Below are 115343 nucleotides of genomic sequence, written 5' to 3'. Positions count from 1 at the left end.
GCCGATCGCGATCTTCGTCCTCGACGACGCATCGTTCATCGCACCGCTGCTGTTGTTCCAGATCCTGGTCTACTCGCCCATCGCGCTCGTCGCCCTGGACGCGACCTCCGCCGAGAAGGGCTCGGGATCGTCGACGTTGCGCAACGCGGTGGTCGGTCCGATCACCAACCCGATCGTGGTCGGCGGGGTCGCGGGACTCGTGGTGTCACTGATCGGTGTCACACCCCCGCACGCGGTGCTGGCGCCGCTGAAGATGTTGGGCGATGCGTCGGTGCCCGCCGCGCTGTTGGCCTTCGGGCTCTCACTCACCGGGGTCGCGGTGTTCAAGAAGGGACACAGCCCTCGACGTGACATCGCCCTGGCCACCGTGCTGAAGATGATCGCGATGCCTGCGCTCGTCTACATCGTCGCGCGATGGGGCTTCGGCGAGACCGGATCACATCTGTTCGCTCAGGTCGTCATCGCCGCGTTGCCGACCGCGCAGAATGTGCTCGTGTTCGCCACCCGATATCGGCAGGCGGAGATCATGGCCCGCGACACCGCACTGATCACGACCGTCGCGTCCATCCCGGTCATCATGATCATCTCGGTGCTACTCGCCTGACCCGTGTCGTCGACGTGCGTGTCGTCGGCATCCGGGCGGTCGGGTGGCCCCGACGTCCGGTCCGGTGGGCTTATGGGCTTGTCCGCCGTGCGGTTGTCGGATTCCTGACACCTGACAGCGCTGGACTGTGGATGGTGCACGGCGTGACTGGCTGACGTGTCAGAAATCCGGTCCGAGCATCGACGGCAGGTCCGGCGGCTCCGGCGGGGCCCGGCGAGCTTGTCCGCCGTGCGGTTGTCGGATTCCTGACACCTGACAGCGCCGGACCGTGGATGGTGCACAGCGCCGTCCGCTGACGTGTCAGAAATCCGGTCCGAGCATCGACGGCGGCTCCGGCGGCTCCGGCGGCTCCGGCGGGCTTGTCCCCAGTGCGGTTGTCGGACTCCTGACACCCCACAGCGCCGCACCGTGGATGGTGCGCAGCGCCGTCCGCTGACGTGTCAGGAATCCGCTCAGGACTTGCGCGGCTTCCGTTTCACCTCGACGCCACCCATCAACGCGAACCCCGTGATCGAGACGATCGGCGCGCCGGGCGCACCCCGACCCGCGGCACGGCGATTGAATCCGCCCATGATCGCCGACCCACCGATCTCCACGGTGACATCCGGCGGGACTGTGATCTCGACGCCACCCATGATCGCGGTGGCACGGATTGTCAGGGTGGGGCTGGTGAACTCGACCTCGCGGAGATCGATCTCCACTCCGCCCATGATCGCCACGGCGTTCAGATCCTCGGCGACGGCCGCGTTGCCACCGACCTCCGACCCGGACATGATCGCGATCGCATTGCGGACCGGCGGCCGGCCCGACGGCGTCGCCGCCGGACGGGTGTGCGTGTCCGACGCGGGCGCACCCACGCCGAGCTGGGCCACGGGCAGATCGTCGGTGAGATCGTCGAGTTCGCCGAACGTCTTGGCCACCACGGCTTTCCCGGCTCGCTCCTCGTACTCGACCGGAGACAGGTTGCCGTTGGCCATCGCCGCCGACAAGATCGCGTGGACGAACTCGCGGTCGGCGTCCGCTGCTCGCAATTGAGCGCGCCGATGGTCGTCAGCAGGGGTCGGGAGATCGCCGGGAGAACTCACGCCGACCAGCGTAGTGGCCTACCCGTGCTCCCGTCACGAGACTTCCCCGTGCGGTCGGGGCGGCGCGGCACGTGGCGGATCGGGTGAGTTGTCGGTGTGCCCAGAGTGTCAGTTCTCGGATTACTGACACGTCAGCGAGCCACCGCGTGCACAGTCCCCACCGCACCCCGCTCCGGTGTCAGAAATCCGAGCCGACCGAGCTCACAGCGGGTAGTCGGACAACTGACACGTCAGCGAGCCACGGTGTGCACAGTCCCCACCGCAACCCGCTCACGTGCCAAAAATCCGACCCCGACGCACCACGTCCCCGACCAAGCCCACCCGACTCAGCGTCGGCGACCGCGGCGCGAACGCAGGTAGTCGCCGACCACCGCGGCGCCCAGACCGTCGACGTCCGGCGCGACGACCCGACCTCCGATGCGACGCGCGATCTGATCCATGAACTGCGCAAGCCCAGGGTCCTCACCGAGCCGGAAGAACGTCACCTGCGCTCCGTACCGCGCGACATGGTCCAGCTCACGGACGGTGAGCGCGATGGTCTGAGGGTGCGGCGGGTAAAAGAAGAACGGTTCGCCGCTCGGATCGAGATGCGCGGTCGGTTCACCGTCGGTGACGACGAGCACGACTGGCTGGGCGTTCGGAAAGCGCCGTAAGTGCCGCTGCGCCAACAGCAATGCGTGATGAAGGTTGGTGCCCTGCTCCATCCGCGGCTGCAGACCGGTCAGCTCCGCGATGTCGATGGACCGCGCATACCGGCCGAAGGCGATGAGATGCAGCTCGTCGCTGCGGAACCGGGTGGAGATCAGGTGGTTCAGCGCGATCGCGGTGCGCTTCATCGGCGTCCACCGCCCCTCCATCTCCATCGAGAACGAGGTGTCGACGAGCAGCACCACGGCCGCCTGCGTGCGGGCCTCCGTGTCGGCTACCTCGACATCCCGGACGTCGATGTGTACGCCTTCGCGACTCATCTGGGAGACGACGCGCGACGGCTCCGGACTCTCGGAGATGGTGCGCAACACAGAGTTCGACACCGTTCGGGTGACATCCCACGGATCGGTGTCGCCGAAGGCCCACTCTCGGGTCGCGCCGGTCGGCTCGCCGAGCGCACCCGACCGCCTGGTCTGTCGATCACCCCGACCCGACAACTGGTCCGCGATGTCTTTGAAGATCGACTCGCCGAGCTGTCGCATCGCCTTGGGGCTGAGCCGGAGCTGACCGTCGGAGGTGCGATCGAAAAACCCCTGCTCCGACAACGCCTTCTCGAGTTCGGCGAGGGTGCGTGCGTCCACGCCGGCCTGGTCCCCCAGTTGACGCTCGAGGGCGTCGATGTCGATGTCCTCCATCTGCGCGCCTGCGTACTGCTGCGACAGTTGCTCACTCAGCGCCTCCAGTTCGGAGATGTCGCGCAGCGCGGCAGCTCCTTGACCGAGCCCCATCTGCTGGTCACCGGAGAAGTCCTGCCCCTCACCCCATCCGAGTTGCGGACGGGCCTGACGGAGTGCCGAATCCATCTGCGCCAACTGGTTCATCAGATCCGGCGATCCGAAGGCCTGTTGGGCCAGTTGGTCGAGTTCGGCACGCTGCTCGGGTGTGAGCGAGTTGTAGAACTGCTGCGCCGCGGCCGCGCGCTGTGCCAGCGAGTCGATGAGTTCCTCGGTGCTCTGCGGGTTCTCCGGGAAGTACTCGCCGTGAGCGTTCATGAACTCGTCGAACTGTTGGGTGGTGTCCTCACCCCGATTGTGCGCATCGAGCAACCGGTTCAGGTCCTTGAGCATCTCCGAGATGCGTTCGCGGTCCTGCTCGGTGGCACCTTCGAGTGCCTCCTTCATCCCGGCGAACCGCTGGTCGAGCAGCTCACGTCCCAGGAGGTCCTTGATCTTCTCGTAGTCCTCGCGCGCCTGCGGGCTGCGCCAGTCGTACTCCGAGAGTTCTTCGACCGCTTGGGCTGTCGACGCCGGGAGGCTGCCGATCTGCATCTCCTTGAATCGCGCGTCGTCATCGAGATCGCGGGCGAGCTGCTTGCGCTCCTCGAGTACCGCACGGTCGAGGAGTTCGCGGATCTCGGTGAACGTGCCGTCCAGGTTGCGGTTCTTCAACAGCTCCTGCCGCCGGCGATTCACCTGCTCGCGCAGCTTGTCGAGACCGCGCATGTCGGACGTGCCGCGGCGCAGGAACTCTCGCAGCGCACGCGTCGGCGACACCCCGGCCATCACGTCGTCGCCGATCTCCTCCAGCGCTTCACGCAGATCGACCGGCGGTGCGAGCGGGTCGGGGCCGCCGGTGTAGCGCTGGTAGCGCGACCGATGAAAACCTTTGCGAACCATGGTGTCCGCCTCCTCCGAAAGGGCATGTCGGCGACATCGGTGTCACCGGCGCGGTCGGCTCTGCACCGGCCAGGGCAGGCCGGTGCAGAGCCGTCAGCCGTAGATGGTCTGACCCGACTCGTCGGCCTCCTTGCCGATCCGTCGAGCGAGGAACAAGCCCTCCAGTGCCAATTCGAGTGCACTCGCTCGTTCGCCCTCGCTGTCGGCGTCGAGACGCTCGGCGATGGCGTCGATGACCGGGCCGGTGACCTCGGGCTCGGGGATCGCGGCGACGAGATCGGCTGCGGTGACGCGGTCGCCGGTGGCCACCGGTTCACCGTTCTCGAGCGCGGCCACCAGCGAGGCGAGGTCGACGCCGCCGAGATGGGCGCGCACGGTGTCGGCGACGGACTTGCGCAGCAGATGCTCGAGGACCTCGAGTTCACGCCCCTCCTCGCCCGACTCGAATTCGATCTTGCCGCGCAGCACCTCGATCACCGACTCGAGGTCGACCACACGAGCCACCGGCACATCCTCGCCGACGATGGTCGCGCGGTGCAGGGCCGCCGCCGCGACCGTCTCCGCACCGGCGATGGAGAACCGCGCCGAGACACCGGAACGCTGATCGATCGACGGATGGTCGCGGGCGTAGCGGGTGAAACGCGCGAGGATCTCGATCAGGAATGTCGGGACCGTGGCCGTCAGGTCGGCCTCCTGCTCGATGACCGAGATCTCGTCGTCGAGTTCGAGCGGATAATGCGTCCGGATCTCGGCACCGAAACGGTCCTTGAGCGGGGTGATGATCCGACCGCGGTTGGTGTAATCCTCCGGGTTCGCGCTGGCCATCACCAGCACATCCAACGGTAGCCGCAGTGAGTAACCACGCACCTGGATGTCGCGCTCCTCCATCACGTTGAGCATCGCGACCTGGATGCGCTCGGCGAGGTCGGGGAGTTCGTTGATGGCGACGATGCCCCTGTGCGCCCGCGGGATCAGTCCGAAGTGGATGGTCTCCGGATCGCCCAGACTGCGGCCCTCGGCCACCTTCATCGGGTCGATGTCGCCCACCAGGTCGGCGACCGAGGTGTCGGGGGTCGCGAGCTTCTCGCTGTACCGCTCGGTGCGGTGACGCCACTCGATCGGCAGGTCGTCCAGCAGGTTCGCGGCCTTGCGGATGGAGCCCGGCGTGATCGGCTCGTACGGGTGCTCCCCCAGTTCGGAACCGGTGATGACGGGCGTCCACTCATCGAGCAGGCCGACCAGCGTGCGCAGCAGTCGGGTCTTGCCCTGACCGCGCTCGCCCAGCATGACGACGTCGTGACCTGCGATGAGCGCGCGCTCCAACTGCGGGACGACGGTCGCCTCGAAGCCGACGATGCCCGGCCACGGGTCACGCCCCTCGCGGAGCGCGGAGAGGAGGTTGTTGCGGATCTCGTCGCGGATGCTCCGCTGGACGTGGCCGCTGGCCCGCAGTTCGCCGACGGTCCGGGGCGACGGATGGCGGGTTTCGGTGGAAGCGGAAGTGGTGGGTGCGGTGATGTCCTCTGGCACCTCAACAACGGTACTCCCGCCGATCGCGCGACTGCTGGTCGTCGGGATTCGATGCTCTGTGAAACTCGCGACGGCGCCGGGCCCCGCTCACCAAAATCTGCCGCCCAGCAGGTAGCCGCGTGCACTATCCACGCGACTCCCCGCTCGGCGGCAGATTTTGGGCAGTTCACGCTCCCGGCCGGAGCCGGCCACCTCCCGCGCCCTGTCGGACAAATGACACCTGAGCGTGCCGAACTGTGCGCATTCCCGACCGAGACCCGCTCACGTGTCAAAAATCCGGGCCAGGCCCAGGGCCAGCACCCGGCAGGCCTACCGACTACCCGCCGTGCACGACCTCCGGCCACCGCGACGTCCAGGGGCGAGCCTCCTCGAATGCCGCAGCCGCACGCAGCACCGCTGCATCACCCAGATGTGGTCCGACGATCTGCAGGCCCACCGGCAGACCGCCTGCCGTGAAGCCCGCAGGCACCGACATCGCGGGCTGCCCGGTCAGGTTGAACATGCTCAGGAAGCCCAACCATCGGCCCTGATCGACCATCCGACCATCGATCAACTCGGGCCCCTGGGTCCCGATCGGGAACGCCGGGACCGCGAGCGTCGGCGTGATCAGCAAGTCGATACCGTTCATCAGCTTCCACATCTGATTGACGAGCCGCTTCCGCGCCATCTGCGCGTCGCTGAACTCCTCCGCCGACCACGGGTGGCGCACCAACTCGACCAGATGCGGCGACATCCGAACGCCGTATTCCTCGACCAGCCGTCGCATTCCCACGAGGTCCGAATCAGCCATCACGATCGGCCAGAAGTGGGGCTGTGGATCGTCGATGTGCGCGTCGACCTCGACGACGGTCGCCCCCAGTTCTCCGAACGCACCCACCGCTGCATCGACGACTCCGCGCACCTCCGGGTCGACCGGCATGTAACCGAAGTCTGGTGTGTAGCCGATCCGAAGACCTGCCACCGCGGACGCCACCGCCTGCTCCGACACACAGCCGAGCCAATCGACGTCTCCGGCCGGCAGCGAATGCCTGTCCCGCGGATCGGGTCCCGCGATCACCGACATCAGCAAGGCCGCATCGGCTGTCGTCCGGGTCATGGGCCCGATGTGCTCGATGGTCTCCCAACTCGACACCCCGGGAAACCGCTCGTCCCGACATCCGGGATACAACGGCACGCGCCCCATCGACGCCTTGAAGCCGACGAGTCCACACAGTGACGCCGGGATGCGCACCGAACCACCGCCGTCGCTGCCGAGCGCCATCGGCGCCATCCCCGTCGCGACCGCGATCCCCGACCCGGCCGATGACCCGCCCGGCGTGAGCTCCGGATTCCACGGGTTACGCGCGGCCGGTGAGATCGGGTTGTGTCCGACTCCGCTGTAACCGAATTCGGGCACGGTGGTCTTCCCGAGGATGACGGCGCCTGCCGCGCGGACCCGCTCGACCACCACGTCGTCGTCCTCGGGGACCCAGGATTCGTATGCGGGCGAGCCATTTCGGGTGGGGATGCCCGCGGTCGCGATCAGATCTTTGATGGCGATCGGCACGCCGGCGAGCGGTCCCACCTCGTCGCCGCGCTCCACCGCGGCATCCACTGCCGCAGCGGTCGAGCGGGCGAGATCGTCGGTGCGCTCGACGAATGCGTGCAGACGGTCGTCGAGTGCACCCACTCGTGCGAGTGCGGACTCGGTGACCTCGGACGCCGTGACGGCGCGGTTGCGGATCAGAGCCGCCAGTTCGGTGGCCGACGCACGGGTCAGATCGGTGTCGGCCACCGTCACGACGCGACCTCGATCTCGGTGGTGGTGTTCGTGACCGTCTTCCGGGACACCATCGGGGTGATCATCTCGATCATCAGGTAAGCGACGGCAGCGCAGACCATTCCGACGATCGCCTCGCTGAGTTGAGGCGCCCAGTGGTGGACCGCGTACGCACAGGCCGCACCGATTGCCCACGCCGCGAACGGCTGCACGCGGAATCCGGTAACCGCACGCGATGCGGCCCGACGGGTCACCAGCTGGTCGATGATGAGGACGGCACCGATGGACGGCACAAAGATGCCGAGCAGGTTCAGCCAGGTCGCGAAGTGCGACCAGACGCCTGCAAGTGCGATCGCGAGACCGACGACACCGAGGATGATGGTCAGCAGCCGCATCGTCGATCCGGTGAGCTGGCTCCAGCCGACAGCACCGTTGTAGAGGCAATGGGCGCAGACGGATCCGAGGTTGACGAAGACGAACACCACTGCCAGCACGGTCAGCAGCGGGCCGTGGTCGGTCAGGATCGGCAGGAAGTCGCCACCGTCGGTCGCCGGGCTGAGCGCGCCGCCTGCGGCGACGACGACGCCGCCGGTGATCATCGCGATGAAGTTCGCGATCGGGAATGCACTGAACGTGGCGATTACTGCTTCTTTGCCACCGCGCGACCAGCGGGTGAAGTCGGCGGTCATCGTGCCGGAATCGATGAAGCCCGCGATGACGATCGTGACCGCCGCGCCGAGCGAGAGCACCGTCGCGTCGGTGGCACCACCGGAGTACGAAGTGATTGCGCCGAAACCGCTCTCGCGGGTCACCAAGACCACCGCGACGATGCCGAGGGCGATGAACAGCGGTGCGGCGATCAAGCCGATCACCGTGAGTGCGCGGATGCCGATGAAGGTGACACCGATGTAGAGCAGACCGCCGACGAGGGCGAAGAGGGTCTCGTTCCATCCGAGCGAGGTGTGCAGCGTGGCGCCGGTGAGACCGGTCTGGAACGCGAACCAGCCGATGACAACCGTGGCCAGGAATCCGGCGACGATGGTGGAGCCGTGCTTGCCGAAGGTCTCGGCTGCGCTGAGCGCGAAGTTCTTACCGGTCTTGCCGGCGAGATACGACAGCGCGCCGACGTAGCCGAACAGCACCAGGTTGCCGATGAGGATGGCGGCCAGGCCTTTCCAGAAACCCAATCCGTAGACGATCGTCCCACCGAAGATGGCACTGGTGAGAACCATCGGGAAGCCGAACCAGACCGCCGACACGGACAGTGTCGAGCGACGATGCGACTCGGGTACCGGGGTGTTCTCGAACTCGGACTCGAGGCCCAGAGCATTGTGCTCCGTCTCCTGCGTTGTCGACTTCGGTGTGGTCACGGTCATGAGATACCTCTCGCAAGGGTTGTCGGCACCAGGGGCGGAGCCGTGATCGTCGTCCGCGTCGCCGATGACGCCGGAGCGGAGAAGGAATGGCCCGCCTCGATGAGGGCCGGCCGGAGCGCCGCGAGGATCACGGGCGCATCCGGAGTGTCACTGTGCACGCAGACCGATTGCAGCTGACCGTGATCAGACTCCGCGAGTTGATGGACGGTCCGCGTGATGATGGTGTCGATCGAGCCGATGAGTTCGGCTGTGCGCTCGTACATCTGGACCGCACCCGACAGGTATGGGCGGTCGGCGAAGATCTCACCGACGGCAGTGATCCCGACGTCGAGCGCGGCGGCGTGGAGCGCCGAGCCCGGCAGCACGTACAGGAGCAGTGTCCGACCGAGGTCGTTGACGGCGGAGCAGACGGCTTCGGCGAGGTCGGGGTCGCGATTGGCCATCATGTACAGCGCACCGTGGAGTTTCAGGTGCTGCATCGTGAGGCCACGCGCTCGGACGTAGGCGTCCAATGCGCCGACCTGGTAGAGGCACAGGTCGTATGCCTCTTGCGGCGTGGTGGGGATCTCTCTGCGCCCGAATCCGATCCGATCAGGCAGCCCCACATGCGCACCGATGGCGACACCGTGCGACGACGCGAGTTCGACGCTGCGCCGCATGACAGCCGGGTCTCCGCCGTGTGCGCCGCAGGCGATGTTCGCCGACGTGATCATCGGCATCATCTGGCCATCCGCGCCATGGGTGTAGACGCCGAAGCTCTCACCGAGATCGCAGTTGAGGTCGACGATGCTCATCGGTCACGCACCGACGCGCGCGACAGCGGCGGCCTGCCTCCGCGGGCTCGCCGTCAGTTCCCACGCCCGCGCGAATCGGAGCAGGTCCTTCTCCGCGAGCGGTCGCCCCAACACCTCCAGCCCCACCGGGAGGCCGACATCGGTGAACCCCACCGGGATACTGATGGCGGGCATGGTGGTCTGCGACGCGATGACGGTGTTAGTCGGAAAGTCCAGCGCGGTCCAGCGTTTGGCGGCCAGGTCCGCGCGTGTCGGCGCCGGGACCTGCACGGTCGGATACACGAGGAAGTCGACCCCGGCATCGGCCATGATCGTCATCAGCGTGCGTCGCCACTCGTCCTGCCGAAGGCGGCGCGGTAGGTACTCGGGGTCGTCCTCGGGGATCGACGGACCGTCGGCGATGTCGACGACCAGGTCGGTGAGCGGATGGAAGTCGCCGGCCGCGACCAGCGCCTCGACCGAGGTCACCGGGGCCGTCGGTCGCGCGGCCAGGAACTCATCGATGTCCTTCTTGGAAGAGATCGTGTACAGCGATGTGCCCTGGACCCACTCCGGCAGGCCTCCCAGCACCAGGTCGTCGACGACCGCCGTCCCGGAATCGCGGAGGCGCTCGATGGCCGCCCGCACAACACCGTTCGTGAGTTCTTGGTCGAGGCCGGCGCCGAATGCGTCCGTCAGGACGCCGACCCGGTAGTCCGCGACGGTGTCGGCGTCGACATCGGCGATCGCGTCGAGGTAGTCACCGACCCCGGCGGACGTCGCGACGGTGGTGTAGTCGTCGGTCGGGTCGTATCCGACCACCACGTCCAGTACGGCGGCGAGGTCGGACACGTTGCGCGCCATCGGTCCCGGGGTGTCCTGGAAATGCAGGAGCGGCGAGAACCCGGTACGCGGGACCAGGCCGGTCGTCACGCGGAGACCGAAGAGGTTGGTGAAGGAGGACGGCAGTCGGATCGATCCGCCGGTGTCCTCACCGATTCCGACCAGGCACAGGTTTGCCGACACCGCGGCAGCCGTACCGGCGCTCGAACCGCCTGTCTCCCTGTCGAGATCGTAGGGATTCTTGGTGTGGTCGCTGCGCGACGAGAAGGAGAACCAGCCGGCGGCGAAGTCACACATCGTGGTCTTGCCGAGGATCACTGCGCCCGCGGAACGGAGACGCTCGACGACCGTGGCATCCGACTCGGGTACGTAGTCGGCAAAGGCGCGCGATCCGAACGACGTCGGGATGCCCTTGGTCTCCCCCTGGTCCTTGATCAGGATCGGCACCCCGTGCAGGGGACCCACGAGTGCGCCGGTGCGTGCGTATTGTTCGTCGATGCGCCGCGCGTCCTCGAGTGCGGCCGGATTCAGGGTGACAACGGAGTTGAGCTGCAGCCCATCCGGGTTCGCCACCGAATCGATGTCCGCGATGCGATCGAGGTACCACGCCGTGAGCGTCGCACTCGTCACCTCACCCTTTCCGATCATCGTGTGGAACGACGCGACGTCGAGTTCTTCGAAGTTCATGCTGGTCTTCCTGTGCGTGTCGTGGGCGGTGTCGAGGGTGCGGATCACCGAGTCGGCGGTGTGCTCGAGGTGGTGTCGGGTCGCGGCAAGCAGTCCGTCGAGGTCGCGGTCGGCCATCAGTCGGTACATGTGCTCGTGTTGGCGGTGCGCCTCGGGGAAGTTGTCGACGACCGAGGAGTAGATCGCCATATACGGCTGGATGCGGTCCCAGACGTTGCTGATCAGCTCCATCAGGTACCGACTGTTACCGCATGCGTAGAACGTCTGGTGGAACTCGCGATTCAACTCCCGCCACTGCGGCGGGTCCATGTGTGGGTCGTCCATCAGATCGAGAATCCGACGGAGTTCGGTGAGGTCGGTGGACGTGATCTCGGTGAGTGCCCACTGAGTTGCCAACGACTCCAACGTGAGTCGGATGGCGAACAGTTCGCGCAGATCGCCGGGTGTGAGGTCGGTGACCGTCACTGCGCGACGATCGAACTCGACGAGCCCCTCGAAATGAAGCCGCTTGAGCGCCTCGCGCGTCGGCATCGTGGAGACGCCGACCGACTGCGCCAGAGACCGGATCGATACGCGTGTGCCCGGAGCGATCCGGCCGTCCAATATGTTCCGGCGGATCTGCTGATAGACATCCTCGGCCACCGTCTGCGGAGCGAGGTCAATCGCCATGTGATACCACCGCCTTCTCGAGATCTACTGTGATCACACGAGAATCGTGACGGCGGTCGATGACGTCGGCGTTGTTGCTGTGTTTCGAGTGCGTGACGCGCAGTCGGGGTGCCCACTCGGCGGGCGCGGGACCCGAGGGCAGCTATCCGGCCGACCCGCGGACCGTATGTCCCCGGCCTTCGACCCAGCGGACAAATGACACGTGAGCGAAGCGCAATATGCACAGTCCCGAGCTGGGGTCGGTCAGGTGTCAGAAATCCGGGTCGGTTCGGACCGGGCCGCGCCCTATCGGTGATATGACACGTGAGCGCGGCGCTCTGTGCACAGTCTCGACCGCGACCCGCTCAGGTGTCAGAAATCCGGGCCGGGCCGGGGCGAGGTCGATCGGGCTCCGATCACCTCACGCGGCCCCAGCCCGTCCCACCGACCGCCCCGCTGACAAAAAACTGCCGCCCAGCGGGGAGCCACGTGCACAATCCACACGACACCCCGCTCAGCGGCAGATTGTGACCACTCCCGGCGAGGTCGCGCTCAGCGGACAAATGACACCTGAGCGCACCGCACTGTGCACAGTCCCGAGCTGGCGTCGCTCAGGTGTCAGAAATCCGAGCCGGGCCGGGCCAGGACGAGCTCCGCCAGACCCCGACCTCCTCAGGAAGGAACCCAGGCCGGGTCACGGCCGATGAACCCGACCATGCGTGTGACCGGATCGGCGGCGGCGGCGACGTCGACTGCGGCACCGTACTGTGCCGACGACCGAAGGACCTCGTCCATCTCGGCCATCCCGTCGACCAGTGCTGCGGCGAAACCGTCGGCGGTGTAGAAGCGGTCGACGGCATCGGCGAGGCGATGGGCTCCGACATACGGATGGCTGAAGGACTCGTCGGCAGACGGACCGTCCAGCAACGACTGCACGGCGTCGGCGTGCGCGGCCCACGCACCGATCGGATCGTCGACCACCGACGGACCACGCGGCAGAGTGACGTCACCGGCGGCGAGGAAGTCGGTGAACCAGTCGACGAGATGCGCGACGACATCACGCGCGACCCAGTCGTCGACGGGAGTCGGTGCGTCCCAGGCGACAACTGCGCCGACCCGAGTGGTGAATTCGGCCGCCACCGCACGATGTCGCACGGCGGGGCCGAGTTCGGAAAGCGACTGCACGATCAGATCTCGCCCGCGTCGAGCAGGCCGTCGAGTGACGCATAACCCTCGTTGACGCCGACCTCCATGCCGGAGGCGAGCCAACCGTCGCGGTCTTCGAAACTGTCGCAGAGCGATTGGGCGTGCAGTCGGGTGCGACCGTCGCCGAGGTCCTCGAAGGTGAGCGTCTCGAGGGCGACCGAGTCCGGCATCCCCTCGAAGGTGGAGGTCTGGACGATCTTGTCGTCGGAGACGGTGTGGAAGCAGCCCCGGAAACCGAACTCCTGCCCCTCGTGCGACGACACGTAACGCCAGCTACCGCCGTCTCGGGCATCCCACTCGACGATGCGGCTGCTGATCGCATCCGGCCCGATCCACCGGACGAACAGCTCGGGATCGGTGTGCGCCTTCAGCAATTGTGCAGGCGTGGCGCGGAAGTCGCGGGTGATCCGGATGATCGGCACGTTCTTGTCGGCCTCGATGGTGGCCTCTGCGTGTGCGATGGTCATGATGCCTTTCCCTTCTTCGATTCCTCTTCGTTGCCGCCGACGGGCGCCGACGGGCCTTCGTTGATCTCCGCCAGCAGCGCGTCGAGGCGTTGATAGCGTTCCTCCGCCTGACGGCGGTAGCGCTCGATCCACTTGGTCATGAGGTCGAACACCTCCGCTTCCAGATGGACCGGGCGCTTCTGCGCATCCCGGGTTCGGGTCACCAATCCGGCATCCTGAAGGACTTTCAGGTGTTTCGACACCGCCTGGATGCTCACGTCATAGGGCTCGGCGAGCTGGCTGACGGTCGCGTCGGACGTGGTGAGGCGGGCGACGATGTCGCGTCTGGTCGGGTCGGCCAAGGCCGCGAACACCCGGGACAGCTGATCGGTCATCGCTGGTACTCCACCGTTCGTCTCCGTTTGGTTAATCAACTGATTGGTTGAATAAAGGGTGCGCCGGTCCGAGAACTTTGTCAACCCATGGGTTGAATACATTTGGTCGCTGCGGTTGCAACGCTCCTCTGGCCGGTCCCGTGGCATGACGATGACGAATGACTCGTGAGCCACGCCGACGATCGTCGGCTGACGCGCTCACGAGCACCGAACGTCACCAGCACAAGGAGAGACACGTGACCTCGACCATTCGCACCTCGGTGGTGCCCTTCGTCGTCAACGCCACCGGAACCGGTGTCGCACAACATCTGATCGCCGAGGGCGACGCGGGCCATGAGTTCGACACCGACGCGTACCCGGCGTTCGGCGGCCGCGACGAGGCACCGAGCCCGCTCTTCTACGCGCTCGGTGCGCTCACCTCATGCAACCAGGTGACGGCCGCACTCGTCGCCAAGGACCTCGAGATCACGTTGGGCTCGTTCGACTTCCGCGTTCAGGGTGACCTGGACACCGCGGTTCTCGTCGGGGGCGCAGACGGCAACGCGAACTTCGACGCGGTCACGGTGACCGCCACCGTGCAGTCCGATGCGACGCCCGAGCAGTTCCAGGAGTTCGTCTCCGAGGTCGAACGTCGCTGCCCGGTGAGCCAGCTGTTCATCCGCAGCGGCCTCGAGTTCGCCAACGACTGGCAGCAGGCACCGCTCGAAGGCTGAGTCGGCGCCCCCGAGGACGTGTGAATCACCCCCTCCGTCACGTTCTTCCGCCCCGAACTTCTACTTCCGCCGTATGCAGTCGGCGGAAGAAGAAGTTCGGGGCGGAGGAACGAACGGCCGCGCCAGTACGGCTGGGCCCAAGAACGAACGGCCGCACCGGTTCGGGCGAAAGAACGAACAAGGCCCGCCGATGATGTCGGCGGGCCTTGCTCGTGAGTACTGCGGTCAGTCCTGCGGACCCACCGGCGCGTCGCCGCGCATCGTGATGCGGTGCATCACCCGGCGTGTGGTGCCGTAGTCACGGTTGGCGTAGTGCAGCGTGTTGCGGTTGTCCCACAGCACCACATCGCCCAGACGCCAGCGGTGGCGCACGATGTGCTCCGGCTTGGTCATATGCGCGTAGAGCAGGTCGAGGATGCCGCGGCTCTCGGCCTCGGAGACACCCTCGATGTGCGAGGTGAAGCCCGGGTTGACGAACAGCGACTTGCGGCCGGTCTCGGGATGGATGCGCACTACGGGATGACGCACCGGCACCAGCTCGGTGACCTCCTTGCCGTCCCACACGTTGCCCTTGCCGCCGCGTCGCTGAGCAAGGTAGTAACCGAACTCGCGGTCGCCGTCATGGATCGCGTACAGCTTGTCGACCAGTTCGCGGATCGGCTCCGCCAGGGAGTTGTACGCCAGCTCGGTGTCGGCCCAGTTGGTGTCACCACCGTTGGGCGGCAACACGACCGGGCGCAGGATCGATCCGAGCGGAGGCGACGGCATGAACGTCACGTCCGTGTGCCAGACGTCGGCGAAACCGTTGTCGGCACTGTCCAGCGAGTAGACCTCAGCGGGGACGTCACCGGAGTTCCACACCGGGTGTCCCGCGGTGAGATCGCCGATGCGCCGTCCGAAGTCGATGTGCTGATGGTCGTCGAGGATCTGGTCCCGGAGGACGATGACCTTGTACTCGATCAGTGCCGCTCGGATCGCCTTGATCTCGTCGTCGGTGGCCGACGCGATGTCGGTGTTGCGGATCTCGGCGCCGAAGCTGGGGCCGAACTCGTCGACGTCGAGCTCGACGCCGGAGGAAACGATCCCACCACCGGTCGAGGTGGCGGTGGTGCGATCGGCAGATGGGCGATCCGAGCGGACGCGATCAGCGGTGGTGACGGAGTGGGACGAGACGGTCATGACGATTCCTTCGCGATTGGGTTCCAACGGGGCGGGGTCGGAACATCGCGGGCGGCGAACCGTGGTGAGATCCGTCTGACCAGTTCATCGAATGCGCGGTCGTCGCGCGCAGCACCGAAGCGGCCACGCGCGCCGGGGAGGCGCCGTGCGACGGTGCGACGGTTTCGATGAAGGACACCCTCACTTTGTATCGGCCGACGCCGTCATCGCCCAGGTTTTATCCCACGGTGACAAAAACGCCGACGCCCGGCCGCTGTCCAGGTACAAACGGTCGGGCGCCGGCGATCTGTCCAGCTCAGGAGGCTGCTGCCTTGACCGCAGCACCGACCTCGGCGCGCAGCGCGGCGTACTCCGGCGACCCACGCAACTCCTCGGCACTGACCCCGGTTCGGGGCAGATCTGACGGGATGTCCAGTGCGATCTGACCGGGCCGCTTGGTCAGTACGACGATGCGGGTGCCCAGGAATGCGGCCTCGTCGGCGCTGTGCGTGACGAACACATTGGTCCGTCCGGAGTCGATACTCACCGCCCGCAGGTCCTCCTGCAGCCGCTCGCGGGTGAGCGCGTCGAGTGCCGCGAACGGCTCGTCGAGGAGCAGCAGCGACGTCTCCGCCGCCAGGGCACGTGCGATGGCGACGCGCTGTTGCTGACCGCCGGAGATCTCCCAGATCCGTCGGCGCTCGACATCGTCGAGGCCGACTCGGTCCAGCAGTTCGGCCCGACGCTTCGGCCGCTGCTGCTTGGGTACTCGCGCGTACTTCAGCGCCAGGTCGATGTTGCCGCCGACGGTCTTCCACGGGAACAGCCGCGGCTGCTGGAAGACCACGCCGGACGTCACACCGGGTTTCGGCTGTCCGCCGGACACCCGCACCTCGCCGACGGTCGGCTCCTCGAACCCCGCGATGAGTCGCAGGAGCGTGGACTTGCCACATCCGGACGCACCCACCAGCACGAGGAACTCCCCCGGCGGAACGGTGAGGTCCACCGGCCCCACGGCAGTCACCTCGGACGCGCCGCTGCCGTATCGCTGTGTGACACCGCTGAGTTCGATTCCGCCCGGGACGCCGTCGCCACCGGCGCCGGCGTCCCCGTCGATCTCGGCGTCAGTTCTGTTGGAGGACACCGGGAAGGCCCTTGGTGTAAACGCCCTTCTGGAAGGTCTCCAGCGGCGGCGCCGAGGGGATCTGCTTCTGTGCGGCGAGGAATTCCGCTGCACTGTGCAGGTTCTCGGCGATGTTGCCGGGCGCGCCGTCGGTGCCGAGCCACGTCGGCGACGACTCCTCGGCGATGGTCAGGTACGTGCCCTGCTTGAGCTGGTTGGCGGCATCTTCGGGCGTGGTGCCGAGTTCGGCTGCGATCGCTGCGGCCGCAGCCGTCGGGTCGTCCTTGATCTGCGCGAGCGCGCGGGACTGCACCTTGCGCCAGGTGTCGACGACGTCGGGGTGCTGCTGTGCGAATTCCGACGAGACGACACCCAGATCCAGCGTCGGCTTACCGGCGGTGGCGAGCTGACGACTGGCGATCAGCGTCTTGCCCGACTTGCGCAGCTGGTCCAGCGTCGGCAGCCAGGTGTACACGGCATCGACGTCACCGCGGTCCCACGCGGCCAGTGAGGCCTGCGGCTGCAGGTCGATGATGTCGACCTCGTCCTGCTTCACTCCCGCCTGGTCCAGGGCTGCGAGCAAGCTGTAGTGGGCGGTCGAGGCGAACGCGGTCGCGACGCGCTTGCCGCGCAGATCGGCGATCGAGTTGATGTCGGTGCCGTTCCGTGCGACGAGGGCCTCGTTGTCGCCTGCCACGTCCAGGACGAACGCGACCTGGTACGGGATGTTCAGCGGCGCAGACAAACCGCGTGCGACCGGACTGGAGCCGATCGCACCGAAGTCGAGCTGCTTGGCGACGAATGCCGTGTTGATGTCGGCGCCGGAGTCGAACTTGGTCCACTTGATGTTGTAGTCCGGCAGCGCTTCCTCGAGCCACTTGTTGTGCTTGACGATCAGATCGCCACTCGGGAACGACTGGTATGCCAGCCGGATGGTCGGCTTCGAGTCGTCGCCGCCGGAGTTGTCGACCGAGCAGCCTACCAGGACCAGCAGGACGGCGACCGCGCCGGCGAACGCCGCGATCACCCGCCGGGTGATTGTGGTGATGGACATGGGTGATGCCTCAGATCTTTCCGCGCCAGGGCACCGCGCGGTGCTCGATCGCTCGGAGGAGTGCGTCAATGATCAAGCCGGAGAAGCCGATGGCGAAGATCCCGACCAGGACGACTGGGGTGTTGTTGTAGTTGGAGGCGTCTTTGACGACACCTCCGATGCCCGGGATGCCGTTGAACAGTTCGGCGGCGACCACGGAGGAATAGGCGATGCCCACCGACAGTCGGATACCGGTGAAGGTCTCCGGCAGCGCCGACGGCACCACGACGTCGCGGATGGCTTCGCGCGGCGTGGCACCCAGCGCGCGGGCCGCCTCGACGAGGCCGACCGGGGCCGCGCGGACCGCCGCGGTGGTGGCGACGGCGGCCGGCGGCAACGCGGCCAATGCGAGCAGGGTGATCTTCGGTGCCTCGTCGATGCCCAGCCAGATCACCAGCAGGAAGAAGTACGCCAGCGGCGGGAGGGCGCGGAGGAACGTGAGCCATGGCTCCAGCAGCCGACGCACCCAGCCGATGGTGCCCATCGCGAGTCCGAGTGCCACACCGACGGCGACGCCGATGAGCACACCGGCGAACACGCGACGCAGCGTCATGTAGAGGTGTTCCCACCAGAAGTAGCCCTGATAGCCGCGGACGCCGTCGTGCGTGGTCGACATGTCGACGAAGGCTCGCCAGACGGTGCTCAGGTGCGGCACGAAGGTCTCGTTCCAGATCCCGCTGAGCGCCACCAGTTCCCACGCCACGAGGAAGGCGACCACCGACAGCAGCGGCAGCCCGGCACGGACGGCCAGGCGTCGGAGCCGACTCTTCCGCGGCGCGCGGCCGGGTCCCGAGTCGTCCGACTGCTGCGTCTCGGGGGCGATGTCGACGAACAAAGTCACCCGCATTGTCTAACCGTCGCGGACCTGCGCAACCAGCCTTTCCCTCACCGTGATGCCAAGTGCGCGCCGGTTGTGTACCTCGGCACGAAACGTGCAAGGAGGATCGCGCCGGCCATGGACAGTCCCGACGCCGCGAAGACCGCGACGGCCAGCGGTGCGATCGCGGCGAGTCCGGCGATCGACAACGGCCCGGCGAGGAAGCCCGCATCGTGGGACAATCGCCAGACTGCGAGGAACTCGGCTCGTCCGGTCGCCGGGGCGACGTCGGCTCCGATCGTCATGATCACGCCGTTGCCGAATCCGTTGCCGACACCCAGGACGATCGCCACGACTGTGTACCACCACAGCGTCGTGGTGAACGGGATGAGCAGATAGGCCGACGCCAGCAACAGGATCGACGGGATCGCCACGAACGTCCGACCGAAACGGTCCATGAGGTGGCCCGCCGGATACGCGCAGGCAACGTCGATGGCAGCACCGGCAGCGAAGATCAGACTCGCGGTCGCGGGTGACGCACCGAGATGATCGGACCACAGTGGCAGCACCGAATCCCGCGCCGCCCGGGCCACACCCAGCAGCAGCGATCCCATGCCGAGGGTGGCCAGGAGCCGTCGATGGCGGCGCAGTGTGGCGGCGAGGCTCAGGGTGCTCGCCGATGCGCCGGCCCCGTCCGGATCCGGGAGTCGGGCCATCAGCGCTCCGGCGACCAGTACCGCGATCAACTGGACCACGAAACCACCGCGTACGCCGAGGAGGGCGATGGCACCGGCGCCGATCATCGGTCCGACGAAGAACCCGAACCGCATGGCACCGCCGAACATCGACATCGCCCGCGCCCGCCACGCGATCGGCACCACCAGAGACAGATAGTTCTGACGCGCGAGACCCCATACCGCGTTGGCCAGCCCGACTGCCAGGATTCCGGCGTACAAGACGGCGAGGACAGGGGCGAACAGACAGGCCAGTACGCCGGCGAGCGCAATCGAGCTCGCGAGGATGATCGATCGGCGCTCACCCAGCCGGCCGACGACCTGCCCCGCGAAGAGGTCACCGACCACCTGTCCGAGCCCGACGACGGCGACTGTCAGACCGGCCAGTGCCGGGCCCGCACCCATGTCGATCGCAGCCAGCACCATGACCGAGGCGGCCGCTCCCTGGCCGATGCCGTACGCGCCGGCCGGGATGTAGACGGTGCTCGCCAACGATCGCAGTGGACGCGCCCCGGCACCGAGGATGGTTCGACGATCCGCGTCGACGTCGGCCGGGGCTCCGGTCGATGTCCGCGCAGGGCGGTCACCGACCGAGGTCATCGCGAGATTGCCTCCACCGGCGCGCCTGCCGGGGCGTCATGGGAAGTCAGTCCGTAGATCCCCGACAACGTGGTCGCCTCGTACTCCTCGCGGAACACCCCACGCCGCTGCAGGATCGGGACGACGTGGTCGACGAACTCCTCCAGACCGCCCGGCAGGTACGGAGGCATGATGTTGAAACCGTCGGCCGCCCCCGCCTCGAACCAGGCGATCAGGTCGTCGGCGATCTGTTCGGGTGTGCCCGCGATCGAACGGTGCCCCCGACCACCGCCCAACCGGCCCAGCAGCTCGCGGATGGTCAGATCCGACTCCTCGGCGAGCTTGCGGACCAACGTCGACCGGCTCTTCTGTCCCTCGATCGCCGACTCCGGGGGTAACTCGGGCAGTCGATCGTCGAGCGAGAGGTCGGACAGATCCTGGCCGAAGAACGCCGACAGCTGACGGAGCGCGTAATCGGGCGAGATGAGGTCGGTGAACTCCTGTTCCAGGGCGATCGCCTTCTCCTCGGTATCGGCGATGTAAGGCACGATGCCGGGGAGGATCTGGATGTCCTCTGGGCGTCGGCCGTGCCGTACCGCCCTGGCCTTGAGGTCGGTGTAGAACTCGAGTCCGTCCGGGATCGACCGCTGCGCGGTGAACACCACCTCGGCAACCCGAGCCGCGAGTTCCTTACCGGCGTCCGACGATCCGGCCTGGACCAGTACCGGACGACCCTGCGGTGAGCGTGGCGAGTTCAACGGGCCACGGACCTTGAAGAACTTGCCCTCGTGGTCGATCGTGTGCACACCGGTCGGGTCGGCGAAGATCGCCGACTCGGCATCGACCTTCACTGCGTCGGCATCCCAGCTGTGCCAGAGGGCGGTCACCACATCCACGAACTCCTCGGCGCGGGCGTACCGGTCGGCGTGTGCCGGGGTGTCGCTCCCGCCGAAGTTGCGCGACTCGTCGAGTTGCGCCGACGTGACGATGTTCCAGCCGGCCCGGCCCCCGCTGATGTGTTCCAGTGAGGCGAACGCCCTGGCCAGGGAGTACGGATTGTTGTAACTGGTGCTCGCGGTGGCGATCAGGCCGACGTGGCTGGTAGCCGCGGCCACCGCGCTCAGCAGCGTCAGCGGCTCGAAGATCGACTGTGTGTTCCGCGCGACGTTCGGACCGACTGCCAGCGTGTCGGCCAAGAAGATCGAGTTCAGCCTCCCCCGCTCGGCGATCCGGCCGAGTTCCACGAAGTGGTCGACGTCGAACAATCGGCTCTGATCGGTCCTCGGATGCCGCCAGGCGGCCTCATGGTGGCCGACGCCCATGACGAACGCGTTCAGATGAAGGTGACGGGACATGATCGGTGACAGCACCTTTCACAGTGGGGTCCTCGCGGCAGGCGCCGACGATCGCCAGAGTTGACGAACTCGCTGCGTCTCGGAACGAAGGATGGGACGGAAGAGAGGCCGCGCAGCAATCAGGAGGTGGGATCCACCCGCCATCGCGACAGCCGACGTTCGATGTTGACCAGGATGAGGTTGAACACCACTCCTACCAGCGCGATGGTGAGGATGCCCGCGTACATTGCCGGGATCTGAAAGTTCAACTGCGAGGCCATGATCAGGAACCCGAGGCCCGCGTTGGCGCCGACCATCTCGGCCGCGATGAGTACGAGGATGGACGCCGCAGCCGAAAGACGCAAGCCGGTGAAGATGGTGGGCAGTGCGGCGGGCAGTACGACCTTCTGGAACAGTCTGAACGGTGAGAGTCCCAGCGAACGAGCCGATTTGATCAGCAGCGGATCGACGTTACGGACACCCGAGATGGTGTTCAGCAGGATCGGGAAGACCGCAGCGTAAATGACCAGGGCCACCTTGGACGTCTCGCCGATACCGAGGATCAGGACGAACACCGGGAGCAGCGCGAGGGGCGCCGTGTTGCGGAAGAGTTCGAGCGCCGGGTTGAGCCACTGCGCGACCGGGCGATACCAGCCGATCAGGAGTCCTAGTGGCACAGCAATCACGACCGCGATGGCGAACCCCTGCAGCGCGCGGCTGAGACTCGCGAAGATATGTTGCTGTAGTTGACCGTTGGCGAGGAGGTCGAACAGCGTCTCCACGACGGTCGACAGCGGAGGTAAGAAAGTCGGGTCGACGAGTCCGACACGAGGCGCGACCTCCCACACGATCGCAAACAGGATAAGTACGGCGGAAGACTGGACCGCGACCTTGCCTACCGACAGACCGCGCGCACCAACGCCGCGTGTCCGCCCCGGTCTCCCAACGGACTTCCGACGGACAACTGGCGTTGCCAGTCGTTCGTCGGCGACGACAGGCTTCTCGCGCTCGGCGACAGGGCTAGACATGGTCGGCTCCGATCCGGTTGTCGTGGCGCTTCTGTTCGGGACGCAACGACAGCCAGATCCGATGGCGATAGTCGCGGAACCCCTCGGAGGACCGCAGGTCGTCGACGCCCTCCCGGTCGAGCTCGACGTCGACGACCTCCTTTATCCGACCCGGCCGTTCGGTGAGCACCGCCACGCGGTTCCCCAGGTAAATGGCCTCGTCGATGCCGTGGGTGATGAAGAGGATGGTCTTTCCGGTCGCCTTCCAGATTCGCAGCAACTCGTCCTGCAGCGATTCTCTCGTCTGCGCGTCCAGCGCTGCGAACGGTTCGTCCATCAACAGCACCTCGGGGTCGTACGCAAGGCTCCGCGCGATCGCGACGCGTTGCTTCATGCCGCCCGACAGCTCGTGGGGATGGCGATCGCCGAATCCTTCGAGGCCGACCAATGAGAGATAGTCGTCTGCGATCACCCGGCGCTGCTTGCGGCCGACTCCTTTTGCCTCCAGGCCGAACTCGATGTTGCCACGGGCTGTCCGCCAGGGCAGCAACGCGTACTGCTGGAAGACGATTCCGCGGTCGAGGCCTGGGCCGGTGATCGGCGCACCGTCGAGCAGGATCTCGCCCGAGGTCGGTCTGGTGAGTCCACCGACGAGATCCAGCAGAGTCGACTTGCCACTACCACTCGGACCGACCAGCACGAGGAACTCTCCCTCGGGCGCCGAGATGGTGACATCGTCAAGGGCGACGAACTCATCGGTCGCGGAGCCAAAGGTCTTTCGAACCCCACGCAGTTCGAGCTTGGGGGGCGAACTGGCCGAAGCCGCGGCGGCGGTCACGGGTGCGGTTCGAGTCGGCGTCGGGCTGATGGTCGTCATGGCGCGGCCTCCACAGGCTGTCCGTCCGGCCCCGACCCGGGCGGGAAGGTTCCGTTGGCATAGGGGTTGTCGTCGTTGGTGTACAGGTCCGAGGACTTGAACTTGCCCTCTGGGAGTTGACCGTCCCGTTGCAGCCAATCGATCCAGAGTTGGATCTCCTTGTCCGCGATCACCCCGCCTGCGGCCGGGATGGACGAGCTCTTCCAATACTCGGCGAGTGCCGGGTCCTCACCGCGCCCGCGACCGGCGATGATCTTCTTGAATCGTTCGACCACCTGCTCCCGCGGGGTGACCTGAGTCCATCGGATCGCGCGTGCAGTGCCCTGGACGAAATCCTTTACCGCGTCGGCATGCTCGGACCTGAACTCGTCGCGGACCACATAGGTGCCATACGAGAAGTCACCGAAGATCTCATCGGTGAACAGGACTCGGAGCCCGCCTCGGGCGAGGCCTTGGTCGCGGAAGATGCCGCTGAAGTTGCCGGCATCGATCCGCCCCTGACGCAACGCTTGCTCGGTGTTGATCGGCGGGACGACGACCAACTGCACCTGGGTGATCTCATCCTTCGACAATCCCTGGCGGGCGAGCCACTCGCGAATCACGAACTCCGAGTGCGCCCCGAGCGTATTCACGCCGACCTTCTTGCCGATCAGATCACGAGCGCTCTTGATGGGCGAGTTCTCCAGAACGTAGAAGCCGTTGAATGTCTGCGCATCGGCACCATAGGAATCGACGACCGAGGTGATCTTCGATCCACCCGCGGCCAGCTTGACTATGGCGCCGTTGAACGCAGACCCGAAATCGCTGTCACCGGTCGCGGCTGCCTGGATCGACACCGGCCCGCTGGCGGTCTCGCCGACCGGCTTCAGCTGGACCTTGCTGAAGTATCCGAGATCGGCCGCCAACTCCGGAAACTGAACCTGCGCCGGGGTGGTCAGGTAGCGCAAGACGGTCTTGCCGTCGGCGGTGGTGGTGACCCCGCTGTCACCACCACCACACGCGGTGGCGATCATTCCCACCACGAGTGCGCCGGCCGCGACACGGATCACGGCGGACAGGCGACTCAACATGTGTCTCTAACCTCCATCAGGTTCGGTTGCGCTCACGATCATCGACGGACTGGCGGACAGTGCGAGCAGTACAAGTCGACTCTTGTCAGTGCCGGCGCCCTGGGCGTCTCGGTCGGTCACGCTCCCATACGCCGAGCCGGTGTGTACACTTTCCGCTCCACCTGATCGAAACCCTGGTACTCGTCAGACAATTTGTGGCGCACCGTATTTCGCCGAATCGTCGATCACATCGCGGAGGCGCTCCGCTGTCGCCCGCATGATCGGGTGAATCCGGGTGATCAGGTCATCGTCGAGCCGCAGACTCTTCGCCTGGACGCCGATCGACGCCTGCACGCGACCGCGGCGGTCGAACACAGGTACCGCGACCGCGGTGACACCGTCGGCAGGCGCGCTCACCGCGTAACCTCGGCGTCGGGCATGCCAGACGCCCCCGGACCGGTCTGGTGCGACCGGGCCCCTGGCACGGGAGCGGGGCCTACCGAAGGCAATGATCGCCGTTCCCATCGCACTTCGGTCGAGAGCCGTTCGATCATCGGGGATCTGAGCGGTGCACCAGCGCACCGGAGGTCGCGCTGAGTAGAGCGTCACCGCGTGTTCGTCGTCGGTCACACCGAGACTGGCGGTGATCCCTATCGACGCCGAGAGTCCGTGCAGATGGGGTGCGGCCGAGTCGATGTCGACGATCGGACCACGGCGTCGCGCGAGCGCGGTGACCCCCTCCCCCACCGAGTACGAGCCGGGGTCGGCTCGCTCCAGCAGTCCGCCTCGGACCAGCGCGGTGATGATTCGATGTGTGGTGCTTGCCGGCAACCCTGCCCGGTCCGCGACCTCGGAGACCGCGAGTTGCGTTTCGGCACAGTCGAAGGCGTGGAGTACCGCCACCGCTCTTTCCACCGCCTGCGCACCGGAACGGCGCTGCTGTTCCATGTCGGTCATACCGGACTCCTCGTACCGCGGTCGGATCGACCGACCCGACTTAGGCAATGGTCTCGGAATCGGCCGGAAGTCGTGACCATTGAACGCAGGTTGAACTTATGGACACCGGTTCCGGGCCCGGGAGCAGGCTGTATTCCACATTGTGGGGTACAGCCTTGCCCACGCGCGGGGCCTCGGGTAACTCCCGAATACGTCACCCCGACCATCTCCGCATTCAACTCGGTGCAGTCGGTCTGATCCTGGTGACGCCCAAGCAGATCAGGGAGTTAGAGACCATGACCTCAGTCATCGACAGCTCGACCACGACCAGCCAGTTGATCATCGACCCCATCGCCGGGTACATCGGCGCAGAGGTCTCCGGGATCCAGATCGCCGACGGAGTCGACGATGCCACGGCACAGGCGCTTCGGGATGCACTCTTCGAGTACAAGGTGCTCTTCTTCCGCGACCAACCCATCGATCATGGTCAGCAGGTCGAGTTCACGCGTGTCTTCGGTCCGGTGACCGACGCTCATCCGCTGGGCTACACCGACAAGTCACCCGCGGGACACCCCGAGATCCTCGAGGTCGACTCGCGCACCTACGCCAAGCGCGGAGGAGCCCGCCGCTACAGCTACGCCAACTTCTGGCACCAGGACGTCACCGCACTGATCAACCCGCCGGCCGTGACCGCGCTGCGCGCCGAACTCGTACCCGAGATCGGCGGCGACACCACCTGGGCCGATCTGGCCGCGGCCTACGAGAACCTGCCCGCGTCATTGCAACAGTTCCTGGAGGGGCTGTACGCCGAGAACCGTTTCGGTGGACGGACACCGCGATGGACGTCGAACTCGGAGGCACAGTCGCTCACCGCCGACGCCAACATCGTCAGCGAGCATCCGGTGGTACGGGTCCACCCGGTGACGGGCAAGAAGCTGATCTACGTGAACCCCGGCTTCACCAGTCGGATCATCGGTCTCAGCCCTGGCCAGAGCGACCGGATCCTCGACCTGCTGTTCGCCGAGATCACCAATCCCGCCTACACGGTGCGGATCGCCTGGACGCCCGACAGCATCGGTGTCTGGGACAACCGCGCCACGATCCACCAGGCTCCGGCCGACCTCGATCATCTCGACGTCGTCCGCGTGCTGCACCGCACCACGGTCGAGGGCGACATCCCGGTCGGTGTGGACGGACAGAAGTCACGCTCCATCTCCGGGGACCCCTTCCTCGCCCGTCGCTGAACCCACCCACCGCAGAAGAGAGGCTCATCCATGACCACCATCGAGACTCCGACCGACCAGCAGGTCACCAACTTCCGCTTGCAGCAGGCCGCCGGGCACATCGGCGCGCATGTGCAGGGCGTCGACCTGACCCAGCCGGTCTCCGCCATCGATTCCGCCGCGCTCGTCGATGCATTACACCGCCACAAGGTGCTGTTCTTCCGTGACCAGGAGATCGGCCACGCCGAACACATCGCCTTCGCCCGGACCTTCGGCCCTGTGACGGCGTCGCACCCCTACGACGATGACGCGCCCACGGAGTTCCCGGAGATCCTGAAGGTCGACAATAGGGACTACGAAAGGAAGTTCGGGGTGAAGGCAGCGAGTTACACCAACGAGTGGCACACCGATGTGACCGCCCTGCTGAACCCGCCCGCAGTGACCATCCTGCGCGCCGACACCGCCCCCACGCGTGGTGGTGACACCAGTTGGACAAACCTGGCCGCGGCCTACGCGGGTCTGCCGGAGTCGCTGCGCACGCTGGTCGACGGCCTGCGAGCCGAGCATCGCTTCGGAGGGCGGAACCCGATCTTCGCTGCCGACAGCTCCTACGGGCAGAAGGTGCAACGAACGCCGCTGATCACCGAGCATCCCGTCGTCCGCGTCCACCCGGTGACGGGTGAGCGGCTGCTGTTCGTCACGCCGGGCTTCACCCATCGCATCGTCGGGTACTCACGCAAGCAGAGCGACGCTCTGCTCGATCTGCTCTTCGACGAGGTCACCAATCCCGCGTACACCGTCCGATTCCGTTGGCGTGACGGCAGTGTCGCGGTCTGGGACAACCGCGCCACCGCTCACCTGGCGCCGAGCGACATCAATCACCTGGACGTCCACCGAACGCTCTACCGGACCACGGTCCAAGGCGATGTACCCGTCGGTGTCGATGGCGCGGTGTCGCGATCGATCTCCGGCGAACAGTTCACGGGGTCATGAGCAACACCGCACCGGCCAGGGGTCGGCATCGATCGAGGCTGGTCGGATTCGTGGTCGTGTTGATCACGGCTATCGCGGTCGTGCTCGCCGGGTGTTCGTCGGGCAGCGCGGTGACCGAAGACGGCAAGGTGGTCCTCCGATACCAGGGGACACCGTCGCAGGTTCGCTGGTACGAACTGGCCAGTGCGCTGGGCTACTTCGAGAAATTGTCGCTGAAATGGGTTGGAGACACCACCAGTGGTCCCCAGGACATTCAGTCGGTGGCAACGGGTGAGATCGAGATCGGTGGTGCGTTCAACGGATCGGTCGCCAAACTCCAGCAGGCCGGAGCCCCCATCGAGTCGGTCGTCTCGGATGTCGGATCGGACGGCAAGACGTTCAACGGATACTACTCGTTGGAGGGCAGCGGGATCGTCACCGCCCGCGATCTGATCGGCAAGAAGGTCGGCATCAACACGCTCGGCGCTTATCACGAGTTCGCGATCAATGAGTGGCTGCATCGTCAGGGTCTGACGGACAAGGAGATCGAGTCGGTTCAGCTCACCGTCGTCCCGCCGCTCAACACCGAACAGGCCCTGCGCTCCAAGCAGATCGACGTCGGAAACCTGGGAACCATCTTCAAGGACGTCGCACTGAAGTCGGGGAATTTGCACGAGATCTTCCGCGACACCGACCTGATCGGGGCCCTATCGATCTCCACCACGGTGCTCCGGCGGGACTTCATCGAGAAGAACCAGGACGCGGTCCGGGACTTTGTGCAGGGTTATGCGCGGGCGATCCGCTGGGCACAGTTGCACACACGCGAAGAAGTGGTCGACAAGTTCGTCCAGATCATCGACAAGCGTGGACGAAACGAGAACACGAACTTCGTCAAGCAGTGGAAGAGTGCCGGCGTCCCCACACCGGGCGGCGTCATCGACAAGAAGGAGTTCCAGGTCTGGATCGACGAAGCCGAACGACTCGGCGAGCTGAAACCAGGCGTCGACGCGAGCACGCTGTTCACCAATGAGTACAACCCCTACTCGAATGGCACCTACGCCCCCGACGCCGACGAGAACGGCAGAGGTGGCACCAAGGCCGGCGCCTGACGTCCGATCAGATCTCGACATGCGTTCCCACTCGGGCGAATCCGGGCGGGAACGCATGGCTCACCGGTTCCGCTCGTGTCACCGGCTTCGCCACCGTCAGCGGAGCGACCGGTTCGTTAGTCAGCGGGTGGCCAGCCAGATGGCCAGGCCGAGCCCGCCGATGCCGACTGCGATCCGCAGCGGCTCGGCGGGCAGTCGTCTGACGACCGGTGGTCCACACCAGCCGCCCGCCAGGCACCCGATCCCCATCGCGATCGCGGCCGACCACTCGACCGGACCGGTCGCGATGAACACCACAGCGGCGATCAGGTTCGCGACACCGAGGAACGCCGACTTCTGCAGTGCCGCCCGCCACAGCGGCTGGGTCGAGACCACCATCGCCAACGCCAGGAAGAAGATCCCGGCGCCGGCGCCGAAGTAGCCGCCGTAGACGGCGATGACAAGAGTGCCGACGAACCAGATCCACGGGCGTTCACCATGACTGGTCGCCAGCCGCTGCAGCCACGGTTGGGCGAGCAGGGCCACCGCCGCCACCGCCACCAGCCACGGCACCACCGATGAAAAGGCCTCGTCAGGGGTGACCAGCAGCAGCACCGCACCGATCGTCCCGCCGATCGCAGCGGCGACGATCCCGCTGTAGAACGGCCGGCGGTCGCCGTCGAGGAGTACCCGTCCGGATTGCGCGAAGCTGCCCGCGCCCACCGGCACCAGGGCGATGGTGTTGGTGACATTCGCGGCAATCGGCCCCAGTCCCACCGCCAAGAGAGCCGGATAGCTGATCAGCGACGCCATCCCGGTGATGTAGCCGACCAGACCGGCACCGAAGCCGGCGACGACCAACAGGACGAGGTCGGCGACGCTCACCGGAGTCGGATGGGGTCAGTGCGCGAAATGCCGTGCTCCCGTGAGGTATAGCGTGACACCGGCTTCGGCGGCCACCTCGATGACCTCGTTGTCGCGGATCGATCCGCCGGGTTGCGCCACTGCGGTGACGCCCGCGGCGATCAGGACCTGCAGACCGTCGGGGAAGGGGAAGAAGGCATCCGATGCCCCGACACTGCCCGCGGCACGATCACCCGCACGCTGGACGGCGAGATGCGCCGAATCGACCCGGTTGACCTGCCCCATGCCGACACCGACCGAGGCGCCGTCGTGGGCGAGGAGGATCGCGTTCGACTTGACCGAACGGCAAGCACGCCAGGCGAACTGGAGGTCGGCCAGCGTCGCCGGCTCGGCGGGCGCACCGGCGGCCAGGGTCCAGTTGGCCGGATTGTCACCGCCGGCGTCGAGGACGTCCCGCTGCTGAAGGAGGATGCCGCCGGAGATCGGCTTGGTCTCCACACCCACCCGTTGGGGCGGGGTCGCGGTGAGCACGCGGATGTTCTTCTTGCGGGTCAGGACGGAGAGTGCGCCGTCGGCGAACCCGGGCGCGATGATGACCTCGGTGAAGATCTCGGCGACCTGCTCGGCCATCTCCACGGTGATCTCGCGGTTCGCGGCGATCACACCGCCGTAGGCGCTGACCGGATCGCAGGCATGCGCCTTGCGGTGGGCTTCGGCGATGTCGGTGCCGATGGCGATGCCGCACGGGTTGGCGTGCTTGATGATCGCCACCGCAGGGGCGTCGAAGTCGTGCGCGCTACGCCAGGCGGCATCGGCATCGGTGTAGTTGTTGAAGCTCATCTCCTTGCCGTGCAACTGCTCGGCAGAGGCCAGCCCGGCCGACGAGGCGGAGCTGACGTAGAGGGCAGCGGCCTGGTGCGGGTTCTCCCCGTAGCGCAGCACGGAATCACGGTTCCACGTGGTACCGAGCCAATCCGGGAAGATCTCCGAGTCGGGCGACGGGGCGACCACATTCGACATCCAGGACGCGACGGCGACGTCGTAGTCCGCGGTGTGCCGGAATGCCTTGGCGGCCAATCGGCGACGTTCGGTCAGCGTGTAACCGCCCGCACCGACCGCCTCGATGACCTCGGCGTAGTCGGAGGGATCGACGACGACCGCGACACTGGGATGGTTCTTGGCTGCGCCACGCACCATCGACGGTCCACCGATGTCGATCTGTTCGACGCACTCGTCCGGCGACGCGCCGGACGCGACCGTCTCGGTGAACGGGTACAGGTTCACGATCACAAGGTCGAAGGCGTCGATGCCGAGTTCGGCGAGCTGATCGACATGCCCCTGTTTGCGGCGGTCGGCGAGGATGCCGGCATGCACACGCGGGTGCAGGGTCTTCACGCGACCGTCCAGGCATTCGGGGAACCCGGTCAGCGAGGACACCTCGACGACCGGCGAACCGGCATCGGCGATGGTCTTGGCGGTGGACCCGGTGGACACGATCTCGATGCCGGCTGCGTGCAGGGCGGTTGCGAGATTCGCCAGCCCGGTCTTGTCGTAGACGCTGACCAACGCCCGCCGGATGGGCGAACGGTCGTCGGAGGGGCTGTGTGCGTTCACGGGATGTGGGCCTTTCGTCCGTCGATCACTACACCTCGGGTGACCAGTGCGGCCACCACCTCGGCGAGCGCGATGCGCTCCACCGCTTTGATCCGTTCATGCAGCGTGGCCTCGGTGTCCCCCGCTTCCACCGTCACCGGGACCTGCGCCAGGATCGGTCCGGTGTCCACCCCGTCGTCGACGAGGTGGACGGTCGCACCGGTCACCTTCACCCCGTGGGCGAGCGCATCGGCCACGCCGTGCGCGCCCGGGAAGGACGGCAGCAGTGCGGGATGCGAGTTCACGATGCGTCCTCCGAAGCGTCCGAGGAAGGCGGGACCGAGGATCTTCATGAATCCGGCGGTGACGATCCACTGCGGATCGTGTTCGGCGACGCCGTCCGTCAGCGCGGCGTCCCACGCCGCCCGATCCGGATGGTCACCCAGCCGCCGTTCGACCACCGGCACCTCGCGCTCACGTGCGAGCTCCGCGGCCCGACACTCCCGATCGACCGCGATCGCGACGATCGTGAACGGGGCGTCGGTGCGATCCGCGTAGGCGACCAGCGATTCCAGCAGTGATCCGGTGCCCGACGCCAGGACCGCGACGGGTACGCGGGCACCCGCGACGGTCGAGTTCGGCGGGGCTGCGTGCACACGCCAAGAGTAGTGGTCGCCTCGCGGCCACCCCGCACCCGGCTCCCGTGGTCGGGCCGCCCGATGCACGCGTCCGGTGACAGGTCAGTTGCCGCCGGTCGTGCGGAGTCGACGCATGCGGTCGGCGACCACGTCGTCGAAGTCGGTGGCGAAATCGCCGTCGAGATCGTCGTCCGGGGTGACCATCCGACGGGCCCGTCCACGGGTCTCGCCCCCGGATCGTCCGTTCCGGCGGGGTCCCGCCATCTGTGGACGGTCGTCCCGATCCGTCCCCGTAATCGGTGCGGAGCGGTCGTCGTACGCGGATGACCCGGCGTCGTCGTGGCCGTGACCGACCCGGCCCTCATCGCGGGCTACACCGTCGTCGTACGCGCCGTCGGCGTCGCCGTACCTGTCGTCGTCGTCGTGATCGGCACCGACGTAGTCGGCATCGTCGTGATCGGCACCGACGTAGTCGGCATCGTCGACGTCGGTGTGTTCGTATTGGGAATTGCCGTAATCGGCATCGTCGTAGTCAGCATCGTCGTAGTCGACACCGCCGTACTCGTACTCGTCGGACAGGTAGTCGTCGTCGTAGACGGCGTCGGACCCGACGATGTCGTCGAAGTCCGTCTCGTCGACCAGTTGCTGACGGCGGGCGCGGGTACCGGGCAGCGAAGCGTGCACCAGGGCGACGACCAGTCCGACCACCGCGATCCAACCAAGGGTGAAGACGCCGACGGCGGCGATGTTCACGCCAGCATCGCCCAGCTCGCCCACCTGTCCGCCCGCCATCAGCGAGGTGATCACGACGATCGACGCGGCGACGGCAGCGGCCACTCCGACCGTGCGCACCTGGGCGATCGGGTCCACGTCACGGGACCGCCACGCGACCAGCCCGGCCACGGCGATCGGGACCACGAAACCCAACGCGCCGAGCACTCCGATGTCCACGCCGGGCAACACCGCGAGCGACGGAACCGGCGGTACCGCACCGCCGCGAACTGCCATCAGATCGACAGTCGAGGCACCCACGTGGGCGTCGGCACCGACGAGAACTCCGGCCGCACCCACCACGAGATTGGGTAAGTACAGCACCGACAACACCGTCAGGCCGAGGTAGCCGTCGAAGTCGTTACCGGTGGCGATCAGCTCCCCGACCTGACGCCAGCCCTGCAGGAGTCGGATCAGCACGACGACCGCGCCGGCGGCGAAGAGCCCGACTGCGGCGATCACGCCGAGACGGAGTCCCCTACGGTCGGCCGGCGAGATGTCGAATCGTCGCACCAGCTGGTGGCGCTCGCGCCACAGCACCGCCCCGACCGCGGCAGCGCCGTGCAGACCGAGGGTGTAGGCGAAGGCCACCAGCGCATTCGGCGTCTGGACGGGCAAGACGGAACCACCGTCCATCACCACTGCGAGCGAGATGGCAGTCACCAGCAATGGTCCGCCGACGGCCGCCAGGACCACCGCGAGCGCCTCGGAAGCGGTGCGATCCCCGCCGTAGGCCGACCACACCGATCGCGCCGTCGCGACCACGAGCGTCAGCGTCGGCAGCAACGGCAGCGCACCGATGGTTACACCGCTGATGGAGACGGGAACCTGATGGATCGCCAACCAGAGGGCGCCGGTCGCGCCGGCCACACCGGACAACCCACCGCCGGCCAGCAGCAGCACCGCGAGGACCACCACCACGGACACGGCCAGGGTCAGTGCCGGCACCGCGAAGGCGACCACGACGAGTTCCCGTGCCGACCCCTCGGGCCGGTCGTCGCGCGCGCGAGCGACCCGGCGCACCTGTCGGAGACGCGCGGCGAGGTCGGCAGCACTGGGTGTGGGCATCGTTACCGAGAGTGGCACGCATCATCGCCCTCACCAGGACGACGCGCCGCACACGGCAGGAGAAAGCAACTCACGTCTCACGTCGATGCTGCTGTGGTGCACAGATCACCGACCGGGCTCCTCTCGACGAGGCCGGGCAGGCCGCGGTCGCAGAAGGGTCGCGGACGGCATCGAAGACCCCGGACACAACTCCGCCCCGCCGACGTCGCGTTCGGCGGGGCGGAGTGCCATCGTTCGTGCTCCCGATGGGGAGGTCGGTCAGTGCGCGCCCGGCGTCTGATCCCGCTTGGGGAAGATCGTCGTGGCGTTGTCCGATGCCGACGCACCCGACTCCGACGCACCGGCGACCTCACCGGCCTGAGCGCCCGGGATAGAACCCGACGAGAGCGAGGCACCCGACGAGTCACCGGCGCCCGACGACGGCGAGTACGCCGACGGCTGGGACTGCTGCGGCGACTGCGCGTACGCCGACGGGTCATAGGTCGGCTGCGCCGAGCCGTACGCCGACGCCTGCTCCTGCTGCCCGCCGAAGGCGGTGGTCGCCGGCGCGCTGCCGTAGGCCGAAGCCTGTGCGTCGCCACCGTAGGCGGCCTGAGAGCTGCCGTAGCCGGCCGCCTGGGCGTCGCCGTATGCCGAGGCCTGGCCGCCCGCCTGGGCGGTGCCGTAGTCGACGGCCGGTGCCTGCGTGGCGGCGGCCTGCTCGCCGGTGGTGGCGGTGACCGCAGCGGGCGTGCCGCTCGCCGCGACGCCGACCTTCTCGAGGACGACGAGCAGCCAGAAGATGGCGAGACCGGCGATGATCAGACCCAGCACGAGCTGGATGTAGTCGACGGCCCCGGTCGTCTCCACCAGGTATTCGTTGGTCGAGCTTCTGATGAGCCGGTAGACCAGACTGACCGCATTCGCGGCGGCAATAGCTGTGACGACGGGGACGACCGCCTTCTGCGGCACGGTGCTCACCAGGGTCAGCAGCGACAGGATGGCGATGATCAGACCGGCTTCGAGGTAGGAACCGTAGCTCCAGAAACCGAGCAGGACATTGAGGAGAGCGGCTGCCGCGGTCGCGATCGCGAGGATCTGCCCGATGTTCGCCGGGAGTCCCTGACCGCCGGTCGGCTGCGAGTAGCCATAGGCCTGCTGCCCGTATCCGGGCTGCGCATAGCCCTGCTGGCCATACTGACCGTAGGCCTGCTGCTGGTCATAGCCCTGCTGGCCATAACCTGCCTGCTGACCGTACTGACCGTAGGCCTGCTGCTGGTCATAGCCCTGCTGACCGTAGCCGGCCTGCTGACCGTAGCCCGCCTGCCCAGCGGCAGCCTGACCGTAGTTCTGCTGGTCGTAGCCCTGCTGGCCGTACTGACCGTAGTTCTGCTGGCCGGTGTCGTGGCCGCCTGCCTGCGGGTAACCGGCGTACTGGCCTTGACCCTGCTGCGTCGCGTCCGGCTGCTGGCCGTAGCCGGAGCTTCCCGGTTGGTAACTCATTCCCATCTCCTGATCAGATCGGCACTCCGTTCGGCCCGTCCGCTGCACGCTGGGCGCGCGTCGGACCGTTCCCCCGTGGGTGCTCGCACGGGACTCGCCCCCACGCTAGTACACGTCCCGATCTGGTCGAGGTCCGTCAGCTCGGACCTTGTGGACGGATGTCGGTCGATCGGACGACCATCACGGGTCACCGGGTCACCAGCGGTGCTCGGCCCCCCGAGCTGCGAACCAGTCGATGAGCGACGGGTCGTCGATCGCACGCGGGTCCACGTTCACCTCGGTGCGACCGGCCAGCACTGCGGTGACCGGCACCTCCAACTTCTTGCCGGTCCGGGTGTGTGGAATCCCGGGTGCCTCGATCACCTCGTCCGGGACGTGCCGTGGCGACAGTCGGGTGCGAACGGTGGTCGCGATACGGGCGATGAGCTCGTCGTCGAGGGTTGCCCCCGGGATCAGCGTGACGAAAAGCGGCATCCAATACGCACCGTCCGGACCGTCGACACCGACCACGAATGCCTCGGCGACCTCGTCGACGGTCTCGACCACCTCGTAGATGTCGGCCGACCCCATACGGATGCCGTGCCGGTTGAGCGTTGCGTCGCTGCGACCGTGGATGACCAGCGAGCCGCGATCGGTGACCGTGACCCAGTCGCCGTGACGCCACACCGGCGTCGGCGGAGGTGTCTCCCACACGTGCTCGAAGTACGCGGACCGGTAGCGGGCACCGTCGGGATCGTCCCAGAACGACACCGGCATCGACGGCATCGGTGTGGTGATGACCATCTCTCCGAGCTCGCCGACCAGCGGCGTGCGATCAGGACCCCAACTCTCCAGCGCGACGCCCAGATATCGCACGGTCAGCTCACCGGACACCACCGGCTCGCCGACCGAGCCGCCGGCGAACGCGGTGACGACGTCGGTGCCGCCGCTGATCGACGAGATGGGCAAGTCCGCCGACACGTTGTCGTCGACCCAGGTGAACAGGTCGGCGGCCAGCGTCGAGCCGGTGCTCCCGAGTGTGCGCAGCGCCGACAGGTCGTGATCTCGGCCGGGGTGCAGCCCGGCCTTGCGCGACGCCTGGAGTTGTCCGGGACTCGTGCCGAAGTAGGTGACACCCTCGGACTCGACGATCTGCCAGAGGCGATCGGCGTCGGGGTACAGCGGCGACCCGCTGTAACAGACGATGCGCGAACCGCAGAGAAGTCCGGCCACCTGGTAGTTCCACATCATCCAGCTCAGCGCGGTCTGCCAGAAGAAGACGTCGTCGGGGCCGAGGTCGCTGTGGAGTCCGGCTGCCTTGAGATGTTCCAGCAGGACACCGCCGTGTCCGTGCACGATGCCCTTCGGGCGACCCGTGGTGCCGGAACTGAAGAGCACCCAGAGCGGGTGCTCGAAGGCCACCGGGACTGGTATGGGCTGCGTCGACGGCGAGGACAGGGCATCGCCGTAAGAGATGACGCGTGGACCGTCGGACACCTGGCCGGGGACGGCGGCAGACTCGGAAGCCGGGTTCCCGACCACGATCCGGGCAGCCAGCCCGGGCAGCAGCGAGGCGAGTTCGGCGCTGTCGGCCGACTTGTCGATCGACTTGCCGTTGTAGCGGTATCCGTCGGCGGTGAACAGGACGGTCGGCGCCAGTTGGGCGAGTCGGCCGGCGGCGCCCGCAGGCGCGTAGTCCTGGCCGCAGCCGGACCAGATCGCGCCGAGGGTGGCGGTGGCCAGAAAGGCGACAACCGCTTCCGGGATGTCGGGCAGATACGCCGCGACGACATCTCCCTCACCGACTCCCAGATCGGCGAGAGTTCCGGCCAGCGAGGCGATCTGACCGGGCAGCTCGGCCCACGAGACGGTCATGCGGGTGCCGTCCTCGTCGATGCCGACGACGGCCGCGTCGGTGCGGCCGACTGCTTGGGCCAGCACCTGATCGACATAGTTGAGCCGGACGCCGGGGAACCATCGGGCGCCGGGCATGGCGGCGTCGGTGAGCACATCCGTGTCTGCCGAGCCGACGTCGCCGACCGCTCGCTCGCCGATACGGTAGTGCTCCCACACCGCACGCCAGAACGCTGCCGGATGGTCCACCGACCATTGCCACAGGTCGGCGTAGCCCCCGATCGCACCGACTTCCGGTCGGGCGGCGACCCGTGCCGCGAAGTCACCGAGCTGCGTGTGCGTGTCGCCCTCGGCCGTCGGGCCGCCGACGGCGCTCATGACGAAGAGCCCTCCAGGCCGACCGCGTCTCCGGCCACGGCTCGTGCGAGGACGGCCTCGGCCTGTCGCAGGACGGGACCGTCGATCATCTGGTTGTCGATGCTGAACACGCCCGGGTTCTCCGCGGCGCCGTCCAGAACGCGCCGCGCCCAGTCGATCTCGTCATCCGACGGCCGATAGCCGAGTCGGATGGTCTCGACCTGGGACGGGTGGATGCAGGCGGTGGCCAGGTAGCCGATGGCCACGGCGTCGCGCACCTCCTGCGCGAGACCGTCGTGATCGCGGTAATCGAGGTGTACCGCGTCGATGGCGAACTTCTGATACGCCGCAGCAGCCAGTCGGACCACGGCGCGGACGTGACGGGCGACGTCGCGGTAGCTGCCCTCGCGGTACTCTCCCGGCCCGAACCGGCTCGACTTGCCGCCGAGCCCGGCGACGAGATCCTCTGCACCCCACATCAGTCCGATGCAGTTGACGGCCTCGGCGATCTCGTTGACGCGGACGGCACCGAGCGGGGTCTCGACGAGCGCGATGGTCTGCAGACCGGTGTCGATGACCGACTGGCCCGACTCGGCCTTGGCCTGGAGCACCACCCGGTAGTTCGTCTCGGCGAGGGCCGTCAGGTCGCGCCGGTAGTCGCCGGTGCCGGCCGGGTTGATCCGGACGATGGTGCGACTCGGATCGAGGGGGTTGGCCACGAGTGCCTCGCGCGCGGCGATCCGGTTGTCGGGTGCCACCGCGTCCTCGAGGTCCAGGATCACCACGTCGGCACGGTCGGCCGCCTTCTGGTAGCGCTCCGGCCGGTCGGCGGGGCAGAAGAGCATCGCGGGCCCCGGTGGAATCCAGGCATTGGCCAGCGTCATGGGGGAAGACTCCCTTCTCGGTTCCATCGATCCCATCAGATCTTTCTCCGCGATCAGGGGGTTTTCTTCACCAGGGTCGCCCTGGCGGCGCGCGCGACCACCTCACCGTGCTGGTTCCGGCCGATGTGCAGCAGGTTGACCACTCCTTCTCCCGGCCGGGACCGAGATTCGCGCTTGCCGGTGCACTCGGTCTCCGCGTAGAGCGTGTCGCCGGCGAACAGCGGTGCGGGAAAGGCCACCTCACTGAAGCCGAGGTTGGCCACGAGTGTGCCCTGGGTCAGCTGCGACACCGACAACCCGACGATGGTCGAGAGTGTGAACATCGAATTGATCAGTCGCTGACCACCGAACCCGGGCTGCTCGGCCGACCACGCCGCATCGAGATGCAGGGCCTGGGTGTTCATCGTCAGCGTCGTGAACAGCACGTTGTCGGCTTCGGTGACGGTCCGCCCCGGGCGATGGTCGTACACCGTTCCCGTCTCGAACTCCTCGAAGAAGAGGCCGCGCTGCACGACTCGACGGGACTCGCCCGCCCCCGCGTCGGCCGGACTCACCGGAAACCCAGTTCCCGCGCGATGAGCATGAGCTGCACCTCGGTGGTGCCCTCGCCGATCTCCAGGATCTTGGAGTCGCGGTAGTGCCGCGCGACCGGATACTCGTTCATGAACCCGTAGCCGCCGTGGATCTGGGTCGCCATCCGAGCGTTGTCCATCGCCGCCTCGCTGGAGACCATCTTCGCGATGGCGGCCTCCTTCTTGAACGGCTTACCCGCCAACATCTTCGCCGCGGCGTCGTAATAGGCGGTCCGCGCGGTGTGCGCGCGGGCCTCCATACGGGCGATGGCGAAGGAGATCGATTGGTACTCGCCGATCGCGCGCCCGAACGACTGCCGCTCCCGCGCGTACTTCACACTCTCGTCGACGCAGCCCTGCGCGACCCCGGTCGCCAGGGCCGCGATCGCTATCCGGCCCTCGTCGAGGATCGACAGGAAGTTGGCGTATCCGCGTCCACGCTCGCCGAGCAGGTTCTCCCGCGGTACGCGCACGTCGGTGAAGCTCAAGGGGTGTGTGTCCGAGGCGTTCCACCCGACCTTGTTGTACGGCGGTTCCGCGACGAATCCGGGGGCGCCGGAGGGCACCACGATGGTGGAGATCTCCTTACGCCCGCCGTCCGCCGCGCCGGTGACAGCGGTCACCGTGACCAGGGAGGTGATGTCGGTGCCGGAATTGGTGATGAACTGCTTGGCGCCGTTGATCACCCAGTCCTCGCCGTCCTCCCGCGCAGTGGTTGCGGTCGCCCCCGCGTCCGAGCCCGCGCCGGGCTCGGTCAGACCGAATCCGGCCAGCGCCGAACCCGACACCAGATCGGGCAACCAGCGCTGCTTCTGCTCCTCGGTCCCGAAACGGAAGATCGGCATCGCACCGAGACCCACACCCGCCTCCAGGGTGATGGCGACCGACTGGTCGACCTTGCCCAGTTCCTCGAGTGCCAGGGCGAGGGCGAAGTAGTCGCCGCCCATCCCCCCGTACTCCTCGGGAAACGGCAGACCGAACAAGCCCATCTTTCCCATCTGGGAGACGACCTCGTACGGAAAGCTGTGCTCGGCATCGTGTTTCGCCGACACCGGGGCGACGACGGTCTGCGCGAAGTCGCGCACCGTGTGCACCAGGTCGGTGTACTCCTGGGTCAGCTCCATCATCGATCCCCTTCAGCTGCGCCGGTGGTGCCGGACTCCTCGGCCGGCCGGATGTGTGCCAGGACCTGCCCGGCCCCGACCTTGTCCCCGACCGCGACCTGCACCTCTGCGGTGCCGTCGAACGGTGCGGTCAGGGCGTGTTCCATCTTCATCGCCTCCACGACCACCACCGCGGTCCCCGCGGTCAGCGGATCGCCGGAGGCGGCCGACACCGCGACAACCGTGCCGGGCATCGGGCTGACGATGTCGCCCGCGTGTTCGTCCTCGGCTCCCTCGACGAGCGCGTGCGCCTGCTCGAAGACCCAGGTGCCCTGCGGCCCGGCGATCCACCAGCGCCCGTCGCTGCGAGCAGCGGTCCAGTGCTCACCGACACCGTCGACGACCGACGTCACCGATGCGGAGGTCGCGTCGTCGCGCCGGAGGGCGACCACGGCCCGCCATTCCCGCTGCCCGGTGTCGGCGTCGGCGCCGTCCCGGGTGACGGTGACGTCGGCGGTCACCTCGGCCCGGGCATCAACGGTCCCATCCGTCCCGGGTTGCACGACCGCCGACACGGCGACGTGGCCGTCCGGGTGCGCCAGCCGGGTGACGATCGGCGCGCGGTCCCCCACCCGCCATCCCACGGCCGACCCCCAGAGATCGTCAGCCGGTTCCAGACGGAGCAGCGCCGCCAGCGCATAGGCGGCCGGAACCGGCTGCGGTGCAACATAGTCGACAACCAGGCGGTCGAGCAGTTCGGTGTCGAGGTCCGCGTCCGTGACCTCGGGTCGGGCGAGCACGAATCGACAGAAGTCGATGTTGGTGGTGACGCCGAGGACACGGGTGTCGGCGAGTGCACGGTCGAGCCGATCGATCGCCTCCGCGCGGTCGGCGCCATGGGCGATCACCTTGGCGAGCATCGGGTCGTAGTCGGAACCGACCACGAGACCGTCGAGCATGGCCGAGTCGACCCGGACACCGCCGCGTCCTTCAGCGGGCTCGGCCAGCGCGACGATGGTCCCGCCGGTGGGTAGGAAGCCGTTGGCCGGATCCTCGGCGTAGACCCGCGCCTCGACGGCGTGCCCGGTCATCGTGACGTCCGTCTGCGCGATACCGAGCACCTCACCCCTGGCCACCCGGATCTGTTGCTCCACCAGGTCGACTCCGGTGACGAGTTCGGTGACCGGATGCTCGACCTGCAGTCGGGTGTTCATCTCCATGAAGAAGAACTCGTCCGGACGATGCGCCGAGACGATGAACTCGACGGTCCCGGCGCCGGTGTAGCCGACACTTCGGGCCGCGTCGCACGCGGCGGTACCGATCCGATGTCGGGTCTCCGGGTCCAGCAGCGCAGACGGGGCCTCTTCGATCACCTTCTGGTGTCGACGCTGGAGTGAGCACTCACGCTCACCCAGATGGATGACGTTGCCGTGCTCGTCCGCGAGGACCTGGACCTCGATGTGCCGGGGGGTGTCGACGAAGTGCTCGAGGAACAGCGTGTCGTCGCCGAAGGCCGAGGCCGCCTCGCGTCGGGCCCGCTGGAGGGCGGCCGCGAGGTCGGCGGGGTCGGCGACGCGGTGCATGCCCTTGCCGCCACCACCCGCACTCGGCTTGATCAGCACCGGGAACCCGATCTCGGGTGCGGCAGCGACGAGGTCGGTGTCGGTCAGTCCTGGCCGGGAGAGACCGGGTACCACCGGGACGTCCCGCTCGCCGACGGCGGCTCGCGCGGTGATCTTGTCACCCATCGTGGCGATGGCCGATGCGGGCGGACCGATGAACACGATGCCCGCTTCGGCGAGAGCGGCGGCGAACTTCTGGTTCTCGGAGAGGAATCCGTAGCCGGGATGAACTGCATCGGCACCGGTACGGCGGGCCGCGTCGACCACCGCGGCGATGTCGAGGTAGCTGAGTGTCGCGGCGGCCGGCCCGATGCGTACGGCGACATCTGCCGCACGCACGTGGCGCGCGTCGCGGTCGGCATCGGAGTACACGGCGATGCTGCGGATGCCCATCCGCCGCAGGGTGGTGATCACTCGTACGGCGATCTCTCCCCGGTTGGCTACCAGGACACTGCGGATGATGCGCGTGCGGGACTCTCGCGTTCTGTTGTCGGTCATCTCATCTCACATCCGGAAGACGCCGTAGCCGGCATCGGCGAGCGGTGCGTGACGGCAGGCTTGGAGGGCCAGCCCCAGCACGGTGCGGGTGTCGGCGGGATCGATGATGCCGTCGTCCCACAGCCGTGCCGTCGAGTAGTAGGCGTCGGACTGTCGGTCGAACTGGTCACGGATCGGGGCTTTGAATCCCTCTTCATCCTCGACCGACCACTCGTCACCGGATCGCTCGATCTGGTTGCGCCGCACGGTCGCGAGGGTGTCGGCGGCCTGCGGTCCGCCCATCACCGAGATGCGGGCATTCGGCCAGCTCCAGAGGAATCGTGGGGAGTAGGCACGCCCACACATCGAGTAGTTGCCCGCGCCGAACGAGCCACCGATCATGACCGTCAGCTTGGGCACGCGGGCGCAGGCGACGGCGTTGACCATCTTGGCCCCGTTCTTCGCAATACCGCCCTCTTCGTAACTGCGGCCGACCATGAAGCCGGTGATGTTCTGCAGGAACACCAGCGGAATCCGACGCTGGTCACAGAGTTCGATGAAATGCGCTCCCTTGAGAGCGGATTCACTGAACAGCACACCGTTGTTGGCCACGATGCCGACCGGGTGGCCGTGGACGTGCGCGAACGCGGTCACCAGGGTGGTGCCGTAGTTCTCCTTGAACTCGGTGTACTCACCTGCGTCGACGACGGTCTCGATGACCCGACGCACGTCGTAGGGGGTGCGGGAGTCCGTGGGGACCAGGTCGTAGATGTCGGTCTGCGGCCGGGCCGCAGGTCGCGTGGCGACCGTCTCCCACTGGGCTGGTTCCCGCGGCCCCAGCGTCGCGACGATCTCGCGAACCTTGGCCAGCGCCTGCTCGTCGTTGTCGACGAGATGGTCGGTGACACCGGACACCGATGAATGCATGCTGCCGCCGCCGAGTTCTTCGGCCGTGACGTCCTCACCGGTCGCAGCCTTCACCAGCGGGGGGCCGGCCAGGAAGATGGTGCCCTGGTTGCGGACGATCACGGTCTCGTCGCTCATCGCGGGCACGTAGGCGCCGCCGGCCGTCGACGAGCCGAGCACCGCGGAGATCTGCGGGATTCCGGCGGCACTCATGTTCGCCTGGTTGAAGAAGATCCGACCGAAGTGGTCACGGTCGGGGAAGACCTCGTCCTGCTGCAGCAACATGGCGCCGCCGGAGTCGACCAGATAGATGCACGGCAGGCGGTTGGCCGCCGCGATCTCCTGGGCTCGCAGGTGCTTCTTGACCGTGATCGGGTAGTACGTGCCGCCCGACACGGTCGCATCGTTGGCCACGACCATGCACTCGCGTCCGGCCACCCGCCCGATACCGGCGATGACCCCGGCGGCGGGAGCGCGCCCCTCGTACATCTCCCAGGCCGCGAGCGGGGCGACCTCGACGAACGGTGACCCGACGTCGAGCAGACCGTCGACACGATCCCGCGGTAGCAGTTTCCCGCGCGACAGGTGCCGGTCCCTCGCCTTCTGACCACCGCCCTGCGCCACCGCGGCGAGGCGCTCACGCAGGGTAGCGACATTGCGGAGGTGGGCTTCGCGGAACCCGCCCGGAGGAGAAGCGGGGTCGGCGACCGCGACCGACGTCGGTGTGCTCGTCACCATCGACCTTTCAGTTAGTGGCGATTAACTCAAATGGCACAGTACGCGACGAGGCGACGCCCTGTCACGTTCTCTCCGATTGTCCCAGTCCAACGTGACGTGGCTCACCAAATCTCCTACTCTGTGGGTACGCCCACCACCCCCGGGCGACCACAACCGATGTCCGCGGTGCCCTACCAACGGCGCCACCGGCAGCACATACGAAGGCCAAGGTGACCCCATGACCCTCGCTGACGATCGCGCGTACCGCGCCGACCATCACCGACGAACGCAGCAGCGCGCCGGCTCAGCCCCCGACGACGCCACCACCCGCATGAGCGCGGGTTTCTCGCTCGACGACCGGTACACCCGGGAGAGCGGCACCATCTATCTGACCGGAATCCAGGCACTGGTGCGCATGGTCCGTGACCGCGCAGTCCTCGATCGCCGGAACGACCTGCGCACCGCCTCCTTCATCTCCGGCTACGAGGGTTCCCCCCTCGCCGGTTACGACCTCGAGATCGCCCGGCGGAAGACCTACCTCGAGTCGCTCGACATCGTGCACCGTCCGGCACTGAACGAGGAGATCGGCGCGACTTCGGTGATGGGCTCGCAGGTAGCGGCTCAGGTGACCGACCTGGCCCCGGGTCTCGACGGGCAGTCCCGCGACGGCGTGGTCGGCTACTGGTACGGCAAGGCCCCCGGCCTCGACCGTGCGACCGACGCCCTGCGTCACGCCAACATCATCGGCACACATCCGCGCGGCGGCGCGGTCGCGCTGGTCGGCGACGACCCGGGTGCGAAGAGCTCGACGGTCCCGTGCGCCTCGGAGATGGCACTCGCCGACCTGTACATGCCGATCCTCTACCCCGCCGACTCCCAGGACATCCTCGATCTCGGCATCCACGCGGCGATGATGAGCCGTGTCAGCGGCCTGTGGACCTCGATGAAGATCTCCGCGCACGTCGCCGACGGCGCATCCACCGCAGTGGTGGACCCGGATCGGATCGTTCCGGTCCACGAGCCGATGGGAGTGAGCCCTCACGTACCCAGTGGCCGACTCCTCGGTGCGCACCTCATGGAACTCGAGCAGAACCAGCTCACCATCCGGATGCCCCGGGCGACCGAGTACGCCCGTCTCAACGGTCTGAACCGGATCGTGGTCAGCAGCCCCGACGATCGCATCGGCATCGTCGCAGCCGGAAAGACCTACCTCGACCTGCGCGAAGCACTGCGGCTGATGGGGATCACCGACGCCGACCTCACCCGGCTCGGCATCCGGATCCTCAAGTTGGGCATGGTCTACCCGATCGAACGGGAGATCCTGCACCGCTTCATCGGCGACACCGCGTCCGGCGGGCTCGAGGAGGTCATCGTCGTCGAGGAGAAGCGCGACTTCATCGAGACGATGATGCGCGACATACTCTTCCGCCACCCCGGTGCGCCCCGGATTGTGGGCAAGTCGAACGAGGACGGATCGACGCTCTTCTCCCGCTTCGGCGAACTCGACGTCGACGCCGTCACCCGCGGTCTGGCACAGCGACTCGCACGCCATCACCGCGTCGACGCCGCACTAGCCTGGCTGGACACCAAGGCGCGCAGGCGGACCCGTATCGAACTCCCCCTGGCGGTACGGACCCCGTACTTCTGCTCGGGCTGTCCGCACAACAGCTCGACGCACGTGGCACCCGACACCCTCGTCGGCGCCGGGATCGGTTGCCACGCAATGGTGTTGCTGATGGACGAGCGACAGGTCGGCGACATCGCCGGCGTCACCCAGATGGGCGGCGAGGGTGCGCAGTGGTTGGGTATGGCCCCGTTCGTGTCGGCCGACCACTTCGTGCAGAACGTCGGCGACGGGACGTTCATGCACTCCGCGTCGCTGGCCCTGCGGGCAGCCGTCGCATCGGGCGAGAACATCACCTACAAGCTGCTCTACAACGGCACCGTGGCGATGACCGGCGGACAGGATCCGGTGGGCGCCATGGACCTCGGACGGCTCACCGCACTGCTGAGCGCCGAGGGTGTCGCCCGGATCGTGGTGACCTCCGAGGACCCCGCACGGAGTCGGGGGATGGACCTCGCCGCCGGCGTCGAGGTCCGCCCGCGTGACGATCTGATGGCGGTCCAGCAGGAACTCGCCGCGATCCCCGGTGTCACCGTGCTCATCCACGATCAACACTGCGCCGCCGAGAAGCGCCGGAAACGCAAGCGCGGCACCGAATCTTTTCCCGCGCAGCGGGTGATGATCAACGAGCGCATCTGCGAAGGGTGCGGCGACTGCGGCCAGAAGTCCAACTGTCTGTCGGTTCATCCGGTACCGACCGAGTTCGGCCGCAAGACACGGATCGACCAGAGCTCGTGCAATCTCGACTTCTCCTGCCTGGATGGCGACTGCCCCTCGTTCGTGACGGTCACGCCGACCACGACGCGCCGGCGCGCAACGGCTCCCGATCTGGACGCGACGGAACTGGCACATCCGTCCCCGAGTGACCGGGAATCGTTCACGGTGCGGGTCACCGGGATCGGCGGAACCGGTGTGGTCACCGTCTCGCAGGTGCTCGCCACGGCCGCGGTCCTCGACGGCAAGGCGGCCCGCACGGTCGACATGACCGGTCTGGCGCAGAAGGGCGGCGCGGTCGTCAGCGATCTCAAGGTCACCACCGGGGTGGTCGAGCAGGCAGCCAAGGTCGCCTCCGACGACTGCGACCTCTATCTGGCGTGTGATCCGCTGGTCGCAACCGATCCGGCAAATCTCCGGGTGACCGCACCCGAGCGCACGACCGCAGTCGTCTCGACCACCGAGATCCCCACCGGCGCGATGGTCATCGACACCTCGGTCCGGTTCCCGGCCGCCGGCGCAGTGCATTCGGCGATCGACGCACGGGTCGCCCGGGCCGTCTACCTGGATCCCGGCGCACTGTCGACAGAGCTGTTCGGCGACGAGCAGTACGCCAACATGCTGATGGTCGGTGCGGCGTATCAAACCGGTGCGCTCCCGATCTCGGGCGAGTCGATCGAGCATGCGATCGAGATGAACGGGGTCGCGGTGGCCCGCAACCTCCAGGCATTCCGACGCGGCCGACAGGCAGTGGTCGCGCCGCACGCGGTGGTCGACACGGTTGCGGCCCTCCGGCCGCGACCCGCGACCACCGAGCCCAGCTCCGTGGCACTGGCTGCCGTCGGCGCTGTGGACGGCCTCGATGCCGATGTCGCCGCGCTGATCACCCGGCGATTCGACGAACTGACCTCCTACGCCGACGAACGATATGCGCGTGCATATCTCGATCTGGTCGAGCGAGTCCACGTGTCCGCGACAGCTGAGCTCACCGAGGCGGTGGCGCGCAACCTGTTCAAGCTCATGGCCTACAAGGACGAGTACGAGGTCGCCCGTCTCACCGCCGATCCCGACTTCGCCGCCGAGATCGCCGAGGAGTTCGGTGACGATGCCAAAGTCGCCGTCCGGCTACATCCGCCGACGCTGCGCGCAATGGGCATGCGACACAAGATGTCACTCGGGTCGTGGGCGACTCCTGGCCTGCGCGGTCTGGCGAAGATGAAGCGCCTCCGGGGCACCCCTCTCGACCCGTTCGGCCGCAACGAGGTCCGACGTACCGAACGCGCATTGATCGTGGAGTACCGAGAGGTCGTCGAACGCCTGCTGTCGGCGATCGGCGACAACGGCCTCGAGGGGCAGATGTCCGAGGCGGTCGCCGTCGCCGAGTTGCCGGACATGGTCCGGGGCTACGAGGACATCAAACTCGCCAACGTCGCGGCGTATCGAGCCGAAGTGACCCGACGGATGGCTGCTCTGAGCGTCTAGCTCTCACCTCTCCACCGGTCGGCGTCCGAGGTCCGCGACCCCGGACCTCGAACGCTGACCGTCCGAGCATCACTCGGGCCAGCGAGAATGACGTTCTCATTTCAGGGTAGTGTTAGTTGCACCACGTTGAAATTTGCTTCACACTGGGCGCAGCGCCGGCCCGCAATCGACCGCGACCGGTGTCCCAGAACCACGCAAGTGCCAGTCCGCGAGAGGCCAGACCTGTGACGAGCAGTACGACGAGCGACGTGCGGTACGACCCCTACGACGTCAAGCTCAACGCCGACCCGTATCCGATGTTCAAGTTGATCCGCGACGAAGCTCCGCTCTACCGCAACGAAGAGCACGACTTCTACGCTCTGAGCCGCTACGACGATGTCAACGCCGCACTCAGCGATTGGGATCTCTTCTCGTCCAGCCGAGGCGCGATCCTCGAGCTGATCAAGGCGAACATCGACATCCCGCCGGGTGTGCTCATCTTCGAGGATCCACCCATCCATGACATCCACCGCAAACTGCTCTCGCGGATGTTCACCCCGCGCAAGATCTTCGGCCTCGAACCCCAGATCCGCGAGTTCTGCGCCGCCAGCCTCGACCCACTCGTCGGCACCGGCAACTTCGACTTCGTCAAGGACCTCGGTGCGCAGATGCCGATGAAGGTGATCGGCATGCTCCTCGGCATCCCGGAGGAGGACCAGGAGGCCATCCGCGACTTCGCCAACGATCAGATGCGCACGGAAGAGGGCAAACCGATGCGTGCGGCCGAGGAGGGGATGGCCACCGGCGACATCTTCGGCGCATACATCGACTGGCGCGCCGAGCATCCGTCCGACGACATCATGACCGAACTCCTGAACGTCGAATTCGAGGACGAGACCGGCACGGTACGCAAACTCGCACGCGACGAGCTGCTGACCTACGTCAACGTCGTCTCCGGCGCGGGCAACGAGACCACCACCCGTCTGATCGGCTGGGCGGGCAAGGTTCTCGCCGAGAATCCGGATCAGCGACGCGAGCTCGTGGAGAACCCGAAGCTGGTGCCGAACGCGGTCGAGGAACTGCTGCGATTCGAGCCTCCCGCGCCGCATGTCGCGCGTTACGTGACGCGCGACGTGGAGCTGCACGGCCAGACGGTGCCCGCCGGCAGCGTGATGATGATGCTGATCGGCGCGGCCAACCGGGACGAGCGTCAGTTCGCACCGGACGGAGATGTCTTCGACATCCATCGGAACACCAAGCAGCACCTCACGTTCAGTGTCGGCACCCACTACTGCCTGGGGTCGGCGCTGGCTCGACTCGAAGGCCGGATCGCCCTCGAGGAGATCCTCAAGCGCTTCCCCGAATGGGAGGTCGATCTCTCGCAGGCGTCGCTGTCGCCGACCTCCACGGTGCGCGGCTGGGACACCTTGCCCGCCACGTTCTGACAGTTCGCGTCGACGGCGTCGGCGCTCACACCACCGATGGACATCATCAGGAGGAGTACTCATGACCGGAAGAGTCGAGGGCAAGGTCGCCTTCATCACCGGCGCCGGCCGGGGCCAAGGACGGGCACACGCGGTCCGGCTCGCATCCGAGGGCGCCGACATCATCGCCGTCGACGTCTGCGAACCGATCGAAGGTGTCCCGTTCGATCTGGCCAGCGAAGAGGACCTCGCCGAGACGGCCGATCTCGTGAAGGCGCACGACCGCCGGGTCGTCACCGCGAAGGTCGACGTCCGCGATCTCGATGGACTGGGCAAGGCCGTGCAGACCGGTGTCGAACAGTTCGGCCGACTCGACATCGTCGCGGCGAACGCGGGTATCGCCACGGGTGGCACGTCGTTGGAGGACATGGACGTCACCACCTGGCAGGACATGATCGACGTCAACATGACCGGCGTGTGGCACACCGCGAAAGTCGCGATCCCCCACATCGTGGCAGGCGGTCGAGGCGGATCGATCGTGCTCACCAGTTCGGTGGGCGGCATCAAGTCGTACCCGTTCTGCGGTCACTACGTCACTGCGAAGCACGGGGTGGTCGGGATCATGAAGACACTCGCGATCGAGTTGGCGCAGCACAAGATCCGCGTCAACAGTGTCCACCCGACGCAGGTCAACACCGCGATGATCATGAACGAGGCCACCTACGGGATGTTCCGCCCCGACCTCGAGAACCCTGGTCCGGACGATTTCGCACCGATCTCGCAGATGATGAACACCCTGCCGGTCCCGTGGGTCGAGCCCGAGGACATCAGCAACGCGGTGCTCTTCCTCGCCTCCGAGGAATCGCGCTACATCACCGGCGTGCAGCTGCCGGTCGATGCGGGCGCCTGTCTCAAGTAGGGGAACGAACCTGCCGATGCGGCGCGTCATGCAGGAACAGACGCGCCGCATCGGTGTCCCGGTCACCCGGGACGACCCGATCAGCCCTGGGAGCCTGCAATGAAGATCGATGTGAACTACGGGATCTGCGAGAGCAACGGACTCTGCGTGTTCGCGGCCCCCGACGTCTTCGACCTCGACGACGACGACAACCTGCACGTCCTCCGCGAGACGGTGACCCCTGACATCGAGGGCGAGGTTCTCGAAGCGGTCCGCCAATGCCCGCGGCGGGCGATCTCGGTGGACGACTGACGAACTGGGCAGGCCAGGCCTCGTGGCTCTCTCCTGCCCTTCTCGACCGGCGAAGAACCGACGACCCGAAGCGGTCGGCGATCGTCCCCGGTGAAGGCCGAGGACGTTCCCGCGCGACACCGGTGGACGCATTCGGGCCGCTCGCAAACGCATTCCGCCCTGCGATCACGGTGATCGCAGGGCGTTCGGTCGTCCGAATCAGTCCGACGTCACTCTCCGGCCGCAGCCTGTGCTCGTCCGACCTCGTCGCGCGCATGCTGCGCGGCCACATAGGAGAAGACCACCGACGGTCCGATGGTGGCGCCGGCCCCGAGGTACTTGCGTCCCATCACCGACGCGGTGCAGTTGCCTGCGGCGTATAGCCCGGCGATCGGCCGACCGTCTTCGGTGAGGACTCGTCCGAACTCGTCGGACAGCACGCCACCATTGGTGCCGATGTCCCCTGGATACATCGGGACGGCGTAGAAGGGTGGCTTCTCGACCGAGCCGAGACAGGCATTCGGGGTATGCGTCGGATCACCCTGATATCGCTCGTGATCCCCTTCGCCGCGGTGGAAGTCGACGTCGACGCCGGTCGCGGCGAAACCGTTGAACCGGGCCACGGTGGCGGCCAGGGCGTCGGCATCGATGCCACACTGGCGCGCCAGCTCGGAGAGGCTGTCGGCCTTCTTCATCGCCCCGCTGGCGATCCACTCCTTGGGGGTCCGCCCAGGGGGTGCGAAACCGAACACGTAGTGCGAACGATGCCGGGAGTCGACGATCAGCCAGGACGGCAACGCGCCACCGACCTCTCGCTCGTGCCGGAACATCTGCTGTCCCGCTTCTTGATACGCGACGGCTTCGTTGAAGTACCGGTCACCGTGCGAATCCACCATGATCGAATGCGGCTTGCTGCGTTCGCTGATGCACATCGACGGCACACCGTCGGGCATGAGCCAGGACGGGAGCCACCACGCCTCGTCCATCATGTCGGTGGCCGCGCCGTACTTCATCGCGATCTGGATCGCCTCGCCCGTGTCGCCGGGGTTCGCGCTCGACCACGCCGAACGACCTGGCTGACCGGCACCGAATTCTGCCCGCATCTCCGAATTGTGGGCGAATCCACCTGCGGTCAACAGCACGCCGGCCCGAGCCCGGACCCGGGTCGTCACCCCCGCCCGGTTGACCACTGCACCGACGACCTCCTCGTCCTGGACGATCAGGTCGACCAGTGCAGCATCGTTCCACACCGGGATGCCGCGTTTCAGAACCGCTTTGAGCACGTATCCGATCAGCGCGGCGCCGTTGGTGACGTACTTCTTCCCTCGCAGGCGGCCCCACACGGTGCGCCCCATCACGCGACTCATCACCCCGAGCCCCTGGCGGGTACGAAGGTTGGACGCGTGTGCCGCCTCATAGGTGTACATCGTCATCGCACCGGCCACGGGCGGACGCAATCGTCCGGCCCACTCACCGAGCTCCCGGGTGTCGAAAGCGGCCGCCTCCACCGATCGTGAACGCGCCGATCCTCCGTCGATCCCGCGGGCACCGGAGTAGTAGTCGCTGTAGCCCTCACACCGGATGAACGGGACGCCTTCGTCCTGGAGGAACCCGAACATCCGGTTCCCGGCCTCGAGGTAGGTCCTGCGGCGTGCCGCGGAGGTCGCCGGGCTGACGTCGCCCGCGGGACCGGCCACCGAATCGAAGTACGCGACGGCGTCCTCCGGCGTGTCCGGCACCGACTCCGCCGCCATCAGCGGATTGTTGGGCAGCCAGATGACCCCACCGGACATGCCGGTCGAGCCGCCGATCTTGTCGGACTTCTCGACGACCAGCACGTCCAGACCGAGTGCCGCCGCGTGCAACGCGCCGACGAGTCCCCCGCCCGATCCGATCACCAGGAAGTCGGTGACGTGGTCCCATTCGCTCATCGCAGCACTTTCCTAGGTTGTGAAGTCGCGCTTGCCGTCACCAGGTGATCGGTAGCGAGTAGACCCCGTAGGCGAGTCGGTCGGACTTGAATTCGATCTGCTCCGTGGGCACTGCGATCCGGATGTCCGGGATCCGCTCGAAGATGCTCGTGTACACGATCTGCAACTCGGCTCGGGCGAGCTGTTGGCCGATGCACTGATGGGGCCCGAAGCCGAAACCGGTGTGGTGGCGGGCCGACCGCGTGAGGTCCAGACGTTCCGGCTCCGGGAACGCCGCGGGGTCCCAGTTCGACGAGCTCAACTCGATGATGACGCCGTCCCCCGCGTTGATGTGCTGCCCGGAGATCTCGATGTCCTCCAGGGCGATCCGACGCTGTCCGTTGTGGATGATGCCCAGGTATCGCATCAGCTCTTCCACTGCGTCGCCGACGACCTTGTCGTCTCCGGACCGGAGAATCGAGAGCTGATCCGGATTCTCCAGCAATGCGAGTGTTCCCAGCGCGATCATGTTGGCGCTGGTCTCGTGACCGGCGATGAGCATCCCCAGGCCCATCTGCGCGGCCTCGGCTGCGTCGATCTCGCCCTCCTTCGCGTGCCTCGCGAAATCACTGAGCACGTCGTCGGCCGGCTCGCTCATCTTCTTCTCGACCAGTTCGAGCATGAACATGAACATGGCGGCGAAAGCCTGCATGTTCTCTTCCGGCGTCGCGTACCGATCGACACTCTTGACGGAGTTCTCCTGGAAGAAGGCATGACTGTCGTAAGGGACACCGAGCATCTGGCTGATCACGATGGACGGGAGCGGCAGCGCGAGAGTGGCCACGAGGTCGGCGGGTTTGGGGCCGGCGAGGATCGTGTCGATGAGCTCGTCGGTGGTCTCCTGGATGAACGGTCGCAACTCCTTGACCCGCTTGAAGGTGAAGGCCCTGGTCATCATCCGACGGAAGTGAGAGTGATCGGCCCCGTCGGAGTTGAACACCGACTTGGGCCGCATCCCCACGTTCGCGGCCATTCCCTCGTTCCAGTGCGGGAAGCCCGGCAGCTTCTCGTCGACACTGATCCGCGGATCGCCCAGCAACGCCTTCTGCTCGGCATGGCCGGTGACGAGCCACGGTCGCGACCCATCCCAGATCTCCACCCGGGAAACCGGATTGGACTCACGCAACACGCGGGTCCCGTCCGGCGGGGCGAAGGGGCAACGAGCGTCCCTGTCCATCGGGAAATACGGGACCGTCTCGTTACGGACCTCGGTGACCGTGTCTGACATCTGCGGTGTTCCTCCGTGATCGGCTGTGGAAAGGTCAGTCCTCGACGAGGATCGCCAGGGCTGGACACACTGCGGCGGCGTGATGAACGTCCGCGGCATCCTCGGCCGGCGGATCGTCGTTGACGAGGATCGCGATACCGTCCTCGTCACGTTGGTCGAACACGTCCGACGCTGCGGCGACGCATTGTCCAGACGCGATGCACTTGTCTTGGTCGATGGTGATTCTCATCGGACCCTCCTGGGGATACCGGCATTGGGCTGTGGCCGGCCGAGACCGACCCCGATCGGCGGGGCCGCCGCGCGATCGACGTGTTCAGTTGTCACGCATGGGTTATCGATGCCTGCGAATCGACGTCGTCGGCAGTGGTGGCGACGGTGTCGACGAGGTCGTCCTCGGCGGTGGGTTGATCGGGTGCGCTCTCCGACGACGGCGCGGCCCCACCAGCGGGCGGACGCGGCGGACCGGCGATGGTGCCGCCGTCGACCGGCAGCAGGGTCGCGGTGACATAGCGCGATCGATCGGTGGCGAAGAACAATGCCGCCTCGGCGACATCTTCGGCCGTACCCTCGCGTGCCAGCGGTCGGTTCGCGGCCATCATGGAGCGGATGATCGCCGTGAACGTCTCGGCGTCGGCGCCCATCTTGACCGCCGACGAGGCGAGCAACGGCGTCGGGATGCTGCCCGGCGCGATGACGTTCACCCGGATGTCCTGTTGCGCCAATTCGATCGCCACCGACTTGGAGAAGTGGATGACCGCCGCCTTCGAGGCACGGTAGGTCATGACACTGCCGCCCGCCTGGATGCCACCGATGGAGGAGATGTTGATGATCGATCCCCCGGTGGAGGCCATCTGCCGCGCGGCGTGCTTGGTCCCGGCCATGACGCCGAGAAGGTTCACACCGAGAACCGTGTGGAAGTCGGCCAGATCGTCGGAGACGTAACTCGGATGCATGGTCCCGGAGACACCCGCGTTGTTGACCATGACGTCGAGTCCGCCGAACTGTTCGACCACGGAATCGGTCAGGGCACCAACGGCATCCGGGTCCGAGACGTCGAGGTGATGAAACGACGCGCGATCACCGAGGGCCGCCGCGAGTGCGGCGCCGCCCTCGTCGTCGATGTCGGCGATCGCGACACGAGCACCTTCTGCCACGAACTTCTCGGCGATCCCCTGGCCGAGCCCCGATGCGCCACCGGTGACGATGGCGACCTTTCCTGACAGTTCGTTGACCATTGGTCCGAGCCCTTCGCGAGTCGTTGGTGTCGTCGGGACAGGTCCGTCATGTGGCATCGCCGACAAAGGCGCCACCCGGATCATGGAATCACCGGAAATACCGCAGCCGTCACCGACAGAAATGTGCGCCCATAAACGCCGCATATCTGTTGTCGCGTATTTCGACACTGCTGTTTCGGACACGTCGAACGTGCGGCCCGACATCTGGCCTCCGGCCACGCCGTCCCAGATCAACTGTGTCCTGGGTCTCACCTGTCCGTGCCTGCCAGAGTCGCAGTCGCCGACTTCATTGTCAAGCGCTTGATTGAATTTGGAGTCGTCTGCGGTGCGGCCACACCGCGCGAGGCTCGGCACAGCCCTTCACGACGTGCGCGATGACCTGGGATTTCGGACAGTTGGACATGTGCTTGACGCGCTGCGCGGTTGATGTCACGGTCACTCGGTCCGCCCGCTCGGACCATGCACGACGGCGTGCCGAGCTCCACAATAGGGTTGAGCGGACCGCCCACAGCAACGTTTTCCCAGGTCGGGCGTTTCCGGCCGCGTAAATCGCGTGTTTTACACCGAACAGCACATGGCATAACTTGGAGAACAGACGCGACCGCGACGGCCTATCTCGGTAGCGATGTCCCGTTCGCCTTGCAAAGCCCGACAGTCCAGCACTCGAGGAGGCCAGTCACATGTCGACACCAGCGAGTCCTCCTCATGCGACCGCGGCGGCACACCCCGCGACGACATCCGCCGACGGGCCCGAGGTCCGGGAGGCCGGCACGCCAGCGACCGCTGCGGGGTGGGATTCCGACGAACCGCGCCCAGCCTCTCGACGGCGCAAGAAGGAAGTGACCCAGGAGCTCCTCCTGGACACGGCCGAACGTCTCTTCGCGGAGAACGGCATCTACGCGGTCTCGAATCGCCAGATCGCCGACGCCGCAGGTCAGGGCAACACTGCAGTGGTCGGCTACCACTTCGGGAGTCGAATCGACCTCATCAGGGCGCTGGTCCGGCGCTTCCATCAGGGTATCGAGCCGACGCGCGAGCTCATGCTGTCGGACATCCGCGGGTCGACGCAGGTCCGCGACTGGCTCGAGTGCCAGGTCCGACCGATCACCGCACGGTTCGACGAACTCGGCTCCCCCACGTGGTTCGCCCGGTTCGGCGCGCAGCTCATCTCCGACCCCGAGTTGCGCGACATCTTGTACGAGGAGTCCTGGCAGGACTCGCCATCGCTGCAGCAGACCCTGGACGGCCTGCTCAAATGCCTGCCCTTTCTCCCCTCTCAGGTACAGCCTGAGCGCACCGATTGCGCGATGTTCCTGATCATCCAGATGTGTGCACAGCGTGAACGCGCCCTCGCCGATGGTCGCCCACTCATCCGAGCGACGTGGTCGGAGATGACCACCGGCCTGGTAGACGCACTGGTCGGTGTGTGGACCGCCCCGGTCACCCCTGCCTGATCGTCCCCCGGAGCCACCCGCCTCGGGCCCACGACGGGCCCCACCCCCAGCTCGACACGGTCGACCGTGCGCCCCAGCCCGTCGACCGTGCGCCCGAACCCGTCGACCGTGCACCCCAGCTCGTCGACCGTGCGCTCTAGTTCGTCGACCGTGCGTCGGGCTCTGCCACTTTGCGCAGGACTCGTCCATAATCCGGACAGTTGGCACCATCAACGTCCAAAGTAAATCAAGCAGTTGATTGACTTACGCCGTGTGATGCGGTTCACTTGGTCTCGGCAGGATCGATGAGCATCTTCGATTCCATCGTCCTGACCTGCACAGATGGGGACGACTCAGCATCGCGGGGTGAACAGACCGCTCGATCGACGATCCTGCGGTGACCTCGTATCTGCGAGGGGCTTCGGTATCTGCTGTCGTCGCCATCGGCACCTCGACTCGGTCGCGGGCGCGAACCACCGCGGTACCTCGAACAACAGACGAATCGATTTCGCCGAGTAATAGCCGGCGATACGGAGGCTGATCAGGATGAGCACAGCAGCGGCGACCGAGAATGAGCGCCCATCCGCCGAGGAAATCATTCTGTACGACAAGGATCCGAAGACCAAGATCGCCACGATCACCTTCAACCGACCAGATCATCTGAACGCTCCCACTGCAGACGCCCGCCTCCGCTACGCCGATCTGCTGCACCGCGCGAACGTCGACGACGACGTCAAGGTCGTCGTGATCCGAGGTGTGGGTTCCAATCTCGGTTCGGGCGCCGACATCCCCGAGGCGATGGAGATGGAGGCCGATCCGACGAATCGCGCTCGGATCCGCGAGCTGCGTGTCGACGACGAGTCCGCGATCAACTTCCCACCTGCCGGCTCGTATCGACACGGAGCCACGCTCACGCAGTGGTACGCCAACTCGGCGGCCGGCTGCCGCAGTCTGCAGGAATTCAAGAAGATCAGCATCGTCGAGGCCAAGGGGTACTGCTACGGCTGGCACTTCTACCAGGCCGCCGATGCAGACCTCGTGATCGCGTCCGATGACACGCTTTTCGGACATCCCGCGTTCCGCTACATCGGATTCGGACCGCGGATGTGGACCTGGGCGCAGACGATGGGGATCCGCAAGTTCCAGGAAATGGTCTTCACCGGACGCCCGTTCACCGCACAAGAGATGTACGACTGCAACTTCGCCAACCGGGTGGTCCCGCGCGACCGACTCGAGGACGAGGTGGAGAAGTACGCCCTCGCCTGCTCGCGCACCCGCCCGACGGACACCGTCTTCATGCAGAAGATGTTCTTCGAATTGATGAAGCAGTCCCAGGGCGAGTACCTCGGCTCCATGCTGACCGGCCTGTTCGAGTCGTTGGGCGGCACCGCACGCCCCGATGCCGAGGACCTCGTACTCGACGAGGACACCGTTTCCGGCGGGATCAACAACGCGGTCAAGAGCAATGACGATCTCTTCCCGCCGGACTTCCGTCTGAGCAAGTCCGGTCGTCGGCGCGCCGACTGACCGCATCCGATCCACCCACCACCCACCCCACCTCGGAAGGCCAGGCGATGTCCACGACGCACGCCCCACTCGCCGATCATCGGATCGTCGACCTCTCCGCCGGGATCGCCGGCTCCTACGCCACGAAGATCCTCGCCGACGGCGGGGCCGAGGTGCTCACGATCGAGACGCCGCAGGGTGATCCGCTGCGCACCTGGTCGGCGTCCGGAGCGCCCATCGAGCCCGGCTCCGACAGCGCGCTGTTCCATCATCTGGCCGCGTCCAAGAAGAGCATCGTCGTCGATCCCGACACGCAGACCGACCTCGATCTCCTGCACGGACTGTTGGCCACCGCCACCGCGGTGGTGTGGTCGCGCGAGTCCGCATTCGCGAACATCCTGAGCCCGCAGGAGATCTCCGATGCCCATCCGCACCTGATAGTCACTGCGATCACTCCGTTCGGTCTGCACGGCCCCTGGAGCGACCGGGCGGCGACGGAGTTCACGCTGCAGGCATGGTCCGGCGGCATAGTCGGGCTCGGTCGCGGCAATCCGGATCGGCCACCGGTCCACGTCGGTGGCCGCGTCGGCGAGTGGTTCGCCGGCGCGTACGCCGCGGCCGCCACCCTCATCTCCGCACGCCGACCTGGTCGCGCACGCGGCGAGATCATCGACCTCTCGATCCTCGAGACGCAGATCCAGGGCCTCACCTATCACCCGGTGACCTTCCTGGAGCTGCGGGAGCGCCCCTTCCGGTCCGAGCGGTCGGTCTTCGTGCCGGGTGTCGCCGAGGCCGCGGACGGGATGGTCGCCGTCGGATGCGCGACCGCACAGCAATGGTTCGATCTCTGCGTCTTGGTGGGTCACCCGGAGTGGGTCGACACCGAGAATCCGCTCGCGATCACACAGCGGGCCGCCGAGGCGGCACCGGAGATCTACCGGTGGATCGGTGAACGGACCGTCGAAGAGGTCAGCGAGAAGGCGACCGCCTTCCGCATCCCCAACGCGCCGGTCGGCAACGGGGCCAATGTCGCCGGCTTCGCCCACTACGAGGAACGCGGCTCGTTCGTGAAGAACCCGGGGCGCGGGTTCAGCCAGCCCGGGCATCCGTATCGGATGAGCGCTTTCGACCTCCCTCGCCCCGAGGCAGCACCTCGACTCGGCCAGCACACGGAGTCATATCGATCCGAGGTCGGCTCCGGGGGTACGCCGACATCCACCGCCGCTCCCGGGGCTGCGGACGACAACAGTGCCACCGCACTGCCTTTCGCGGGAATCCGCGTCCTCGACATGACCGCCTTCTGGGCCGGGCCGTCGGCCACCCATGTGCTCGCCACACTCGGTGCCGAGGTGATCCACGTGGAGTCCACGACCCGTCCGGACGGCACCCGGATGATCGCGGGCGTGCCGATGAGCGACGACCAGTGGTGGGAGAAGTCGCCCATCTTCTCCGGGCTCAACACCGGCAAGAAGAGCATCACCATCAACATCCAGACCGAGCAGGGCCAGAAACTCCTCCACGAGTTGGTCGCCACCTGTGACGTGCTGGTCGAGAACTACACACCACGGGTCCTCGACCAGGTGGGCCTCGACTACGACTCGGTCAAGGCGCTTCGCGACGACATCATCATGGTGCGGATGCCCGGCTTCGGCCTCGACGGACCTTGGCGGGACAAGGCCGCCTTCGCTTACGTGATCGAAGACGCTGCCGGATTGACCTGGCTCACCGGACATCCCGATCAGAATCCGATCGAGCCGTACTCCATCGGCGACCCGAATGCTGGTGTCCACGCGCTCAACGGACTGCTGATCGCACTCGAGCACCGCGCACGTACCGGCGAGGGCACCCTCGTCGAGGCGAGCATGATCGATGCAGCTCTCAACGTGGCGGCCGAGCAGGTGATCGAGTATTCCGCGAACGGGAACCTACTGTCCCGAGAGGGCAACCGCGGGCCCGTGGCGGCACCGCAGAACCTCTACCAGACCGCCGACATCGACGAATTCGGACGCGACGACAGCTGGGTCGCGATCGCGGTGGAGACCGACTCCCAATGGAAGGCGCTCGTCGGTGCTCTCGGGTCGCCGGACTGGGCCGCCGACCCCGATCTCGCCTCGGCGAGCGGCCGACGTCGGGCACACGACACCCTCGATCAGCACCTGGCCGACTGGTGCCGCACCCGAAGCGGCGACGAGATCGTCGACGCACTCTGGACTGTCGACGTGCCGGTGGGCAAGGTGATGCAACCGCATCGTCAGGCAGACCTGCCCCAACTGCAGGCGCGCGACTTCTTCGCCCAGGTCGACCACCCGATCAACCCGACCGCATCGCACAGCACGTTGCCGGTCCGCTTCTCGGCCGGACCCGACCGCATCGCCCTGCGGCCGGCCCCGCTGCTCGGCGAGCACAACACCGAGATCCTCACGACACTCGGACTATCGGACACCGAGATCGCACAACTCGAGCAGGACAAGATCATCGGCCGTTCGCTGACCTTCTGACACCGGGTCCCGGGGTGTCGTGGGCACTCGTCCGACACCCCGGGCCACCCGGCCAGCCCGTTAAGCAGAGAGGTACATCATGAAACCCACACCCGGAACAGCCCTCTTCAGCCCCGTCGACACCACATCGGTCGTCGTGATCCGCTGGGATGCGGCGGATGTCGAGATCACCGTCGACGGATCGCCGATGACCGAAGCCGCCCCCGAAGCCCCGGGTGACGCCCCGCGATCCGGCGGCGCGACGCAACTGGGCAAGCGATACACCACGGAGGACGGGAGCATCGAGGTGCTCTGCACCAAGCCGGGTGCCGGCGCACTCGCCGTGGACGGGGTCGCGCTGGGCATCAAGACTGCGTCGCCCCTCCCGGCATCGGACTGACCATGACCACCGCATCTCTCGTGGACATCACCGACCGTAGGGACACGCGCCAGCCACGCCCGGACAGACACCGTGAGCGCGTCGCAGTCGATCACATGCGCAGCGGTGGCCTGGTCGTCGTACGCGATGACACCGACGATCTCGGACGCTGCGACGTGGTCGGTGCCGCCGACCGCATCACGACCCACGACATCGCACTGATGGTCCGACACGGGTCGGGCTTCCTGCAGGTGGCCATGCGCGACGCATGGTGTGATCATCTGCGGATCCCGCCGGTCGCACCGACTCCGGATCGACTCGCCTCCCAGCAATGCGTCGGTGTCGACGCCGTGGTCGGTACCACCACCGGGATCTCGGCGGCCGATCGCGCCCGCACGATCGCCACCCTGGGCGACGCCGATGCGATCCCTTCCGATCTCAGCCGGCCTGGGCACGTGATCCCGGTGCGGGTTGCGGCCGCAGCGCAGATCGGCGACACCGCGGCGCTCGCTCTCGCCCTGGCGGAGGCCGCCGGTTCGATCGCCGCGGTCTTCGGGACACTCGTCGACTGCGGGCAAGCCGGTACCGGACTGCCCGACCACTCCGAAGTGACCCGGTTCGCCGCCGATCACGGTCTGCCGACCGTCGGTCGCATCGACCTCGTGCACGCACGATCGGCATGACGTCGCCGGACGACTCGCCCCGCCGCCAACCCGCCCCGCAAACCCCAGTACGACCTGGGCCTATCTCTCTGGATGGTGCACCATGACAACACTTCTCACCGACGACTCCGCAGTCTCCGTCGCCAACGCGCTTCCGCTGTCGATGGTGGAGCGGATGACGCTCATCATGGAGGCGTTCGACCGGCCACTCGCCCGGCTCACCCTCGACGAGGTCACCCAGCACACCGGGCTGCCTCGATCGACCGCACATCGCATCCTCGACCAGCTGGTCCAGTGCCGATGGTTGATCCACGCCAAGACCCATTACAGCCTTGGTAGTCGAGCTCTCACCCTCGGCGGCCGGGAGCTGGCCCAGCACGAACTCCGCTCTGCCGCTTCACCTGTGCTGCAGTCACTCGCCATGCGGACCGGCGCCCTCGTGCATCTCGCGATCCTGGCGGGTCCGGAGATCTATTACCTGGACATGTTCGGCGGGCGGACTGGCCAGCGCATCGCCTCGCAGGTGGGCGGTCGAGCTCCCGCGCACCGGACCGCGGCCGGCAAGGCGATCCTGGCGGGCCTCACCCCCGAGTACGTCGACAACCAGTACTCGGGCCCGTCCCGTGGTGCGCGCGCCCATGTCGGTGACATCGACGGACTCCACCACGAGCTGGCCCGCATCCGCGCTCGCAACGGGCTGGCCATCGAGCGCGGTGAGTGCTTCCGCGGCCTGGCCTGCGTCGGTGCTGCCATCCGCTCCGGCGAGGGACCGGTCGGTGCCATCTCCATCGTCACGCGCCAGGACAGCGCACTCGAGCCGTTGGCACCCATGGTCGTCCGTGCGGCCCGCACCATCTCCGACAGCCTGGCCCGGGTACACGCCGCGTACTGAACCAGCCCGTCGACCGTGCGCACGATGAACGGTTTCGTGCGCACGATCGACGGGGCGGAGATGCCGATCGGGGTGCCGGCCGACCTGCACCGGTCGCGCCGACACCCCTTCGTAGTGGGTCGTCACCGGATGGTGACGCCCTCCAGATCCCCCGCAGCGCGCCATTTCTCGAGTAGCTCGAAGAAGGCCACCGGCCCACCGCCGTAGCCCGCCGACAACAGGCTGTCGGGGTTCTCCGTGTCCCCCTCGGAATCCAGGTAGCTCGGAGTGCAGTCCGCGAAGAACTGCTTGCCCATCACCGTGCTCTCGGCCATGGTCGTGACCCACTCGTCCTCGGCGGACTGGTCGGCCTCGATCCGACTGCCGTCCCGCGCCGCCCATTCCGCCAGGATGTAGGCCACGTGTCGGGCACGCTCCTCGGCGGTGTGCACGTAGTTGTGTGCGATGCCGGTCTGTGTGTAACCGAGGAAGAAGCAGTTCGGGAAGTCGTGGGTCTGCAAGCCGTGGAACGTCTTCGGCCCCTTCGCCCATTTGTCGCTCAGTCGCTGACCGTCGCGGCCGACGATGTCGAATCCCGATCGCCGGGTGTAGCTGGTGCCGACCTCGAACCCGGTCGCGAACACCAGAGCGTCCACCTTGTACTCGGTGTCCCCGACCACCACACCGTCGGTGGTGAAATGGTCGATACCCCGACCGTCGGTGTCGACGAGTTCGACATTGTCCCGATTGAACGTCTGCAGATACGCGTCGTGGAAGCTGAGTCGCTTGCACAGCCGCTTGTACCAGGGCTTGAGCTTCTCCGCCGTGTCCGGATCTTCGACGATGGACTCTATCCGGCCGCGGACCTTCTCCATCGACTTGAAGTCCTCCTCGAACAAGAACTCGCCGATCTCCTCCATCGACATCGCCTCACCCCGACGCTCCATCTCCTTGAGCACCGCGGGCCCGGTCAAGTCGAGTGCCACCTGCGTCCAACCGTCCCCGACCAGATCCTGGTCGGCGCCCATGCCCGCAGTCACCTGTGTGAAGTTCTGCATCCGACTACGCTGCCAGCCCGGCTCCAGGCCGGCGGCCCACTCGGGATCGGTCGGACGGTCCCCACGCGCGTCGACCGCTGCCGGAGTGCGCTGGAAGACGAGCAGACGGCCGGCCGACGCCCCGAGATGTGGAACGCACTGCAACGCGGTTGCCCCGGTGCCGACGATGCCGATGCGCTTGTCGCGCAGCTTGTCCAGGCCTCCGGTCTCGTCGCCACCGGTGTAGGAGTAATCCCACCGGCTGGTGTGGAAGGTATGCCCCTCGAACGAGTTGATGCCCGGGATGCCCGGCAACTTCGGGCGGCTCAGCGGTCCCGGCGAGACCAGCACGATCTGAGCGGAGATCCGATCACCACGGTCGGTCGACACCGTCCATCGGCCCGCATCGTCGTCCCACTCCATCCCGGTCACAGCAGTCTGCAGCAACGAGTTGCGGTACAGGTCGAAATGCTCGGCGATCCGCACACAGTGTCGGCGGATCTCCGGACCGAATGCGTATCGACGCGACGGGATGTAGTCGAGCTCTTCCAACAACGGCATGTAGATGTAGGACTCGATGTCGCACTGCGCTCCCGGATACCGATTCCAGTACCAGGTGCCACCGACGTCACCGGCCTTGTCGATGATGCGGATGTCGTCGAAGCCCTGCTCCCGCAGTCGAACTGCCGCCAGGAGGCTACCGATGCCGGCACCGATCACCAGGATCTGCACCGCGTCGTCCACGGGCTCACGTTCCAGCCGCTCGGTGTACGGATCCTCGGCGTAGTGCGAGAACTCCGCTGTCACCTCGACGAATTGGTCTATGGAATCGGTGCGCAGCCGCTTCGCGCGTTCGTGGGCGTACTTCGCGCGCACCCACTCCGCGTCGTAGGACGCGGGCTGCGGCCCGGGCGACTGAGGTCCGCCGAACGGTGCAGACTGGGTCATCTCGTGCTCACTTCTCCTGAGGTGGGTGCGACGGCCGACGACTGTCGCCGACTGCAGTTTTCGGGTCCCTGGTCGATTCAGTCGCGGAAGCGTTCGCGCAGCGGCCGCGAATCGGGCGAACCGCGGTAGATCCCACGGTCGATGAGACGGGGTACGACCTCCTCCACGAAGTCGCGGATGCCGATCACACCGGTCGGGAACATCAGGTTGAACCCGCCCACGGTGCCCTCCTCGTGCCAGGTCGCCAGATCGGCCACGAAGTCGTCGTAGGAGCCGACGAACTTGCGGTGCTGTGCGCCGCCGCGAGCCAGCGAGTGTGCGGTGACGTCGCGGACGGTCACGCCCGGGTTGTCGCTGATCCAGGTGTAGAGACCGACATAGTTTCCGTACGTGCTCTTGATCGTGTCCTGCACGTCCTCGGGCTTGGGCAGTTGATCGAGCGGGAAAGGATCGTCGATGCTGTCGAAGGTGTATTCGAGGCCGAACTGGATCAACGCGAAGGGCGCGTACAGCTCGTAGTCGACGTGATCGTCGAGCGCTCGTTGCCTCTCCTCGGCCTCGGCGGTCGTGCGGCCCAGGTACGGGATGAGGCCGGGAATGGCCGGGACGGTTCCCGCCGGTCGCCCGGCCTCCACGAGCGCCTCATCGAGCTGGGCCCGATACTCTCTGGCCTGTTGCGGCGTGTTGGCGTTGGTGAAGACCATCTCGGCGTGTTTGGCCGCGACCCGGATACCCGGCCCCGATCCACCCGCCTGGGCGATCAGCGGCCTTCCCTGCGGGCTCGGCGCGACGTTCAGCGGTCCGAGTACCTGGAAGTGTTTGCCCTGATGGTTGATCGGATCGGCATAGAAGCGACGGATACCGTCGGCGTCGTATCGCAGGGATCGGTTCTCCCACAGGCCGGTCACCACATCGAGGAACTCGTCCGCGATCTGATAGCGGGTCTTACGATCCGGGTGACCCTCCTTGCTGTAGTTCAGCGCCCACTCCTCACTGACGCTGGTGACCGCGTTGAAACCGGCGCGACCATCAGAGAGCTGGTCGAGCGACCCGAGCAGGCGCGCGAGGTTGTACGGGTCGTAGAACGACGTCGAGGCCGTGGCGATCAAACCCAGGTACTCGGTGTCCCGGGCGAGCGCGGCGAAGGCGGTGATCGGTTCCGGCGGCCCCCCGTCGAAGGCCGGCGAGCCCGCAGTGCCTGCGATGTCCCCGAGGAACATCGCGGTGAACAGGCCCTCCTCGGCCAGCTTGCCCATCTCCGAGATCGGCAGATAGGCGTTTCGCCGCTCCGGCCCACCACCGTGATCCCGCTCGTAGGCAGGCGCGCCCTGATGATGGTTGATCTCGTTGCCCACGAGGTTCAGGTGAAGGTAGCGATTCTGCGACATCTGCTCTCCGTCTTCGGAATCCGTCCGGTTCTGCCCACGGGGTCGGATGATTGCGGTTGATGACAGGCCTTCGCCAAGCGTACGAGCGACCTGACGGCCGAGGAGGTGGGGTCCCGCTGGATGAGACCCCGAAAGCTGCACTAGATCAACGACAGTCGACGTCATCGGCGCCGACGAGAAGACCCCGACCGACCGGGAGATCCCGGTCGGTCGGGGTCGACTCTGGGTGCCGCGTGAGCTCAGACCGAAGCGCCCGTCGCCTGCTGTCCGAGAAGCGATTTCACCGACGACACCGAGTTCGTCGACGAAGCCATCGAGCCGTCCTGCGTGACATCGAGCTCCTGCCCGAACCACGTCATCCCGTCGGGCTCCGCAGGCGTCCAGCCGAGTGCTTCCCAGTCCGGGTCGAAGATGTGGTAACTGCCGGAGTAGAGCTCGATCCGGTGCCCTGAGCCGGGCTCCTCGAGGTAGAGGTACATCGCCTGTCCGATACCGTGTTTGCCCGGCCCGCAGTGGAATGTGACGTCGAGATCCCGCAGGGTGTCCGCAGCGACCAGGAGGTCGCTGTGGTTCTCGATGTTGAAGGCGACATGATGGAGCTGAGCGTCCTCGTTGGTGAGACTCATCGCAATCGCGAGGTCGTGGACCTGCGAGGTCACCGATGTCCAGGACGCGATGAGGAAGTCGTTGTCCGGCACGTACACATATTCACGGCGCTTGAATCCCAGAGTGTCCTGCAACCACTGCTCGGCTTGTCCGACGTTCTCCGCGGCCGCCTGGATGTTGTAGTGGTCGAGCCGTCGCACACCGAGTCCGCGTCGCCGTGAGGAATTGCTCTTCAGCCTCGAACTGATCTCGGCGGGGGCCTCGGGCGCGTCGATGTCGTAGTACAGCTCGAAGGCGTGGCCGGCGTGCGGGACCACGAATCGCACCGCCGCACCACGACCTGCCTGGTGACCGGCCGGCAACTCGGCCACATCCACGCCCTGGCGGGACAACTCGTCGTAGAACAGGTCGAGATCCTCGGGGCGTGAGACGCGGAAGCTGTAGGAGTCGACTGTCGCCTCGTCGTTCTGGAACAGGACCAGCGAATGATGCTTGAGCTCTTGGTAGCCGCGCAGGTAGACGGTGTCGCCGATACGCTCGACCTCCTCCATGCCCAACACGTCGCGGAAGAACGTCAGCGAGGTCTCCAGCTTCGGGGTGCCCAGCGCGATCGCGCCGCAATGGGCGAGCGTCGGACGAGCGGTCGGTGCTGCGGTCATGGTCGGGTCTCCTTCACGACGGGTCTGACAAGGCGCCTTGCGCAGGAGCCTAGGGTCAGGGATTCCGTTGCATCAGCAACGGTCTCGCTCACCGGGAGCCCTGCCCGACATCGCCGGGAGATGCCTTGAGGGCGACTCTGCTCACTGTCGCGCGACGCAATTCTCGGGGTGTCCCGGTGAACGGAATGAACCCCCGGGACCGAACATGCCGCTGATCACACTGTGGTCGTCCGACGGTCGTCGGTCCGGTTCCGACGCGACGGGACCGGTCCCAGCAAAGGAGATCGGTGCAGTGAGCATCACCAATGACGTGGGCCCGGACAGGTCCTATCTGTACAAGTTCCAACGGTTGTCGGCGTGGTCGGGTTTTCTCGTCATGGCCGTCGTCGGCGTCTGCTTCTTCACATTGTCGAAGGTGCAGCCGCCCATCGATCCCGAGTGGTCGGCGATCGAGGTGAAGGAGTGGTTGGTGGACAACCGATCCGGAATCCTCTGGACGACCGTGATCTGCTCGTTCATCATCCCGTTGGAGTACTTCTTCGTAGTGACGACCAGTTGGCAGATGCGTCGGATCGAACGCGGCTGGGGCGTCCTGACCATGACCCAGGTCCTGACCGGGGTGGTTGCACCCATCGGCTTCTTCTACCCCATGTTCATCATCTCGGCGGCGGCATACCGCGCCGAGGAGCGGGCACCGGAACTGCTGCAGCTGATGAGCGACCTCTTCTACTTCGCGTACGTCGGATTCGCTTTCATCTTCTGCCTGCAGTGCATCGTGCTGGGAATCGCCGTGCTGATCGACAAGCGGGCGAAGCCGATCTTCCCTCGATGGTTCGGCTACCTGAACTTCATCATGGCCGTGGTGCTCGCACCCGGCGCCTTCATCTACGTGTTCACTTCCGGGCCGCTCGCGTGGAATGGATTGTTCGCCTTCTGGATTCCGTGCCTGGCCTACCTCGTCTGGAAGGTGGCCACACCGATCCTCTTGCTCAAGGCGGTCGACTCGGAACAGGCCGAGGCCGATCGCGAGCAGGTGCCGATCTTCATCTGATCCGTCGATCCTCCGACGCCGTCGGCCCACGCACCCGCGTCGGCCGACGGCGCTCTCGTACCCGATGTGCTTGTCAGATTCGATGCGCTGGTCTACAACGCCACCTGGATGCTGTTCGATCTCCGGGGTGGTGCCATCGCCACCGTCGCGTGTCCCGGTCTGTCGGACGGTCCACTGCGACCACGACCCCCGGTTCATAGCGTGTAGGCGGAGCATCAGCCCGACCAGACAAGGTGAACTGTGAAAACTCCCGAGTTGCCGATACCTACTGACCTGAACCGGATCTCGCCGCAGTGGATGACCGAGGTGCTGGCTCGGGACTTCCCCTCTGCACAGGTCAGCGATGTGGCGGTCACGACGCGCGACGATGGGACCAACCGCCGAGTTCGGTTGAGACTCGAGTATTCCTCCGGTTCGGGGCCGTCTTCGGTCTTCGTGAAGGCAACCGACCCCGATCACAAGGAGCTGCTCAAGCTGACCAGTGGCATCTTCCACGAGCCGAACCTGTTCAACAGCGGGGTGTCACTCCCGCTGGAACATCCGCGAGTTCACGCAGCTATAGCCGACGAGGCGACCTACGACTTCGTCGTGGTGATGGAGGACATCACCCAGCGGGGCGCCGACCCGCGCGATGCGACCCGGCCGCTCACGGCCGACCAGGTCGCGACGGGCCTGCGTGGACTGGCCAAGCTGCATGGCGAGTTCTGGAACCACCGCAGCGAGAAAGTTCCATCGCTCGCCTGGCTGGAACCCTTCCGCGCGTGGGACGGGATGGAGATCGCCCCGCTGCCCGAGGCTCTCCGACGACTCGGCCCGTCCGCACCCGAGTCGGTGGCCGATCTGACCATCACCGACCTGCTCGAAAGGATCTGGAAGCCTTTCATCCGCACCCTCACGTCATCGGATCAAACACTGCTGCACGGAGATCCACACATCGGAAACACATACGTCCTGCCCGATGGGACCGTGGGATTCCTCGACTGGCAGGTGGCGCGACGAGGTAACTGGTCGCTCGACGTCGGGTACTTCCTGCAGGGATCGCTCACCATCGAGGATCGGCGCGAGCACGAGGCGGACCTGCTCAGCGAGTACCTCTCCGCTCTCGAGTTGCCCGCGCACGAGCTGCCGGCCACGGACGACTTCTGGTTGCGCTACCGGGCATCGCCTGCTCACGGACTCACTCTCTGGCTGGCGACGCTGAGCGCCGGCGATCTCTGGCAACGCCCGGACATCGCGCTTGCGCTCGCCGAGCGATATGCGGCGGCATTCGACGATCTCGACACCGAGTCGTCCCTGGTCGCGCTCCGGTGACTCCTTGCTGACAACGAGCTCGCGGGTTCCCCAGGTGCTGATGACGTCCAGCCACGGCTCGTATTTGACAGATATGGAACCAAGTGTCTAGTTTGTGAGGGCTGCCACTTCGATGCGATGACGAGACCCATCTGTCACCCGCGTTCGAGCTTTCGGCCCACGGGTTCTGGACAGGTCCGCAGCACCAATGAAACAGCGGTGCCTGCGAGGTGTCCTGCTCCCGGTCCGACCAGGCCGGCGTTCACCCGGTCCGGCTCCGTGGTGCGCGGACTCCGTGGGCACACAGATTTCTGTTCGGTGATCCACACAACGCGCCGCCATCACTGCGCCGACTCACTCAGGGGGATGCAATGCCGAATTCCGTGGACGCCGTCAGCCGACAGCGCAGACCGAAACTGCGCCGGACGCTGGCAACCGTGCTCGCCGTCGCGATCGTGGCGGTGACACCGGCGGTCTTCGACAACACGATCGCACACGGGGCGCCGACTCCGGCAGCACCCGTCGACACCTCGCGGCCGGTGAGCCCCTTCTACAACCCACCATCGTCGTTCCCCGCACAGCGAGGTGCCGTGATACGAACCGAGCGGACGTCGGTGTTCACTGCCGCACCCGCACGCGAGGGCTGGCCGCTGCCGGCCGAGAAGGTGCTCTACACATCACGTACACAAGAGGGCAGCCCGGTAGCGGTATCGGGTGTGTTCATCGACTCCGCAGCTCCATGGCGAGGCAAAGGCCCCCGACCGACTGTCGTCATCGCGCCCGGCACCATGGGACAGGGCGATCAGTGCGCCACCTCGGTGGCGTTCACCAGCGGCATAACCGTCGACCCGGCAACGCTGTCGCTCTCGGCCAACCAAGAAGCTCCCTCGGCCGCCGCATGGAACCTGTTGGGGGCCCGGGTCTTCGTGACCGACCACATCGGCCTCGGCACCCCTGGCATCCACACCTATGTCAATCGGATCGAGAGTGCACACGGCGTGCTCGATGCCGCGCGCGCGGCGAACGATCTCGCCGGCAGCGGACCGAGCACACCGCTGGTCTTCTGGGGGTACTCCCAGGGCGGCGGCGCGACCGCGGCTGCAGCGGAGCTGCAGTCGAGCTACGCGCCGGAACTGAACCTCAAGGGCACCTGGGCCGGTGGCCCGACCGCCGACCTGGAAAGGGTGCTCGCGCGAATCGACGGCGCACTGATCGGAGGCGCGATCGGTTTCGCCATCAACGGATTGGCCGCGCGCTACCCGGAGCTGAACTCATCGATCGACCGGGTCGCATCACCGTCCGGAAAGCGCATGCTCAGAACACTCAGTTCAGAATGCATCGGCGACGTGATCGTCAAACAGCCGTTCCTGAAGACCACCACGCTGACCACTGACGGGAAACCGTTGCTCGATCATCTGCGGTCGGAACCGACGGCGCTACGCGTGCTCAGCCAACAGCGCATCGGCACCGTGAAACCCACGACCCCCGTACTGATCACCAGCGGCCGCAACGACGACACCGTCCCCCATGGCCAGGCTCGTCAGCTCGCTCTCGACTGGTGCGCCAAAGGGGCCACAGTCGACTTCCGCACCAACGAACTCCCTCCGATCCTGCCCGGCACAACGATTCCCGGGCATTTCGGCCCCGAGATCATCGACGCCTACAAGCCCGACAGCGTCATCTCTTACCTCACCGACCGTCTGAACGACAAGCCGATATCGGCCTGCAGGTTCAACTGATCCGCGGCGGGGCCTGATTTCGAGGGGATCGGTGATGCGCGGGGGCCGGATCGGCGCTCGGATCGGCGGACCCGATACGACGAAGGGCCACGGTCGAAGTCGACCGTGGCCCTCGCTGTCGGTGGCCCACCGCGCGTCAGTGGCGATGAATCACAGAGACGGTTCCGCCAGGTCCAGGGCTGCCAGGTAGGCGAATGCCAGCGCCGATCCGATCGGCGTACCGGCGCCGGGATACACGCCGCCGGACATCGCCGCCATCGTGTTGCCGGTGGCGTACAGACCCGCGATCGGTTGGCCGTCGGCGCGCAGCACCCGCGCGGATACGTCGGTCTTGAGTCCCCCCTTGGTCCCGATGTCGGACAACAGCAGCGTGGCCGCGTAATACGGTGGGCTGTCGATGGACACCAGTAGTGGGTTCGGCCCCTCCGGCTCGATCGGCACGATGTAGTTCTGTTCTGGCAGCGCCGGGTAGCCGACGATGAACTGGCACATCTGGTCCCACGCACTCTCGCCGCGGTGGAACTCCTCGTCGACGCCGGTCGCGACATATCCGTTGAACTTCTCGACCGATACGCGCAGCGCCTCGGCCGGCACGCCGATGATCTCGGCGAGCTCTTCCAGGGTGTCGGCCTTACGCAGCGCCCCCGAGGTGAACCATTCGGGATCGAGCGGTGTGTCCGGCGACTTCGCGCCGAAACCGTCTCGAGACAGTTGCTTCTGGTCGAAGATCCAGTGCGTCGGGGCGTGCTGGACCTCGGTGTCACGTTCACCGTCGCGGATCGCGTGGCCCGCCTGGTCGTAGGGTGCGGTCTCGTTGGTGAACCGCTCCCCCGCGGCGTTGACCCAGATCCCGCCGCGGGTGGCGTGGTTGAAGATCGGCTTGCCGTCGGGCTGGACGACACCCGGCACGTACCACGCCTCGTCGAGGAGTTCGGTCTCTGCACCCACTGCGATTCCGGCCACCAGCGCGTCACCGACGTTGGAGTCGACGCCGTCCGACCAGTCACCGGTCGACGGGATCGCCCCGTACTTCACCCGGAGTTCGGCGTTGTGCTCGAATCCGCCGGCCGCCAGCAGGACACCGCGCTCTGCCCGGAAGCGCACCGGGCCCTGCGGAGTACGGGTGTCGATCCCGACCACGCGGTCGCTCTCGACGATGAGATCGGTCAACTCGGTCTCGGTCAGCAGGGTCCCGTTGCCGGTTCCCAGGAACGCCGCGAGAGCGCGGCCGATGAGTGCGCGACCGCCGACGAGCTCGTCGTCCTCGGTGTGGCCATAACGCTCGGTGTAGATGGAGCGGCGCACCAGCTCTGCGGTCTCCCCCAGTTCGGCGACCGTCACCGGCGGTGGAAAGATCGTGCGACCGTGCGGGGTCGCTCCCGGCAAAGAGCCGTAGTAGTCGGGCACCGGTTGGTGGAAGAACGTGCCGAACCGAGGATTGCGCTCGAGTTCGTCGATGAGGCGGCCCGCCGCGGACAGGTACGCATCCTGCAAGTCGGCGCGAGAGTCATCCCCCACAGCCGCACGCAGGTACCCGCGCGCGACCTCCAGGTCGTCCTCGGCAATGCCTGCCCGTAGGATCGGAGCGCTGCCCGGGAACCACAGCCCCGCACCGGAGTACGAGGTGGTTCCCCCGACCTTGTCGGTCTTCTCGATGATGAGGGTCCGGAGCCCGCGCGATGCGGCGATGTATCCACCGATCAGTCCGCCACCACCGGAGCCGACCACGATGACGTCGTAGGTCTCCTCGTTGTCTGTCATCGACATCCTCCTGTTGTTGTCGTGTCGAGCCGCTCGCGCGGCACCGTCTGTATCCGCCCCGGGGGTGCGCCTCAGAGCAGGACGAAAGCGCCGGCCAGCACCACCCACAGCGCGACGCAATAGATCTCGAACACCCAGCGGAGTTCGCGAGGCGCACTCCGGAGTTCCATGAAGTCGAGCCCGACGAGGCGGACCTTGTACGCAGCCAGCGCCAGGACCACCACGGCCGCCGCGGTGCCCGCATGCGTCTCGACGCTGATGATCGGAGTGACCACTGCGAGGAGTACGAGCAACACCCAGGTGCGTACGTACCGAATCCGGGCGATCGTCCCTATTGCCGTCACGTCATGCCACCAGGTACACGAGTGGGAACAAGACCATCCACAGCAGATCGACCAGATGCCAGTAACAGGCGCCACCTTCGTAGAACATCCGGCCCGCCCCGTCGACGGGCACCCGTCTGCGGGTTCGGGACACGAGCACGGCCAGCACTGCGATCCCGAGCACGACGTGAGCGAGGTGGACTCCGGTGAGGATGAACAGCCACATGAAGTACGGATCGGCATCCGGTCCGTGGCCGGAGGCGACGAGGTGCGTGTACTCGGCGGCTTTGAGCATCGTGAAGACCAGCGCACATCCGATTCCTGCGCCGAATGCCGTTGTCGCGGACCTGAATCGGCCTGCTCTGGCCGCGTCGAGAGCGATCACCACGAGCAGGGAGCTGACCAGCAGGACCATGGTGTTGGTCAGCCCGATCGTGAGATCGACCTGCTCTCGCGACGCACGGAATCCCGCGGGGGCTGCGGCTCGGTCGACCAGGAAGGCGACGAACATGACGGCGAAGATGATCATGTCGCCCATCAGGAACACCCACAGGCCGGCCTCCCCGGGGATGTGCCCCGCGGATTCGGCGGGGCTGGGGCCGCTCTCGGAACCGCTGTCTGTCGGTGGCTCCAGGTCGGTCGATGAGTCGGTCAGTTCGTCCACACCCGCCTCCTCACCTTTTTCACGAACGACTGGTTCCCGCCCAGTGTGGTGGCCCCCGTGACGCGGTTCACCTGCGCTTCCGCTCACCGAGACGCGATCGCTCCGTGGCCGGACTCCAGAGTCGATCGATGCTAAAGCTCGCTGTCATAGTTATATAAGTGCTATAAGTGGAGGGCGAGTGTCGTGCCCGAGGAGGTGCCGTCGGTGTCCGCTGATCCGCTCCCCACCGGGGACGTGCCGGCAGGCATGGTCGATCGCGTCGTGCTGATACTCGACGTCTTCGCACGCTCGTCCGGACGACTCACCCTCGGGCAGATCACCGCGCGGAGCCGACTGCCGCGGTCGTCGGTGCATCGCATCCTCCAGCAACTGGTCACCGCCCGATGGGTGTCCCGGGATGACAACGAGTACAGCCTCGGGCTGCGGGTGTTCGAGATCGGCAGCCAGGTGGGTACGCGAAGACGGTTGACGGAAGCAGCCGCACCGCACCTACACGACCTGAGTCGCATGACCGGGCACACCGTCCATCTCGCCGTCCTGGACGGTCACGAAGTGGTCTACCTGGAGAAGATCAGCGGCGGATTCGGCACCAGGCTGCCCTCGCGCATCGGCGGCCGGTTACCGGCACACTGCACCGGTGTGGGCAAGGTGCTGCTCGCACAGTCGGACCCGAGTGTCGTCGACGACTATGTCGCCCATGCACTCCCCCGACAGACACGCGCGAGCATCCACGAACCCCAGGCGCTGCGCGATGCCCTGGATTCGATCCGCGGATTGGGCTACGCCACCGAACGGTCCGAGGCGGTGCCGGGTGTCGGATGCGTCGCCGCCGCCGTGATCGAGTACGACGAACCGATCGCGGCCGTCAGCATCTGCGGACCCCAGCGGCTCGCCGGTATCCCAGAGATGAAACACCACGTCATCCGTACAGCAGCACAGATCTCGCGTCGCCTGGCGACCCCGCAGCGGCCACGGCCGACGGCACGCCCGGCGGTCATGGTCCCCGGTCAGCTCGCACAGGTACTCGGTCCGCGGTCCTGATGCTGTGACGATCGGAACTCGCGCGGTCTCGCTGTCCGGGACCACGGCGCCGGAGAACGACTCCGTCGACTTACGGTCGGGCGACGCGAGGGCGCCCGCGGAGTCCGGACGCCGACCATCCGACGCCTCCGACGAAAGGCTCGACACGACCATGTCCAGCGCGCTGACCTACGAGAACACTCGCGCCACCGCGACCATCGACGGCGTCGAATTCCTCTACCACGAGGCAGGTTCCGGACCTCCTCTCCTCCTGCTCCACGGGTCGGGCCCCGGGGTCACGGCGTGGTCGAACTTCGGGGAGAACCTCCCGTTCTTCGCCGAGCACTTCCGCGTCGTGATGCCCGATCTCCCCGGGTTCGGCGGCACGCAGCTCCCGGAACTCAAGGAGGTCTACACATTGTCGGGGGCCCGGTGGATCGCCCGTCTGTTGGACGAACTCGGTATCGGATCAACCGTCGTCATCGGCAACTCGATGGGTGGGGCCATCGCGGCGGAGATGGCCGCGCACCTGCCCGAGCGGGTCGAACGGATGGCCATCATGGGCTCGGGAGGTCTGTCCCTCAGCCTGTTCCAGACCGAACCCAGTGAGGGCTTTCAGCGCCTCTTCGCGTTTCTGCAGGACCCGACCCGGGAGCGGATGGTCGAGTGGGTCACCACGATGGTCCACGATCAGGCACTCGTCACAGACGAACTCGTCGACCGGCGATTCGCCAACGCGACCGCAGACGGTGTGCTCGACCGCACCAGGGCTGTCTTCGGAGCGATGTTCAATCCGGCACTGCGCGAGGACTACACACCGCTGTGGACGCATCTCGAGACGATCACCACGCCCACCCTGATGCTCTGGGGTCGCGAGGACCGCATGCTGCCCTACGACCAGGCTCATCTGGCGAACAGGTGGGTACCGAACATCGAACTGCACACTTTCTCCCGCTGTGGACATTGGATCCAGATCGAGAAGAAGCGCGAGTTCGAACGTGTCACGCACGAATTCCTGACGCGGGACCTGTCGTGATGACCCGCATGGTTCCCACTGAGCGGAAGTCGTCGGCCGGAGCACCACACCCCGGCTCCACAATCTGGACATCCCGCCGTTGCGGGCATCGATCGATCAAGGAAGTCAGAGGTACGCCGGCATGACACATGAAGTAGTCAAGCGCATCGAGGAGCTGGCCCCGGAACTCGCCGCCCTGGCCGAGACCAACGAACAGTTGGGCAAACTGAGCGACGAGACCGCAGCGCTGCTCCGCCAGACCGGTGTGATCCGCCTCTTGCAGCCCACTGACTTCGGTGGTTACGCGGCCACCCCGCGCGACTTCGCCGAGGCCGTGATGGCCGTTGCGGCAGCCGACCCGGCCGCCGGCTGGGTCGCGGGCGTCGTCGGCGTCCATCCCTGGGAGCTCGCACAGCTGGATCGCCGACTGCAACAGGAGGTCTGGGGCGAGGACCCCGACACCTGGGTGGCCTCGCCCTACATGCCCAACGGAGTCGCCGAGCCGATCGAGAACGACTCCTTCGTGCTCAGCGGACGGTGGCCGTTCTCGTCCGGCTCCGACCACTGTCAGTGGGACTTCCTCGGCGCGCTCAAGGGTGACGGCTCGGGGACCGGCGCGCCGGTCATGCCACCCGAGGTCCTACACGTCGTCCTGCCCAGATCGGACTACACGCTCGTCGACGACTCATGGGATGTGGTGGGGCTCTCCGGCACCGGTAGCAAGGACGTCATCGTCGACCAGGCGATCGTCCCGGCGTATCGAACGGTCACCCAGGCGGACATCTCGGATGGCACCGCTTCGGCGCGTTCGGAACGATCTGAAGCGGTCTACAAACTGTCCTTCGGGGTGATGTTCCCGTTGGGCATCACGGCGGCGGTGATCGGCATCTGCGAAGGCGCCCTCGCCGCGCATCTCGCGATCCAGAAGGACCGGGTGGCCGTCACCGGAGTCCAGATCCGCGACGATCCCTACGTGTTGCATGCCGCGGGCGAGGCCGCAGCCGAGATCTCGGCCTCTCGAGTCCAGCTGATCGAGGGCATCAGCCGGCTCCACGACATCATCGAGAGCGGCGGTACGCCGACCATCGAGGAACGATCGAACCAGCGCCGCAATCAGGTCCGCTGCGCGTGGCGCGCCGTATCGGCTGTCGACGAGATCTTCGCCAGGTCAGGCGGTCTCGCCATTCGCAAGAGCAGTCCGATGCAGCGCTACTGGCGCGATGCACACGTCGGACTTCAGCACATGATCCATGTCGACGGGGTCGCGTACCACTCGAACGCCCTGCACAAGTTGGGACTCGAGACCCCGCCGGGGATGCTCGTCACCATCTGAGGCATCGGGGATCGGGCGGTGGGCGGTCCGGACGTACCCTACCGGCCACCGTCCGATCGTCTGGGTCGTCGAGCCCGGTCGGCAACGCCGACGACATCGTCGACCGTGGACACCACGGACCGAATGGGACCCCCGAGGACACCGATTGCCACGAGGACGGCAGAACAGGATGAATCGATGATCGACGCCGAATCCAGTCGCTCTTTCGAGGCGCGATACCTGCGTGACGTGCTCGGCAACTTCCCGACCAGCGTCGTGGCGGTGACGACCACCCTCCCCGCGGGCGATCCGGTCGGAATGGTGGTCGGGTCCTTCACGTCGGTGTCGCTCGACCCGCCGTTGGTGTCCTTCCTGGTCGACCGTTCCTCGTCCACTTTGCCGAAGATCCTCGATGCCGGTCGATTCTGTGCGAATGCACTTGCCTCCGACCAAGAATGGCTCTGTCGACAGATGGCCAAGAAGGGCGCCGCGAGGTTCAGCGATGTGCGCTGGTCACATTCCGACCACCGGAACCCGATCCTCGAGGGCGTTGTCGCCTGGGTCGACTGCGCCATCGAGAAGACCGTCGAGCTCGGCGATCACTTCCTCGTCGTCGGACGGGTGCAGGACCTGACGGTCGCGTCGGCGAAGCGTCCCCTGCTGTTCTTCCGCGGCGGGTACGGCGACTACACCTCCACTGCACAGTTGCTGCTGGACAGCCATCTCGGCCGCTGACCGGCCTGTCGCGGGTGCCCTCGCACTGCGCGACGCGCGAGAGCGCTCAGCGGCCGGTCCATCTCGGCGCGCAACGCTCGGCGAAGGCCCTCGGCCCCTCCTTGGCATCTGCGGAGGCGAAGACGGCGTCGGTGTACTCCAGCTGCCGCTCGAACGCCTCGTCATCGGTCCACGTCCTCGACCGTCGGGCCACTGCCTTGCTCGCCCGAACGGCCAGCGGTGCATTGCGCGCGATGGCCGCTGCCAGTTCGCGCGCGGCCGCGACGGCGGCACCTTCGGCCACCACTCGATTCACCAGACCGTACCGATGGGCATCGGCAGCCGTGATCGGTTCGCCGGTGAGCAACAGCTCCAACGCAATCGCTCGCGGTAACACCTGGGTGGCTCGGAATATCCCACCCGCCCGGGCGATCAGCCCACGACGGACCTCGGGAAGGCCGAATCTCGCCCCGTCGCTGGCCACCACGAGATCGGCGGCCAGCACCAGCTCGAATCCGCCACCGAGCGCCCACCCCTCGACCGCTGCGATCAGTGGCTTCGCCGGCGGCGCCTCGACCAGACCACCGAATCCACGTCCCTCGACGATCGGGCGCTCACCGGATTCTGCGAAGCGCTTGAGGTCCATTCCGGCACAGAAGGTGTCCGCGGTTCCGGTCAGGATCCCGGCGGCGAGTTCCGGATCGGCGTCGAGGCGATCCAACGCCGCCGCGATCTGGTGAGCGGCCGCCTTGGTCATCGCGTTGCGTTGCTCCGGTCTGTCGATCGTGATGACCAGGATCCCGTCGGACGCCTCGATCCGCACCCCGTCGACCGGGTCCGGGCGTTCGAGCTCGTCGCTCATCGGGGCGCCATCCGGATGGAGCCGTCGAGACGGATCGTCTCGCCGTTGACATAGGCGTTCTGCAGCAGGGTCACGGCCATCCCGGCGTAGTCCTCGGGTGCACCGAGGCGCTTGGGGAACGGTACGGACGCGGCCAGTCCCTCGCGGATGTCGTCGCGCAGTCGGGCGAGCATCGGTGTGTCGAAGGTACCGGGAGCGATGGTGTTGACGCGGATGCCGACGCTCGCGAGATCCCGTGCAGCGACCAGCGTGATCCCGTGCACGGCCGCTTTTGACGCGGTGTACGAGGTCTGACCGATCTGGCCGTCGAAGGCGGCCACAGAAGCTGTCAGCACTATGGCCCCGCGCTCGGTGTCCACGGGCTCGGAACGCGCGATCCGGGCAGCAGCGAGTCGGAGGACGTTGTAGGTGCCGATCAGGTTGACCTCGAGCACATCCCGAAAGCTCTGCAGCGGAGCAGGTTCACCCGACCTGTCGAGGATTCTCAGGCGGTCGCCTCCGCGTCCGGCGCAGTGCACCGCCCCGCGCAACGGACCGTGCGACGCCGTGGCATCGAGCGCCTCGGTGAGGCTGCGTTCGTCGGTGACGTCCACCGGGGCGAACACCGCCGCGGCCCCCAGAGCATCGGCCGTCGCCTCTCCGTCGGAGCTCGGCAGGTCGGCGATGATCACCCGACCGCCACCGGCGACTATCGCCTCCGCGGTCGCGGCGCCCAGGCCGGACGCCCCTCCCGTGACCAGGAAGGTGTTGTCCTTCAGTTCCATACGGTCAGTTCCCCCTTCGGGCCACGCGTACACGCCATCTCGGATGCTCTCATGGTCGCGGCTCACATTCCCTCGCGACGAGCCGGTGTCGCGATCTCCCGCCCGCCCGCTCCGACGGTCGAACAGTCAGTCGGCGGCAGCGGCCACCGCGGCATCGTGCCGTCGGATGCGTCGCAGTTCGCCATGCCGCTTGAGCATCCGCGCCGCGATCGCCTCGAACTCGGGCGGCGGCAGCCGCAGACCCGCGACCTCGGACGTGCGGCTCGGCAGGGATACGGTCGCCGTCGCCGGACAGGTCACCTCACCGCGCTGGCTGGTCCCGCGGAACTCGATGTCGACGAGATGCCGATCGCCGTCGGTGCGTTTGCCGACTACCTCGCCCGAGAAGGTGTGGGTGTCACCGAGGTAGTTGAACTTTCGCATCTGACTGGACATCGACTCGACCCAGCCGTCGTCACCGATCCAGTCGGTCAGATAGTGCGTCAGCCAGCAGTCACGCATCATGCCGTAGTCGTACGATGCCGGCAGTCCGATCGATGTGGCGTACTCGGCATCCCAGTGGATTCGCTGCGCGACGTCGGGGACCCCCTGTTCGTTCGGGATGTAGAACGCGCGAATCCGGTTGCGGTTCTGATGCCAGAGTCGTCCCGTGCACGGCGTGTACGGCGCGAAACCGTAACCACCCGAATGGAAGACCACCATGTCGGTGACCGTCAGCGGCCCCTTGGCCATGGCGGGCAGACGTTCGCCGACCTCCACGTCCTCGAACCAGCGGGTCGCCGATCCTCGACGCCGCTCCGCCGCATAGATGGCGTCGATCGCCTCGATCTCCTCGGGTGTGTACGTCGCGCGCTCGATGGTGTCGTACTTCTTGCGCTTCTTCGATTCGTGCCGCTCGGTGTGGATGGTGATGACCCGCTGGATCTGCACCACCTCGGCGCGCTGATTGAACTGCACGTGAATCCTGGTGACGACCAGCGATCGTCCGGCGAACTCGGACTCCTTGAGTTCGACGTCGTCGAATCCCTCGAACGAGTAGATCGTGTCGCCGTCGTACACGGGCCGGTACCACTCGGTGGTGCTACCCGACACGAAGACGTGGATACCGCGGAACGGCGGCCGTCGCTGATCACGCGGGATCGGGTCGGCGAGCAGGTCCTTGGTCACGGCGATGTTGATCATCGGCGGGGCTATCTGCCCGCCCCACCTGGTGTCGAGTCCGTAGTCCTCGTCGACGAACAGCGGGTTGTCGTCGCCATAGCTACGGGCGAAGGCGCGCATGACGTCCGGGCTCGCCCGCGAGAACTGTTCTCGCTTGCGGACCGCGTGGTAGATGCCGACGAGATCGCGCGCCCGCTGGATGTCCTCGTCCTGGAAGCTGTAGACCTTCTCGGTCTCCGGCCCCGTCGTGGTGTCGGTGGTCAATCGTCTTCCTTCGGTGTCAGAACCGGATGGTCGCCTGCTGGGTGTTGTCGGCCCGGATCGCCTCCATCGCCGCCAGGCGGCGCTCCATGTCGGCCCGGCTCATGACGATGTCGTCGCCGCCGATCCCGCGGTCCACCCGATCGATGCGGCCACGCTCGGCGGCGATCTCCTCGTCCAGCAACGACCCGGCCAACTCCCGGGTCAGGAGGTCCTGGTCGACCCAGTCGGCCTGCGGGATCTGTTCGATGCGGTCTTCCATGTGATCTCCGTTCGCCGACCGGTCAGACGGTCGCGCTGCGTGGGAAGTTCAGCAATCGGCGCGCGTTGTGCTCGACGATCTTGTGCACGTCCTCGTCCGGGACCTCGAGCATCGTGTCGTGCACGATCTTGCGACTGTTGGGCCAGTTGGAGTCCGAATGCGGGTAGTCGCCCTCCCAGGTGATGTTGTCGATACCCACCAGGTGACGGTTGGCGACGCCGAACTCGTCGTCGATGAAACATCCGAAGATGTGCTTCGCGAACAGATCTGACGGCCGCACCGACTGGTTGATGTTCTGATAGAACCGATGCTTCTCCCAGACCCCGTCCATCCGCTCCAGCATGTACGGAACCCATCCGATGCCACCCTCGGACAGCATGAACTTGAGTTCCGGGTGGTTGTGGAAGGTCGGTGAGAACAAGAGATCGACCGTCGCGTACATCGAGTTGCACCCGAAGAGTGACGTCATGACCGCCATCGGCGCCTCCGGGGCGGTGATCGGTGGTTTGCCGGAGGTACCGAAGTGCACACACAGCGGCTGGCCGGTCTCGACGGCTGCGCGATACACGGGATCCCAGTGATCGGTGTGGAAGGACGGCAGTCCCAACGGATGCGGGTTCTCGGGAAACGAGATCGTGCGCGCTCCCTTCGCCGCCGTGCGGTAGATCTCCTTGACCGACTCCTCGATCGACCAAAGCGGCAGGATGACCAGCGGGATCAGGCGTTCCGGATCCGTCGCGCACCATTCGTCGAGCACGTAGTCGTTCCAGGCCTGTACCGACAGCAGCGCGAGCTCCTTGTCCTCACCCTCGAGGAACACCGTCCCGGCGAACCGGGGAAAAGAGGGGAACGAGAGAGTTGCGTGCACCCCGTCGATGTCCATGTCCCGAAGGCGCGCGTTCGGTTCGTAGCAACCGGGGATCATGTCCTCGTACCGAGTCGGCTCGGCACCGTACTCCTCCGGCTTCTTGCCGGCGACCGCGTTCAGGCCGATGTACGGGTAGATCCGCCCCTCGTACTGCCAGACCTCGGCGATCTTGGTGCCGCCGTCGCCGCGACCACCGTCGCCCGAATGGATCGACTTCGGGAGTTCTTTCTCGATGATCTTCGGCCCGGCGTCCAGGTACTTCTTGGGCAGACGGTCCTGCCACAGACGCGGATGCTCGATCAGGTGGTCATCGGTCGAGATCAATTGCATGTGATCCTGCAGCGGCATGTGGGTCCCTTCACTCCGACGCAAATGCGCTCACTTGTTCAACCTGGTAAGTGGGGTGGAGCCTAACGCCGCCCCTGCGTGCAGGGAACCGGCGATCCCACTCGCCGGACCGGGGCGGCGATCCCATGTACCCGAATCCCAGTCCCGGTGTGGCGGTCCCCCGTCATGATCGGCGCCCGACGTCAGCGGCTCTCATCGATGTCCCGATGGTCGGGATGTCGACTCCGATCGTGGCCTCGAACTGAGAGCCTTTCTCCCATAACGGACATCGGCGGCCGGCCCGCAGCGGTGCGCGATCACCTCACGGATCCCGATGCGAGGTCGCGCCGAAAGTTGTCGTGGTTTCGGATGTCGGTACAGACGATCGGAGAGGGCGGTCTGATGGGCAAGCTCGACGGCAAGGTCGCGGTGATCACCGGCGCAGCGCGTGGACAGGGACGCAGTCACGCGATCGCGCTGGCGGCAGAGGGCGCAGACATCATCGCACTCGACATCTGTGCCGACATCGAGACGAATCAGTATCCGCTGGCGTCCGAGGGCGATCTCGAGGAGACACGGCTGTTCGTCGAGAAGGAAAACCGTCGCTGCATCACCGCGGTGGCCGATGTCCGCGATCCGAGCCAGCTGCGATCGGCCATCGCAGCGGGTGTCGAGCAACTCGGCGGCCTGCACATCGTCGTCGCGAACGCCGGTATCTGTCCTCTGGGAGACGTTCCCCGACAGGCATTCCTGGATGCGGTGGACGTCGACCTGGTCGGCGTGATCAACACCGTCAGTGCGGCCTACCCACATCTGTCGGCCGGTGCGTCGATCATCGCGACCGGTTCGGTGGCCGCTCTGATGAAGGGCAGTGGCACCGACGTACTGGGCGCAGGCGGCTTCGGGTACAGCCACGCCAAACGCGCGGTGGCCACCTTCGTGCACGACGCCGCACTGGCGCTCGCCCCTGAATCCATCCGGGTCAACTGTGTACATCCGACGAACTGCAACACCGACATGTTGCACAGCGACCCGATGTACAAGGTCTTCCGGCCCGACCTGGAATCTCCGCATCGGGACGACGTGGTGGCCGCGTTCGCGACCAACCAGCCGATCCCGGTGCCGTGGGTCGAACCGGAACAGATCAGCAACGCGGTGCTCTACCTCGCGTCCGACGATTCGCAATACGTCACCGGACTCCAGCTGAAGGTCGACGCCGGCGCCGCCCTGAAACACACCGAGGCCTACGCACTCCGCTGACCCAGCGGGAGTAGGTCTCTGGCCGTGGACAGGAAGCCATGGAGGACAGGGAGACCAATGATCAAGGACTATCGCCGCCTCTTCATCGACGGCAATTGGGTCGACGGTGAGAGCGGTGCGACCGAGACCGTGATCAACCCGGCCACCGAGGAGGTCATCGGCACGGCGCCGGTCGGCACCCGCGGTGACACCGTACGGGCGATCGAGGCAGCCCGCCGGGCCTTCGACGAGGGCCCGTGGGCGTCGATGCCGGTGCGGGAGCGGTCTGCGGTGCTGGTGCGGATGGCCGAGGTCCTGGAGAAACGGCGGCCTGAGCTCGTCGAGCTCAACATCGCCGAGACCGGATGCACCCGACCGGGTGCGGAGTCGTTCCAGACCGGCATCCCGATCGCCCACTTCCGCGACATGGTCGAACGTGTTCTGCCCGGCTTCCCGCATGAGGTGCCGCTGGCACCGTCGATCGGAGCTGGGATCGGCCAGGGGGTCGTCCGACGCGAACCCTTCGGTGTCGCCGCGCTGATCTCGGCGTACAACTTCCCGCTGTTCCTGAACCTGATGAAGCTGGGACCGGCACTGGCAGCCGGGTGCACGACCGTTCTGAAACCCGCACCCACCACTCCGCTCGAGGCCTTTGTCCTCGGCGAGGTCGCGCAGGAGGCCGGCCTCCCCGACGGTGTGCTCAACATCGTCACGGGTGACGTCGACGCCGCTGCCGAGTTGACGTCGAATCCACAGGTGGATCTGCTGAGCTTCACCGGTTCCGACGTCGTCGGCCGCAAAGTGGCCGAGCAGGCTGCACCGACCCTGAAGAAGGTGGTCCTGGAACTGGGCGGCAAATCGGCGAACATCGTCTGTGACGACGCCGACCTGACCCGGGTCACGCAGTCCGTGATCCGGGACACCATCCTGCACGCGGGCCAGGGATGCGCCTATCTGACACGAACCCTGGTGCACCGCTCACGATTCGACGAACTGCGCGAGCTGGTCATCGAACGCCTGCGCGCCGTGCGCGTCGGCGACCCGGCGGATCCCGAGACAACCATGGGACCGCTCGGCAGCGCAGCACAACGCGCGCGGGTCGAGGATCTGATCGCAGCGGGTGTGGCGGAGGGGGCGACCCTCGCCCACGGCGGGTCGCGACCGTCTCATCTCGACAAGGGGTTCTTCGTCGAACCGACCCTCTTCGTCGACGTCGACAACTCGATGACGATCGCGCGTCGGGAGTTCTTCGGCCCCGTCATGATCCTGATGCCCTTCGACGACGACGACGAGGCCGTACGGATCGCCAACGACAGCGATTACGGTCTCGCCGGTGGTGTCTGGGCCCGGGATCCGATCCGCGCGTACCGGATCGGGCAGCGACTACGTACCGGGTACGTGACCGTCAACGGTGGTGGCGGCGGCCTGAATCCCGACGGCCCGTTCGGCGGCTACAAGCAGAGCGGCCTCGGGCGTGAGCGCGGCGCGGCAGGGCTCGACGAGTTCCTGCAGACCAAGACCATGATCTGGGGCGTCGCGGCCGGCTGACCTCTGCACATCTCCCGCCCCGTCGAACCCAGATCGCTCTCGGAGGACACCGTATGGCAGACAACCGGATCGGCTTCATCGGCGCCGGCAAGATCGGTGAGCCGATGGTGGAGCGTCTGCTCACCGCCGGACACCAGACGACGGTCCACGCCCGGCGCCCGGAGGTCCGGGCACGTCTCGCCGATGCCGGTGCCGCGGTGACCGGCACCGCGGACGATGTCGGCGACGCCGACATCGTGATCGCATGTGTCTTCGACGATTCGCAGCTCGCCGAGGTGGCGACGCCGATCATCGCGCGGATGTCGGCCGGCTCGGTGTTCGTCTCGCACACCACAGGCAACCCGCGCACGATCCTCGACCTCTCCGCAGCCGCCCGCCGCAGGGGTGTGGCGGTGGTCGATGCGCCGTTCAGCGGCACCCCGGAGGACATCCGCAAGGGGAAGCTGACCGTGTTGCTCGGCGGCGAAGACGACGCGGTCGACCGTGTCGAGGCGATCGTCGGCGCCTACGCGTCGACGCTCCATCGGATCGGACCGACCGGTACGGCGTTGGCGGCCAAGCTGATCAACAACGCCCTGTTCGCAGCGTGCACTCAGATCACACTCTCCGCACTGGCCGCGGGACGCGAACTCGGTATCCCGCAGGCCGCGCTGCTCGATCTGCTCGCCGACACCAGTGGCGGCAGTACCGCGGCCGGATACATCGCGCGTTCCGGTCATGACGCGGAGACCTACGGGCGACGAGTCGGCCGGTACCTGACCAAGGATCTCGACGTCGCGCGGATCGCGGCAACAGATCTCGGTGTCGACATAGAAGACCTGCTCGCCGCGGCGCGTCTGGGTCCGATCGACCTCGGCGAGCCGACCCCACAGGTCAGGTCGTCATGAGCAGCCCCGGAGACCGCTTGCCGCTCATGGGGCATCCACAGCAGTGAGCGTCCCGACACCTCGGAGCGGACCAGTCCCAGATCACCAGGAGGAGATCATGAGCACCACCGATTCAGCACCCACGTGCCCGGTACACGATTTCAACCACTACGCCGAACTCCCCTATGGCGAGAAGATCGAGTTCTACGACCGCCTCCGGGACGAGGCCCCGCTGATCCGCAACGAGTTCGCCAACGGGCACTACATCGTCACCCGGTACGAGGACATCCTCTCCGTGTACCAGAACGCCAAGACCTTCTCGAGTTCTGCGGTGACCGTGTTCAATCCGAACCCGACCTTCAAGTGGATCCCCGAGATGCTCGACGGGGACGAGCACCGGCAGTGGCGCAAGCAACTCGGCCCGCTGTTCTCGCCCAAGGCCGTCGAGGGCCTCGAGCAGAAGGTCCGTGAGCGCGCGATCGAGGTGATCGAGTCGATCGCCGTTCGCGGATCGTGCGATTTCATGGCCGACTTCGCGAATCAGTACCCGTCGTTCATCTTCCTCGATCTGATGGGTCTGCCGTTCGAGGATCTCGACACGTTCCTGCACTGGGAGGACGAGATCCTGCACGTCTCCGGCGAACCCGAGGAGACCGCACGTCGGCGGACCGCGGCGACGATCGCGGTGACCGAGTACTTTCGCACGGTCATCGACGCGCGACGGGCCGAGCCACGGGATGACCTGATCAGCAAGGCGATCGAGTTCGAGATCGATGGCGAGCCGGTGACCCAGGACGACCTCGAGTCGTTCTGCATCCTGATGTTCATGGCCGGGCTCGACACGGTGTCGGCGACCCTGGGCAGCACCTTCTATCACCTGGCGACCCATCCAGAGGATCGCCGGGCGATCGTGGACGATCCCGAGCTGATCCCCTCCGCGATCGAGGAGATCCTGCGAGCGTTCGCGATCGTCATCCCGTCCCGGAAGGCCATGGCCGACACCGAGATCGCCGGGTGTCCGGTCAAGGCAGGTGACATGATCTCGCTACCGCTCAACGCCGCCACTCGCGACGAGGCGGTTTTCGACGATGCGAAGGAGGTCCAACTGGACCGCAGCCCGAACAACCACATCGCCTTCGGGGCGGGACCACATCGCTGCCTCGGCTCCCACCTGGCCCGGCGCGAGTTGCGCATCGCTCTCGAGGAGTGGCATCGGCTGATCCCCGACTATCGACTCGCCTCGAAGTCCGCGCCGACCGAAGCGGGCGGACAACTCGGACCGAGCGGCAACATCTTCCTCGAGTGGGACGTGTGAGGGGCACGTCGGTGCTGTCGCGGCCCCGGGGCCGGCGTCCCGACGCACCCAGCCGCATCGCCCCGCTGATCTTGCGCGGAGCCATCGGTGGGACGTTGATCGCCCACGGCGTCAAGCATGCTCGCAGCCTCACCGGCACCGCCGGATGGTTCGGATCGATCGGATTCGCCCGTCCTCGCCTCCAGGCCACCGCCAGTGCGGTGGTGGAGGTGGGAGCCGGCGCCGCACTACTCGTCGGAGCGGCCACCCCGGTCGCGGCTGCGGCCGGGATCGGGACGATGGCGGTGGCAGCCCGCTCGGTGCATGTGCGCAACGGCTTCTTCATCACCGCGGAGGGGTGGGAGTACGTCGCGAATCTGGCTGCCGCATCGGCAGTCCTCGCCGGGATCGGCCCGGGACGATGGAGTGTCGACCACGCACTCGGGTGGGACCGCACCCTCACCGGCGAACGCGCTCTGGTCGGGGCGACGGCTCTCGGTCTCGGCGCCGCCGCGGCGCAACTCGCGACGTTCTATCGCGAACCCTGAGCAGGGCCGGGTCAACCGGCCAGGCCCCGGCGGCACGACCGCATGAGATCCACCCGATGATGGAATACGCCGCGGCCGACGGGCCTCGTCAACGGTCGATTCGCACGAACACCCGTTCCGCCACGAGGTCACGCAGTGCCTCCGGGCGTGCGAACGCCGACTCGTCGGAGAGTGCCCGACGTAGCAGCAGGTGGATCGGATGCTCCCAGGTGAACCCGATACCGCCATGCACCTGCAACGCCGACTCCGTGACGTCGACAGCCGCGGAAAGCGCGTGCGCGGTGGCCGCGGCGGCGGCGACCTCGGCTTCGTCCGTCGCGCCGCTGTCGAGGAGATCGGCTGCGGCGAACACCTGGCTGCGCGCGCCCTCGACCGCGACCACCATGTCTGCGCATCGGTGCGATACGGCTTGGAACGATCCGACCGGCCGTCCGAACTGTTCGCGGGTACCCGCCCAGTCGACCGCCATCGCGAGCGCGCGGGAGCCGACACCGACCGCATCGGCCGCATGCACGAGGTGGATCAGCGAACGTGCGTCACGCATGGCACGTCGTGCCGCGTCACCCTCGGCGACCACACGACCACCGACACCGTCGAGCACGACGCGCCCCACGGTCGCGGTGAGATCCATCGTGTCGTGTCGGATCACCTCCACCGCGTCTCGTTGCACGACCACCACTGTCGGCTGCCCGGATTCGTCATCCCACGCGACGACCACGAAGAAGTCCGCCTCCGGGGCCCCGAGGACGTGATCGACGCCGCCGTGCATCACCCCGGCGCTCCAGGTCGGCACCCCGGGGGCAGCCCCCGGCTGATCGAGATCCATCCACCCCGCGTCGTCGACCGCCGCGACCACCCCGGCACGGGCACCGGCGACGACAGCTTCGGCGGCGTCGTCGTCGCCGGCCGCGAGCAGGAGCGACAGCGCCGTGAGGGTCGGGACGAGAGGTGCCGTCGCAAGGTGGTGACCGGTCTCTTCGACTGCGGCACACAGCAGCCGGGTCGTCGCGCCACCACCCCCCACCCGTTCGGGTGCGGCCAGTCCGGGCAACCCGAACCCGACGAGCGCATCCCACAGCCCGGTCCTGTCGACCTCACCAGCCAGAACGGCGTCGGCTGACACCGCCGAGCGGACCAGACCCGCGACAGCATCACGCACAGCGACCTCGTCCGGTTCCGGTGCCGCGAGCGGACGTCCGGGCTCGACGACCGGTCGGCGTCTGCCCTCCCCGCGGTGTGACGGCAGCCCCAGGACCGACTCGGCGATCGTGTTCCGTTGGATCTCCGACGTCCCGGCACCGATGGTCGTGGCCCTGGACATCAGATAGCCGTAGGTCCAGCGCCCTTCGTCGACAGCTCCCGAGGATCGGTTGCCCTCGACGGCCGCGTGCCCGGCGAGACGAAGGGCCAGGCGCTGGAGGCGTTGTTCGAACTCGGATTTCACCAGTCGGTTGATCGATGCCACACCGCCCGGATCCTCGCCACGCAGTACCGCATCCAATGCGCGACCGCTGTTGGTGGCGATCATCCGCACCCCGCTCTCGAGGTCGGCGAGTCGCTGCCGGACGAGCGGATCGTCTCTGAGCCCCTGCGCGGCGGCGAGCCGGAAGAGTCGGTCGACCGTCGTCCGGTACTTGAATTCGTCCGCAAGAAAGGCGGTTGCACGTTCATGCCCCAGAGACGTCCGCATGATGGACCACCCCTGTCCCTCCGCGCCCACACGATTCGTGATGGGCACCCGGACGTCGTCGAAGAAGACCTCGGCGAAGTGATGCCCGCCGGCGGCATCCCGGAGCGGACGCACCTCGATCCCCGGGCTGTCCATCGGGATCAACAGATAGGTGATCCCCTCGGTCCCCCGCCCGGGTCGGCCGGTTCGAACCAGGGCGAACATCCAGTCGGCGCGGTCTGCACGTGTGGTCCAGATCTTCTGGCCCGTGACGCGATACACATCCCCCTCGGTCATCGCACGCGTCGACAACGAGGCGAGATCACTCCCAGCGCCCGGCTCCGAGAATCCCTGGCACCAGAACTCCTCGGCACGCAGCAGCGGATCGAGGAACCTCGCGCGCTGTTCGTCGGAACCGTGCACGATCAGGGTGGGGGCGAGGATGAAGGATGGCCCGCACGGGTGACGTGGCACGCCCGCAGCGGTGATCATCCGGTAGTAGTCGAGCTGATCGCGCAGGTCGAGTCCCATCCCACCTGCCGAAGTCGGCCATCCCGGCGCGGCGAGTCCGGCGTCGACGAGTTCGGATTGCCACGCCACCGCGGCATCGAAGCGGGCACGCGACGTCGCCGGGCGCGGTCGCTGTCCGAACTCTTCGAGCAGCACACTCAGACGCGACCGCCAGGTGTCGGGATCGTCGGTTGCGGGCCGCTGCGTCGATGTCGCGGGGCTGTCGATGCTCACGTCAGGACTCCTTCTCCGTCGACCGCGACCTCCCGTAGCGTTCGCCGATGTCGGCACCATCCGTCCGGAACGACACCGCTGCTTCGGCTTCGAGAGCGAGCGCGTGGGTCACCGAAGCGCCCGCGCCGTCCTTGAGCAACCTGAGCATCCGCTGCACAGCGCCTGGGTGACCGTCGGCGATCCGGTGGGCTATCTCCAACGAGCGGACCATCAGACGATCGTGGTCGACGACCTCGTTGGCCAGTCCGATCCGCACAGCGGTGTCGGCATCGAAGGGCTCACCGCCGAGGATGATCTGGATCGCGGCGGGCAGGCCCACGCTGCGGGGCAGCAGGGCGCTCCCACCCCAGCCGTTGAGCAATCCGATCTGCGCATGGGTGTCGGCGAACACCGCCCGATCCGAGGCGATGATGAACGAGCAGTTCAGCGCGAACTCGAATCCGCCTGTGTAGCAAGCACCGTTCACGGCCGCGATGACCGGCTTGGAGATCGCGCGTAACACCTGGGTCGGGGTCGGCCCCTCGGTGCGGGGAGAGGGTCCGGACAGCGCTTCCGGGAGATCGACACCCGACGAGAACGACGAACCGGAACCGGTGATGACCACGGCGTGCACGTCGTCGTCGCCGTCGATCTGCCACAGCGCCTTCTTGATCGCGCGACGCATGGCGCGGTTGATCGCATTCCGTCGTTCAGGGCGATTCAGCGTGAGGATCGCGACCTGACCGTCACGCTCGACGAGGAGTGGGGCGTCGACAGGCGATTCGACCGCATCCGTCGGGTCGGGAGATCCTTCGACTTCTGATGCCCCGGCCACCGTCACGCCCCGCTCCCGTGCCCGACGACGAGAGAATCGGACGAGATACGTTCCGCCACAGCGCGGACGATCCGCTCGGCGTCGGCAGCGACCCGGCGCACGACCTCACCTGCCGACGGGATGTCGTGAATCAGTCCCTGAGCGAGGCCGACCGTCCAGACGCCCAGTTCGGGGTCACCCTCGGCGAACACCCGTCGACCACGGACACCGGCAACGAGTTCTTTGATGTCCCGGAACCGACCGCCCTGCTCCAGGACCTGGATCACCTCGTCACTCACGGTGTTCTTCGCGACCCGCATGCTGTTGCGGAGCTGCCGCATGATGAGACGGGTGTCGTGCTCGCTCGCGTCGACGATGAGACCCTTGATGTGGTCGTGGATCGGGCTCTCTCGAGTGCACATGAAGCGGGTACCCATGTTGATGCCGTCCGCTCCGAGCGACAGGGCGGCCGCCAGGCCCCGTCCGTCGGCGAACCCGCCCGAGGCGACGAAGGGAATGGTCAGACGATCCGCGGTCGCCGGGATCAGAACCAGCCCCGGGATGTCGTCTTCGCCGGGATGTCCCGCGCACTCGAAGCCGTCGATGCTGACCGCGTCGGCACCGATCGACTGCGCCTTCAGTGCATGAGCGACGCTGGTGCACTTGTGGATCACCGCGATCCCATGCGCCTTGAGATGTTCGATGTGCACCGTGGGATCCGATCCGGCGGTCTCCACGATCGGCACCCCCGACTCGATGATCACCCGCCGGTACTCCGCGAACGGCGGAGGGTTGATCGACAGGGTGAGGGTGAGGTTGACGCCGAAGGGGCGATCGGTCAGCGACTGACAGCGCGCGATCTCGGCGGCGAGGTCGTCCGGCGTCGGCTGGGTCAGCGCGGTGATGATCCCGAGTCCGCCGGCGTTCGAGACGGCGGCCGCGAGTTCGGCCCGACCCACGAACATCATGCCGCCCTGCACGATGGGGTGTTCGATCCCGAATCGCTCGGTGAACCGGGTGGTGATCATCGACGACTCCTCGATTTCGGGTGGCCCGCCGGAGCCGACCGGATGAACTGCGTGCGCCGCTGTCGCGCGTCGGCAACCGCACCGCACGAAGCGATCCTGTTATCTAACATAGTTTACTAACTCAGCGCGCAGCAAGCGAGCCGTCATCGGTTGGTCCGACCCAGGTCGACCGGCAACTGGATGCCGGTGACGTGCCTGGCCTCGTCGGATGCCAACCAAGCGGTCGCCGCGGCGATGTCGTCCGCCTGACTGATGCGATCCGGCAGGGTGCCCATGAAGTAGAGCCCGAGATCCGGCCGCGCCTCCAGTTGCGGATGGAGTTCGGTGACCTTCAGACCGGTCTCGACACCGAAGGGATGGATCGAGTTGACACGGATGCGATGTGGCGCCAGCTCGTTCGCCAGCGCCTTCGCCAAGCCGGTGACACCATGCTTCGCCGACACGTAGTCGGCCATCAGCGGAAGACCGCGCAGACCCGCGACCGAGCTCACGAAGACGATCGATCCACCCGCCCGCTGGTCGAGCAGCACGGGTATGGCGACCTTCGCGGTGTAGAACGCGCCGGTGAGGTTGACCGAGATCGACTCCTCCCAGTTCTCGAGACTGATCTCCCAGGCCGGCGCCGATGTCGTGATCCCGGCGTTGGCGATGACGACATCCAACCTCCCGAGGTCGTCGACACCGCGCGCCACCGCGTCGTCGAGCGCGTCGAAATCCCGGATGTCCGCCTCGGAGGCGATGATTCGCCGTCCGCACGCCTCCACCATCCGGACGGTCTCCGCAAGGTCCTCCGGTCGCGAGCCGGCGTATCCGGTGGTCGGCATGTCGGCACAGATGTCGACCGCGATGATGTCCGCACCCTCTGCGGCGAGTCGGACCGCCATGGCCCGACCCTGCCCACGAGCGGCTCCGGTCACGAACGCGACCCGCCCCTCGAATCGCCGCGCGGTGGAGCCGGTCGGCACACCGGGGCCCGACGCTTCGGGAACTTCTGCGATCGTCATGGGTGAGGCCTCCGTGGTCGAATGCGACAGGACGTCGGCGGCACCGCGCCCTGGGTGAGTCACCCTGGGAGTGCGCACATCTCGCAAGGTCTTCCTCCCACCCATAGACATACCTGTATGTCAGCGTCAATCACGGGTCTCACCTGCAGGGACAGTTACGACAACCCTCTTGCCACGGTGCCGCCGTGTGCCATAGTGACGCGGCACACATAGTTAGCTAGGTCATCTTCGATGAACCCGCTGCAGCAACCTCGGGCCGGATCTCCGGCACGTCGGGGCCGGCGAGCGATCATCGGCGACCTCGCACTCCTCGACAAGGAACGCCGATGATTCCTCCCCGTGGCACACGCACCGCCCGCATGCTGGCGGCTGCCGCCGTGATCACCAGCGCCACTCTCGCAATCGCTGCGTGCAGCGGCGCGAGCAGTGACGACACCGCCGGTTCGGCTGCTGTGTCGGCACCACCGGCCTCATTTCCGGGCGACGCGGCGAAGGGGCCGACCGTCAAGATCGGACTGATCAACAACGAGGGCGGACAGGCGATCTCGCAACCGGACAACCGGCTCGCCGCCGAAGCAGCGGCGAAGTACGCCAATGCACATCTCGGCGGAATCGGTGGGCACCCCATCGAACTGGTGACCTGTAAGAATGCCGAGGACCCGACATCGGCTCGCGATTGCGCGAACCGGATGGTCGAGAACAAGGTCTCGGCTGTCGTGGTGACCACCACCGGGCTCGGCGACCTGCTGGTACCGATCATCACCGGCGCGGGCATCCCCTACGTGTCCGCCTCCGGTCAGAGCAGTCAGGAGCTGACCGGCGACGACGTGTTCCTGTGGACCGGCGGATTCCCATCTGCGCTGTCGGCGATGGCAACCCATGCGAAGAGTCAGAACATGAAGAACGTCACCGCCTTCACCATCGACGTGCCCGCCGCGGTCAACGGGTTGAAGACGATGGGGGCCGCGGCCTTCGCAGCCAACGGCGTCGGACTGGACATCGTCACGATCCCGCCCGGCACACCGGACGCGACACCTCAGGTGAGCGCGGGTCTGTCCAAGAACCCCGAGGCGGTGCTCGTCGTCGGCGAGGGGACTCTGTGCACTGCAGCACTGAAGTCCTTGGGCACGCTGGGCTACTCGGGCGAGAAGATGGGCATCCAGGCCTGCGCGACACCGGACGTCGCCAAGGCGGTCGGGTCCAGCATCGACGGCACCAAGATCGTCACCGCTGCGCTCACCGATGGTGACGACCCCGAATCGGTTCTCTACCAATCGGTCATGGGGCAGTACGCTCCGGACGCGGACATCTCCGGCTACGCCTACGTGGGGTATCAGGGCGTCCTCGGTCTCGTCCGGGCCACGCGATCGCTCGATGGTTCCGACGTATCCCCCACCGCGGTCACCACTGCGATCCGTTCGGCCCGCGACGTCACCCTGCCCGCGGGCGACGGGTTGACCTTCACCTGCAACGGAGCCGCGAATCCACAGTTGAAAGCGGTGTGCGGCAAGGGATCGGTCTTCGCGACCCTCGAAAACGGCAAGCTGGTCGACGCCGAGGTCGTCGGCCGGTGACCCGAAGCTCCCGCCACGGCACACACATCCGCAGGTGATCCGATGACACAAGATCTCCAGTTCCTGTTCCTGGGCCTGGGCAACGGCGCGGTCTATGCGGCCCTCGCACTCGCCCTGGTCATGACCTACCGGAGCTCCGGCGTGGTCAACTTCGCGACCGGCGCGGTCGCCCTGTACGTCGCCTACACCTTCGCCTACCTCCGGCAGGGTGAGCTGCTCATCCCCATCCCCGGCCTCCCGACGACCCTCGACCTCGGCGGTCCGGTGGATCTCGCACCCGCGCTGCTGATCTCGCTCGCGATCGCCGCCGCACTCGGTCTGCTGCAGTACTTCGCGGTGTTCCGTCTGCTCCGGACCGCGCCGGCAACCGCGAAGGCGGTGGCATCCATCGCCCTGATGCTGGCCGTCCAGGCATTGCTGGCGGCACGGATCGGAACCACCCCGGTGTCGGTGGATCCGATCCTGCCCGCCGACATCATCGAGATCGGTTCGATTCGCGTTCCCGCGGACCGGTTGTGGTTCGCGGTCATCATCGTCGTCCTCACCGTCCTGCTCGTCCTCGCGTTCCGACTCACCCGCTTCGGACTCGCGACCCGGGCCGCGGCGGAGTCGGAGACCGGCGCACTGCTCACCGGACTCTCCCCCGAGCGCATCGCCTACGCCAACTGGGCGCTGAGCACCATGATCGCGGGCCTGTCCGGAATTCTGATCGCGCCGATCGTGCCCCTGATCCCGGTGTCGTACACACTGTTCATCGTGCCGGCGCTGGCCGCGGCGCTGGTGGGTAACTTCAGTGCGATCGGACCCGCGGTGGCCGCCGGGTTGGGTATCGGCGTCCTGCAGTCGGAGCTCACCCATCTGCAGTCGACGATCGACTGGATCCCGCAGTCCGGCATGGCCGAACTGATCCCGCTGGTGTTGATCCTCGGCTTCCTGGTCTTCCGCGGAAAACCCCTGCCGACCCGCGGTGCCCTGATCCAGAACACGTTGGGTGCTGCGCCACGACCGCGTAATCTGCTGGTCGTCGGGGCGGTGTGGACCGTCATCGCGGTGGTGGTCCTGCTCGTCACGACCGGTAGCTATCGCGGCGCGGTGATCATGTCCCTCACGCTGGCGATCATCGCCCTGTCGCAGGTGGTGGTGACCGGATTCGCCGGACAGATCTCGTTGGCTCAGTTGACACTCGGCGGCGTCGGCGCATTCGTGCTCAGCCGACTCACGGTGGAATGGGGTGTCCCCTTCCCCATCGCGCCGGTCCTGGCCGCACTCGCAGCCACCGTCGTCGGTGTTCTCGTCGGTCTGCCCGCCCTCCGCATCCGTGGCCTCCCGGTGGCGGTGGTGACGCTGGGCCTAGCGGTGTTCCTCGAGGCGTTCTGGTTCCGCAACAACGAGTTCAACGGTGGCATCGACGGCGCGGCAGTCGAGCGACCGACACTGTTCGGCATCGATCTCGGTATCGGAGCCGGTGACTCGTATCCACGGATCTCGTTCGGCATTGTCTGCCTGGTCGTGTTGGTGCTCGTCGCGCTCGCCGTGGTCCGATTGCGGACCAGCCGGCTCGGCGCGTCGATGCTTGCCGTCCGCGCCAACGAACGCTCGGCAGCAGCATCGGGTATCAACGTCTCGCGAACCAAGCTGGTCGCTTTCGCCGTCGGCGCGTTCATCGCGGGCCTCGGCGGATCGTTGATGGCCTACCAACAGACGATGGCGGTCCCCGAGGCGTTCACCGCGATCGGCGGAGTCGCGATGTTCGCCGTCTGCTACCTGGCCGGGGTCACCTGCGTCTCGGGCGGCATGCTCGCCGGCATCATGGGCGCGGGCGGAATCCTGTTCGTCTTCCTCGACCGTGTCGCCAACGTCGGCCAGTACTACTATGTCTTCACCGGAATCCTGCTCGTGGTCACGGTGATCGCCAATCCCGAGGGCATCGTCTCCGACATCTACAGCCGGCTCGAGAAGCTCCGGGGTCGACTGGGCCGGGGACAGGTCACCGCATTGGACACCGATCTCGAGGTCTCGCTGACCGCCGACGAACTGCACGATCGATCGTCACCGCCGATCGGCGACGTGGTCCTGTCGGCGCGGGAGATCGGCGTCCGTTACGGCGGCGTGGTCGCTCTCGCCGACGTCTCCTTCGACGTGCACGAGGGCGAGATCGTGGGACTCATCGGACCCAACGGTGCGGGCAAGACGACGTTCATCGACGCGATCAGCGGATTCGCCGACGCCCGTGGCACCGTCGCACTCGCCGGTCGGACACTGGACGGCCGACGCGCGTTCCGACGCAGCCGCGCCGGCCTGGGCCGCACATTCCAGGGCATCGATCTGTACGACGATCTGTCGGTCCGTGAGAACGTCGCGGTCGGTACCACCGCGTCACTGCATCGGGGGGCGGACCGCCCTCCGCTGGATGCTGCGCAGATGGGCCGTCTGTTCGAGGTGTTACACCTCGACGGGGTCGTCGACCGCCCCGTCCGGGAACTGTCCCAGGGACAACGTCAACTGGTGTCGGTCGCTCGTGCGCTGGCCGGCCGGCCAAAGGTGGTGCTGCTCGACGAGCCGGCAGCCGGCCTCGACAGCACCGAGAGCATCTGGCTCGGCCACCGATTGCGCGCCATCCGCGATGCCGGTACCACCATCGTCCTCGTCGACCACGACATGGACCTCGTCCTGGATGTCTGCGATCGCATCGTGGTCCTCGACCTCGGCACGCGCATCGCGATCGGTACGCCGGCCGAGATACGCAGCGATTCCGAGGTCACACGCGCCTATCTCGGCGCGACACACAGCGGACAGGAGCTGACCACGTGAGCACCGTGTTGCGTTGCACCGGCCTCGATGCGGGGTATGCGAAGGGACGTCCGTGCGTCCGTGAACTCGACTTCGAACTGGCGCAGGGTGAGATCCTGGCTCTGCTCGGGCCCAACGGGGCGGGCAAGACGACGACCATGGCGACGCTGGCCGGACTGCAACCGTCCCTGGCCGGGTCGGTGACGGTCGGCGACATCACGGTGCGGACCGGGGATGCGCAAGCCGCATCGCGTGCCGGACTGGTCCTGGTCCCCGACAACCGCGCGCTGTTCACGACCCTGACCGTCGAGGAGAACCTGCGGCTGGCGGTCCGTCGCCGACGACGTCGGTCCACCGAGCGGGACGCAGTGCTCGACTACTTCCCCGCACTGGGCGAGCGACTACGGGTCGCAGCCGGGGCACTCTCGGGTGGCGAACAGCAGATGCTCGCCATCGGCCGGGCCCTCGTCCAACATCCGCGAGTGTTGCTGATCGACGAGCTCAGCATGGGCCTCGCCCCTGTCATCGTCGAGCGGTTGCTGCCGGTCATGCGGACCGTGGCCGACGAGACCGGCACGGCCATCGTCCTCGTGGAGCAGCACGTGCAGCTGGCGCTCGGGGTCGCCGACACCGCGCTGGTACTCAGACACGGTCGCAACGTGCTCCACGACGACGCGCGGTCCCTGGCGGCGGCCCCGCAACTCGTCGAACAGGCCTACCTCGGCGGCCCCGGCCATGACGACGGCGAATCCACCAGGCGCGATCCGATCGCTCCGGTCGCCTGACGCGGTTGCCACTCCTCCACCGACGACCTCCGACGCCACCGCCTCGTGTGATGTCGGAGGAACGACGATCGACAGACAGCGAAACCCACCACTTCGCGCATGAACACCGGACGACCAACTCGTTGACCTCCATCTCCGCGGCATCGTGGCCGCGATGCCGAAAGGGAAACCCATGAAGTCATCTCGCCGATCCGAGGTGTGGCGAATGCTCGCCATCACCGCGGCGGCCGTGCTGTTCACCACCACGGCGGCCTGTTCCAGCGACGACAGTTCCAGCGGCGGCGAGAGCAGCGCGGCGCTGCCGTCCGACGCCTTCCCCGGCACGGCGGCCACCGGCGCCCCCGTACGCATCGGATTGATCAACAACGAAGGTGGGCAGGCGATCTCGCAGCCCGAGAACCGGGAGGCCGCCGAAGCCGCGACTAAATACGCCAACGAGAACCTCGGTGGAATCGCCAGTCGCCCCATCGAACTCGTGACGTGCAAGAACGCCGAGGAGCCGACGTCGGCACGCAACTGCGCCAACCAGATGGTCGAGCAGAAGGTGGCGGCCGTGGTCGTCACCAGCACCGGCCTCGGCAGCATCCTGGCACCGATCATCACCGGCGCCGGCATCCCCTACGTCACCGCGTTGGGCGGCAGTCAGCAGGAGATCACCAGCGACAACTCCTTCGTCTGGACAGCAGGCTCCAACACCTCGCAGGCGATGGCGACCTTTGCCAAACAGCAGGGCTGGAAGACGGCGGTCGCGTACTCCATCGACAGCCCCGCTGCCACCGGATCGTTGACCCGGATGGGCGGACCGGCCTTCCGGGCGGCCGGCCTCGACTTCTCGTTGATCACCATCCCGTTCGGCACTCCTGATGCGACCCCTCAGGTCAGCGCCGGTCTCGACAAGAAGCCGGATGTCGTACTCGTGTATGGCGAATCGACCGTCTGCACCTCGGTGCTCAAGGCGCTGAACACCCTCGGTTCCACGGCCACCGCGATCTCCCCGCAGACCTGCGCGGCGCCCGAGGTGGTCTCGGCGGTCGGCAAGGCAGGCGTCGACGGCATGAAGATCTTCAGCAGCGCCGACACCGTCTCCGACAATCCCGAGAGCGTGCTGTTCCGCGCCGTGATGAACAAGTACGCGGCCGACACACCCACGTCAGGCTTCGCGGTGGTCGGGTACCAGGGGGTGTTGGGACTGGTCCGCGCGACGGCTGGCCTGACCGGTGAGGTGACCCCGCAGACCGTCGGCAACGCCATCCGATCCGCCAAGGATGTCGTCCTCCCTGCAGGCGACGGCATCACGTTCACCTGCAACGGACAGGCGGTTCCGGGCCTGAAGTCGCTGTGCGGCAACCAGATGATCGTGCTCACGATGAAGGACGGCAATCTGGCCGATCCGACGAAGGTTAGTGTGTTGGCGAAGTAGTACCCGACCGCGATGCCTGACCGGACGAGGTCGGGCATCGCGGACGCGGCCCGTGTCACCATCGAACGTTCTTCCGCCCGAGCTCCGTGTTCCGCCGACTGCACCTGGCGGAGTACGGGGTTCGGGGCGGAGGACGTGTGAGGTCAGCTGGTCAGGACGGATGCCGGGACGCGAGATCGCGTCCGATGATCTCCTTCATGATCTCGGTCGTACCACCGACGATCGTCTGGACCCGCGCGTCGGCGTAGGCACGCGAGATCGGGTACTCGTCCATGTAGCCGTAACCACCGTGCATCTGCAGGCAGCCGTCGATGACGCGATTCTGCAGTTCGGTGGTCCACCATTTGGCCTTGGCGCCCAGCGTGGCGTCGAACTCGCCCGCGTTGAGTGCGAGCACCCCCTGCTCCAGGAACGAACGGGTGATCTCCACCTCGGTGGTCAGTTCCGCGAGGCGGAAGCGAGTGTTCTGGAAGTCGATGATCCTGGTGCCGAACGCCTTCCGCTCGCTGGTGTAGCGGATCGTCCAGTCCAGCGCGGCCTCCGCGGCCGCGAGTGCACGCCAGGCGATGGACAGCCGTTCCAGAGGCAGTTGAGCGGTGAGGTGATGGAAACCACGACCTTCCGCACCGACGAGGTTGCCCGCCGGCACGCGGACGTCGTCGAACGCGATCTCGGCGGTGTCCTGCGAGTGGAGGCCGAGCTTCTTCAGCTTGCGTCCGCGCTGGAATCCGGGAGTGGTCGTCGGGACGAGGATCAGGGACAGCTGCGGGCGGCCCTCCTTTTCGCCCGTGCGCGCCGCCGTCAACACCACGTCCGAGGAGTATCCACTCGTGATGAACGTCTTGGCGCCGTTGATGACCCACTCGTCACCATCCCGGACCGCGGTCGTCTTCATTCCTCGCAGATCGCTGCCCGCGATCGGCTCCGACATCGCGATGGAGGCCACCACGTTCCCCTGTGCCATACCGGGCAACCAGTCCCGCTGCTGCTCTTCGGTACCCAGCTCGGTGAGGTAGGACCCGACGATGTCCTCGTTGATGGAGAAGCCGGATGCCAACGAGGCGGCGCCGACTCGTGCGAGCTCCTCCTGGACCACGCAGCGGAAACGGTAGTCACGTACACCTCCACCGCCGAACCGTTCCGGGAAGCGGAGCCCCAGGATTCCCAGCGCGCCGGCGGACTTCCACACCTCGCGCCCGGTCGCCCGCTCCTCCTCCCAACGGTCGAGGTTCGGTGTCACGTCGCGGCCGATGAAGTCACGGACACTGGATCGGAAGGCCTCGTGGTCGTCGTCGTAATAAGGCTGCGGCACAGGTGGTCTCCTCTGTCGGCGTGACGTTCTCGGAACCGACTGGTCAGTCGACGAGTTCGTACAGGGTCGCGTTCGCGGTTCCGCCGCCCTCGCACATGGACTGCAGTCCATAGCGGAGGCCGCGATCGCGCATGTGATTGATCAGACGGGTGGTCAGGATCGCGCCGGATGCACCGAGGGGATGCCCGACGGATATCGCGCCACCGACTGGGTTGACGCGATCCGGATCGGCGCCCAGTTCGATCTGCCAGGCGAGCGGCACCGGCGCGAAGGCCTCGTTGATCTCGAAGGCGCCGATGTCGCCGATCGAGAGTCCGGTGCGCTTCAGGAGCCGTTGGGTCGCCGGTATCGGTCCGGTCAGCATCATCACCGGGTCGTCCCCGACCACCGTTCCGGCCACGATCCGAGCCAGTGGCCGTACCCCGAGCTCAGCGGCCTTGGCCGACGTCGTGATCACGACGCCCGCCGCACCATCGGAGATCTGGGATGCGTTGCCCGCGTGGATGACGCCGTCGTCCCGGAACGACGGCTTCAGACCGGCGAGCTTGTCCGGGGTCGTCCCGCGACGCAACCCCTCGTCGACGGCGAACTCGCCGTCGTCGGTCGCGACCGTGACGGTCTGTGCGTCGAACGCCCCGGTGTCGATCGCGTCGGCACTGCGCTGATGGGATCGCGATGCGTACTCGTCCAGATCAGCCCGGGAGAGCCCCCATCGCTGCGCGATCATCTCTGCCCCACTGCCCTGATCGAGGCGATCGACTCCGTATCGATCCAGCACGGTCTGCCCATAGGCGAAGCCGGTCTGCCGGGTCGCGCCGAGCGGGACCCGCGACATCGTCTCCACACCTCCGGCCACCGCGATGTCATAGGCACCGGCGATCACCGCATGTGCTGCGGACTCGATCGCCTGCTGGCCGGAACCGCAGGCACGGTTGATCGTCACCGCGGGCACGTGGTCGGGCCAGCCCGCGGCGAGCACCGCGAACCTGCCGACGTTGCTCGACTGGTCACCGAGTTGGGTGACACAACCCCACATCACGTCGTCGATGTCGGCGGGATCGATACCGGTACGACGCACCAGTTCCCGCAACACGATTGCGGAGAGATCGACGGCGTGCACACCGGCCAGGGAGCCGTTGCGCCGACCGATCGGGGTGCGTACGGCCTCGATGATCACTGCATCACGAGCGCTCATAGTTCGTCTCCTAGGCGTCGAAGGCCGGTTCGCGTCGACGGCCGGTTCGGGTCAACGGTCTCTCAGGTCACCGTTCGTGGATGGCACGTTCCGGACAGGATGCCACGGCTTCGCGGGCTGCCGGCTCGTCTCCGTCGGGAACGCTGATCTCGGCGTTCAACGCGTAACCGCTCTCGTCGAGGTCGAACAGCTCCGGGGACGCCGCATAGCAGCGCGCGTGTCCCGCGCATTTCTCCAGGTCGATCGAGACCTCCATAGATGCTCCTTCGTCGTCCGTTCGCGCCGGATCAGGTGACCGCACCGGCGATCTTCAGGGCGATCAAGGCCTCGTCGTCGAACCCCAACTCCCGCAACACCTCGTCGGTGTGTTCGGCGAATCCCGGGGCCCTGGTCAGCGCCGTCTTCGCGTTGTCGAACTTGACCGGGTTGGCCACCAGCCGCCGGGTGGCCCCCTCGGCGTCGGTGACCTCCGCGATCCGCCCGTTGGCCAGCAGCGCTGCGTCGTTGCCGAGGTCCCACGAGTCCTGCACGATCGCCCACTGTCCACGGATGTGTGCGAGTGCCGTGCGCCAGTGATCCAGGGATTCGGCGCCGATGATGTCGGCGAAGATGTCGAACGCCTCGGCGTGGTTGCGATTGATCAGTTCGTCGGTCGCGAATCGCTCGTCGTCCACGAGTTCGTCGTGGCCGATCGCCCGGCAGAACTCCGGCCAGTACCGCCGCGCCTGCAACATCGACAACTGCAGCCACCGACCGTCGGCGGTGCGGTATGCACCGCTGAGCGGATTGCCCGCGCTCGCCGACCGTCGGTGTGGGGATTGGGCAGGGAGTGCCTCACCGCGCATCAACGCCATGTTGACGGTGAACTGGGTGGCCCAGGCGCCGACGGCCAGCAAGGACACGTCGATCTCCGACGTCTCGCCGGTGGTCGCCCGCGCATACAACGCAGCGGCGATGCCGCCTGCGATCGTCATCCCGCCGATGTTGTCGCCATAGGCGCCGGCCGGCATGAAGCTGACGCGGTCGGACCCAGCCGGAGTCGTGCCGAAGGCGCTGCCGCCACGTGCCCAGAATGCGGTGGAGTCGTAGCCGCCCTTCTCCGCGTCCGGGCCCTCGGAACCGAACCCGCTTCCCGCCACGTAGACGATGTCGGGATTGATCGCGCGGATGTCGTCGACCGTGATGCCGAGTTTGCCGCGCGCGGCAGGCAGGAAGTTGGTGAGGAACACATCGCTTCGCCGGACGAGTTCCTCGAGCACCGGACGCGACTCGGGACGATCGAGCGCGATGCCGACGCTGCGTTTGCCTCGGTTGGGGCCCTCCATGATCGGTGCGAAGGACGAGTCCGAAGTGTCGTACCCGAGCACTCGGACAAGTCCTCGCTGGGCATCACCCGACTCCGCATGCTCCACCTTGACGACGTCGGCACCCCAGTCGGCGAGGACTGCTCCGGCGGATGGGACGAAGGTGAACTGGGCGACCTCGAGTACCCGGACACCTTCCATGGGGCGATGCATGTCGACTCCTCACACTCGCGACGGGCTGCCGTCGACGGTAGGACGGACCCCGACGGGTCGGGGACGCTCTTCCGGCAGGTGGGACGGCGCGGGTCGCAGTCGCTCAACCGGGCCGGCGGGGTCTTCCCGCCTGGCCAGGTCAGGCATCGATCAATTCCAGGATCGTCGCGTTGGCCTGCCCGCCGCCTTCGCACATCGTCTGCAGACCGAACCGGATGTCGTTGCGACGCATGTGGAAGATCAGGTCGGTGAGGATCCGGGCGCCCGACCCACCGAGTGGGTGGCCGAATGCGATCGCTCCGCCGTTGGGATTCAGCAGGTCTTCGTCCGCACCGATCTCCCGTTGCCAGGCCATCGGCACCGGCGCGAACGCCTCGTTGACCTCGAACGCCCCGATGTCGCCGACCGCCAGTCCGGAGCGAGCCAGCACCTTCTCGGTCGCGGGGATGGGCCCGGTCAACATGATCACCGGGTCGGCGCCGGTGACGACCGCGGTGTGCACACGCGCGATCGGTGTCAGTCCGTATCTGCGGGCGGCCTCCTCGCTGACGACCAGCACGGCGGCGGAGCCGTCGGAGATCTGTGACGCGTTGCCCGCGTGGATGACCCCGTCCTCGGCGAACACCGGTTTCAGCGCGGCGAGCGTCTCGACCGTGGTGCCGCGGCGGATCCCTTCGTCCGCGCGAACCTCGCCGTCGCCGGTCGGGATCGTGACGATCTGGTCATCGAGCAGGCCAGCATCCTGTGCCGCGGCGGCACGGTCGTGGGAGCGGGCCGCATAGGCGTCCACGTCACGTCGGGTGAACCCCCACTTGTCCGCTATCATCTCGGCACCCACCCCTTGATTCGGGATGACCCCGTCGTAGCGGTCACGGTATGCCGGTGGGAACGGGCTGTCGCCGATGCTCGTCGACGAGCCCATCGGAACGCGCGACATCGACTCGACACCGCCGGCGACCACCACGTCGTAGTGTCCCGCGAGGACACCCGCCACTGCGAAGTTCAGCGCCTGCTGCGACGAACCACACTGGCGATCGACCGTCACCCCGGGCACCGTCTCAGGCCACCCGGCCGCGAGTACCGAGGTCCGCGCGATGTCGATGGCCTGCTCCGAGACCTGTTGCACACATCCCCAGATCACGTCGTCGACGATCACCGGATCGATGCCGGCGTGCCGCGTCAGCTCGTTCAGGACGGTCGCGGACAGCTCGGTCGGATGGACACCGGACAGGCCGCCCCGCTTGCGGCCCACGGGTGACCGGACGGCCTCGACGATCACTGCGGACATCGTTGAGTTCCCTTCGCGTTCGATGACGACCGGGCGTGGCCGCGGTCGGAATGGTTCGTCAGACTGTCGACGACTCGAGCTCGGCCACCATCTCGAGCAGTCGCCGACGGTCGACCTTGAGTGACGCGCTGCGCGGCAGCGACTCGACGACATGAATGGTCACCGGCACCTCGTAGGGCGTGAGATGCTCGCGCACAAACTGTTTGACCTCGTCCTCGTCGAGTGTCCGGCCGCCGTCCACGAGTTCGACAACTGCGATGGGCACCTCCCCGAGGCGGTCGTCGGGCCGGCCGTAGACGGTGGCATCGAGTACCGCGGAGTGTCGACGCAAGGCGCTCGCGACCACCTCGGGTTGGACCTTGAACCCGCCGCGCAGGATCGCGTCGTCGGCACGGCCGTCGATGTAGAGGAATCCGTCGGCGTCGATGTGGGCGAGGTCGCTGGTGCGGACCCATTCCGAGGCACCGGAACCGGTCTGCCCCGACCGGACCTGCAGTCGGCCGGTCTCGCCGACCGAGAGTCGTTCTCCGGTCTCGTCGACGACCTGGAGATCGACGCCGGGAAAGGGACGGCCGACACTGCCGCGCTTGCTCGACCACCACTGGTGGTGCATCGGTTTGGTCCAGCCGGCCACCGCGCCGGAGAACTCCGTTGCGCCGTAGACGATCAACACCGGGATCTCATATCGGCCGATGAACTCGTCGGCCAGATCCGGACTGACGAACGTGGTCCCGGCGGTGACGGCGCGCAGGCTCGACAGTCGGCCGGGCGGCACGTCGGCGTTGAGCACCGAACGCATCGCCGCCGGTGGAAGGCTCGCGATCCGCGGACGGTGTTCCTCGATGGCAGAGACCCACCCTTCGACGGTGAAGCGCGGCAACAGGACGAAGGGGCGAGCCTCGGTCAACGCCTGCAGCACACCCCACATCCCGCCGATGTGGACGATGGCGAGCGTCACGAGTGCGACGCGACCCGTCAGCGGATCGCGTACCGCACCGTTCGCTCCGACGTGCCCGTGTACCGCAGACATCGCCGCGTCGAGCTGACGCCAGGTGAGCGGTATGCGCTTGGGGGGACCGGTGGTCCCCGATGTGAACATCTCGACGGCGACCGGGGCGCCGACCGCTTCGTCCGGCGACTCGTCGGCGTCGGCGCCCACCATCGATGCGGCGCGCACCACGCGCCGCATCCCGTCGTCGATCGCGAAGCCGTCGATGCCCAATGTCTCCGTGGCGGAGCGGAACTCCACGGACTCCCACTGAGCTCCCGGGGCCAGCACCGCCACCGGCGCGGCCGCCGCGACATCCGCCGCCAGCCGCGCCGGCGGCTGCATGGGATTCAGGGTGACGATGGTCCGCCCGTTGCGCAGCAGTGCGACCAATGCCGCGATGGATTCCACCCGGTTGCCCAGCACCACACCGACTCGCGCCCCCTCGGTGGCTCCGACCCGGATCAACTCGCGGTCGATCGATTCGGCCACCGCTCGGACCTCACCCCAGGTGTGCCACCGACCGTCCTGCTGGATCATGCGGGCATCGTCGGCGGCCGACCACAGCCCACGCAGCGCCTCCCTGATACCCGCCACGACGCCTCCTGATCACTGTTGCCACACTCGAGAACGTCCTCAACTTATATTACATAGTTAACTATGACAACCGAGTCGCCGCATCTTCAGAACGGTGGCGGCGACCCATCTAGACGCAGATCGTCAGCGGGGCAGACCGAGTCCGCGTTCCGCGATCAGGTTCCGCATGATCTCGGAACTCCCTCCGGCTATGGTGTACGCCCGCGCATACAGGAACTCGTCCTGCCAGCGACCGTTGTCCAGGGCGCGGTCCCCGCTCACGACGATCCCGCTCTCGCCCTCGAGTTCCAGTGCGAAGGCGGCGATCTCCACCCCCAGCTCGCTGAACATGAGCTTGGTCATCGGAGCGTCCACGGGTCCCGGCCGTCCGTGCGACACACGGGTGAGACTCGCGTACACCAGAGCCGACAGCGCGTCGACCGATGCCGTCAGCGCACCGAGCCGATCGCGGACCGCGGCATCCTCGACGGCGGGTCGTCCATGTCTGGGAACCCGTCGGGCGAGGTCGACCAGGGCGGCCACGTTGCGTCGGAGGCGGACGGCGCTCGTGGCCACCCCCGACCGCTCGTGCGCAAGACTCGAGTTGGCGATCCGCCAGCCGTGGTTCACCGTTCCGATCAGCGCTTCGGGACCGACCTCGACGTCGTCGAGGAACACCTCGTTGAAGTCGGCGGTACCGGTCATCTCGCGGAGCGGGCGGACCTCGACGCCGGGTAGCCGCATGTCGATGAGGAAGGCGCTGATCCCGTTGTGCTTCGGCGCTTCCGGATCGGTTCTGGCGAGCAGATATCCGTAGTCCGCCCACTGGCCGTTCGTGGTCCACACCTTCTGACCCGAGATGCGGAACCGACCATCGCCGACCGGCACGGCCCGCGTACGCAGAGAGGCGAGATCGCTACCGGCCCCGGGCTCGCTGAACAACTGGCAGTGAATCCGCTCTCCGGAGCGGATCCCGGCAAGGTGACGCCGCCGCTGGTCGTCGGTGCCGTGCTCGATGAGCGCGGCCGCGACGAGATTGGCAGCCCCCTGCACGGGTGGAGGCGCTCGATGCCGCGCGATCTCCTCCGCGACGACCACGTCTCGCTCGAGACGATGATCGGAGCCCCTGCCGCCGTACTCGGTCGGCCAGGAGCCACCGATGTACCCCGCGGCGAACAACGCCCTGGTCCACTCCTTGAGGAGCGCCAACTCGCTCTCGTCCTCGGCGCTGCGCACCCCTGCCTTCGGCGGGATGTCGGGAGCGCAACGCTCGACGAAGGCACGGACTTCGGCGCGGAACCCCTCGAGGTCGGCGTCGGTGCCGTATCTCATCGGACCGCGTCTCCTGCCCGGCCCGTGTCGCCCGACGATGCCATCACCGCACCTCGTAGTCGCGGGTGGCCACCTCGGAACGATTCACCTGCGCCTTGCCGATCGGATTCCCCAATGACGTGTACGCCATCCCGGTTGCCAGCGCCTGGGAACGGCCGGTGTCGCGGGACTCCCAGATGGCTCGGACACTGCCCTGGATCGCCGCGGGCGGCTTCGCGGCGATCCTCCGGGCGATGGCATCTGCCCGAGACCACAGGTCGGTTCGGTCGACCACCTCGCTGACGAAACCGATCTCGCGCGCCCGTTCGGCCGACATCCGTTCATCGAGCCCGAGGAGGACCATCCGCAGCACCTCGCCGATCGGGATCCGATGGGCCAGACCGATCGGTTCGAGCGCGGCGACGATGCCGTAGGAGACATGCGGGTCGAAGAACTGGGCGTCGTCGCTGGCGATGATGATGTCGGATTCGTTGAGCCAGTAGAGCGCTCCCCCCGCAGCAAGGCCGTGCACCGCCGCGACGAGTGGTTTCCAACAGCCGTTCTGCTTCGGCGACAGGTCGATCCCCGGATCACGTCTACTGAACACGTTGTCGGAGATGAAAGTCCCCTCGCGCGTGTCCATGCCGGTGGAGAAGGCTCGCTCCCCCGCCGCACGTAGCACGACGACGTGGATGTCGTCGGTCTCCCGAACGTGCTCCCACAGCGTCCGGAACTCCGCCCGCATGGTGTCCGTGAAGGAGTTCATCCGCTCCGGACGATCGAGGGTCACCGTCAACACGTTGCCGTCGAGCTCGGCGATGACCGTGGTCAGTGCATCCAGATCCATTGGGCTCACGTCTGCCGCACCGAGACCGGGGCGGCGGCCACCAGCCGCTCGACGACATTGCGACGCACCAGCTTGCCGGTCTCCGTGCGTGGGACCTCGTCCCAGTACACGATACGATCGGGCGTCTTGCTGCTGCGCAACGCCGATCGGACGTGGTCGCGCAGACCGTCCGCGTCCACCGCCGCGCCGTCGCGGAGCACGACGACCGCCTCGATGCGTTGTCCCCATTCGTCGTCCGGGACGCCGACGACAGCAACGTCGAGGACATCTGGGTGTCGCAGGATCACGTCCTCGATCTCTGCGGGCGCGATGTTCTCCGCGCCGCGGATGATGGTGTCATCGGCCCGACCGCCGACGAAGAGGAAGCCGTCCTCGTCCAGGTGCCCCTTGTCGCGGGTGTCGAAGAAGCCACCGGCGTCCACGACCCGGCCGACCCCCGCGTACTCCGCCGACACCTGCTCCCCCGCCACGCAGATGCGGCCCACTTCGCCGGGGCCGAGCGGCGACCCGTCGTCTGCGCGGATCTCGACGACGACCCCGGGCAGCGGCCTGCCCACCGAACCCAGTCGCGCACGCACCCGATCGTCGCCGTCGAGCGCGGCCCGATGATCCTCCGGCCCGAGCACGGTGATGGTGGAACTCGTCTCGGTGAGTCCGTAGGCGTTGACGAACCCCACGTGCGGCCAGATCCGCAGGGCTTCCTCGATCACGCGAGACGGCATCGGCGCACCCCCGTATGCGAGGTTGCGCAGGGTCGGGACCGTCGTGTCGGCGTCGGACTCGACGATCCGAGACAGCATGGTCGGCACCACCAGCGCGTTGGTGACACCTTCTTCTCGTACGGTCTCCAGCCACTGCGCGGGGGTGAACTGTTCGAGGACCAGGGTGCGCCGTCCGGCGTAGAGGTTGCTGATCACATTCGCAACGGCCGCAATGTGATACGGCGGGACGCTGACGAGAGCGGCCTCGTCGTCGGCGGCGTTCGCGAACTCGATCGAGCCGAACACGTACGAGGTCAGGTTCTCGTGGCGGAGCAGCACGCCCTTGGGCGCTGCGGTGGTCCCGGACGTGTAGATGATGACGGCGGGAGCCTCTGTGCCGACGCCCGCTCCCGCGTCCGGATCGCCCGACCGCGCGGCCGCGGTGGCCTCCAGCCAGTCGTCGGTGGTGATGACATCCAGCCCTGCTCGCTCGAGGATGTGGAGGTGCTCGGGGTCGGCGATCCCCAGAGCCGACGGATGATTGGCGAGCAGCGAGTCGAGTTGCTCTGCACCGAGCCGATAGTTCACCGGGACCAGCGGCACGCCGGCATGCGCGGCGGAGAACATCGCGATCGGGAACGCCGGACCGTTGACGGCGAGGTAGACCACCGCGTCGGCGCCCGACCGACGGATGAGATCGGCGCCGGTAGCAGACCGGTCGCGGAGCCCGGCCGCAGTGAGCCCTCCGTCACGTGTGCCGATCACGACCCGGTCACCGAATCCGTCGGCGGCCATGTCCAGCAGCAACGCGATGTTCATCCGATACCCCGGTCCTCGTCTGGCGGCGTCACGCCCGGTGGTGGGCGCGAGTTCCGCCTGAGAAGTCCACCAGTCCGTCCCGGTTGTCCGACAGCGGACGTCCCGCAGAGTCGGACAGCGGTTTCGACACACCCGGATTCCGATTACCCAGTGGAGTGCGGAGATTCTTCCTCCGAAGACCGGTCGTGCGGGATGCGCGGCGACAGACGACGAACGGGGTATCGGATGGAGATCGCCGGCGCTCGAGCGATGGTGGTCGGCGGGGCGTCGGGTATGGGGCGGGCGACCGCCGAGGCCCTGGCACGCCTCGGCGCCCGGGTCGCCGTCCTCGACCGCGCGGGCGGCGACGGAGAAGAAGTCGCGCACGCTGTGGGCGGGATCTTCCACGCCGTGGACATCACCGACTTCGTCGCCACGGAGCGTGTCCTCGACGCCGCCGTGGCGGATCTCGGCGGACTCCACATCGCGGTCAACACCGCGGGCGGCGGAAAGGTGCAGAAGACGCTGGGCCGCAACGGGCCACACGACCTGGCCCTGTTCCGTCAGGTGGTCGACCTGAACCTGGTCGGTACCTTCAACCTCAATCGACTGCAGGCCGCCCACATGAGTCGTAACGACCCGATCGACGACGAACGGGGCGTCATCGTCAACACGTCGTCACTCGCCGCCTTCGAGGGACAGATCGGCCAGGTCGCCTATGCTGCGGCGAAAGCGGGCATCGCAGGTAGTGCCCTGGTGATGGCGCGCGACCTGGGTTCGCTCGGGATCCGGGTGACGGCCATCGCTCCGAGCCTCTTCTCCACGGGGGCAACGGCCTCCTTCTCCGACGAACAGGTGGCCCCGTTGGTCGCCGATGCAGCCTTCCCCAAGCGGATGGGCAGGCCCGACGAGTATGCGCGGCTCGCCGTCGCGATCGCGGAGAATCCGATGCTCAACGGTCAGTGCATCCGGCTCGACGCCGGTCAGCGGTTCGGGCCGCGCTGACCGTCAGTCGAGGAGGTCCTGGACGCGGAGGTCCTCCCGGCCGAGCATGACGAACTGCCGCGCGACGACCATGTGTTTCTGCCAGTGGGTGAATGCCCCGGAGCCGTCGCGCGCGCGCAGCAGCTTGATGAACCGCCGCTGGGAGCGGACGAACAATTTGTAGTTGGATTCGTGTTGCGCACTGTCGGTCTCGAGGTGCTCGCGCGCGAAGGCGACGTGATTGCGTTCGAAGATCTCGTGCACCATACCGGCGACGAGGGCCAGCGTCGGACTTCCCGACAACTGCACCATACGAAGATGGAAACGGGCCGTGGCCCGGCCGAAGTGACCGGAGGCGTACTCGGCGGGCACCACCTCGTCGACGAACTGCTCGAGTTCGTCGAACGCTGCATCGTCGCCCTCCTCGGCGAGCAGTCGTGCCGCGGCGGGCTCGATCGCCTCCAGGGCGCGGTAGACATCGGCGACCGTGGCTCCGGACAGTTCCAGCAGCAACGACGCCGGTCTCGCGACCACCTCGGGGCCCGGTACGCAGACCTTGGCCCCTGACCGGGAACCGCGTCGTACCTCCACGAGCCGTTCGGCTTCGAGCACGCGGATGGCTTCACGCAACGTGGGTCTGCTGACCGAGAACAGCTCCATCAACTCGGCCTCGTTCGGCAGGTGATCTCCCGCTGCGAGCTCGCCGTCGACGATCATGCTGCGCAACTTCCGTGCCACCAACTCGGCTGTCTTGGGTGTGCGGATGCCACGTTCGCCATCCCGGCGGGTGGTGAAGACCGGCGTCGCTCTCTCAGGCACGTCGGGTCCTCTCGCGTCGACAACGTTCACTTGTCAACCTACCTCAGCGGTGTCACCGCGCCGCGGAACTCTGCATCGCGGTGGGCGGACGGTCACCTGCGCAGGAGGATGGTTCCCGACGGCACCCCACCGCCGGAGCTCACCACCGCGACGTCGGCTCCGGCGACTTGTCGCCCGTCGGCCTGCCTACGGAGTTGCAGGACGGCTTCCCGGAAGAACCCGTAGCCGTGAAGGCGCCCGGCCGACAATTGACCACCGTGGGGGTTGAGCGGGAGCCGTCCGCCGAATGTGATCGCCGATCCGTCACCGATGAATTCCGTTGCGCCGCCGCGCTCGCAGAAGCCGAGTCCCTCGAGCCACGACAGCGCGTTGAAGGTGAAGCCGTCGTAGAGCAGCGCGACATCGACATCGTCGGGCCGGAAGTCAGTGCGCGACCACAGGTGTGCCGACGGGCCGAGCGACTGCGGGAGGTGGGTCAGCGTGCCCTGGTCCCAGGAGAGCGTTTCCGTGATCTGCGTTCCCACCGCTTCGACGTGGACCGGTTGGTTCGGCAGGTCGGCAGCCACATCGGCGGCCGAGACCACCACCGCCACCGCACCGTCGACGGGCACGTCACAGTCGTAGAGACCGAACGGACTCGAGATCATCCGGGCATCGAGATAGTCGTCGAGTGTGATCGGATCGCGATACACGGCTTCCGGGTTGGAGGCCGCGTGCGTACGAGCCGTCACGGCGATCCGGCCGAGCACATCGCGGTCGGCGCCGTACCGGTGGAAGTAGCGACTCGCACACAGCGCGATCCAGTTGGCCGGTGACATCGCGCCGTAGGGAGCGCGATGCTCGACCATCGCGGTGGCCCGGGCGGTGGGGACGTCCCATCTGCCGGAGCGGACCAGCGCCGCGTGGCTGGACTCCCACACGGTCCGGTAACAGAGGACGTGTCGACACAAACCGGCGGCGACGGCGAGCATCGCGGCCACGATGGAGCCGTTCTGTCCCGGGAACTCGTTGCCGCCGCTGACCCAGGTGGGCCGGACCCGCAGGATCTCCTCGACCGCCATGGTGCCGCCCTCGGTCAGTCCGCCACCGATCGGACCGCCGGGATACGTTGCCAGACCGTCGATGTCGTCGAAATCGAGTCCGGCATCGGCGACGGCCGCTTCGCAGGCGTCGATGGTCAGGCGAAGCGGGTCGATCATCAGCCGTCGGCCGACCTGCGACTGCCCCACCCCGGTGATCGCGACGCGATCCTCGAATTTCGTCGGCGACGCCATCGGCCGCACCCGTATGTCGACGTCATCGAACTCGGGGTCCTGGCCCGAGGTGGAGGTCTCCGGGTCGGGTTCGAACAGGGGGATCCATACATCGTCGGCGCCCTGCTCGAACACCACCCGCACCCGCAGACCTATCGTCACCTCATCCGGCGCACATCCGACGATGTTGGTGGTCAGACGAGCTGCCGAATCCTCCTCCAACGCAACGATCGCGATAACGTACGGGGGTGGCAGCGACGGCAACCAGGCCTGTTCGTTGACCGTGCACGCCACCACCACGCCACGCCCGGACACCGGCGCCATCGAGATGTCATGGCTCCGACAGTGCGGGCACCGCGCCGGCTGCGGATGTGTCCGTCGACCACAGGCCCCGCAGCGGGCGATACGCAGGACGCCGTCCTCGCCAGAGGCCCAGAACTCTGCGGATCGCAGGGTCGGCTGCGGCAGCGGTCGGCCCGATGGGCTGGTCATCGGCGCTCCTTCGATGGTCGTTTCGTCTGCTGCTCAGGCAGACTCATGGAGGCCGACGAGTACGTCCCGATGCGTTCCGACCGAACCATCGAGCAGTTCGTCGACCTTGATCCGCCGGATGAGGAGATGCACGTCGTGTTCCCAGGTGAAGCCGATGCCGCCGTGCACCTGTAGCGCCAACTGTGCCACCGCGGCGGTGGCGGTCCCGGCGTAGGCGATCGCCGACGAGACGGCTCTCCCTCGGCCGGGTGTGCGATTACTCGTCCCATGCCCGTCGTCATCGAGCGCCACGGCTGCAGCCCAGAGCACGGCGCGGGATGCTTCGACCGCCAGCGACATGTTCGCGAGATGATGCTTGACCGCTTGGAACGAGCCGATGGGGCGACCGAACTGTTCTCGCTGCCGAGCGTGTTCGACGCTGAGATGCAGCAGTCGATCTGCTGCACCGAGAGCATCGACGGACCGGAAGACCGCGAGCTGATCGGCGAGGAGGGCATCGGTTCCGGGGATGGCGACCGACCAACCGCCGGGATCGACAGTGACATCGATGTGCACGATGGACCACGAGCGCAACAGATCCAGTGTGTCCAGCACTCGGACGTCGACGTCGTCGGTCGGGATCTCGGCGATCAGGACACGCCCGTCGTCGGCGATGGCAGACAACACCAGGCACTCGGCATCGGCCAGACCTGTTGTCGGAGTCGAGGTTCCTCGAACCCTCAGCGATCCGTTCGCGAGCTCGGTGACCTCGAACGATTCTGTTCCCGCAGGCCGGATGGGTACGGCGAGTCGCCTTCCCTCGGCGACCTCGACGTGATGTGGGGAGCCCACACCTTCGAGCAGACGGGCGGCAAGAGCCCATTCGGCGATCGGGATAGCGCTGCCCGCTCGGCCGTGTTCCTCGACGACGACGAGCAGATCCACGTTCGTACCACCGAGGTCCGTGGTCAGCAGACCGGCCAACCCTGATTCCACGACATGTTCGCGCGCCGCAGCACACATCCGAGCCGGGGTGTCGTCGATCGATTCGCGCCGCTCCACGATCGGATCGTTCTTCTGTAGCCACCCCCGCTCTGCGGCCGCCAACTCGACCTGTTCGGTACTCAGCGCGAATTCCATTGTTCCTCCGTCGACCCGGTGGCTCGAACTCAGACGCCTGCGTTGGCGTCGGTTTTCTTTTTGAGTTCGAGGGCGATGTCGATGAGTTGGTCTTCTTGGCCGCCGACGAGTTTGCGGTTGCCTGCTTCGAGGAGGATGGCGGCGGCGGAGACGTTGTAGCGTTCGGCGTGGCCTTCGGCGTGTTTGAGGAATGAGCTGTAGCAGCCGGCGTAGCCCATCATCATTGCGGAGCGGTCGACCAAACATTCCGAGGGCATCGCTGGGCGGACGATGTCTTGGGCGGCATCGGCGATGGTCATGAAATCGACCCCGGTACGGATGCCGAGTTTGTCGCACACCCCGACGAACGCCTCGGTCGGGGTGTTCCCGGCGCCGGCACCGAAGCGGCGGATCGAGCCGTCGATCTGCTGCGCACCCGCCCGGATGGCGTTGATGGAGTTGGCGACCGCAATATCCAAATTCTCGTGCCCGTGGAACCCGACTTGGGCATCAGCACCGAGTTCGGCGACCAGCGCCTGCACCCGGACGGTGACGTCCTCCAACACCAACGCACCCGCCGAGTCGACCACGTAGACGCATTGGCATCCCGCATCGGCCATGATCCGCGCCTGTTCGGCCAGCTTCTCCGGCGGCTGCGAATGGCTCATCATCAAGAACCCGACCGTCTCCAACCCGAGATCCCGGGCCAGCCCGAAATGCTGGATCGACACATCAGCCTCGGTGCAATGTGTCGCGATCCGACAGATCTGCCCACCGTTGTCCTGCGCAGCCCGGATGTCGTCTTTCACCCCGAGTCCCGGCAACATCAAAAACGCGATCTTCGCCCGGGTCGCGGTCTCCGCGGCCGCCTTGATCAGCTGCTGTTCCGGGGTCTTGGAGAAGCCGTAGTTGAACGACGACCCACCGAGGCCGTCGCCGTGGGTCACCTCGATGACCGGCACCCCGGCGCCGTCGAGTGCGCCCACGATGTCGCGGACTTCTTGTTCGGTGAACTGATGCCGCTTGTGGTGGCTGCCGTCACGCAACGAGGAGTCGGTGATCCGAATGTCCAACAGGTCGGAATACGCCCGCGCATTCGCCATCACATCGGTAGCCGCGCCTCCAGCAGCAGTGGTGGTGGTCGTGCTTGTTGTCGCAGTGTTCATGCGGGGACCCCCAGCTTCGTCTTCGCGATCTCTTCGCCGACCTTGGTCGCGGCGGCGGTCATGATGTCCAAATTCCCCGAATAGGGGGGCAGGAAATCCCCGGCGCCTTCGACCTCGACGAAGATCGACACCCGTGCGTGGCCGCCGTTGACCTGTGACGGCGGGTCGAACTGCGGATCCTGCAGCAGTCGGTACCCGGGCACATAGGATTGGATCTCGGCTTCA

95 protein-coding genes and 1 pseudogene (1 of these 96 running past the window's edge) are annotated in these 115343 nt (G+C 66.8%); 32 read left to right on the top strand and 64 right to left on the bottom strand.

Annotation, left to right across the window (positions count from 1 at the left end):
• Positions 1-604, top strand: partial view of an AEC family transporter gene (locus GS4_RS21130; RefSeq protein WP_007624410.1) — the 3' portion only. 332 nt of this gene lie to the left of the window's left edge; the window shows 604 of its 936 coding nt (coding positions 333-936); its start codon lies off the left edge, out of view; the stop codon is at positions 602-604.
• A 452-nt stretch (positions 605-1056) separates the two neighbouring features.
• On the opposite strand, the gene GS4_RS21125 is transcribed toward GS4_RS21130, so the two are convergent.
• The 10 genes from GS4_RS21125 to GS4_RS21080 form a co-directional block, all read right to left on the bottom strand.
• Entirely contained in the window at positions 1057-1689 is a 633-nt protein-coding gene (locus GS4_RS21125) for a DUF1707 SHOCT-like domain-containing protein (RefSeq protein WP_040511333.1), read from the bottom strand.
• Between the two features lie 326 nt (positions 1690-2015).
• Positions 2016-4013 carry a vWA domain-containing protein gene (locus GS4_RS21120; RefSeq protein ID WP_007624406.1) on the bottom strand — a complete coding sequence of 666 codons (1998 nt, stop codon included), beginning with the start codon at positions 4011-4013 and terminating at the stop codon, positions 2016-2018.
• A 93-nt stretch (positions 4014-4106) separates the two neighbouring features.
• A complete protein-coding gene (locus tag GS4_RS21115) occupies positions 4107-5543 on the bottom strand; it encodes a sigma 54-interacting transcriptional regulator (protein ID WP_007624404.1) in 1437 nt (478 codons plus the stop codon).
• A 316-nt stretch (positions 5544-5859) separates the two neighbouring features.
• Positions 5860-7323 carry an amidase gene (locus GS4_RS21110; RefSeq protein ID WP_007624403.1) on the bottom strand — a complete coding sequence of 488 codons (1464 nt, stop codon included), beginning with the start codon at positions 7321-7323 and terminating at the stop codon, positions 5860-5862.
• Positions 7320-8678: a cytosine permease gene (locus GS4_RS21105; RefSeq protein WP_007624401.1), complete on the bottom strand. Its 1359-nt coding sequence runs from the start codon at positions 8676-8678 to the stop codon at positions 7320-7322. Before GS4_RS21105 ends, GS4_RS21110 begins: the two co-directional genes overlap by 4 nt.
• Positions 8675-9472: a 5-oxoprolinase subunit PxpA gene (locus tag GS4_RS21100; protein WP_007624399.1), complete on the bottom strand. Its 798-nt coding sequence runs from the start codon at positions 9470-9472 to the stop codon at positions 8675-8677. Before GS4_RS21100 ends, GS4_RS21105 begins: the two co-directional genes overlap by 4 nt.
• Positions 9473-9475: 3 nt before the next feature.
• The gene (locus tag GS4_RS21095) at positions 9476-11650 is read right to left on the bottom strand and encodes an amidase family protein (protein ID WP_007624397.1); all 2175 of its coding nucleotides are present in this window, start codon (positions 11648-11650) and stop codon (positions 9476-9478) included.
• A gap of 651 nt (positions 11651-12301) precedes the next feature.
• Positions 12302-12814, bottom strand: coding sequence for a DinB family protein (locus tag GS4_RS21090; RefSeq protein WP_007624395.1), 513 nt, complete (start codon positions 12812-12814; stop codon positions 12302-12304).
• A gap of 2 nt (positions 12815-12816) precedes the next feature.
• Positions 12817-13302, bottom strand: a complete 486-nt coding sequence (locus GS4_RS21085) for an SRPBCC family protein (protein ID WP_007624393.1) — start codon at positions 13300-13302, stop codon at positions 12817-12819.
• Positions 13299-13676 carry an ArsR/SmtB family transcription factor gene (locus tag GS4_RS21080; protein WP_007624391.1) on the bottom strand — a complete coding sequence of 126 codons (378 nt, stop codon included), beginning with the start codon at positions 13674-13676 and terminating at the stop codon, positions 13299-13301. The genes GS4_RS21085 and GS4_RS21080 overlap by 4 nt, the downstream gene beginning before the upstream one ends.
• A 236-nt stretch (positions 13677-13912) precedes the next feature.
• On the opposite strand from GS4_RS21080, the gene GS4_RS21075 reads away from it, so the two are divergent.
• Positions 13913-14389 (top strand): OsmC family protein, encoded by a 477-nt coding sequence (locus tag GS4_RS21075; protein ID WP_007624390.1) that lies wholly within the window; start codon positions 13913-13915, stop codon positions 14387-14389.
• Between the two features lie 225 nt (positions 14390-14614).
• On the opposite strand, the gene GS4_RS21070 is transcribed toward GS4_RS21075, so the two are convergent.
• The 10 genes from GS4_RS21070 to GS4_RS21025 form a co-directional block, all read right to left on the bottom strand.
• The gene (locus GS4_RS21070) at positions 14615-15568 is read right to left on the bottom strand and encodes a TauD/TfdA dioxygenase family protein (protein WP_007624389.1); all 954 of its coding nucleotides are present in this window, start codon (positions 15566-15568) and stop codon (positions 14615-14617) included.
• A 295-nt stretch (positions 15569-15863) separates the two neighbouring features.
• Positions 15864-16691 carry an ABC transporter ATP-binding protein gene (locus GS4_RS21065; RefSeq protein WP_007624388.1) on the bottom strand — a complete coding sequence of 276 codons (828 nt, stop codon included), beginning with the start codon at positions 16689-16691 and terminating at the stop codon, positions 15864-15866.
• Positions 16672-17724: a taurine ABC transporter substrate-binding protein gene (locus GS4_RS21060; RefSeq protein ID WP_007624387.1), complete on the bottom strand. Its 1053-nt coding sequence runs from the start codon at positions 17722-17724 to the stop codon at positions 16672-16674. Before GS4_RS21060 ends, GS4_RS21065 begins: the two co-directional genes overlap by 20 nt.
• 10 nt (positions 17725-17734) lie before the next feature.
• Entirely contained in the window at positions 17735-18604 is an 870-nt protein-coding gene (locus GS4_RS21055; RefSeq protein WP_040511363.1) for an ABC transporter permease, read from the bottom strand.
• A 44-nt stretch (positions 18605-18648) separates the two neighbouring features.
• Complete coding sequence (locus tag GS4_RS21050; protein ID WP_007624384.1) at positions 18649-19914, bottom strand: MFS transporter; 1266 nt, start codon at positions 19912-19914, stop codon at positions 18649-18651.
• Positions 19911-21248 carry an LLM class flavin-dependent oxidoreductase gene (locus GS4_RS21045; protein WP_040511360.1) on the bottom strand — a complete coding sequence of 446 codons (1338 nt, stop codon included), beginning with the start codon at positions 21246-21248 and terminating at the stop codon, positions 19911-19913. The genes GS4_RS21050 and GS4_RS21045 overlap by 4 nt, the downstream gene beginning before the upstream one ends.
• Positions 21249-21367: 119 nt before the next feature.
• Positions 21368-22255 carry an ABC transporter permease gene (locus GS4_RS21040; protein ID WP_007624378.1) on the bottom strand — a complete coding sequence of 296 codons (888 nt, stop codon included), beginning with the start codon at positions 22253-22255 and terminating at the stop codon, positions 21368-21370.
• The gene (locus GS4_RS21035) at positions 22248-23111 is read right to left on the bottom strand and encodes an ABC transporter ATP-binding protein (protein ID WP_007624377.1); all 864 of its coding nucleotides are present in this window, start codon (positions 23109-23111) and stop codon (positions 22248-22250) included. Before GS4_RS21035 ends, GS4_RS21040 begins: the two co-directional genes overlap by 8 nt.
• A complete protein-coding gene (locus GS4_RS21030; RefSeq protein ID WP_007624376.1) occupies positions 23108-24181 on the bottom strand; it encodes an ABC transporter substrate-binding protein in 1074 nt (357 codons plus the stop codon). Before GS4_RS21030 ends, GS4_RS21035 begins: the two co-directional genes overlap by 4 nt.
• A 183-nt stretch (positions 24182-24364) precedes the next feature.
• Positions 24365-25117, bottom strand: coding sequence for an IclR family transcriptional regulator (locus tag GS4_RS21025; RefSeq protein ID WP_007624375.1), 753 nt, complete (start codon positions 25115-25117; stop codon positions 24365-24367).
• 275 nt (positions 25118-25392) lie between these two features.
• Here GS4_RS21025 and GS4_RS21020 point away from each other — a divergent pair, with 275 nt between their 5' ends.
• Genes GS4_RS21020 through GS4_RS21010 form a run of 3 tightly spaced genes read left to right on the top strand, consistent with a single transcriptional unit; the run spans position 25393 to position 28400 of the window.
• Positions 25393-26340, top strand: a complete 948-nt coding sequence (locus GS4_RS21020; RefSeq protein ID WP_040511328.1) for a TauD/TfdA dioxygenase family protein — start codon at positions 25393-25395, stop codon at positions 26338-26340.
• A 30-nt stretch (positions 26341-26370) separates the two neighbouring features.
• Positions 26371-27312: a TauD/TfdA dioxygenase family protein gene (locus tag GS4_RS21015; RefSeq protein ID WP_007624370.1), complete on the top strand. Its 942-nt coding sequence runs from the start codon at positions 26371-26373 to the stop codon at positions 27310-27312.
• Positions 27309-28400, top strand: coding sequence for an ABC transporter substrate-binding protein (locus GS4_RS21010; protein WP_007624368.1), 1092 nt, complete (start codon positions 27309-27311; stop codon positions 28398-28400). Before GS4_RS21015 ends, GS4_RS21010 begins: the two co-directional genes overlap by 4 nt.
• A gap of 120 nt (positions 28401-28520) precedes the next feature.
• On the opposite strand, the gene GS4_RS21005 is transcribed toward GS4_RS21010, so the two are convergent.
• From GS4_RS21005 to GS4_RS20950, 11 genes are all read right to left on the bottom strand, one after another.
• Complete coding sequence (locus tag GS4_RS21005; RefSeq protein ID WP_007624366.1) at positions 28521-29264, bottom strand: sulfite exporter TauE/SafE family protein; 744 nt, start codon at positions 29262-29264, stop codon at positions 28521-28523.
• 15 nt (positions 29265-29279) lie between these two features.
• Positions 29280-30857 carry a bifunctional phosphoribosylaminoimidazolecarboxamide formyltransferase/IMP cyclohydrolase gene (gene purH, locus GS4_RS21000; protein WP_007624364.1) on the bottom strand — a complete coding sequence of 526 codons (1578 nt, stop codon included), beginning with the start codon at positions 30855-30857 and terminating at the stop codon, positions 29280-29282.
• Entirely contained in the window at positions 30854-31492 is a 639-nt protein-coding gene (gene purN / locus GS4_RS20995) for a phosphoribosylglycinamide formyltransferase (protein WP_007624362.1), read from the bottom strand. The genes purH and purN overlap by 4 nt, the downstream gene beginning before the upstream one ends.
• A gap of 84 nt (positions 31493-31576) precedes the next feature.
• A complete protein-coding gene (locus GS4_RS20990) occupies positions 31577-33313 on the bottom strand; it encodes a cell division protein PerM (RefSeq protein ID WP_040511326.1) in 1737 nt (578 codons plus the stop codon).
• 258 nt (positions 33314-33571) lie between these two features.
• Entirely contained in the window at positions 33572-34795 is a 1224-nt protein-coding gene (locus GS4_RS24940; protein WP_007624358.1) for a hypothetical protein, read from the bottom strand.
• Between the two features lie 195 nt (positions 34796-34990).
• Positions 34991-37006 carry an acetoacetate--CoA ligase gene (locus GS4_RS20975; protein ID WP_007624356.1) on the bottom strand — a complete coding sequence of 672 codons (2016 nt, stop codon included), beginning with the start codon at positions 37004-37006 and terminating at the stop codon, positions 34991-34993.
• A complete protein-coding gene (locus tag GS4_RS20970) occupies positions 37003-37869 on the bottom strand; it encodes an HpcH/HpaI aldolase/citrate lyase family protein (RefSeq protein ID WP_007624355.1) in 867 nt (288 codons plus the stop codon). Before GS4_RS20970 ends, GS4_RS20975 begins: the two co-directional genes overlap by 4 nt.
• A gap of 53 nt (positions 37870-37922) precedes the next feature.
• Positions 37923-38423, bottom strand: a complete 501-nt coding sequence (locus GS4_RS20965) for a MaoC family dehydratase (RefSeq protein ID WP_007624352.1) — start codon at positions 38421-38423, stop codon at positions 37923-37925.
• A complete protein-coding gene (locus tag GS4_RS20960) occupies positions 38420-39565 on the bottom strand; it encodes an acyl-CoA dehydrogenase family protein (RefSeq protein ID WP_007624350.1) in 1146 nt (381 codons plus the stop codon). The genes GS4_RS20965 and GS4_RS20960 overlap by 4 nt, the downstream gene beginning before the upstream one ends.
• Positions 39565-41664, bottom strand: coding sequence for an acetyl/propionyl/methylcrotonyl-CoA carboxylase subunit alpha (locus GS4_RS20955; protein ID WP_007624348.1), 2100 nt, complete (start codon positions 41662-41664; stop codon positions 39565-39567). The genes GS4_RS20960 and GS4_RS20955 overlap by 1 nt, the downstream gene beginning before the upstream one ends.
• Before the next feature lie 6 nt (positions 41665-41670).
• Entirely contained in the window at positions 41671-43287 is a 1617-nt protein-coding gene (locus GS4_RS20950) for a carboxyl transferase domain-containing protein (protein WP_007624346.1), read from the bottom strand.
• Between the two features lie 217 nt (positions 43288-43504).
• Here GS4_RS20950 and GS4_RS20945 point away from each other — a divergent pair, with 217 nt between their 5' ends.
• The 4 genes from GS4_RS20945 (at position 43505) to GS4_RS20930 (ending at position 49699) form a co-directional block, all read left to right on the top strand.
• Positions 43505-47086 carry an indolepyruvate ferredoxin oxidoreductase family protein gene (locus GS4_RS20945; protein ID WP_007624344.1) on the top strand — a complete coding sequence of 1194 codons (3582 nt, stop codon included), beginning with the start codon at positions 43505-43507 and terminating at the stop codon, positions 47084-47086.
• A 296-nt stretch (positions 47087-47382) separates the two neighbouring features.
• Positions 47383-48510 (top strand): cytochrome P450, encoded by a 1128-nt coding sequence (locus GS4_RS20940; protein ID WP_439644633.1) that lies wholly within the window; start codon positions 47383-47385, stop codon positions 48508-48510.
• A gap of 61 nt (positions 48511-48571) precedes the next feature.
• Complete coding sequence (locus tag GS4_RS20935; protein WP_007624340.1) at positions 48572-49408, top strand: mycofactocin-coupled SDR family oxidoreductase; 837 nt, start codon at positions 48572-48574, stop codon at positions 49406-49408.
• 99 nt (positions 49409-49507) lie between these two features.
• Positions 49508-49699 carry a ferredoxin gene (locus GS4_RS20930; RefSeq protein WP_007624338.1) on the top strand — a complete coding sequence of 64 codons (192 nt, stop codon included), beginning with the start codon at positions 49508-49510 and terminating at the stop codon, positions 49697-49699.
• 209 nt (positions 49700-49908) lie between these two features.
• Here GS4_RS20930 and GS4_RS20925 read toward each other — a convergent pair whose 3' ends face one another.
• The 4 genes from GS4_RS20925 to GS4_RS20910 form a co-directional block, all read right to left on the bottom strand.
• Positions 49909-51609 (bottom strand): FAD-binding protein, encoded by a 1701-nt coding sequence (locus tag GS4_RS20925; RefSeq protein ID WP_007624337.1) that lies wholly within the window; start codon positions 51607-51609, stop codon positions 49909-49911.
• Positions 51610-51646: 37 nt separating this feature from the next.
• Positions 51647-52876 (bottom strand): cytochrome P450, encoded by a 1230-nt coding sequence (locus GS4_RS20920; RefSeq protein ID WP_007624335.1) that lies wholly within the window; start codon positions 52874-52876, stop codon positions 51647-51649.
• A gap of 34 nt (positions 52877-52910) precedes the next feature.
• Positions 52911-53105 (bottom strand): ferredoxin, encoded by a 195-nt coding sequence (locus tag GS4_RS20915; protein ID WP_007624333.1) that lies wholly within the window; start codon positions 53103-53105, stop codon positions 52911-52913.
• A 91-nt stretch (positions 53106-53196) separates the two neighbouring features.
• On the bottom strand, positions 53197-54111 hold the full coding sequence (locus GS4_RS20910; protein ID WP_007624331.1) for an SDR family NAD(P)-dependent oxidoreductase: 915 nt from the start codon (positions 54109-54111) through the stop codon (positions 53197-53199).
• A gap of 839 nt (positions 54112-54950) precedes the next feature.
• On the opposite strand from GS4_RS20910, the gene GS4_RS20905 reads away from it, so the two are divergent.
• The 6 genes from GS4_RS20905 to GS4_RS20880 all read left to right on the top strand — a co-directional run bounded on the left by GS4_RS20905 (position 54951) and on the right by GS4_RS20880 (position 61460).
• Positions 54951-55565: a TetR/AcrR family transcriptional regulator gene (locus GS4_RS20905; RefSeq protein WP_245555793.1), complete on the top strand. Its 615-nt coding sequence runs from the start codon at positions 54951-54953 to the stop codon at positions 55563-55565.
• A 525-nt stretch (positions 55566-56090) separates the two neighbouring features.
• Positions 56091-57071 (top strand): enoyl-CoA hydratase/isomerase family protein, encoded by a 981-nt coding sequence (locus GS4_RS20900; RefSeq protein ID WP_007624328.1) that lies wholly within the window; start codon positions 56091-56093, stop codon positions 57069-57071.
• A 47-nt stretch (positions 57072-57118) separates the two neighbouring features.
• On the top strand, positions 57119-59548 hold the full coding sequence (locus GS4_RS20895) for a CaiB/BaiF CoA-transferase family protein (protein ID WP_007624327.1): 2430 nt from the start codon (positions 57119-57121) through the stop codon (positions 59546-59548).
• Positions 59549-59627: 79 nt separating this feature from the next.
• Entirely contained in the window at positions 59628-59927 is a 300-nt protein-coding gene (locus GS4_RS20890) for a hypothetical protein (protein WP_007624326.1), read from the top strand.
• A gap of 2 nt (positions 59928-59929) precedes the next feature.
• Positions 59930-60589: a 3,4-dihydroxy-2-butanone-4-phosphate synthase gene (locus GS4_RS20885; RefSeq protein WP_007624325.1), complete on the top strand. Its 660-nt coding sequence runs from the start codon at positions 59930-59932 to the stop codon at positions 60587-60589.
• A gap of 82 nt (positions 60590-60671) precedes the next feature.
• A complete protein-coding gene (locus GS4_RS20880) occupies positions 60672-61460 on the top strand; it encodes an IclR family transcriptional regulator (RefSeq protein WP_007624324.1) in 789 nt (262 codons plus the stop codon).
• 122 nt (positions 61461-61582) lie between these two features.
• Here the strand turns inward: GS4_RS20880 and GS4_RS20875 are convergent, their stop codons facing one another.
• The 3 genes from GS4_RS20875 to GS4_RS20865 all read right to left on the bottom strand — a co-directional run bounded on the left by GS4_RS20875 (position 61583) and on the right by GS4_RS20865 (position 66077).
• On the bottom strand, positions 61583-63424 hold the full coding sequence (locus GS4_RS20875; RefSeq protein WP_007624323.1) for a flavin-containing monooxygenase: 1842 nt from the start codon (positions 63422-63424) through the stop codon (positions 61583-61585).
• Positions 63425-63501: 77 nt separating this feature from the next.
• The gene (locus GS4_RS20870) at positions 63502-64812 is read right to left on the bottom strand and encodes an NtaA/DmoA family FMN-dependent monooxygenase (protein ID WP_040511316.1); all 1311 of its coding nucleotides are present in this window, start codon (positions 64810-64812) and stop codon (positions 63502-63504) included.
• Positions 64813-65051: 239 nt separating this feature from the next.
• Complete coding sequence (locus GS4_RS20865) at positions 65052-66077, bottom strand: VOC family protein (RefSeq protein WP_007624321.1); 1026 nt, start codon at positions 66075-66077, stop codon at positions 65052-65054.
• 292 nt (positions 66078-66369) lie between these two features.
• On the opposite strand from GS4_RS20865, the gene GS4_RS20860 reads away from it, so the two are divergent.
• The 3 genes from GS4_RS20860 (at position 66370) to GS4_RS20850 (ending at position 70157) form a co-directional block, all read left to right on the top strand.
• Positions 66370-67128 (top strand): hypothetical protein, encoded by a 759-nt coding sequence (locus tag GS4_RS20860; RefSeq protein ID WP_007624319.1) that lies wholly within the window; start codon positions 66370-66372, stop codon positions 67126-67128.
• Between the two features lie 240 nt (positions 67129-67368).
• Positions 67369-68439: a phosphotransferase gene (locus GS4_RS20855; protein ID WP_007624318.1), complete on the top strand. Its 1071-nt coding sequence runs from the start codon at positions 67369-67371 to the stop codon at positions 68437-68439.
• A 350-nt stretch (positions 68440-68789) separates the two neighbouring features.
• Complete coding sequence (locus GS4_RS20850; protein ID WP_007624312.1) at positions 68790-70157, top strand: lipase family protein; 1368 nt, start codon at positions 68790-68792, stop codon at positions 70155-70157.
• A gap of 150 nt (positions 70158-70307) precedes the next feature.
• Here the strand turns inward: GS4_RS20850 and GS4_RS20845 are convergent, their stop codons facing one another.
• The 3 genes from GS4_RS20845 to GS4_RS20835 form a co-directional block, all read right to left on the bottom strand.
• Positions 70308-71918 (bottom strand): FAD-dependent oxidoreductase, encoded by a 1611-nt coding sequence (locus GS4_RS20845; protein WP_007624310.1) that lies wholly within the window; start codon positions 71916-71918, stop codon positions 70308-70310.
• 71 nt (positions 71919-71989) lie between these two features.
• Positions 71990-72262 carry a cytochrome C oxidase subunit IV family protein gene (locus tag GS4_RS20840; RefSeq protein WP_007624308.1) on the bottom strand — a complete coding sequence of 91 codons (273 nt, stop codon included), beginning with the start codon at positions 72260-72262 and terminating at the stop codon, positions 71990-71992.
• A gap of 1 nt (position 72263) precedes the next feature.
• The gene (locus tag GS4_RS20835) at positions 72264-72905 is read right to left on the bottom strand and encodes a cytochrome c oxidase subunit 3 (RefSeq protein ID WP_007624306.1); all 642 of its coding nucleotides are present in this window, start codon (positions 72903-72905) and stop codon (positions 72264-72266) included.
• Between the two features lie 204 nt (positions 72906-73109).
• Here GS4_RS20835 and GS4_RS20830 point away from each other — a divergent pair, with 204 nt between their 5' ends.
• The 4 genes from GS4_RS20830 (at position 73110) to GS4_RS20815 (ending at position 76987) form a co-directional block, all read left to right on the top strand.
• A complete protein-coding gene (locus tag GS4_RS20830) occupies positions 73110-73946 on the top strand; it encodes an IclR family transcriptional regulator (RefSeq protein ID WP_040511346.1) in 837 nt (278 codons plus the stop codon).
• Between the two features lie 4 nt (positions 73947-73950).
• Positions 73951-74961 (top strand): alpha/beta fold hydrolase, encoded by a 1011-nt coding sequence (locus tag GS4_RS20825; protein WP_245555792.1) that lies wholly within the window; start codon positions 73951-73953, stop codon positions 74959-74961.
• A 121-nt stretch (positions 74962-75082) separates the two neighbouring features.
• A complete protein-coding gene (locus tag GS4_RS20820) occupies positions 75083-76273 on the top strand; it encodes an acyl-CoA dehydrogenase family protein (RefSeq protein ID WP_007624300.1) in 1191 nt (396 codons plus the stop codon).
• A 177-nt stretch (positions 76274-76450) separates the two neighbouring features.
• The gene (locus tag GS4_RS20815; RefSeq protein WP_007624298.1) at positions 76451-76987 is read left to right on the top strand and encodes a flavin reductase family protein; all 537 of its coding nucleotides are present in this window, start codon (positions 76451-76453) and stop codon (positions 76985-76987) included.
• A 46-nt stretch (positions 76988-77033) separates the two neighbouring features.
• Here the strand turns inward: GS4_RS20815 and GS4_RS20810 are convergent, their stop codons facing one another.
• The 5 genes from GS4_RS20810 to GS4_RS20790 form a co-directional block, all read right to left on the bottom strand.
• Complete coding sequence (locus GS4_RS20810; RefSeq protein WP_007624296.1) at positions 77034-77828, bottom strand: crotonase/enoyl-CoA hydratase family protein; 795 nt, start codon at positions 77826-77828, stop codon at positions 77034-77036.
• Positions 77825-78592, bottom strand: coding sequence for an SDR family oxidoreductase (locus tag GS4_RS20805; RefSeq protein WP_007624294.1), 768 nt, complete (start codon positions 78590-78592; stop codon positions 77825-77827). Before GS4_RS20805 ends, GS4_RS20810 begins: the two co-directional genes overlap by 4 nt.
• Positions 78593-78718: 126 nt before the next feature.
• The gene (locus GS4_RS20800) at positions 78719-80017 is read right to left on the bottom strand and encodes an FAS1-like dehydratase domain-containing protein (protein WP_007624293.1); all 1299 of its coding nucleotides are present in this window, start codon (positions 80015-80017) and stop codon (positions 78719-78721) included.
• Positions 80018-80033: 16 nt separating this feature from the next.
• Complete coding sequence (locus tag GS4_RS20795; protein WP_007624291.1) at positions 80034-80276, bottom strand: hypothetical protein; 243 nt, start codon at positions 80274-80276, stop codon at positions 80034-80036.
• A gap of 22 nt (positions 80277-80298) precedes the next feature.
• The gene (locus tag GS4_RS20790; RefSeq protein WP_007624289.1) at positions 80299-81492 is read right to left on the bottom strand and encodes an amidohydrolase family protein; all 1194 of its coding nucleotides are present in this window, start codon (positions 81490-81492) and stop codon (positions 80299-80301) included.
• 381 nt (positions 81493-81873) lie between these two features.
• On the opposite strand from GS4_RS20790, the gene GS4_RS20785 reads away from it, so the two are divergent.
• The 5 genes from GS4_RS20785 to GS4_RS20765 all read left to right on the top strand — a co-directional run bounded on the left by GS4_RS20785 (position 81874) and on the right by GS4_RS20765 (position 86966).
• Positions 81874-82731 carry a mycofactocin-coupled SDR family oxidoreductase gene (locus GS4_RS20785; protein WP_007624287.1) on the top strand — a complete coding sequence of 286 codons (858 nt, stop codon included), beginning with the start codon at positions 81874-81876 and terminating at the stop codon, positions 82729-82731.
• Positions 82732-82788: 57 nt separating this feature from the next.
• Positions 82789-84258: an aldehyde dehydrogenase family protein gene (locus GS4_RS20780; RefSeq protein WP_007624285.1), complete on the top strand. Its 1470-nt coding sequence runs from the start codon at positions 82789-82791 to the stop codon at positions 84256-84258.
• A complete protein-coding gene (locus GS4_RS20775; protein WP_369403319.1) occupies positions 84237-85145 on the top strand; it encodes an NAD(P)-dependent oxidoreductase in 909 nt (302 codons plus the stop codon). The genes GS4_RS20780 and GS4_RS20775 overlap by 22 nt, the downstream gene beginning before the upstream one ends.
• A 97-nt stretch (positions 85146-85242) precedes the next feature.
• Entirely contained in the window at positions 85243-86439 is a 1197-nt protein-coding gene (locus GS4_RS20770; RefSeq protein WP_007624282.1) for a cytochrome P450, read from the top strand.
• Between the two features lie 11 nt (positions 86440-86450).
• The gene (locus GS4_RS20765) at positions 86451-86966 is read left to right on the top strand and encodes a DoxX family protein (RefSeq protein WP_007624280.1); all 516 of its coding nucleotides are present in this window, start codon (positions 86451-86453) and stop codon (positions 86964-86966) included.
• Between the two features lie 88 nt (positions 86967-87054).
• Here the strand turns inward: GS4_RS20765 and GS4_RS20760 are convergent, their stop codons facing one another.
• From GS4_RS20760 to GS4_RS20745, 4 genes are all read right to left on the bottom strand, one after another.
• The gene (locus GS4_RS20760) at positions 87055-89379 is read right to left on the bottom strand and encodes an acyl-CoA dehydrogenase family protein (protein ID WP_007624278.1); all 2325 of its coding nucleotides are present in this window, start codon (positions 89377-89379) and stop codon (positions 87055-87057) included.
• Between the two features lies 1 nt (position 89380).
• Positions 89381-90199, bottom strand: a complete 819-nt coding sequence (locus tag GS4_RS20755; protein WP_007624274.1) for an enoyl-CoA hydratase-related protein — start codon at positions 90197-90199, stop codon at positions 89381-89383.
• Positions 90196-91200, bottom strand: a complete 1005-nt coding sequence (locus tag GS4_RS20750; protein ID WP_007624272.1) for an NAD(P)H-dependent flavin oxidoreductase — start codon at positions 91198-91200, stop codon at positions 90196-90198. The genes GS4_RS20755 and GS4_RS20750 overlap by 4 nt, the downstream gene beginning before the upstream one ends.
• A gap of 143 nt (positions 91201-91343) precedes the next feature.
• Positions 91344-92204, bottom strand: a complete 861-nt coding sequence (locus tag GS4_RS20745) for a mycofactocin-coupled SDR family oxidoreductase (protein WP_007624270.1) — start codon at positions 92202-92204, stop codon at positions 91344-91346.
• Between the two features lie 326 nt (positions 92205-92530).
• Between GS4_RS20745 and GS4_RS20740 the strand changes: the two genes are divergently transcribed.
• The 4 genes from GS4_RS20740 (at position 92531) to GS4_RS20725 (ending at position 98773) form a co-directional block, all read left to right on the top strand.
• Positions 92531-93778, top strand: a complete 1248-nt coding sequence (locus GS4_RS20740; RefSeq protein ID WP_007624268.1) for an ABC transporter substrate-binding protein — start codon at positions 92531-92533, stop codon at positions 93776-93778.
• Positions 93779-93820: 42 nt separating this feature from the next.
• Entirely contained in the window at positions 93821-96589 is a 2769-nt protein-coding gene (locus tag GS4_RS20735) for a branched-chain amino acid ABC transporter permease/ATP-binding protein (protein WP_007624267.1), read from the top strand.
• Complete coding sequence (locus GS4_RS20730) at positions 96586-97353, top strand: ABC transporter ATP-binding protein (protein WP_007624265.1); 768 nt, start codon at positions 96586-96588, stop codon at positions 97351-97353. The genes GS4_RS20735 and GS4_RS20730 overlap by 4 nt, the downstream gene beginning before the upstream one ends.
• Positions 97354-97525: 172 nt before the next feature.
• Entirely contained in the window at positions 97526-98773 is a 1248-nt protein-coding gene (locus GS4_RS20725; protein ID WP_040511312.1) for an ABC transporter substrate-binding protein, read from the top strand.
• 151 nt (positions 98774-98924) lie between these two features.
• On the opposite strand, the gene GS4_RS20720 is transcribed toward GS4_RS20725, so the two are convergent.
• The 9 genes from GS4_RS20720 to GS4_RS20680 all read right to left on the bottom strand — a co-directional run bounded on the left by GS4_RS20720 (position 98925) and on the right by GS4_RS20680 (position 109327).
• A complete protein-coding gene (locus tag GS4_RS20720; protein WP_007624261.1) occupies positions 98925-100085 on the bottom strand; it encodes an acyl-CoA dehydrogenase family protein in 1161 nt (386 codons plus the stop codon).
• A gap of 43 nt (positions 100086-100128) precedes the next feature.
• Entirely contained in the window at positions 100129-101280 is a 1152-nt protein-coding gene (locus GS4_RS20715) for a thiolase family protein (protein ID WP_007624259.1), read from the bottom strand.
• A 67-nt stretch (positions 101281-101347) separates the two neighbouring features.
• Positions 101348-101536 carry a ferredoxin gene (locus GS4_RS20710; protein WP_007624257.1) on the bottom strand — a complete coding sequence of 63 codons (189 nt, stop codon included), beginning with the start codon at positions 101534-101536 and terminating at the stop codon, positions 101348-101350.
• 31 nt (positions 101537-101567) lie between these two features.
• Positions 101568-102797 carry a CaiB/BaiF CoA transferase family protein gene (locus tag GS4_RS20705; RefSeq protein WP_007624253.1) on the bottom strand — a complete coding sequence of 410 codons (1230 nt, stop codon included), beginning with the start codon at positions 102795-102797 and terminating at the stop codon, positions 101568-101570.
• A gap of 139 nt (positions 102798-102936) precedes the next feature.
• Complete coding sequence (locus tag GS4_RS20700; protein ID WP_040511310.1) at positions 102937-104085, bottom strand: thiolase family protein; 1149 nt, start codon at positions 104083-104085, stop codon at positions 102937-102939.
• Positions 104086-104143: 58 nt separating this feature from the next.
• Complete coding sequence (locus tag GS4_RS20695) at positions 104144-105670, bottom strand: class I adenylate-forming enzyme family protein (protein ID WP_007624249.1); 1527 nt, start codon at positions 105668-105670, stop codon at positions 104144-104146.
• Positions 105671-105793: 123 nt separating this feature from the next.
• A complete protein-coding gene (locus GS4_RS20690; protein WP_007624247.1) occupies positions 105794-106981 on the bottom strand; it encodes an acyl-CoA dehydrogenase family protein in 1188 nt (395 codons plus the stop codon).
• Positions 106982-107024: 43 nt separating this feature from the next.
• Positions 107025-107807, bottom strand: a complete 783-nt coding sequence (locus GS4_RS20685) for an enoyl-CoA hydratase/isomerase family protein (protein ID WP_007624245.1) — start codon at positions 107805-107807, stop codon at positions 107025-107027.
• A gap of 5 nt (positions 107808-107812) precedes the next feature.
• The gene (locus GS4_RS20680) at positions 107813-109327 is read right to left on the bottom strand and encodes a class I adenylate-forming enzyme family protein (protein ID WP_007624244.1); all 1515 of its coding nucleotides are present in this window, start codon (positions 109325-109327) and stop codon (positions 107813-107815) included.
• 225 nt (positions 109328-109552) lie between these two features.
• Between GS4_RS20680 and GS4_RS20675 the strand changes: the two genes are divergently transcribed.
• Complete coding sequence (locus tag GS4_RS20675) at positions 109553-110311, top strand: SDR family NAD(P)-dependent oxidoreductase (protein ID WP_007624243.1); 759 nt, start codon at positions 109553-109555, stop codon at positions 110309-110311.
• 3 nt (positions 110312-110314) lie between these two features.
• Here GS4_RS20675 and GS4_RS20670 read toward each other — a convergent pair whose 3' ends face one another.
• The 5 genes and pseudogenes from GS4_RS20670 to GS4_RS20650 all read right to left on the bottom strand — a co-directional run.
• Complete coding sequence (locus GS4_RS20670) at positions 110315-111109, bottom strand: FadR/GntR family transcriptional regulator (RefSeq protein ID WP_040511307.1); 795 nt, start codon at positions 111107-111109, stop codon at positions 110315-110317.
• Between the two features lie 92 nt (positions 111110-111201).
• Positions 111202-112854 carry a thiolase C-terminal domain-containing protein gene (locus tag GS4_RS20665; protein WP_007624241.1) on the bottom strand — a complete coding sequence of 551 codons (1653 nt, stop codon included), beginning with the start codon at positions 112852-112854 and terminating at the stop codon, positions 111202-111204.
• A 33-nt stretch (positions 112855-112887) separates the two neighbouring features.
• On the bottom strand, positions 112888-113973 hold the full coding sequence (locus GS4_RS20660; RefSeq protein ID WP_007624240.1) for an acyl-CoA dehydrogenase family protein: 1086 nt from the start codon (positions 113971-113973) through the stop codon (positions 112888-112890).
• 29 nt (positions 113974-114002) lie between these two features.
• Complete coding sequence (dmpG, locus tag GS4_RS20655; protein WP_051989804.1) at positions 114003-115118, bottom strand: 4-hydroxy-2-oxovalerate aldolase; 1116 nt, start codon at positions 115116-115118, stop codon at positions 114003-114005.
• Positions 115115-115343 (bottom strand): annotated as a pseudogene (locus tag GS4_RS20650) (acetaldehyde dehydrogenase (acetylating)); the annotation flags it as partial. The pseudogene GS4_RS20650 and the gene dmpG, both read right to left, overlap by 4 nt.

Origin of the sequence: Gordonia soli NBRC 108243, assembly GCF_000334455.1 — a bacterium.
GTDB classification, from domain to species: domain Bacteria; phylum Actinomycetota; class Actinomycetes; order Mycobacteriales; family Mycobacteriaceae; genus Gordonia; species Gordonia soli.
The sequence above is the reverse complement of the archived record's forward strand: the minus strand, read 5'-3'. Positions and strand labels throughout refer to the sequence as shown.

Bases quoted from the DNA above. Each gene is read 5' to 3' on its own strand.
- GS4_RS20970 (WP_007624355.1), bottom strand. From the start codon at position 37,869: ATGACGCTGGCCAATGCCTGGATTCCACCGGGGCCCGCGATGCTCTTC.
- GS4_RS20715 (WP_007624259.1), bottom strand. From the start codon at position 101,280: ATGAGCGCTCGTGATGCAGTGATCATCGAGGCCGTACGCACCCCGATC.
- GS4_RS21015 (WP_007624370.1), top strand. From the start codon at position 26,371: ATGACCACCATCGAGACTCCGACCGACCAGCAGGTCACCAACTTCCGC.
- GS4_RS24940 (WP_007624358.1), bottom strand. From the start codon at position 34,795: ATGAGTTACCAACCGGGAAGCTCCGGCTACGGCCAGCAGCCGGACGCG.
- GS4_RS20955 (WP_007624348.1), bottom strand. From the start codon at position 41,664: ATGACCGACAACAGAACGCGAGAGTCCCGCACGCGCATCATCCGCAGT.
- GS4_RS20785 (WP_007624287.1), top strand. From the start codon at position 81,874: ATGGGCAAGCTCGACGGCAAGGTCGCGGTGATCACCGGCGCAGCGCGT.
- GS4_RS20850 (WP_007624312.1), top strand. From the start codon at position 68,790: ATGCCGAATTCCGTGGACGCCGTCAGCCGACAGCGCAGACCGAAACTG.
- GS4_RS20895 (WP_007624327.1), top strand. From the start codon at position 57,119: ATGTCCACGACGCACGCCCCACTCGCCGATCATCGGATCGTCGACCTC.
- GS4_RS21030 (WP_007624376.1), bottom strand. From the start codon at position 24,181: ATGTTGAGTCGCCTGTCCGCCGTGATCCGTGTCGCGGCCGGCGCACTC.
- GS4_RS20780 (WP_007624285.1), top strand. From the start codon at position 82,789: ATGATCAAGGACTATCGCCGCCTCTTCATCGACGGCAATTGGGTCGAC.
- GS4_RS21120 (WP_007624406.1), bottom strand. From the start codon at position 4,013: ATGGTTCGCAAAGGTTTTCATCGGTCGCGCTACCAGCGCTACACCGGC.
- GS4_RS21040 (WP_007624378.1), bottom strand. From the start codon at position 22,255: ATGTCTAGCCCTGTCGCCGAGCGCGAGAAGCCTGTCGTCGCCGACGAA.
- GS4_RS20665 (WP_007624241.1), bottom strand. From the start codon at position 112,854: ATGACCAGCCCATCGGGCCGACCGCTGCCGCAGCCGACCCTGCGATCC.
- GS4_RS20725 (WP_040511312.1), top strand. From the start codon at position 97,526: ATGAAGTCATCTCGCCGATCCGAGGTGTGGCGAATGCTCGCCATCACC.
- GS4_RS20875 (WP_007624323.1), bottom strand. From the start codon at position 63,424: ATGACCCAGTCTGCACCGTTCGGCGGACCTCAGTCGCCCGGGCCGCAG.
- GS4_RS20950 (WP_007624346.1), bottom strand. From the start codon at position 43,287: ATGGTGACGAGCACACCGACGTCGGTCGCGGTCGCCGACCCCGCTTCT.
- GS4_RS20935 (WP_007624340.1), top strand. From the start codon at position 48,572: ATGACCGGAAGAGTCGAGGGCAAGGTCGCCTTCATCACCGGCGCCGGC.
- GS4_RS20885 (WP_007624325.1), top strand. From the start codon at position 59,930: ATGACCACCGCATCTCTCGTGGACATCACCGACCGTAGGGACACGCGC.
- GS4_RS20900 (WP_007624328.1), top strand. From the start codon at position 56,091: ATGAGCACAGCAGCGGCGACCGAGAATGAGCGCCCATCCGCCGAGGAA.
- GS4_RS20975 (WP_007624356.1), bottom strand. From the start codon at position 37,006: ATGAGCGCCGTCGGCGGCCCGACGGCCGAGGGCGACACGCACACGCAG.
- GS4_RS20925 (WP_007624337.1), bottom strand. From the start codon at position 51,609: ATGAGCGAATGGGACCACGTCACCGACTTCCTGGTGATCGGATCGGGC.
- GS4_RS21080 (WP_007624391.1), bottom strand. From the start codon at position 13,676: ATGACCGATCAGCTGTCCCGGGTGTTCGCGGCCTTGGCCGACCCGACC.
- GS4_RS21045 (WP_040511360.1), bottom strand. From the start codon at position 21,248: ATGTCCCGTCACCTTCATCTGAACGCGTTCGTCATGGGCGTCGGCCAC.
- GS4_RS20915 (WP_007624333.1), bottom strand. From the start codon at position 53,105: ATGAGAATCACCATCGACCAAGACAAGTGCATCGCGTCTGGACAATGC.
- GS4_RS21010 (WP_007624368.1), top strand. From the start codon at position 27,309: ATGAGCAACACCGCACCGGCCAGGGGTCGGCATCGATCGAGGCTGGTC.
- GS4_RS20685 (WP_007624245.1), bottom strand. From the start codon at position 107,807: ATGGATCTGGATGCACTGACCACGGTCATCGCCGAGCTCGACGGCAAC.
- GS4_RS21070 (WP_007624389.1), bottom strand. From the start codon at position 15,568: ATGACCGTCTCGTCCCACTCCGTCACCACCGCTGATCGCGTCCGCTCG.
- dmpG (WP_051989804.1), bottom strand. From the start codon at position 115,118: ATGAACACTGCGACAACAAGCACGACCACCACCACTGCTGCTGGAGGC.
- GS4_RS21105 (WP_007624401.1), bottom strand. From the start codon at position 8,678: ATGACCGTGACCACACCGAAGTCGACAACGCAGGAGACGGAGCACAAT.
- GS4_RS20960 (WP_007624350.1), bottom strand. From the start codon at position 39,565: ATGGAGCTGACCCAGGAGTACACCGACCTGGTGCACACGGTGCGCGAC.
- GS4_RS20660 (WP_007624240.1), bottom strand. From the start codon at position 113,973: ATGGAATTCGCGCTGAGTACCGAACAGGTCGAGTTGGCGGCCGCAGAG.
- GS4_RS21035 (WP_007624377.1), bottom strand. From the start codon at position 23,111: ATGACGACCATCAGCCCGACGCCGACTCGAACCGCACCCGTGACCGCC.
- GS4_RS20910 (WP_007624331.1), bottom strand. From the start codon at position 54,111: ATGGTCAACGAACTGTCAGGAAAGGTCGCCATCGTCACCGGTGGCGCA.
- GS4_RS20705 (WP_007624253.1), bottom strand. From the start codon at position 102,797: ATGCATCGCCCCATGGAAGGTGTCCGGGTACTCGAGGTCGCCCAGTTC.
- GS4_RS21050 (WP_007624384.1), bottom strand. From the start codon at position 19,914: ATGACCTCGGTCGGTGACCGCCCTGCGCGGACATCGACCGGAGCCCCG.
- GS4_RS21095 (WP_007624397.1), bottom strand. From the start codon at position 11,650: ATGGCGATTGACCTCGCTCCGCAGACGGTGGCCGAGGATGTCTATCAG.
- GS4_RS20940 (WP_439644633.1), top strand. From the start codon at position 47,383: ATGTTCAAGTTGATCCGCGACGAAGCTCCGCTCTACCGCAACGAAGAG.
- GS4_RS20795 (WP_007624291.1), bottom strand. From the start codon at position 80,276: ATGGAAGACCGCATCGAACAGATCCCGCAGGCCGACTGGGTCGACCAG.
- GS4_RS21100 (WP_007624399.1), bottom strand. From the start codon at position 9,472: ATGAGCATCGTCGACCTCAACTGCGATCTCGGTGAGAGCTTCGGCGTC.
- GS4_RS21060 (WP_007624387.1), bottom strand. From the start codon at position 17,724: ATGTCCATCACCACAATCACCCGGCGGGTGATCGCGGCGTTCGCCGGC.
- GS4_RS20990 (WP_040511326.1), bottom strand. From the start codon at position 33,313: ATGCCCACACCCAGTGCTGCCGACCTCGCCGCGCGTCTCCGACAGGTG.
- GS4_RS20865 (WP_007624321.1), bottom strand. From the start codon at position 66,077: ATGACCGCAGCACCGACCGCTCGTCCGACGCTCGCCCATTGCGGCGCG.
- GS4_RS20810 (WP_007624296.1), bottom strand. From the start codon at position 77,828: ATGAGCGACGAGCTCGAACGCCCGGACCCGGTCGACGGGGTGCGGATC.
- GS4_RS20880 (WP_007624324.1), top strand. From the start codon at position 60,672: ATGACAACACTTCTCACCGACGACTCCGCAGTCTCCGTCGCCAACGCG.
- GS4_RS20845 (WP_007624310.1), bottom strand. From the start codon at position 71,918: ATGACAGACAACGAGGAGACCTACGACGTCATCGTGGTCGGCTCCGGT.
- GS4_RS21085 (WP_007624393.1), bottom strand. From the start codon at position 13,302: ATGACCATCGCACACGCAGAGGCCACCATCGAGGCCGACAAGAACGTG.
- GS4_RS20680 (WP_007624244.1), bottom strand. From the start codon at position 109,327: ATGAACATCGCGTTGCTGCTGGACATGGCCGCCGACGGATTCGGTGAC.
- GS4_RS20890 (WP_007624326.1), top strand. From the start codon at position 59,628: ATGAAACCCACACCCGGAACAGCCCTCTTCAGCCCCGTCGACACCACA.
- GS4_RS21025 (WP_007624375.1), bottom strand. From the start codon at position 25,117: ATGACCGACATGGAACAGCAGCGCCGTTCCGGTGCGCAGGCGGTGGAA.
- GS4_RS20790 (WP_007624289.1), bottom strand. From the start codon at position 81,492: ATGCCGCTGCAGGATCACATGCAATTGATCTCGACCGATGACCACCTG.
- GS4_RS20930 (WP_007624338.1), top strand. From the start codon at position 49,508: ATGAAGATCGATGTGAACTACGGGATCTGCGAGAGCAACGGACTCTGC.
- GS4_RS20750 (WP_007624272.1), bottom strand. From the start codon at position 91,200: ATGATCACCACCCGGTTCACCGAGCGATTCGGGATCGAACACCCCATC.
- GS4_RS20870 (WP_040511316.1), bottom strand. From the start codon at position 64,812: ATGTCGCAGAATCGCTACCTTCACCTGAACCTCGTGGGCAACGAGATC.
- GS4_RS20745 (WP_007624270.1), bottom strand. From the start codon at position 92,204: ATGACGATCGCAGAAGTTCCCGAAGCGTCGGGCCCCGGTGTGCCGACC.
- GS4_RS20675 (WP_007624243.1), top strand. From the start codon at position 109,553: ATGGAGATCGCCGGCGCTCGAGCGATGGTGGTCGGCGGGGCGTCGGGT.
- GS4_RS20700 (WP_040511310.1), bottom strand. From the start codon at position 104,085: ATGTCCGCAGTGATCGTCGAGGCCGTCCGGTCACCCGTGGGCCGCAAG.
- GS4_RS20770 (WP_007624282.1), top strand. From the start codon at position 85,243: ATGAGCACCACCGATTCAGCACCCACGTGCCCGGTACACGATTTCAAC.
- GS4_RS20820 (WP_007624300.1), top strand. From the start codon at position 75,083: ATGACACATGAAGTAGTCAAGCGCATCGAGGAGCTGGCCCCGGAACTC.
- GS4_RS20815 (WP_007624298.1), top strand. From the start codon at position 76,451: ATGATCGACGCCGAATCCAGTCGCTCTTTCGAGGCGCGATACCTGCGT.
- GS4_RS20805 (WP_007624294.1), bottom strand. From the start codon at position 78,592: ATGGAACTGAAGGACAACACCTTCCTGGTCACGGGAGGGGCGTCCGGC.
- GS4_RS20920 (WP_007624335.1), bottom strand. From the start codon at position 52,876: ATGTCAGACACGGTCACCGAGGTCCGTAACGAGACGGTCCCGTATTTC.
- GS4_RS20740 (WP_007624268.1), top strand. From the start codon at position 92,531: ATGATTCCTCCCCGTGGCACACGCACCGCCCGCATGCTGGCGGCTGCC.
- GS4_RS21020 (WP_040511328.1), top strand. From the start codon at position 25,393: ATGACCTCAGTCATCGACAGCTCGACCACGACCAGCCAGTTGATCATC.
- GS4_RS20945 (WP_007624344.1), top strand. From the start codon at position 43,505: ATGACCCTCGCTGACGATCGCGCGTACCGCGCCGACCATCACCGACGA.
- GS4_RS20690 (WP_007624247.1), bottom strand. From the start codon at position 106,981: ATGAGATACGGCACCGACGCCGACCTCGAGGGGTTCCGCGCCGAAGTC.
- GS4_RS20710 (WP_007624257.1), bottom strand. From the start codon at position 101,536: ATGGAGGTCTCGATCGACCTGGAGAAATGCGCGGGACACGCGCGCTGC.
- GS4_RS20735 (WP_007624267.1), top strand. From the start codon at position 93,821: ATGACACAAGATCTCCAGTTCCTGTTCCTGGGCCTGGGCAACGGCGCG.